Source organism: Acinetobacter sp. YH12138 (genome assembly GCF_015218525.1).
In the GTDB taxonomy this organism is placed as follows: Bacteria; Pseudomonadota; Gammaproteobacteria; order Pseudomonadales; family Moraxellaceae; genus Acinetobacter; species Acinetobacter amyesii.
Map to the genome: position 1 here is coordinate 2710560 of NZ_CP048670.1, position 115343 is coordinate 2825902.

Genomic DNA, 115343 nt, shown 5'->3' on the forward strand with positions numbered 1-115343 from the left:
TCAGATTGGGTGAATTCGGTGCGCTGCGAGGTTTGCTGCCATACCGATAAAAAGTCAGCGTGTTGCGGCTGAGTTTGTAAATATTGAATCGTACTTTGAATCAGGTGCTGATGATCATTTAACAATAACTGTCCTTTCAGCAACAGCCAGCGTAAATAAATCAACCATGTATTGAGCACATCACCTTCACAGTAGCTGGTCAGTTCAGTCCACTGTTGTTCACGTACATATTCAGGCACATGGTAGCCACCATCACCACGTTTACCAGGGAAACCAAGTAAATGTGCTGCATCGTCAAGTTTTTGAAAATGACGACCATGGAACATGGCCATGACATCCATCAAATCTACATGACGATGATGATAACGATTCTGGTAGTTATTATAGCGCTTTTGCGTATCAATCTCGCCCTGATCGAACAAACTTGGTGCAGATAGTCCGTGATACATGGCACGGAACAAAATCACAGGCAAATCAAACTGCGAACCGTTCCAACTGACCAAGGTCGGATGACGCTTTTCAAAAATAGAAACGAATTTTTTTAAAATTTCAGCTTCGCTATTGTCTTCACGACTAAATGAAAACAACTTCATGCCCTTTTCATCAATCCATAGTCCAGAGATACAGACAATTTCATGCAAGGCCAAACGCTGAAAATCCGTGCCCGCCTCTTGGCGACGCAGTTTAGTCAGCGCTGCATCTAGATCCACCTCAGGCAGATCCAGTCCATACAAATGCGCACCTGACTTCAAATCTGTCAGTGTTTCGATATCAAAAATTAAAACAGGTAAACGCATAAGTACTCACCAGTGCCGATCGGCTACTGTAATTATTCAGGATCAACAACAGAGAATAGACCAGTCGACAAGTAACGGTCACCACGGTCACATACGATGCAAACAATCACGGCATCCGGATTTTCTTCAGCCAATTTAACTGAAGCCCATACCGCACCACCCGATGAAGTACCTGCACTTATACCTTCTGTACGTGCTAAACGACGAGCTGTTTTTTCCGCTTCAATTTGCGGAATATCCATAATGCGATCAACACGTGAAGGGTCAAAAATCGTAGGAAGATATTCTTGTGGCCAACGGCGAATACCAGCAATGTTTGAGCCTTCAGACGGTTGTAAACCAACAATTTGAATATCCGGATTTTGTTCTTTTAAATATTTCGAAATCCCCATAATGGTCCCAGTGGTTCCCATTGAGCTGACGAAATGTGTAATTTTACCGCCTGTTTGTTTCCAAATCTCAGGTCCCGTAGTGAGGTAATGTGCTTCCACATTGTCCGGGTTACCAAACTGGTTTAGGACTAAACCTTTGCCGTCTTTTTCCATTTGAAGGGCAAGATCACGTGCTTCTTCCATGTTTTTAGATTCGATCAGTTCAGCACCGTAGGCACGCATGGCATCTTTACGCTCTTGGCTAGAACTTGCAGGCATGATCAAGGTCATTTTATAGCCACGCATTGCTGCAACCATAGCTAAAGCAATCCCTGTATTTCCGCTCGTCGCTTCAATCAATGTATCACCCGGTTTAATCTGACCACGCTTTTCCGCTTGCATAATCATGTTATATGCAGGGCGATCTTTGACCGAACCCGCTGGGTTATTGCCTTCTAACTTGGCTAATACTGTTGCTTGAGTATGACTTGCCAGACGCTGTAAACGCACTAACGGCGTGTTGCCGACGTAATGGTCTAATAAAAAATCGTCTGCTTGAAAATCAGGGGTTGTATTACTCATTATTCACACCTATATCGAGGTGCGCCTATTGTATGAAAAAATGCCTTTGCCTGCACCCATTTGCCTCGCTTTTTCGCGAAAGTGATTAAAGCACAATCAGTTTTAAATAATCCATGCTAATATTCGGGGCATAAGGAATAAACTGCTTAAACCATGTCAAATATCAACAAAAAGCTTTTTAAACGCCTACACTTAAATCATGCCTATGGTCAGTTGATTGCACTTATTTTTGTGCCGATCACCATTTTGGCTTGTGTCGGTGCGATGTTGGTAATAACAGAAACCTCCAATGCAGCCAAAGCACAACAAAAACAAATGGCTGTCGCGATTCTGACACGCTATCAACCCACGTCAGAATCTGCGATTGATTTGCTGAATCATTACCCTTGGCAGTTTGATCAAGCTCGTAATGCCATGCAAAGCATGTTGAACGAAAAACATTTGATTCGTGCCGCGATTTTAGATCTCAAAGGCAACAACCGCCTGAGCATTGGCTTTCAAGATCAAGATATTTGGCCTGCTTTAAACAGTAAAGCATCTTTTATTGGACCGATTGCACATCAGGGTAACCATATTTATGCCCTGAAAATTTCAGATTCAACCCAGACCCCAGCATGGTTAAGCATTGAACTGGACAATCAACCGCTGCAAATTGCCCGCTATCGCGTGTTAATCGTGTTGATTGCAACGGGTTTATTGACGCTCTTATTACTTTTACTGTGTTTGAATTTTTATTCACGTCGTTGGATCGCACCAATGTACGAAATTCGCATGCAGTTACAACGCTTAAATGCCGACACTCTAGATCAGCACATGATCATTAACAGTACTGGAGAACTCCGGTTATTACAGCGTGATATAGCAAATGTGGTTAAACGCTTACATTTCAGTTTCTTAGAGCTACGTGAACATACCGAACAAACGGAAGATGACTTAAGACGCACGCTTGATACTTTAGAAGTGCAAAATATTACCTACCGTCAAGCACGTGACCAAGCAATTCAAGCCAACCAATCAAAATCAGTGTTTTTGGCCAATATTTCCCATGAACTGCGCACACCGCTGAACAGTATTGATGGCTTTATTCATCTTTTACTGCGCCAAGGCAACCTCAGTAATGAACAAAATTTATATCTACAAACGATTCGTAAATCTTCTGCGCATTTATTGGCTTTAATTAATGACGTGCTTGATTTCTCGAAAATCGATGCAGGCAAACTAGAACTCGAAACTGCGCAATTCGACTTAGAAGAAGCCGTCTTTGATGTGATGGATATGTTGTCGCCATTGGCAGCACAAAAACACATCGATATGACCTTCTACTATGCGGACAATGTGCCGAAATTTGTGGTTGGTGATGTCCTACGCTTCAAGCAAATTTTGACCAACTTAATTTCAAATGCAATTAAATTCACTCCAGATGGTGAAATTATTGTCCGTGTCCGTATGGAGCATGATGACATCGGTCAATGTCTGCTGCACTTTAGTGTGCAAGACAGTGGTATCGGCCTAAGCGGTACCGACCGTAAGAAACTGTTTGAATCCTTCTCGCAAGGTGATGCATCTGTTACCCGTCAATTTGGTGGTACAGGTTTAGGTCTTGCCATCTCCAAGCAATTGGTCAGCCTAATGCATGGACAAATTGGTTTTGAAGATAACCAAGAACGTGCCCCAACAGAAAAAGGCTCAACCTTCTGGTTTACTGCGCGCTTTGTGGTCGATGAAGAAATTGAAATTGTGCATCCACAATTTAGCAATCTACAAGTCGTTTCCTACTTAGCACATCCAGCAACCGCCAATGTCCTGCGTCATTACTTAGAAAATTATGATGTTGAACATATTGAAACGCAGTCGATCCTTGATTTATTTAGTCGACTTAATCAGCTAAAAACCAATGAAAATACTTGGTTGATCGTCGATCATAGCGGCGACTCTGAAGCCTTACTGAAAGAAATTCGTCATCGTTATAGCGGTAACTTAGCGGTTTATGGCTACCAAATGATGCTCGATCCAAACATGTTGAACGAGTACCGTGCCCGTCCATTGCATCAACCACTCAGCCGTACAGCGCTGATTCAGTTGTTGAGTAATGAGCCGTGGTTTGATCAAGAGCAACATGAAGAATTTAATGGTCAAGGTCTGCATATTTTAGCTGTCGACGACCATTTACCAAACCTGATTGTGCTTGAAGCCCTGCTCTCTGAGTTGAATGTGAAAACCACCAAGGCTTTGAGTGGACAAGAAGCCATTGAAATCATTCAAGCTCGCCAAGAGCAAGGTTTAGCGGCTTTTGACCTCATCTTTATGGATATTCAAATGCCAGTGATGTCAGGTGTCGATACCACGCGTGCCATTCGTTCACTTGAGTCAACCTTTGAAAATCATAAGCGCCTTCCAATTATCGCTTTGACGGCACATGCACTTTCTGATGAAAAACAAAAGCTTCTGCAAAGTGGTATGGATGACTATGTCACCAAGCCCATTCAAATGGATCAAATTATTCAAATCTTGACCCAGTGGACTACCGATAACTTTAAGAAAGTGCCGGTTTTAGAGCGCAGTTCGGTGATTGAAGCCCTAGAGCCAAGTATTTTAGATTGGCAGCAAAGCTTGCAGTTGGCCGCGAATAAAGAAGATCTTGCAGTCGATTTACTGAAAATGCTCGTCGATAGCTTTGAGCAAGAAATCCATGAAATGGCACAGCTCATCGAAGATGAAGATTTTCCACAATTAGAGCATGTACTACATCGGCTTTATGGCGCAACCCGCTATGTGGGCGCTCCAACCCTCCAAGAGGTTTCAGGTCAATTTGAGCAATTTGTTTCGACCTTACGTAAGGAACGCCGTAAAGCGGATGACGCTTTTGTCCAAGAAACCCTGAACCGTTTTGATGAGTTAAAAAATGTCATGGCGCAAGTTGAACACGCAGCTCAACAAATCTTAGCCAAACAAAATAATTAAGCGCAGTCCGACTAAAGTCAGTGCCGTCCAGCTTCTGTTGTGACTGCACTGTCATGTATCCTGTCAGGGTGCATGCTATGCTCGGGCGCAGTAACAACAAGAGTAATTACCATGGCTTTATTACGTGTAGAAAAAAATAATGGCATTGCAACGGTTTACTTAAACCGTCCAGAAAAACGTAATGCAATGAGCTTTGCATTGCTCAAAGAATTGGTCAGCACCGCTGAAAAATTAAAAAAAGATCGTAGCTTACGCTGTGTCATTTTAACGGGTGAAGCCAATGTATTTAGTGCTGGCATTGATTTGGCTGACCTGAATGATCCGAAAAATCGTGCCTATGCTGCGTGGGAACTGTTAAAGCCCGGTCAAAGTTTATTTCAAAAAGCCTTTCTGATTTGGCAGCAACTTCCTGTGCCCGTAATTGCAGCACTTGAAGGCTTTTGTTTTGGTGCAGGCATGCAACTTGCCTTGGCTGCCGATATCCGTATTGCCCACCCGAAAACGCAAATGTCGATTATGGAAAGTCGTTGGGGCTTAGTACCCGACATGGGCTTAACTCGCTCACTTAAAGGTGTGATTGGACTGGATTTAGCCAAGGAATTAACCTTAACAGCACGTATTTTTGACGCAGAATATGCCAAGGAAATTGGCTTAGTGACACATTTAAATGAACAGCCTTTGCTTCAAGCGCAGCAGTTAGCCGAAGAATTATCACAACGTTCACCAGATGCCTTGGCAGCAGCAAAACAAGTGCTAGATGCCATGGAGCATAGTCCAAAACGTTCTTTACGCTTAGAAAAAATCTGGCAATTTAAATTACTGCTCGGCAAAAACAGCCAATTGGCACGTAAAAAAGACAAGAACCCAGAGGTTCAGTTTTTACCACGCCAATATAAGTAAAATAATCACACAGGATAGATTGAGTACAGCACATGGCGTTTGATCGTAATACCAAAATTGCATTTCTAGGTATGGGGCTGATGGGTAGCCGTATGGCCACGCGTCTCATTCAGGCAGGATTTGAAGTAGCGGTGTGGAACAGAACTGCTGCTGCGTGTGATGAGTTGATTGCGATTGGCGCGACAGCGCTTCAATTGGAGAAGATTGCCCATTATCCTGTGGTTTTATCTTGTCTCGCAGACGATGCTGCTGTTGCCGCGGTATATGCAAGCATCGAAAATCATTTAGCGGCAGGACAAATTATTGTCGACTTCTCGAGTCTATCTGTGAATCAAACCCATCAATTGGCTCATGCTGCAAAGTTGAAACAAGTCACTTGGATTGACTCGCCTGTTTCGGGGGGCACAGCAGGTGCTGAACAAGGCACCTTGGTCATCTTTGCCGGTGGTGATGCTGAAACGATTCAAGATTTGAGTCTGATTTACAATGTTTTATCTCAACGTGTTACCCGCATGGGCGACTCAGGTACAGGTCAAGCCACCAAAATTTGTAATCAGCTGATCGTCGCTGCCAATAGCACGTTAATCGCAGAAGCTGTCGCACTGGCCGAGAAATCAGGTGTAGACACCACGTTATTAGCACCAGCGCTTGCTGGTGGTTTTGCAGACTCAAAGCCTTTTCAGATTTTAACCCCACGTATGGCAACGCATCAGTTCGAGCCCGTACAATGGAAAGTTCAGACTTTATCTAAAGACCTGAATAATGCAGTCCAACTGGCTGCCCAGTTTGAGTTAAGCATCCCTGTTGCCAGCCTTGCTTTATCGCAACTCAAAGCCCATCAGGACAATGGTTTTGCAGAAAAAGATCTAGCTACCATCATTCAACATGTCGAACAAAACTAACAACACTTTAGAAGTGAATTGCTTCAAGGACGATATACATGACTCAGCTCGCGGTTAATTTATCCATGATTTTTACCGAAGTGCCATTGTTAGAGCGTTTTGCTTTGGCTCGTGAACACGGTTTTAAGCATGTAGAAATTCAGTTTCCATATGAGCTGAGTATTGAGCAAATCCAAACCCAACTCACCATCAATGATTTAAGCCTGTGTTTAATCAATGTCCCTACGGGTGATTTGATGCAAGGTGGTGATGGTCTTGCGGGAGTTCCGGGGCGTGAAAATCAATTTCATCAAGCCTTAGAACAATGCATTCGCTATGCCACTGCGTTAAATGTACCAAGTGTCAATATTTTAGCCGGCAAACAGCCACAAGATGCTGACCTGCTCCCATGTTTAAATACCTTGTCGAGCAACCTCAAACTGGCGTGCCACATGTTGTCTGAACATCATATTCAACCGGTATTTGAAATGATTAATGGTACTGATATGCCGCGCTTTTTGGTGCAAAATATTGCCCAAGCTCAGGAAATGCTTGAAGCTGTACAACACTCTACTTTGAAGATGCAATATGACTGCTACCACATGGCGATGATGGGTGAAGATATTCTCAGTACTTTGGCAGAAAATATTCAGGATATCGGTCACATACAGTTTGCTGACTGTCCGGGGCGACATGAACCTGACTCAGCGCAGATTCCATTTGCTGAGATTTTTAAATGGTTAGATCAAAGCCAATATACAGGTTACATCGCGGCTGAATACCGACCACGAAGCAACTCATCACATTCTTTTGCGTGGAAAGACAAATACTTCCCTCATTTAGCCAATGGTCAATGACGTGTTGATTTGAAATTCATCAACAAAACCGCTATATTAGAACATGTAAAATTGTCAGGAAATCATACCCTCTATGAATTTAGAACCATCGCCCAGCGCTTCTAATTCTCTCGATCTCGCAAAATCAACGCAAATCAAAGACGTACAAGCGTGCTTAGCTGTTGTACGTGAAGCACTTGAAGATGTAAAAGCCAAAGATATTGTTGAACTTGATATCAAAGCAATCAGCAATGTCGCAGATGCGATTGTTATTGCGAGCGGTACTTCAACTCGTCACATTAAGTCTCTTGCAGACAACGTGGCAGAAGAAGCACGTAAAGCTGGATTCCGCCCTATCGGTGTTGAAGGCGAACGTGATGCAGAATGGATCCTGATTGATCTCGGTTTTGTAGTGGTACATGTGATGTTACCTACAGCACGTAAATTCTATGATTTAGAAAGCTTATGGCGTACAGCTCCAGAAACTGTAGCTTAAGCTTCCAGAAAAAAGCGACCTAAATAGGTCGCTTTTTTTATCCCTTGATTTCATACACGGACAATCAGCTTCATGGTGTTTTACCCCCCTACACTAAAGCAGTTGGTGTAAATCCACCTCAGGATAGTTGGCTTTAATTTTCAGCTTGGTTTGTGCATAAACTTGGTCCGCACGCATCGGTCCATAAAAGTCACAATACACTTCATAAATGCTTGTTAAAACTTTGGCATAACTGGTCAAGGGCAAAAACTCGACAAAACTCGCCGTATTAATTTGTGCATTTGCTGCAATTGCCAGCCCAATTTCTTCTAATTGCTCAATCACATCTTGGATGAAATCAGCTTGATCTTTAGACTTCACCGTCAGCATGACTGACTCGATAAAGCCTAAAAAAGCTTCGCTAATGGTCTCTGCAATGAGCTCGTCTTCTTGCTCCTGCTCCTGCGGTTTTTCAACCCTTAACAGTTCCTGCTTTTCTAAGGTAGATAACTCATACAAGACTTGCTTCAGCATATCTTTACGATAAAAGCGAAGCTCCTCTGTGGTACAGATATCATTTAAGAAGCGATTCAAGACAAATGACGGTTTCATGCTGTACTGCTGCTCCCAGTGCCGTAGCGCACTGTCGAGTAACGTCCCATGAATAAATTGTTGTAAGCCTTTTTCTAAAGCTTCGCGGCGTTGTGCCAAATTCAACAGTTCGGTGCTCATTGCTTTACTCCTGTTAATGACGCTTGGTCATATCATCCGTTTCAAAAGTCACATCTTTTTGAAACTCGGGATAAGACAATTCAGCATGTTCGGTATAGTCCAAACCCCGTTGTTCATGTTGCTTACTCACCCGTAAGCCACCCAACAATTTGTCCAAGACCTTAAATACAATGAACGCAACGCCAAAGCCCCATAAAAAGGCTGCAATCACCCCAAGCCCTTGTATCGCGATGACATCGCCATTAAACATATTATTTTCAAGGAATATCCCTGCCGCCAATGTTCCCCATGCGCCACAGAAACCATGCACAGTCACCGCATCCACTACATCATCCAGTTTCATTTTTTCCATGAGCATTGGCAGGAAGGTCACCATGACACCTGCACATAAACCGGTGATGACCGCATACAGTGGAGACATCGTTGCACAGCCTGCCGTAATGGCAACCAAGCCCCCCAGTGAGGCATTGATCGTACTGCGGATCAAAATGGCTTTAGATCGGATGAGGCAGAGCAACATATATGCAACCGCTGCCGAACACGCTGCAAGATGCGTATTTAAAGCAATACGTCCTACGCTGACATTGGCATTAATGGTCGAGCCTGCATTAAAACCAAACCATGCTAACCATAAAATAAAACCACCTAATGCCACTAATGGTAAGTTATGCCCCGGTAAATAATGGCTTTGCCCATTGCGTCCAAATCGTCCCAAACGTGGACCCAATACGATAATGCCCGCTAAGGCCACCCAGCCACCCATCGAATGCACCACGGTCGAACCTGCAAAATCGATAAACCCGAGTGCTTTTAACCAACCGTCTCCGCCAAATAAACTGCCCCATGCCCAACTACCAAAGAGAGGATAAATCAAACCGGATACAACGGCCGCACTCACCACATAAGCGACAAAATGAATCCGCTCTGCCATTGCACCACTGGCAATAGTGGTTGCCGTTGCAGCAAACATCATTTGGAAAAATAGGAGGTTCCAGTGCCAATCATCCAGTTGATCGGGTGCAAAATGACTTAAGCCAAACCAGCCCGTCGTATTTACCCCAAACATCAGACCAAAACCCACCAACCAAAACACCAGACCACCCAAGCAGGCATCCATGTAGTTTTTCATGAGTACGTTCATAGTGTTTTTACTGCGAACTGAACCACTTTCGATCATGGCAAATCCAGCTTGCATAAAGAACACCAAGATGCCGCCCAGTACCACCCAAATACTGTCGAGTGAAATACGAATTTCTTGAATATTACTGGCGATTTGCGGGTCAACTGCCCATGCAGTCGATGTCAGGACACTCAGAAACAGTGCCATCAAGTATGTTTTTTTCATGATTATTCCCCCAAGAATAACCATGCTGTGCAAAAAGAATACCAAATTTCAGACAATTAATTATTTTTCAATGCATTGCATCACAAAATCAGTTCGCAACGATGTTCTGAATCGCTGAGATCAAATCTAATGAAACAAAACAGCGCATCGATCTGCACCTTGTTTTCAAAATACGCATCAATTTGATTCAAGCACCTGATGCGCTAAATATTTGTGCACTTTTAGTGTGAAGCATCAATTAATCAAAAGCGAAGAAAATAAAAGCAAAGAAAACAAAAAACCACCCGAAGGTGGTTTTAAATCTTCCTCAATCCCGCTTTATCACAGCGGGACTTTGGCAATATGAATTAATGACCGCCGCCATTAATGGCTTTTGTCATATCTTCCACAACTTTCTTCGCATCACCGAAGATCATCATCGTTTTATCGTTATAGAACAAGTCATTATCTAGACCTGCGTAGCCTGTAGCCATAGAACGTTTGATCACCATAATGGTACGTGCTTTATGCGCTTCAAGAATTGGCATACCGTAAATTGGAGAACTTGGATCGTCTTTTGCCGCTGGGTTCACAACGTCATTCGCACCAATCACCAGTACTACATCTGTTGCTGGGAAGTCTGAGTTGATCTCGTCCATTTCAAGAATGTCTTCGTATGCAACATCAGCTTCAGCTAAAAGTACGTTCATGTGACCCGGCATACGACCTGCCACAGGGTGAATCGCAAAACGAACTTTTACACCTTGCTCTTTTAAGATTTCACACAATTCTTTCACGGCATTTTGTGCACGACCTTGCGCCATACCATAACCCGGTACGATCACCACGCTATCCGCATTTGACATCAAGAAGCCAGCATCATCTGCAGAACCTGAACGGTGATTACGCTGTGCTTTTTCACCATTGTCCGCCGCCGCTACTGCTGTACCACCCATTGCACCACCAAACAAAACGTTGATGATTGAACGGTTCATGGCTTTACACATGATGTAAGACAGAATTGCACCTGATGAACCAACCAGTGAACCTGCAACAATCAGCATGTTGTTTTCAAGCGTGAAACCAATCCCTGCTGCTGCCCAGCCTGAGAACGAGTTCAGTAGCGATACCACCACTGGCATATCACCACCGCCTACTGGCGCAATCCATACCCAACCAAATGCAAGTGCAAGAACAGTCATTGCCCAGAATGCGTTCATGTTGCCTGTGGTAAAGAAGTAGATACCACACGCCAACATCGCAAGGAAAATTAAGGCTTGAACAGGTTTTACCCATCCACCTGAAATGGTTTTTGCCCATTTCTTCGCAGCCAATTTACCGTAAGCAAATACCGACGCTGTGAAGGTAATCGCACCAACAAAACAGCCTACAAACAATTCAAATAAATGAACTTTGCTCATGTGGGCATGTTCTACACCCGCAGCTGTTAATACCGCTTCATTCTCCGCGAATGCCGCAGTCAATAGGTTGTTGTGTAGAATCGCAGCGATCGCAATCAGTACCGCAGCCAAACCGACCAATGAGTGCATCAGTGCCACAGTTTCAGGCATTTGAGTCATCGGAACTGTTTTTGCACGTGCAATGCCAACGACTGCACCCAACACCATTGCACCCACAATCATCCAAATCACGGGATGATCTGCGACAAAGAATGTGGTGATTACAGCAATCGCCATTGCGATCATGCCATAACGGTTACCTTGAATCGCAGTTTTTGGACCAGACAAACCACGCAACGTTAAGATAAAAAGAACGGCACCAATCAGGTAGAACCAATCCGCATATTCTTTAATGAATTCCATGGATTAACCCTCTTTTTTCTTTTGCTTAGGTTTGAACATTTCAAGCATACGTGCAGTCACCGCAAAGCCACCAAAAATGTTGATACTTGCAAGGAAAACGGCAATCGCACCTAAAATACTCACCACGTTAATGCTTTGGAACTGTACGCTTGCATCCACAATACCTGGGATACCAACGGTTTGAATCATCGCACCAACGATAATGATCGATGACAAAGCATTGGTTACAGCCATTAATGGTGTGTGTAGCGCAGGTGTTACCCCCCAAACCACGTAGTAACCAACAAAGATTGCCAAGACAAAAATAGTAATCGTTTCAACCATGATGATTCTCCTTAACCACGTTTCAGCAGCACTTGGCCGCCATGAGTGACAAGTAGTGCTTTTTGAATTTCTTCTTCAGGGTTAATTGCGAAGTTCTTTTCGCTATCAAACAGGGTTTCAATGAAATTCAAAACGTTACGTGCGTATAGTGCCGACGCTTCAGTCGAAACTGTTGAAGGAATATTTGGAATACCGAGAATTTTCACGCCATTTGCAGTCACAACATTTTCGCCGCAGACAGAACCTTCAACGTTCCCGCCAGTTTCAACCGCCATATCTAAAATGATTGAGCCTGGTTTCATTTTGGCAACAGTTTCTGCTTTGATTAAACGTGGTGCGTCACGACCCGGCAATAATGCAGTCGTAATCACGATGTCAGCATTCGATACGGCTTTATCAACAATAATCGCTTGGTCGCGAATGTAGTCTTCACCCGGCATCCAGCCATAACCATTTTTCGCAGCATCAGCTGCTTTTTGTTGCTCTTCTGGTGACATTGGTACGTCTAACCATTTACCACCCAAAGATTCAACTTGGTCACGTGCTGTAGGACGTAAGTCAGTTGCTTCAACTACGGCACCTAAACGTTTTGCTGTTGCAATAGCTTGTAAGCCTGCAACACCTACGCCCATGATCACCACACGTGCAGGTTTCACTGTACCTGCTGCTGTCATAAGCATTGGGAACATACGTTGATATTCTGCCGCAGCCAAAAGCACAGATTTATAACCTGAAAGGTTGGCTTGAGATGAAAGTACGTCCATGTTTTGCGCACGAGATAAGGTCCGTGGCAAAAGTTCCAATGCAAATGCAGACACGTTTTGTGACGCAAATTGGTCAAGTTCGGTGTTGCGGTAAGGGTCAAACATCCCCACAACGGTGGTACCCGCTGTGAGTTTTTGAATTTCGTCACCTTTAGGCGCACGAACTTTCAAAATCATTTGACTACCGGTATAGGCATCATCCGTAATTTTGGCACCAACTTGTTCATAGGCACTATCGATGTAAGCAGCGTTTACCCCTGCTCCACGTTCAATAACGACGCTATGACCAGCGCTGATCAACTTCTTTACTGTTTCAGGCGTCGCAGCGACGCGATTTTCACCGACAACAGTTTCGGCTGGAATTCCGATCTGCATGAGCGTTCCTCAAGCTAATTTTTCTTAAGTAAACATCGCAATCCGCGATGTCTCCCCTCAGGATGTGTTTTTGTACAATTTTTGGATTCTAATTGAACTTTTTTAAAATACTACCCAATATTTATTTAATAAATACCCATATTTTGAACTCATGATTCATGAAAAGAATAGTGCGATATTTCATTTATTCAGTTTTATTTGTAGATTTATTACTCATTTTTATCCTATTTATAACTTTTTAATATTACTTAAGACCAAAAACATAAATAATTTCGCTAGTTTTAATGCAGATTGTTTCAGTGCGTTGATCATTGTGACATTTTCATTCAACACAGAATGACCTGAACGTGTCGTGAAAAATCGACTTAAGTCAGGTAAAGCCACTCTTTCATGCAGACTGCATCAGCTCGTTGACTCATTTGACAGTTTTGACGTGCTGACCTACGTTGAAAACTGACTTTTTTCTGCCACAGTCTCGTCAAATCGGTCAGCTTGAATATCCGATGGATTTTTGCGCACGTTTCGGGTTTATTAAGATCTTGCCCTCTCCACCTGATGCTTCGCCTTAAGTCTTAGAATTGACTTTTTTAGTTAAAAAAATAATTTTTTGAATATTTAGCATCATGATATCGCTACTGACTTTCTATCCCTAAAAAACACTATTGCACCATTTGTGTGCAATTTTCACCTTAAATGTTTCAGCCTGATATATTTGACCTGCCGAGTCATGTTGAGATTTAAAAAATTTAAAAACAAATTGGTCATTTCTTCCGCTGTTTTTCATGTTTGATGTAGCAATCCCTTATGTATAAAGGAATAAGTACTATTCTTTTTTTGCATTTTTACTCACACGATGCATTTTTTATAATCAAAATGACAGTTCAAATTTATCGGAACAATGCTGTCGAATTCGTTCAGTCGTCATGAGGCACACCTTAACTTATGTCAAGAAACCTTAGTCCGCACATCATCGGTGCAATTTTTGCGCTGATTGCTGCCTTCTTGTTTAGTACCAAAGCGATTTTTATTAAGCAAGCCTATGCACTTTCTCCTCTTGTCGATGCTACAGTCCTCATGGCTTTACGCATGATGAGTGCATTGCCGTTTTTCTTGGTCATTGCATGGCTGAGTCGATGTTCCTATCAAACGATTCAACGAAAAGATTGGGTGCTCTTGCTCATTTCAGGATTAATCGGCTATTACTTTTCGAGCTGGCTCGACTTCCGTGGCTTGATGTATATCAGTGCTTCGCTTGAACGAATTATACTTTTCCTATATCCCACATTAACCGTGCTGGCTTCCGCTGTTTTATTCAAAAAGCCACTAAGTTTTAAAACCATTCTTGCCCTGATTTTAAGTTATGGCGGGACAGTTTTAGTGATGCTACAAGAACAAAATGCCACACCACATGATCAGTACTTTTGGCTCGGATGTAGTTTGGTTTTTGCCAGTGCCGTGCTATTTGCAATTTACTTATTACTCACGCCAGGCCTCATGCAAAAGTTTGGTTCTTTACACTTTACCGGTCTAGCCCTGAGCATTGCCTGCGTTGGGACGATTATTCATTTTCTATTTGCAACACCACAGCCTATCGCCTTGCTCCAACAACTCCCGAGACAAGTCTGGCTGTATGGTTTAGCGCTCGGACTATTGGTTACTGTGCTTCCAACCATTTTGATGATGCAAAGTATCGTCCGACTTGGGGCTGCACAATCGGCTATGATTGCCTCTATCGGGCCCATTTTAACGATTTTACTGGCTGTCGCGTTGTTGAATGAACATTTAAACCTATGGCAATGGGTCGGTTGCGGTCTGAATATGCTGGGTGTCTTGATGATCAGTCTCAGTAAGAAATCCTAAACCCCTACTTGTATACTATTCACAGAGAAACACTTTAAGACCTGTTTGATTTTCCTTATAGTGACCACAACAGCGTGGCAGCAAATTCTTTGTATACGCTTCCGCCCAATATCTGGACAATTTATGAAAGCCTCGATCGACATTAGCCATGATAAAACCCTGTTGTGGCTTATGGCTGCTGCATGTGGTTTATGTGCGGGTGCCAATTATTATTGCCAACCTTTAGTCGCTTCTATCCAACAGAGCTTTCAGATTCCACAATCAGAAGTGGCGTTAACCGTCACCTTTGCGCAAATTTCTTATGCTTTGGGTCTACTGTTTATTGTGCCGATTGGCGATATTGTTAATAAAGCCAAATTTATTCCTCTGCTCATGCTTGGTGCAACTGTCGGTTTAGCCCTCTGTGCTTTTTCGACCAATCTATACATGCTCTGGGCAGGAACCATTATCACCGGGCTATTTTCAGTGGCTGCTCAGGTCCTCATTCCTTTGGTCACGGTTGCGATTCGACCTGAAAAAATTGGGGCAGTTGTTGGCTTTTTAATGAGTGGGTTATTGGTCGGTATTCTGTTATCGACCAGTCTCTCTGGCTTATTGTCCTATCTGTTTCATTGGAAATCGATTTACATCCTCAGTGCTCTCTTGATGTTGGTATTAGCCGTCTTACTCAAAAAGCGTCTGCCTGTGGTCAGCATCACACGGATGCCCTACAGCCAAGTTTTCCAATCCATGGGCGCATTACTCAAACATGAACCGCGGTTAATTTTCCGTTCTCTGATTGGGGGCTGTGTCTTTGCCGCGATGAGTATGCTGTTTTCCACCATTGCCATGTTACTGACTGAGCCGCCTTTTCAGTTGGCCGATGTTTGGGTCGGTGTCGTGACTTTAGTTGGTGTGTTTGGTGCGCTATCGACACAGTGGATTGGTCGTTGGGCAGATTTAGGCTTTAACCGAAAATTAACCTGGCTCGGTTGCAGCATCTTAGCCCTCAGTTGGGGACTGCTATATTTGGGTGGATCATCTCTTGCTTTTTATATTTTGGGCTATGGTTTAATTAACCTCGGTTTGGCAATGGTGCATAGCTGTAATCAAAATATTATTTTCCAACTCAACCCGATTGCACGCTCTCGAATCAATTCAATTTATATGACTTTTTATTTTGTCGGTGGTGCATGTGGTTCAGCTTTGGGCGTATTTGCATGGCATCATGGCGGCTGGACCACCACCTGCATGACAGGGATTGCCTTAGTCATTGTTGCTGGATTTTTTGTCTTGATCGATCAACTCTATACTGCGCGTCAACTAAAATATCCACAATGAAATGTATGGATCATTACTCTAAAGCCACATTACTGTGACTTTAGTTTTTTTAAAATTAACTAACCTGCACTACGGGATAAAAGGGTTTGCCTAAATCCAAGGTTTCTGCATTTTCCAAAAGAATCACCATAAATACTGGTAAGAGTGCCAACAGTATTGTGCAGCCATCTTGAAGTTGTTTCCGATTGACCGAACTTTTATAGGTCGCGCCGCCATGAACCATTTGATTGCGTAGCGTATACATGCGATTGAACAGCACCATTAAAATATCAACGGAATCTTTTTCTTTAAGCGCGCGTAGTACTTTCTGTTTTTCATGCGCCAAGCCCTCTTTGCATACGTCATGGCTAATTTTTCGATTTTGATAATCCCAAAAACCTTGATAAACATAGGGATTATCCAAAAACAACCGTATCGGCTGGCTAAAACGCTCCCATAAAATATTATAGATTTTATGCTCTGCATCCTTTTGGCAAATCACATATAAAAACTGCCTTAAGCTTTGCTTGTCCTGAGCAATCTGTAAGTCTTGCGCATATATTGCGTTGAAGGACACCCACAAACTGATAAATTGCAAATCGAGGTCATCTTGAAGATCAATCGACTTTTTCAGCCAACTCAAACCTCGATGAATGCGTAAATTAAATTGGTCGGTATTTTCCGACTTTTTACTTTTGAATATTTCTTCAAGTAGCATCATGCCTGCTAAATTCCAATGGATAATTCGTTTATTTTTCTACCATTTGAACTTAGCGCAATTGTTTACCGGCATGCAATCAAAATATCTCTGTATTCAACTATTTGGTTTCATCTTGTGTGAGATAGGTATAACGTTCTAACAGATCATTTTCATCAAAAATCAATTCATAAGACATTTTCTTTCCATTAAAAACGGATTCGGCAGGTGTTCCTAAAAGTTCCCATAACCCCACGGTCGCCACATCTGCTGCACCATGCCAAAACGCACGTCCGACTTTACTGGCAGTCGAATAACCTTGGGTAAAAGTATAAATTTCATAGCGTTTGCCATTTTTATATTCAGAGGTGATCGGTGCGCCAAATTCAGCAATCACCAAGTTACGAGACAGCCCTTGTTGAATCATTTCGGTATTTTTCTTGTTTGGCTGCTTGCTTGCCATAACAACAGAACAGCCTGTTGTGCCTGACAATGTAAAAACTAAAGCTAATCCTAAGCAGGTTTGTTTCATCATGTGGTATTCCCCGAATTCTTCACATTTCTATTTTTAATTTTTGATTTTCATCTGCTGTTGATCTTAATTGTTTCTTTCATCTTTTTCATTTTTTTATACGACTATTCGTCTGATTTTTAGAATGATTAGCGCTTGAAAGATTCACATTTATGAAGGTTTCAGACTGAATAATGCTTTAAGTGAATTATTGTTCTGCTGGTGACGAACTTGGTGGAACAAACCAATTTTTCCAAGAGCTACTGTGCCGAGTTTCAATTGCAACGGTAGGGATGAGCTCTTGCTTCAGCATTTTTTCTTGACCGACGGCTTTCGCCAACCGCGCTTTGACCGAGTGTATACACTCACGGTCTTCAAACTCACAGCGGTCAAGGTTGGAACCACCACAGGGTCCATTGGCTAATCCTTTAGGACAGGTTTCAGGACAAATATATAAGGTTTCAGCTAAACGACATTGTCCGCAACTTTCACAGCCCACGATGCCATGTTTACTAATAAATTCTGTTTTCAGCAAGGCCGCATCAGCTTTCGGTTTTTGCCATAATTTGGCCGAAAAAATATAAGATCCCGCCCCTTTGGCCAGTTTTGAACTAAAAAATAACTCATGCATGACATGCATACTTTTATATTTCAAAACCTGTTCAACTGGAGCCTTATGGTTATTTGCGCCCGTCGGTTGGAAGTTCACCTCAACACTAGAGCGCCAAAGCATTTTCCATTTTGCTAAACATTGTTCAAACGTTAATGTGGCAAATTGCAGAATTGCTTTTTGCAACTTCTCTTGTTCTTCTGGTTTATGGCAAGCCGACAAATGAACCCCTGCATAGCCCAATTGCTGACACATTAAAATTTGTAAGGCACAGCGGTCATAGACATTTTGTTCAGCTTGTATGACATCAGTTTGCTGTTCTTGTTGCAAAAAATTTAATACATCTGCTGAAAGCACGATGCCTGCAACTTTTTGCTTGGCCATAAAACGGGCACGGGCAAATGTCAGCGGCATGACACAAGCCAATACAGGTATACGTGGATAATATTGCTGCATGTAGCGTTGGTAACTAATCAACACATCCATGTCAAAGCCCAACTGTGTAATCACATAGTCAGCGCCAGCTTGAATTTTTTTATTCAGTTTAAAATACTGCGCATCCTTTTCTGCTTCTGCATATTTAAAAGGATTAAACGCCACCCCTAAATAAAACCCGCCAAAGTTTTTGGCTGCCATGACTTGATTGACAGACTCTAAATAGCGGCTCCGCAGACTCGGATCATTTGCCCCATCATGATGCTGCTTGAGTTTATCACCACTGAGCAAAAGTAAATTCTCTACCCCGTGCTGCTGAGCATCTTTCAGAAAAGTTTGAAAATCTGAGATATCTCGACCTTTCCCCGAATAATGCAGAATTTTTTCAATGCTTTGAGGGTAGTCTTGCATTGCTTCTAAAGGAGCAATATCCGTGTCACTTTGTACTCGGTCAGCCAATGTCATGCACACAGGAAAGCCTGCAAATGTCGTTGGGACACAATGCGGTTTTTGCGTCGTTAGATATTCAAACGAGATACAAAACTGGCGTTGCAATAGATATTGGGAAAATAAAGACATAAAGGCAGGCAGTTAAATCTGCTGAGAAACCATACAATAAAGTTTATAAAATTATAGATTAATCACATAAAAATTTAAATTACTTAAGCAACACTTCCGACTCTTTCTAGCCTGACCTTGAATTCGTCACGCTAGCAAGACCATGTCCCAAACCACAATTTATGCTAATATTGCGCGCGTCTTGAAATGCGGTTTTTTTCATCGTATTTCGGACTGCTTTTGTAATTTTTTCACCATTTTCCATTTCGTTCTTCCATCTTGTTCTTTTAAGGCGTGTTTTTTTAATGACTGATCTCCAACCCATTGAAAATAAACTTCAACCACGAATCAGTGTTGCGCCAATGATGGATTGGACGACTCGTGACTATCGTTTCTTTGCACGCTTGTTTAACCCTAATGTGATTCTCTACACCGAGATGGTCACCACAGGTGCGATTTTATTTGGCGGTGCGAATCGTCATTTGAACTATAACAACGAAGAACACCCGATTGTGTTACAGCTAGGCGGTTCAAATCCTAAAGATTTAGCGACCTGTACCAAGATGGCACAGGACTGGGGCTATGATGAAGTAAACCTCAATGTCGGCTGTCCGAGTGACCGCGTTCAGAACAATAAAATTGGTGCATGCTTGATGGCAGAGCCTGATTTGGTGGCTGAATGTATTGCTGAAATGCGAAATGCTGTTGATATTCCAGTGACCGTGAAACACCGCATCGGGATTGATGACATGCAGTCTTATGAAGAAATGCTGCATTTTGTCGATACCGTGGCAAAGACTGGCTGTGACAATTTTATCGTGCATGCCCGTATTGCCCTGCTGCAAGGTTTGTCGCCAAAAGAAAACCGTGATGTGCCACCTTTACGTTATGAAGATGTTTATCGTCTGAAACAAGAACGTCCAAATTTATTGATCGAAATTAATGGCGGAGTGAAAACCTTTGCTGAAACACAACAACATTTACAACATGTTGATGGCGTGATGATTGGCCGTGAGGCTTATCACAACCCCTACTTATTGGCTGAGATCGGTCAGCTTTGGGATCTCGAATTACCTAACCGTTTCGATATTATCGATCAGATGCTGCCATATATTGCTAAACGCATGGAAGAAGGAGCACCTCTTTCTATCATTACCCGTCATATTTTAGGTTTATTCCAAAATCTACCAGGTGCTCGAAAATGGCGTCAGGCTTTAAGTGGTGGCAATGCCAAAACCTTTGCCGATGTGGAAAATGCCATCCAAAATATTAAGGATGCAATGCAACGTACAGAAGACTATTTACGTGATCATCCTAAAGTCGTTTTAGAAGATTAATCTTCTAAAAGTAAAAGCCCACTACTTTGCGGGCTTTTTTATTTGTCAAGCTTCACAAATTACGTGTTTAGCAACATCGTCACAACTCAGCTAAATCATCTAAACAGTCACATCATTGCTCAATGACTATTGACCGTAATGTTCCCTTTGGGAAAAGGTTCATCATCATAGCCAGTCCATTGATAATCGGATGGATCTTCTTCCTCACGCAAACCCACATAGCTCTCAGGCGCCGATGTAACAGGCTCAACCTCCTCGGTTGGCTGTTCCAATTCCTCAACCAAATGATTCAACTCTTGATCTAACTGCGCCTGATATTTTGCGATTTCAGCTTCGTCAATGAAGGCAAATTGTTCTTCATCTATTTTCCATGCATAACCTTGCAAATCTTTGTAAATATCGACCAAAACAGTATAAGGCTGACCATCGTATTGCAACGTCGCCTGAGCCTTAAAACTTAATCCCTTACGTTCTAATACTTTTATATTTTGAATCCGTAAATGGTACTGCCGATAATCTGGATTCTGATCAAACTCGTGCTGCATCTGCTGCTCAATCTGCCGAGATAATTCATCTGTCGAGACAAAATAACTACAACCAGCCAAACTTAACAGTAAAAAAATGGTGAGCCATCGAAACATATTGCATCCCCCATGATGCATTTATTCTTGATGAAAAAGTCAGACCGATCACAAATTCCGATCCAAACATTCCTCATTGTTTGCTTCATAATAGCTAATAAAACACACAGTACAAGCCAAATTATCAAGATTTCTCAATTTTATATTTAATTTTGATATCAATCACTTAAATTGCATTTTTGATGTTTTAAAACACTGACAGCCTTGGTCTTTTGCTGACATATTTTTGTTGAAAATGACCATTTTGGTAGTGGTTTCCTAGCCTTCAAATTTTCAACATGAAACTGAACCCATCGTAATTTATCCAATATAGAGCCTTAAACAAAACATCATAAAAGCGCCATAAAAAATCCCCGAACATTGCGGGGATTTTGAGGAATCAACTGAAATTATTCATCGTCCGTTTCAGGCTCATGATTTAGCGCATCATGTATGGCTTCCACCAATTGCTGTGCAATTTCTTGTTTTGACGCTTTCTCTAAATCACGCTTTTCCATTTGATATTGATCTGCGAAGAACACGGTCATGGCGTTTTCATCAGAAGCAAAACCAATATCTTTACGTGAGACATCATTGCAAGCGATCATATCGAGTTTTTTCGCCACAAGTTTGCCTGCGGCATACTCCTCGACATTGCGTGTCTCGGCAGCAAATCCAACCATAAATGGACGTTTTGACTGCTGCGCAATTGTTGCAACGATATCTGGGTTTTTAATTAATGCTACATTGAGTTCATCACCAGCTTTTTTGATTTTATGCTCTGCAACTTCTGCCACGCGATAATCGGCAACAGCTGCTGTTGCGATAAAAATATCACAGCCTTCATCTAACATTTGCAGACTGGTCTCTAACATTTTAATTGCAGACTGCACATTAATCCGTCGTACACCATTTGGTGTATCTAAACTTACGGGTCCTGCGATCAGCGTTACTTTAGCCCCAGCCGCATAACAAGCCGCTGCCAGTGCGAACCCCATTTTACCTGTGCTATGGTTGGAAATATAACGTACAGGATCTATCGACTCACGTGTAGGACCAGCTGTAATCGCCACATGTTTGCCGGCAAGCATGCCAAATTTTTCAGCAATGGCTCGCTGTGCTTGATGAAAATAGGCCGCCACTTGATCTGCCAAATCTTCTGGCTCAGGCATGCGTCCTAAGCCCACATCTCCACATGCTTGAGAACCGGCATCGGGCATTATCACATGTACGCCATCTTCAACCAGTGTATTTAAATTACGCTGTGTCGCTTTGGCTGCCCACATTTGCTGATTCATTGCTGGGGCAACCCAGACCGGCGCTTTTGTCGCAAGATAAAGTGTCGAAAGAAGATCATCTGCTAAACCCGCCGCAAATTTTGCCAGCATGTCGCAACTTGCAGGAGCAACCAATACCAAATCAGCCCAACGTGCCAATTCAATATGTCCCATGCCCGCTTCTGCTTCGGGATTGAGTAATTCGGTATGCACAGGGTTACCTGAAAGCGCCTGAAACGTTAGCGGGGTCACAAAGGCTTGCGCACCTTGAGTCATCACCACGCGCACATCAAATCCGGCATCTTTTAATCGACGGACAAGAATGGCACTTTTATAGGCTGCGATACCACCAGTGACACCTAAAAGAATATTTTTTGTGGGCATTACACTTAAATCAAAGCTCACGAACAGGCTACCTATCTGTTGCAGTGGCGCTCACAATAGCATTAAATATGCACTGACCCAACAATCTGCTGTGAAAAAGCCGATTGACTGATAATAAAAAAGTCTAAGAATAATGAATAATTCAATTAAAAATTGGCCTGAACAAGAGCGCCCACGTGAGCGCCTGATTCAACAAGGCGCACAAAGTTTATCCGATGCTGAGCTACTGGCTATTTTCCTACGCTCTGGTTCCCAGCAGCACTCTGCTGTCGAACTCGCACGACTCCTGATCCAACATTTTGGTCAGTTGCAAGCGCTAATGAATGCGTCATTTGAGGATTTGCGCCAGTTTCATGGCATCGGAAACAGTAAATATGCGCAGCTCATGGCGGTAAAAGAACTCGGTAAACGCTATGTGAGTCAACATTTTCAAAATGAAGCCTTAGAATTGCAACATTCTGAACAATTACAAAATTTTCTTCGCTTTGAATTTTTATCGGAACGTCAAGAAGTCTTTGGCGTGCTTTGTCTAGATGCGCATTTAAGAAAAATAAACTTTAAAAAACTTTTTTATGGCAACCTCAATACCTGTGAAATTTCCATCAATCAACTGCTGCGTTATGCCATTTCTGAACACGCCAGCAGTATCGTCATTGCACATAATCATCCTTTCGGTCGTGCTGAACCCTCTGCTGCCGATCTGGAATTGACTCGACTCATTCAGCAGGCTTGTCAGCTGGTGGAAATTCGACTGATCGATCATTGCATTATCTCAACAGAAGGGAGTTTTTCCTTTGCTGAACATGGCTTGCTCCAAGCACACTCATCTGCATGAAACAGTTATTGACAAGTGCTTGAGCAAACCCGAAGATCATCATAATTTTTTAAAACTAGAAATTATCATTCGAACATGATCGTCCGTGACCAACCGAGTATTTTTAAACTGCTATTTTCTTGGCGAGGAACGATTTTACCTAAGGTTTTACCGCCGCTCGGGATCGTTATGTTGCTGTCTGCCATTGTGGGCGGCTTATCCTATGTCGATATCTTCCATTTTACCGAATTTCCTTTGGTCGGCTTTACCCTAATCGGTGTTGTGCTGTCGATTTTCTTAGGCTTTAAAAACTCAGCCTGCTATGACCGTTGGTGGGAAGCTCGGCGTTTATGGGGCATTTTGATTGCCAACGCGCGACATTTTGACCGTGACTGCCGTTTACTCAGTCAAGGTCGTCGTGAACGTGTGATTCAACATGTGATCGTCTTTGCCAACGTTTTACGTGACCGACTCCGCCATCAAACCGCCAATCCCACTGAACTGGTTGAAACCAGCGGCATGAGTGCGAATGCCATCACCCAGTTATACCAACAGGCCAATGCACCGCAGTACACGTTGAGTTTGATTCAATGGGAGCTAATGCAAGCGCTCAAAGATGGTGAGATTTCAGATATTATTTATACCCAGATGAATCAGCATGTGATGGAACTCAGCACCGTACAAACCGGCTGTGACCGTATTGCCACCACGCCATTACCATTTGCTTATTCGGTCTTGCTGAATCGAACCGTTTATTTTTTCTGTTTTGTCTTACCCTTTAGCTTGGGTTCTACTTTAGGTCTTGCGACCCCCCTTTTGGTGGGGATTTTGGCCTATACCTTTTTAGGCTTAGATGCACTAAGTTCAGAGATTGAAGAGCCCTTCGGCACACAGAGTAATGACTTACCTTTGGACTCGATGGTGCGTACTATTGAAATTGAATTACTTGGGACTTTAGGAAAACCCACTCCACCACCGATTCAAGCCAAAGATCATAATTTACTGTAATTGATCACTGCGTATAAACCCTCGCTTACATAGCCTTTCCGTACATTTTTCATACATCAAAGATATGTAAGTGAGAGCAATCATCGCGTAAGGCTTTAAACAAAGCTCTCCCAGATTCCAACTTGCCCCTCTTTCACTCTAGGGATGTTGCCGAGTTTAATCCATGGCATATTGTCACCATGAAAATCACTCCCAACAGAAACTTTTAAGTTAAAGGCAGCAATCATACGATCCACCATTTGACGAGTCGATAATGGCTCAATTGCCGGTGGTAATTCCACTGCATCACCGCCCGCTTCAGCAAAGATTTCAATCAAATAACGAATATTGGTCGCAGATAAATCATAACGCGTTGGATGCGCCAACACTGCAAAGCCACCACTGGCATGAATCACCTCAATGGTCTCAACAAGACTTGGACCTTCAAATTTTACAAAAGCTTTTTTGCCTTCTTTAATATATTTATCAAAAGCTTGTTGTGGACGTGAAACTACCCCCTTTTCCACCAAAGTTTTGGCAATATGGGTACGTGTTACCCGATCTGGAATCTGGTCGACCTTGGCAATCACATCGCTATAAATATCTTGACCAATTAACGGTATCAGTAAGTCACAAATCTGCCGAGCACGTTCCGCTCGAATACGCTTTTGATCCATCAATAAGGCTTGTATGGGCGCAGGATTTTGCATATTTAAAGCGACGATATGCACACCATAACTTTTTTTGGTCGCAGGTCTCGACCACTGGCTAGAAATCTCCACACCAGAGATTAATTGCAGCTTTAATTCATGCGCAACCTGCTCTGCAGCCAACAATCCGTCCATCGTATCGTGATCAGTCAAAGCCAGCGTATGAATTCCAATAGCACTTGCGGCCTGCACCAGAGCCTCTGGTGACAAAGTACCATCAGAAATATTACTGTGTGTATGTAAATCTACGCCTTGCATCTCTATACTATGTCATTTATTTGATCAGATTTAGATACTCTAACATGAAAGCACTTTTAGACTTTGTGCCACTCATTATTTTCTTTTATTTATATAAAACTGTAGATCCAAAAGATACGCAGCACCCATTATTACAATTGATTGGTTCTGCTGGGGGTGTCGATAACAATAACATTCTTGTGGCAACATCAGGTCTCATCATTTCCATGCTTGTGGTTTATGGTGCATTGTTTGTCATGCAAAAATTCCGTCTAGATAAACAACAATGGATTGTGTTGTTCATGACCGTGATATTTGGTGGTATTACCCTGATGCTAAGCGATGATTTTTATATTCGTTTAAAAGCCGTTTTACTGAACTTAGTGTTTGCTGGGGCGTTTTTACTTTCTCCACTATTTAGTAAAGATAAGAAACCACTCATCGAACGTTTATTTGGTCCAGTCTTAAATTTAACCGCTGTCGGTTGGAAACGATTGAACTATGCATGGGCTGCAATGTTCGTGGTGATGTCATGTTTACACACCTTTTTCGCTTATTTGTTTGCAGACGGAAAATATTGGGGTGAATTCACTGCTTTTGGTGACATGATCGTGATGTTTTCCTTTATCATTATTCAGTTTATTGTATTGCGTAAATACTTTAAGACCTCAGAATAATCCATTTGGTCAAAAATCAGGAAAAGTCATGCCATTATTCGTCGTAAGCTGTACAGATAATGAAGGTACAGTGGAAAAGCGCCTTGCGGTTCGTCCTCAACATCTTGAACGTCTACAAAAACTTGATGATGAAGGTCGTCTGATTGTTGCAGGTGCGATGCCTAAAGATCCGGCAAACCCGCAAGCTGGTTTTTATGGCAGTACGATCATTGTCGATTTTGATAGTCGTGAAGCCCTAGACCAATGGTTGGCAGATGAACCTTTCCTCAAAGAAGGGGTTTATGGCCAAATTGATGTCAAACCATTTAACAAAGCATTTCCTAAAGGATAAGGTTCATGCGCGTCGTTGTTTCTAGTTTACTGGGCTTATCTTTAATTTGTTCAACTGCATGGGCTGAAGAACCGGCTCCTGCACCTGCTGTAGCCCCTGCTGCTCAAGCAACGACTGCAACACCTCCTCCCAATCCTGTGCCGCATACCATTCCTGCCAATAAACCGGGCATCATTAAAGTGGCGGCAACCGTCAATCCCAATGGTCAACCTCAAGATGCGAATCCATTGACCATTGAACAATTGGCAAAAAATAAAGCGCTACAAGATGCCAAAGTCAAAGCAATGGTCAAAGACCAATCTGTACGCTTACAACAGTTAGAAAAAGCTAACCTTGAAGCCTTGGCGCAAAACCAAGAATTACAACTTAAAAATGATAGCTTGGGCGTACAAGTACAAGTGCTACAAAGTGAACGTAGTGCGCAGATGTTTTTATATGGCGGGACCACACTCGGTGTTGGCGTGATTTTAGGTTTTTTATTGGCCAGTTACGTCTATACCAAACGTCGTCGTCAATGGTAATTCGTTTTTCTACTTCAATTTAAAGGTTGCTTGAGTTTTGTCAGGTGCAATTCAGACTGCCGATCTCGATTGGCAAATGATCGATGGCATTGATATACCAGTGTCTAGACAGTTTGGTGATGTGTATTTTTCGAAGGATAACGGCCTACTCGAAACACGTCATGTGTTTTTAAAAGGGAATGACCTCGATACTCGCCTTGCGGCACTGACTGATTTTGAATATTTCAGTGTCGGCGAAACAGGTTTTGGTACAGGCTTAAATATTTTGGCCTTGTGGCAATTATGGCAACAGGTTCGTCCAGATAATCACAGTCATCTGCATGCCATTTCTGTAGAAAAATTCCCTTTATCTAAAGCAGACCTCATTCGTGCATTAAATGCATGGCCTGAATTACAACCTTTGGCACAGCAACTGATTGCGCAATATCCTGAACCCATTGCGGGATGTCATCGACTCAATTTTCCAGAAGAACGTTTTTCAATTGATCTTTGGTTAGGCGATGCACACGACGTTTTTCCCGTCATGGCAAAAACTGCTACGGTCAATGCATGGTTCTTGGACGGTTTTGCACCTGCCTGTAATCCTGACATGTGGGAAGAAAACGTACTCAAAAATATCGTGCGTCTATCGGACATTGGGACGACCTTCGCCTCATTTAGTGTGGCCGGTGTACTCAAACGCGGCTTACGTGAACATGGCATTACTATTACACGACCACGTGGCTTTGCACATAAACGTGAAATGCTCAAAGCCTTTTGGCTCTCACCTGAAAGATCAGATGATCAATCCGAAGTTGCTAACCTTCCCACTTTAGACGAAAAAAAAAATTCTGAAATCACTGTAGGTCATAACCCTCGTCAAATCGCAATTATTGGCGCTGGCATCGCAGGTTTAAGCTGTGCTTGGGCATTTGCTCAACGCGGGCATCAAGTGCGTATTTACGAGAAATCAGCACCACTCAGCGGTGGGTCGGGCAATCCTCTTGCCCTGCTCAACCCTAAACTCTGTCCAATTGAACAAAGTGCTGAGCATCTGATGACCCTGAGTTGGTTATATGCGCTCAAGCATTATCAAAACTTCAAGGCATTTCGTCCCTTACAGATTCACCAGTCTATTTTAAAAAATAAAGTAGAGCACCTTGATTTAGCTCAAGCTTATCCTTCAGAGGTGTTAGCGGCTGAAGAAGGCACGCAAAATCAATTAGCCTCAACATATCCAACCTTGCTCTTAAAACAAGCAGGCGCAGTCAGTCCACATCAGCTTCGTGACCAAATCTTGGCGCATCCACACATTGAATTGTTACAAGCAGATATTCAACGCATTGAACAGCAACAAAATGGCGTTGCGCTATTTACAGTGGATCAGCAGCTTCCATCTGCCGAGCATGTCATTCTCTGTGCAGCACGTGAAAGTATGCAGCTACAAACAGATTATCCAGAGCTGCGTGCCATTCGTGGACAAGTCAGTTGGTTGAACAATCCCGCTCAACAGATGGATATGCATACCGCCTATAGTTATGGAGGCTATTGCATGCAACTGGATGCCGAACAGATGATTATGGGCGCGTCATTTTATCCCGGCCGTGATGACACCGACGTTCTCACAGAAGATCATGTGCATAACTATGAACTTATCCACAGTGTGTTCCCCGACTTTGCCAAAACCTTAGCACCGATTGAGCAATGGCAAGGACGTGCCGCAATTCGCGCACAGACAAAAGACTTTTTCCCTGTAATTGGTGCAGTCCATGAAGATCAGCAAATTTATAGCTGTAGTGGACTCGGTTCTAAAGGTTTCCTGTATGCCCCGCTCTGTAGTGAAATCATTGCCGCGCTGGTCTTAAAAGAAGCCTGCCCTATTCCAACACAGCTACTAGATAGGATTCATGCAGCACGTTTTATACGACGCGCTAAAGCGAAACAAAAAACCAAGAAGCCTTATTTTCAAGGTCAGATCCCGTCATCTCCACCTCAAGAAAAATAACTTGCAATAAAAAAGCGCCTTTCGGCGCTTTTTTTGATTCGATCTTATTTCCCTTGTTCCAAAGGAAGACCGGCATCACGAGCAGCACGCGTGCCGCCCATTAAGATTACATATTCACGTGAGCTGTCAAAACCCTCTAGTAACTCTGCTGCACGTGGAGCTTTACTTCCGCCACCACATAAAATGTAAATGGGTTGATCCGTTGACACCTGAGTCAGTGCATCTGATGACAATGCGGTGATCGGTTGGTTAACCGCACCTTTCACATGTGCCTCAGCATAAGCACTTGCATCGCGAACATCCCAGATAATCGAGTCTTCTGGGAACTCAAATGTTGTAATTTCTTGTTTACGGATCATTGCGCACTCCTTTTGATGTAAACAACACTTGGCAAATGAAGAAAACATCCCTAGCATCTCAGATATTCTTTCCCTTTGTAAAGGTCTAATCTATGCCTTCTTTTGATATTGTTTCCGAATTAGAAGTTTTTGAAGTAAATCATGCAGTTCAAAACACGCAAAAAGAAATTGCGACGCGTTTTGACTTCCGCGGTCATGACGTTTCAATTGAGTTAAATGAGAAAAATAAGGAAATCAAAATCTCAACAGAAAGCGATTTCCAATGTGAGCAAGTGTATACCATGCTCGAAAATCATTTCTTCAAACGTAAAGTCGACATTCAAGCGCTCGATCCACAAAAAATGACCGCTTCTGGTAAAAATGTCATTCAAGTGATCAAACTGAAAGACGGACTTGACTCTGATACTGCAAAAAAAATCAATAAAGCCATTAAAGAAAGCGGCATTAAAGTGCAATCTTCTATTCAAGGCGACAAAATTCGTGTGACTGACAAGAAACGTGACACTTTGCAACAAGTGATGGCGTTCTTAAAAGAGCAACAGTTTGGTGTGCCGCTTCAATTTAACAACTTTAAAGATTAAGGCAGTACAACTGCCATTGAGGTCAATATGGCACGTCCAAATCGTCTAAATAAACTGGTCAAAGCAAGCTCTAAATTACCCAAAGGTATTCAAAGTCGTTTGCTCAGTCGAGCTTTTGGTCGTGTCGTACCCATGGTTGGAACAGCTAAAATCCAGTATAAACATGTCAGCCCTGAGCGTGTTGAGGTGAGCATCGCCAATCATAAGGCGATGCAAAACCATATCGGGCAAGTACATGCCTGTGCCATGGCACTGATCGCAGAAACAGCCACAGGATTTGTCACAGCAATGAACGTCCCTGATAGCGCCATTGTTCTGATTAAAAGTCTGAAAGTTGATTTTAAACGTCCAACCCAAGGTGGGATGACAGCCATCGCAACGCTTACACCCGAACAGCAACGACAAATGCAAAGTACAGAAAAAGGTGAAACCTTAGTACAGGTCTTAGTCACCGATGAATCTGGTGAAGCACCGATTCAATGTGAAATGCTTTGGGCGTGGGTGGCAAAATCCGCTCTGAAAAATAAATAAATGTAAATAAAACTTACTTTTAGGTAAGTATAAGGTTTACCAAATTTCAGCAAAATCAAGACTGTTTTTTACTATTTATACGCCGTAATTCCGCTCAATATGCTTGCACGACACAAATATATTGAGCACTTTATGAAAAAAATCATTCCCCTCTCACTCATCAGCCTGGCGGTGTTTTTAACTGCATGTCAAAGTACTATTCCTGCAACGCCAACAACTCCAAATCAAACGGCTGAAAGCAATATTCAAACCAGCCAAGCAGCGGAAAATAAGAAAATCGTTATTGATTTTTATGAAGGTGTCTTTCTTAAACATCAGGTTAACACATATGCTGACCGATATATTGGCAATCAATATATTCAACATAATCCGCATGTTCCTGATGGCAAAGCGCCTTTTGTTGATTATTTTACCGAGTATTTTAAACAAAATCCTGATGCAAAAAACCAGATCAAACGTGCCGCTGCCGAAGGTGATTTGGTCTATTTACATGTGCACTCTACGCAGAATAATCAAGACCGTGGAGAAGCCATTATTGATATCTTCCGTGTTGAAAATGGCAAGATCGTCGAACATTGGGATGTGCAACAAAGCATTCCTGAAACCAGTGCCAACTCAAACACGATGTTCTAATTTCTCAGTCACTATTCATAAAAAAGCCACTCGATTGAGCGGCTTTTTTTTTGCGTCTAACTTTAATTAAGCTTGATCTGCAGCAAATTTAGCTTTTGCATCCGCAGGAATTTGACGCTTAGCACCTTTCACATCCACAGCGACAAATGTAAACACACCTTCGGTTACGCGAATTGGATCACGTGAACTGTCGTGACTATCCCAAACTTCAATCTGCATTTGGATAGAGGTATTACCCACTTTTAAAATTTTGGTATATACACTGATGACATCCCCGACTTTCACTGGAACGAGGAAGGTCATTTGGTTAATTGAAATCGTTGCACAGCGTCCTTGACTGAAACGCTCTGCGTGAATTGCACCGGCCAAGTCCATTTGTGACACGATCCAACCACCGAAAACATCACCACTCCAGTTGGTGTCTGCAGGCATCGCGATGGTTTGTAGGGAAAGCGTTCCTTCAGGTTTTACATGAGTTTCTGACACTTTAGCTCCTGGCGCTGACATTTATTGAGGTAAATTTAACTGCTGGTTGAGCCATTGTTGCAACTCACCAGCACGCATTGCACCGCTTATTCTAGCAATTTCGTTGGTTTTATTCATCAAAACCAGTGTAGGAATACTACGAACATTAAATGCACCGCTCAATCGAGGGTTTGCTTCGGTATCAATTTTGGCAAAAACCACCTTCGGATTTGATTTTGCAACTTGTGCAAAGTGTGGCGCCATCATCTTACATGGTCCACACCACTCAGCCCATAAATCAATCAGCACAGGTAAATCACTATTGCTAATAAAATTTGCAAAGTTCTTTTCATTCAACTCGATGGGAGCCAATGGAATCAATGCTTGATGACATTGACCACATGCAGGTCCAACTTCGAGTTTTTCTTCAGGTACACGGTTTTTTGCACCACATTCAGGACACACAACGATCATTTAGCTGACTCCAACATGTTGATGTAAAAATTCTAATTGGGTTGCCATGGCTTTTTCAAACCATTGCCCATGATAAATATCAAAATGTTGCATTTCCCACTCATAATATTGCACATATGGTGCAATATTTGTCGCAGTTTCTCGGCTTGATTCGATGGGAATCAAACTATCTTCTTTGGCTGCAATAAAAAGTACTGGTATGCTAATTTTCCGGACATCCAAAATTGGACGATAACGGATTAACTTAAAAAAGGCCCGAGCCGGAATTTCGCCACTCCAATAAAAATCAGGATTTACAATCGATAAGTAGCCCGCATAACTATCTTCAGACTGTAAAAAACACAATCGATGTGGATCGACTACAGGCAAAGTCGTTGGACTCATCCCAACTTTAGACCCCATATAGTCCTGACTCGATAATTTTAACGCTTTGGGTAATTGCTGTAGGGGATACAATTTTGCACTTTCAGCGCCGTCGACAAATGGTACTTGTACCATTACCGCTTTAATATTTTTAAGCTCTGTCGCCAAACTAAGTACATAGCCACCACTCAGCGATGTTCCCCATAATACAATGCGTCTCGAATCAATCGATTTACGCTGCTGTAAATGATCGATCATGGTCCGCCAATCTTCAAGTTGAGCTTTAAGGTTCACTAATTCTCTCGGACGCCCCGTGCTACCACCCCAATAGCGATAATCAAACAATACGACAGCATAGCCCGCTTGTACAAAGCGCTTGGCATATTGCACTAATTTAAATTGGCGTAATGCGGCCAAACCATGCGCCATCAGAATGACTGCAGGTTTTTCAACAGATTTTGGACGATAAAAGTCAGCAGCTATAACATCTTGTCCGCTTTTGACATACAGTGGTTCGACTGTATAGGCGTGCATACGCGCTCCATTGCGTTATTTTATGGTTGTAATCGCTTATAAAAATTTAAGAACATTCTGCTCAAGTTTGTGCTTAATGCTATCATAAAGCATAAATCTATGAATTAAATTATGGAGTGACTCAATGAGCGAAAATGTTGGTTTTGCAGGTCAAATCGGCCCAGAACATGTAGCGCAAGTGGTTGAAAAAGGCTTTAAATCGATTATCAATAACCGCCCTGACATGGAAGGTGGTCCTGAGCAACCAACCAGTGCTCAAATTGAAGAAGCAGCACGTAGCGCTGGTTTAGACTATGTTCATCAACCGGTTGTTGCCGGTCAAATTTCTGAGCTAGATGTCCGTAACTTTGCTAATCATTTTAATGAATTGCCAAAGCCAGTACTCATGTTCTGTCGTACAGGTAACCGTTCAAACAACCTGTATCAACTAGCAAAACAGATGGATCTTTTGGATGACTAAGGCTTTCATTCAAAAAGCTTTATTGATCGCGACTTGCGTCTTTTCAGCACCTACATATGCAGATAATAACAGTCAGCCCTTAAATGCAAATTTAAGTGTCTCTGGACAAATGACCACAGATAAGTTTTCAAGTTTACTCAAACAACTTAAATTTAAATCTGTAATTGTTAATCGACCAGATAATGAGGCGGGCAATGAAGTGACTGTTTTACAGTTACGAGGAATTGCAGAAAAGTCTCATGTGAGTGTTGTGTATCAACCTGTGCAAAGCGGTAAAATTTCTCAAACAGACGTGAAAGAATTTGCCAAATATTATAATGAGCTTCCTAAACCCATTTTGATGATTTGTCGCAGCGGCTCTCGTTCGACAGCTCTTTTCAATCAAGCTAAAGCTCAAGGTTTGCTTAATGAATAAATTTGTGTTCATCCTTTTATTTACAACGTTGTTGCTAACAGGGTGTAATTCTATGGATGTACGTCCAACCGTTGGTGTAAGTGTCGGGACTACACTTTAAATTCTCAGTCCCTAAAATAAAAAACAGCGCCGAAGCGCTGTTTTTTATTTTTATATTATTTAATATTTAACCAAGATGTTACGCTCTTACCGCCTGGAACACTTGAAATGATTTTTACATCATCTCCTGCTGTACAGCCTTTCAAGCGAACTGTGTAATTCACTAGGTCATTTCCATTATTTGCGAATGTACTTGGTGTTAATAAAGCCATAGTATTCGGAACGGTTAAATTTCCACTTCTAATTTCAGCTTCACAAGATAAATTTTTATAAGCGATTTCAGGAGTGCCCGTCACAGTTGATGCAATCCCCCCCTTACTCCCCATTCCAGTTGAATCAATTATTACAGCATAATCAATATTATCAATGGTTACAATTAGAGTAGTATTTGGTTCTGCCCCTGAAACTTTCAAGATTTGTTTAGTTGAGTCTGTAGCATCTAATTGAAGTTTAGCTTTAGGTTGAAAATCACTATTATCTTTCACTGCTACAGAAATAGTTGTACCTGATGGCATCGGCACTGTTTTTTGCGAGTTGCCAAACACTTGGAAGCTAAAATTGCCTGAACCACTTGTAATGAACCCATTACTATCAAATCCTGTATTCCAAACAAATGTTGGTGTGTCGTGTGCAAAAGAGAATACCAATTGTTGGCGGAGTACTGCACTTAGACCACTGTCGCAAGTATTTGGGATATTCGGTTGTGCAAAGCTAGAAATCGCGCATTGTAATGCACCAGCGGCTTTTTGATAAATGAATTCACCTACACTATGTAGATTATCTTCGTTATCATCCTTAAAGAAATCGCCAATATTATCAGTTAAGGTATCCGTGCCTGCTGTATATAAATTGTCGCCATTATTATCTATATAACTCTTGTCACCTTCAACATAGGCTAAAACAGTCACACGGTTATCTAAAGGTCTTGGGCTCTGAGTCGTTAAAGTCACAGAGCAAACACCTTTATCATCCGTCATACAGTTTGAATCAACTTTACCGCCTTCGCTGACAAAACTGATGACTGTATCTTTCGGTACAGGGTTACCTGTACGGTCACGCATACGGGCAACGATCGTTGCAACATCCCCATCAATATCTGTACGTAAAGACTGTTTAGAAACAGATAGACTGACACCATTTTGTGTAACGCGTCCAGAAGAAACCTTCACGCCTTTAGAAATTGCTGATACAGTTGGAGATGCGACCAATGTTGCTTTAATCTCTACAGGGCCTGGAATATTACCTGGATATAAATTAACAACAATTTTACCTTTAGAATCACTTTTTAATATTTGGGTAGCGCGGTTATTCAATGTCACAAAATTAAGATCATTTGGCGCTTTTTCCAAAGAGACCTCTACGTCTTTATCTTTTGCAGGAACACCATTGGCATAAAGCGTAAACTCAATAGAGTTAGATGCTGCAGATCCACTGCTCTTTATACCTAAATTAACATCAGCGGCAGTTGTATAAACTAGAGAATCTGCTGCTACCGCTGCAATATTAAGTGTTGTTGTAACAGTGGCTGAGCTGCTTGGCGAAGATGCTGTAACAACAACAGGGCCTTCACATAAATCACCATTCGAAGCAATGGCTTTATATGAAGTAATAACATTGCCTTGATTTGATGAAATTACAGATGCAGGATCGAATGTTCCACAACTTGCAGTAAAGTTCACCGTTACATTGTTTTGCGCTTGAGAATTTTGATTTAAAGTTTTTAAAGTAATATTTGTAGAAGCGCCAGATGAAAGACCAGCAGCTGCAGCAGATATATTTGATAAGACAACATTTAGTGACTGTAAACTAAAGACTGCATCTTTTGCTGTAACGGTATTACCATCATATTCAGCACTTGCTGAAATTTTGTAGGCACCTGTACTGCTCAAATTTTCAGGTGTTACTGAAATAGTTGCTTCACCGTTTGCATTAGTCACAACTGCAGCATTAGAGCTGCCAAAAGTGACTCCACCAGTTGAAGTAAATGTAACGATTGCTCCACTAACACCATTTCCAGACTGATCTGTCACTTTTACAGTAGCTGTTACACCCTCTGCAGTAATAACCGTAGTCGAATTACCATTCAAATCTTTCAGCTGAATTGCGCTAGCATTCAGCGATTTGACTTCTTCACCAGTATTGGGATTTGTTGAAGAACCACCAGAATTTGCCCCTTCATTAAAATAACCATCACTACCACCACCACCGCAACTTGCCAACAATACGGCTAAAGCTACAGCTGACAGTTTCATAGTCACTTGTTTTTTTTGCATGGAATTCCCCCAAAACCCTCAATATATATAGAGTTGTTATAAATATTTATTGGTTGCTATGTAACCATAATTATAGCTTTATGTAAACACAAGGAATACAAATGTTTGATATGTTAAATTTGAAGAATGAAGGAGAATTTTATGTACGACATCATCATTATCGGTGCAGGAACAGCAGGCATTTCAGCCTATAAAGAAGCAATTAAAAAAACACAAAATATTCTTATCATTAATGATGGTCCCTGGGACACTACCTGTGCACGCGTCGGTTGTATGCCAAGTAAAATACTTATTTCTACTGCAAACCGGATATACGATATACAACACGCCGAAAATTTAGGACTAGATGTCAAAAGTGAAATTGACACCTCTAGAGTCATGCACCATGTTCAAACTTTACGTGATCGTTTTACAAGAGCCACGTTAAAAGATGTTGAAAGTTGGCCAAGCCAACATAAAATTTCTGGAAAAGCTGAATTTATTGATTCCAATACCATTCAAGTAAATAACCAAACATTTAAAGCCAAATCATTTATCCTTGCAGTAGGTACAACTCCTGCTATAGATACAGAACAAAAACAAATTTTAGGCGATAAATTAATTACATCAGATCAGATATTCGAATTAGAACAACTCCCAAAATCTGTTGCAGTTATTGGAAGTGGCGTCATCGCTTTGGAATTAGCACAGGCTTTAACACGCCTCAATGTAAACACCACCGTTTTTGCACGTAGTAGAAAAATTGGCTCCCTGAGTAGCCCCATATTACAAAAGCTCGCACAGGAAGAGTTAAGTAAAGAATTAAAGCTAAAGTTTGAAATTTTACCTGAACATTACTCTCTTGAAGGCAATCTAGTTCATTTAACCTATACTGAAGAAAACGTACAAAAGTCGCTACAAGTTGACTATGTTTTAGCTGCAACTGGCAGACGTACATTATTAAATACCTTAGGTTTAGAACGTATAAGTGCAGAATTTAAAGATATTAAAAATTTACCGATCAATCCGCATACAAAGCAACTAGCTGATTATCCTATTTTTATTGTCGGTGATGCACATACCAATACCCCTATCCAACACGAAGCAGCTCATGAAGGTAAATTTACAGTACAAAACTGTTTAAACTTTCCACAAATTAAATCCATCAAGACGCTAACCCCTTTAGGCATCTTATTTTCTACACCACAAATGGCAACTATTGGTCAAAGCTATAAGCAACTACAAGATAAAAACACAGAATTTGTCATTGGTTTTGTTTCTTATGAAAAACAAGGTCGTGCGATTGTTGCTGCTAAAAACAAAGGGGCTGCTGAAGTATATGTGGATACAATTAACCATACACTATTAGGAGCTGAGCTATTCTGTGCAGAAGCTGAACATTTAGCACATTTGCTAGCTTGGATGATTTCAGAAGAACTAAGCATACATGAAATTTTGGATAAACCTTTCTATCATCCAACTTTAGAAGAAGGGTTAAGAACAGCACTGAAACATGCAAGACGACAGCTCAATCAAGCTTAGTCTATAAATGTCTCAGGGAGTATAGTAACCACTCATATTCCCTGCAGAAAACCCTGCGATAAAAGCATATTCGATATAAAATTGAGTCAGATTCAATCCATATAAAACCATACAAACCACTAAAAAGACCACCAATGCTGACATCACACGCGCAGCTTTATGTTCTGCCTGATTATATTTTGATGTTTGAATTACCACATTTTTCAATTTATTTCGATTGATATAAAACTGCTTAAAAATAGGCAATCGAATAATCAAAATATGCATCAGCACAATACCTATAAACCAATGCAAACCTGCAACCCAATAATTAAATAACAAATGCTGTGGATACATGACCACACCGATCAGAATCAGCGATAAGACTAAATTTAACAGTAAGTAGTTCGGATAAAATTTTCTGTACATCAAGAGTTTATAATTATTTTATGAATGATTTCAGACTATATCTTTTCCCCGCATAAAAAAACACCCCCTGCACTAGTCAGGGGGTGTTTCGAATAATGAGCTGGCGATGACTTACTCTCACATGGGTAACCCCACACTACCATCAGCGCTAAGAGGTTTCACTTCTGAGTTCGGGAAGGGATCAGGTGGTTCACTCTTGCTATTGTCGCCAGCACAACTGTTATGGATACTCGCTTAGTCTAATCTCAGAGCAGTGCTCTTCGTGCTAAGTTTTCTACCAAATGAGTTATTAACAGAAGTACTTGAGTTAATTTAAGGTGTTCATTTTATCTAGCTTTTCAACTAAATCAAGTCTGATTGATTATATGTGAATCAATTGATGCTTTACATACAACTGTTTGGGTGTTGTATAGTCAAGCCTCACGAGCAATTAGTATTGGTCAGCTTCATGCGTCACCGCACTTCCACATCCAACCTATCAACGTCGTAGTCTTCAACGGCTCTTTAGTGGACATAAAGTCCAAGGGAAATCTTATCTTGAGGTAGGCTTCCCGCTTAGATGCTTTCAGCGGTTATCCCTTCCGAACATAGCTACCCGGCGATGCGACTGGCGTCACAACCGGTACACCAGAGGTTCGTCCACTCTGGTCCTCTCGTACTAGGAGCAGATCCTCTCAAATTTCCAGCGCCCACGGTAGATAGGGACCGAACTGTCTCACGACGTTCTAAACCCAGCTCGCGTACCTCTTTAAATGGCGAACAGCCATACCCTTGGGACCTGCTTCAGCCCCAGGATGAGATGAGCCGACATCGAGGTGCCAAACACCGCCGTCGATATGAACTCTTGGGCGGTATCAGCCTGTTATCCCCAGAGTACCTTTTATCCGTTGAGCGATGGCCCTTCCATACAGAACCACCGGATCACTAAGACCTACTTTCGTACCTGCTCGACTTGTGGGTCTCGCAGTTAAGCGCGCTTTTGCCTTTATACTCTACGCGTGATTTCCGACCACGCTGAGCGCACCTTCGTACTCCTCCGTTACTCTTTAGGAGGAGACCGCCCCAGTCAAACTACCCACCAGACATGGTCCTCGTCCCGGATAACGGGACAGAGTTAGAACCTCAATATTACCAGGGTGGTATTTCAAGATTGGCTCCACCGAAACTAGCGTCTCGGTTTCAAAGCCTCCCACCTATCCTACACAAGTAAGATCAAAGTTCAATGTCAAGCTGCAGTAAAGGTTCACGGGGTCTTTCCGTCTAGCCGCGGGTACACCGCATCTTCACGGCGATTTCGATTTCACTGAGCCTCTGCTGGAGACAGCGCCCCCATCATTATGCCATTCGTGCAGGTCGGAACTTACCCGACAAGGAATTTCGCTACCTTAGGACCGTTATAGTTACGGCCGCCGTTTACTGGGGCTTCGATCAAGAGCTTCGCTTACGCTAACCCCATCAATTAACCTTCCAGCACCGGGCAGGCATCACACCCTATACGTCCACTTTCGTGTTTGCAGAGTGCTATGTTTTTAATAAACAGTTGCAGGGGCCTGGTTTCTGTGGCTGCTCTCAGCTCAGGAAGCAAGTTCCATCACCAAAAGCAGCGTACCTTCTCCCGAAGTTACGGTACCATTTTGCCTAGTTCCTTCAGCAGAGTTCTCTCAAGCGCTTTGGTCTACTCGACCTGACCACCTGTGTCGGTTTCGGGTACGATTCCAGTGTAACTGAAGCTTAGAGACTTTTCCTGGAAGTATGGTATCAGCCACTTCACTGTACAAGTACAGCTTGCTGTCAGATCTCAGCATAGAGTACCCCGGATTTGCCTAAGATACATGCCTACTTCCTTTCACCTGGACAACCAACGCCAGGCTGACTTAACCTTCTCCGTCCTCTCATCGCATTACACTGAAGTATTGGAATATTAACCAATTTCCCATCGACTACGCCTCTCGGCCTCGCCTTAGGGGTCGACTCACCCAGCCCCGATTAACGTTGGACTGGAACCCTTGGTCTTTCAGCGAACGGGTTTTTCACCCGTTTTGTCGTTACTCACGTCAGCATTCGCACTTCTGATACCTCCAGCAGACTTCTCAATCCACCTTCATCGGCTTACAGAACGCTCCCCTACCACTTACACTAATGTGTAAATCCGCAGCTTCGGCATATAGTTTTAGCCCCGTTACATCTTCCGCGCAGGCCGACTCGACTAGTGAGCTATTACGCTTTCTTTAAAGGGTGGCTGCTTCTAAGCCAACCTCCTAGCTGTCTATGCCTTCCCACATCGTTTCCCACTTAACTATAATTTTGGGGCCTTAGCTGGCGGTCTGGATTGTTTTCCTCTTGACTACGGACGTTAGCACCCGCAGTCTGTCTCCCGGATAGTACTCATTGGTATTCGGAGTTTGCATCGGTTTGGTAAGTCGGGATGACCCCCTAGCCGAAACAGTGCTCTACCCCCAATGGTATTCGTCCGAGGCGCTACCTAAATAGCTTTCGGGGAGAACCAGCTATCACCGAGTTTGATTAGCCTTTCACCCCTATCCACAAGTCATCCCCTGGCTTTTCAACGACAGTGGGTTCGGTCCTCCAGTTAGTGTTACCCAACCTTCAACCTGCTCATGGATAGATCACCCGGTTTCGGGTCTACACCCAGCAACTAAACGCCCTATTAAGACTCGATTTCTCTACGGCTCCCCTAATCGGTTAACCTTGCTACTGAATGTAAGTCGCTGACCCATTATACAAAAGGTACGCAGTCACCAAACAAGTTGGCTCCCACTGCTTGTATGCATGCGGTTTCAGGATCTATTTCACTCCCCTCACAGGGGTTCTTTTCGCCTTTCCCTCACGGTACTGGTTCACTATCGGTCAGTCAGGAGTATTTAGCCTTGGAGGATGGTCCCCCCATATTCAGACAAGGTTTCACGTGCCTCGCCCTACTCGACATCATTATCTAAGCCCTTTCGTGTACAGGACTATCACCTACTATGGTCGCACTTCCCAGAGCGTTCCACTAAAGCTTAGATAACTTAATGGGCTTTTCCCCGTTCGCTCGCCGCTACTGAGGGAATCTCAATTGATTTCTTTTCCTAAGGGTACTGAGATGTTTCACTTCCCCTCGTTCGCCTCATAAACCTATGTATTCAGTTTATGATACCCGCCTTATAGCGGGTGGGTTTCCCCATTCAGAAATCTCCGGATCACAGGATATTTGCCGCCTCCCCGGAGCTTATCGCAGGCTATTACGTCTTTCATCGCCTCTGACTGCCAAGGCATCCACCACATGCACTTAATTACTTGACTATACAACCCCAAACAGTCGTTACACCTACAAGTCAGTGTAGCAACAAGATCCACCAGTAAACTGGCTTCTCTCACAGTTCGTTGTTCCGTGCACTTAAGCACTGTACAGCTTCAATTAGATTCATATACCAAAACGCTTGATTCAGTTAATTTCGCTAGTAACTCATTTCATTCAACTTTCACAATTGCTTGTTAGGTTAAATCAAACGAGTATGAACAAATTATTTCAACTCAAATATATTCTGTTAATGATTTTTTCCAGCCTTCGTCAGGTCAGGAAACTGTGATAAATCACAGAGCTTAATAACAATGGAGCGAATCATACGCCACTTTGTTGCTAAGCTCTATAACCTAAACACTTGATCGCTTAAGGACTAAGCTAACAATCGTTTGATTGTTTATTTTAGCTTCGTTCTTTATACATTCCGAAGGAATGTATGGTGGAGACTAGGAGAGTCGAACTCCTGACCTCCTGCGTGCAAAGCAGGCGCTCTACCAACTAAGCTAAGTCCCCAGCTTATCAATAAGTCAATGTTCTGATTTTCCGTACTTTGTCAGTAGTGGTGGGTCTGACAAGACTTGAACTTGTGACCCCACGCTTATCAAGCGTGTGCTCTAACCAACTGAGCTACAGACCCTCAGATACATCGTCATGAAGAACAACTTGTTGTGGATTCTTACCAATCGTCAATCTTTCGTTAAGGAGGTGATCCAGCCGCAGGTTCCCCTACGGCTACCTTGTTACGACTTCACCCCAGTCATCGGCCACACCGTGGTAAGCGTCCTCCTTACGGTTAGACTACCTACTTCTGGTGCAACAAACTCCCATGGTGTGACGGGCGGTGTGTACAAGGCCCGGGAACGTATTCACCGCGGCATTCTGATCCGCGATTACTAGCGATTCCGACTTCATGGAGTCGAGTTGCAGACTCCAATCCGGACTACGATCGGCTTTTTGAGATTAGCATCTCCTCGCGGAGTAGCAACCCTTTGTACCGACCATTGTAGCACGTGTGTAGCCCTGGTCGTAAGGGCCATGATGACTTGACGTCGTCCCCGCCTTCCTCCAGTTTGTCACTGGCAGTATCCTTAAAGTTCCCGGCTTAACCCGATGGCAAATAAGGAAAAGGGTTGCGCTCGTTGCGGGACTTAACCCAACATCTCACGACACGAGCTGACGACAGCCATGCAGCACCTGTATGTAAGTTCCCGAAGGCACCAATCCATCTCTGGAAAGTTCTTACTATGTCAAGACCAGGTAAGGTTCTTCGCGTTGCATCGAATTAAACCACATGCTCCACCGCTTGTGCGGGCCCCCGTCAATTCATTTGAGTTTTAGTCTTGCGACCGTACTCCCCAGGCGGTCTACTTATCGCGTTAGCTGCGCCACTAAAGCCTCAAAGGCCCCAACGGCTAGTAGACATCGTTTACGGCATGGACTACCAGGGTATCTAATCCTGTTTGCTCCCCATGCTTTCGTGCCTCAGCGTCAGTATTAGGCCAGATGGCTGCCTTCGCCATCGGTATTCCTCCAGATCTCTACGCATTTCACCGCTACACCTGGAATTCTACCATCCTCTCCCATACTCTAGCTTCCCAGTATCGAATGCAATTCCCAAGTTAAGCTCGGGGATTTCACATCCGACTTAAAAAGCCGCCTACGCACGCTTTACGCCCAGTAAATCCGATTAACGCTCGCACCCTCTGTATTACCGCGGCTGCTGGCACAGAGTTAGCCGGTGCTTATTCTGCGAGTAACGTCCACTATCTCTAGGTATTAACCAAAGTAGCCTCCTCCTCGCTTAAAGTGCTTTACAACCAAAAGGCCTTCTTCACACACGCGGCATGGCTGGATCAGGGTTCCCCCCATTGTCCAATATTCCCCACTGCTGCCTCCCGTAGGAGTCTGGGCCGTGTCTCAGTCCCAGTGTGGCGGATCATCCTCTCAGACCCGCTACAGATCGTCGCCTTGGTAGGCCTTTACCCCACCAACTAGCTAATCCGACTTAGGCTCATCTATTAGCGCAAGGTCCGAAGATCCCCTGCTTTCTCCCGTAGGACGTATGCGGTATTAGCATCCCTTTCGAAATGTTGTCCCCCACTAATAGGCAGATTCCTAAGCATTACTCACCCGTCCGCCGCTAGAAATCGGTAGCAAGCTACCTATTCCCGCTCGACTTGCATGTGTTAAGCCTGCCGCCAGCGTTCAATCTGAGCCATGATCAAACTCTTCAGTTTAAAATCAATAGTACATATAGTGTACCAATCTTGGCTCATCAATTACTGACAAAAATTTGCTCAAATAAACTTCGAGTAATTTCTACCATCAATCAATGAAAATAATTTCGATCAATCAATCAGTAAAAATCCACACAAGTTGTTCTTCATAATCTCTTAATGATCTTCTTGTTGGTTCGTCACCAGCAAGCTAGGTCGGCTATATTACTCTTTATTTCTAAAGAGTCAACTGGTAATTCAAATTATTTTTAAACTTAAAAAATAAAACCCAACTTAACCAAGTCATTGTTTTATCAGAAGTTTTAATCTTCATCACCGCCGATGGATGTGCATTCTACAGCATTTCTGATCCAACGCAACACCCTTTTCCATTTATTTTTATTTTTTCATTACGTTTGTTTATTTATTCTACTAAATTAAGTTTTTTTTACTATTTTTTGAGCATAAAAGGGACGATATTTCCATATTTGTCCGTTAATTTATCTTTTTCATTCTTTTCTTGCCATTTTAAAGCTCGGCAATCGACATATTCACAGTAGCCACCCTCCCCACACTCGATTTCGTCGTTAATTTTAATTTGATAGTTAAAGCTTCCTGCATAGCCAGCGCCGAGTCCAAATTTAAAATCCCCACGACTCTGCGCTTGTATATGTATTTTCATTTTGTCATTTTGGTAAATCCATTCAAATTCACGTGGCAAATACATTTTTTGCAAATTTGGGGTTTTAACAGCGGGATAAACGCGCATGACTTTAAAGAACACGCCTTGGTCTGCCATGAACACTTGCTGCTGATTTAAATCTCTTAGATATAAACGCGAACTCAAAATATTGTTATAACGATCTCGCGTTTGCATAAAGATAATTTGACGTTGTCGACTAAGGTTAATCACCTGATGGGTATAAAACGCTAAAGGTAAATATGGGAACTTGCGTATTTGTGCATAGGATAATACCGCCAGCTGATTTACATCATACATCTGGCCCTGAAATTTGATTTGACCTTCACATTGGCACATCACCGACCAATATTCAGCAAGACCTAATCTCAACTTAATTAAACACGAAGAAATATCGGTAGTTTGCACGGACAAATCTAAACTGAGTTCAGTATCTTCTCGATGGATTTGAAATACCGCTCCATCCCAACCAATCTGCTCTTTATCTCTAAATTTAAAGACGGTATCACTCAGACTACAGTCGTCTTTGATGGAATATGATTGTAATTGCCCAACCATATGACCGCTCACACTGGTCAATACTGTGGCTGTATTGAGTTCGTCTTGTTGAATGGACACAGGATTTTGAAAAGCGGGAATCTGAGGCTGACCGAGCCAACTTATAAAGTTAAGATAATGTAAGGGCGCAGGAAGATTCGGTATACAGAGTCCATAATGGACTGAAGGGTAAGACGTATTCGGCGCATGTAGATTTATTTTTTTATGTTGTAAATCTGGAGCTTGATTCAATCGTCTTGATTGATCCAAGAAATCTTGAAATATCTGCATATCAAGCTCCTTTTCATTTTTATTTCATGTTTTATCTCATGCTTCAGCCTTTTTTGCCATTAAGGTTGTGACAAAGCCAGACAATGCATAAATTACTGAAATAATTAAAATACCCATTGGAATATTATACGTTACAGCAGCTAAAATGAAGACTATGATTGGCAACACCGCAAATGGAACACGGCGACGATCCACAGTTTTAAATGAATAGTATTTTACATTTGAGATCATCAATAGACCCACTGCAATAATCACTACCGCATTAAAAATCTGAATACCTGTTTCGCGTAAGTCGAAGACCGCAGGGATATCCATACCTACCCATACCAATGAAATAATCATAACGGCTGCGAGTGGACTTGCAACACCAATAAAATAACGTTTATCGACAACCCCAATTTGTACGTTAAAACGTGCCAAACGGAAGGCTGCACATGCGGTGTAAACAAAACATGCTGCCAGACCAATACGGCCTAAGTCATTTAGACTCCAGCTATACATTAAAATGGCAGGTGCAACACCAAATGCTAGCAAGTCCGACAACGAGTCAAACTGTTCACCAAAAGGACTTTGTGCGCCGATAGCACGTGCGACACGTCCATCCAAACCATCAAATAATGCTGCAAGGAAAATGGCATAAATGGCTTGTTGAAACTCACCATTCATACTGGCAATTATTGAATAAAAGCCGGATAACAACGCAGCAGTTGTAATCAAGTTTGGCCACAGATAGATCCCACGACGTTTCACTTTATGCCCTTCATGGGTATGCTCCTCTTCTTCAACTTCAAATGTAATGCCATCAAATGCATTTTCATCCTTTGAAGAAATTTCCCGCTCAGGTTTATTTGTATTTGTCATTATTCGATCCTAACTGTGACCTTTCTTTTTCAAGTTTAAAATTATTCGCCAACCAACCAACGTACGGCTGCATGACCACCATTTTCATTCATACGAAGATGTGGGAACAACCATTGTAATGCTTCGTCCGCATCTTCAGAGAATTTCCAAGGTGGGTTAATCACCAATAAACCACAACCATTTAGTCCGACTGGAGTGTCATCTGGCCATACACAAATTTCGCAAACCAACTGACGACGAATGCCGGTTTTGTACATTTTCTTTTCAAAACGTTCAATCATCGCGCGGTCTTTAATTGGATACCATACCGCAAAAACGCCTGTCGGCCATTTTTTATAAGCAGCCACCAACAATTCTACAAGCTGTGGAAAGTCTTTACGTTCTAATTCGTAAGGCGGGTCAATCATGACCAAACCACGTTTTTCTTTTGGTGGAATTACAGCCAGTAAACCTTCGTAAGCATCACGCTCATGCAAGCCTGCACGTTTATCAAAAATATTGTGGCGCAATTGTTGGAATACATCGCGCTGCATTTCAAAAATCGTTGCCTTATCAGTTTCACGCATGCCTTCAAGTGCGAACCACGGAGAGCCTGGATAAGCGCCTTTGCCAAAGTTTTCACGCATTTTTTCAACAACTTTTAAATATTGTTGAACACCTTCAGGCGCATTGCGTTTAATCGAATCATCGAGCTTAACTAAACGATGAATACCATTTAAAAACTCACCTGATTTCTGTGCTTCAGAGGTCGAAAGATCATATTTACCTGCACCACCATGTGTATCTACATAGCGATAAGGTTTATCTTTTGCATTCAATCGACTTAATAACTGAAGCAGCAAAACGTGCTTCATCACGTCGGCAAAGTTGCCTGCATGGAAATGGTGACGGTAATTCATGTTTCTTTAATTCCTAATATCAACGGACATTTTAGCATGAAAAATAGTTTCATTCCGATGCTATTCTTGCTCTAGAATACGTCACCTTTTTTTCCACAACTTTATGGATCGTATATGGAAACAGCCTTTCTCCCAAAGTCTTGGCCGGTTGATCAAATCCTCGATGATTTAGATCAACACGGGTTTAGCATTATTGATGACGCTTATCCTGCTGAATATATACATGCACTTGTTGAAGAATGTATGTCAAATTTAAATAAATTTAGGGATGCAGCCGTACAAAATGGAGTCATCAGTAAAATTAGAAGTGATCATATTTTATGGATTAACGACACATTAGATGTCGCACAAGAACACGTTCAAGCCTTAGAACATTTATCAGAACAATTTAATCGCGCATTTTTTTCTAACATTCACGAAGTCGAAGCACATTTTGCTTGTTATAACGCAGGTGAGTTTTATGCACTACACAAAGATAATCCTCAAGGCAAAAATGGACGTGTCATTTCAGCGGTTTATTATTTGCATGAATATTGGCAAGCCGACTGGGGCGGTGAATTGCGCTTACAGGATAAGAATGATGTTTGGCATATTTTAGAACCTAAACCAAATCGCATTGCGTTATTCCAAAGTGACCTATTACACGAGGTACTCGAAGCTAAACATCAACGTTTATCGATTACGGCTTGGCTACGTAATGACAACTCGATGTGGTAATTCGAGATTCCTCCTTTAAATCCCTTAAACTATCCTCATATATGAGTCATTCATAGATGAGGATGTACCCGATGCGTCAAAACAGTCATAAAATTATTCAGCGTATTGGCGAAACCGATCAATTATTTCTACAAGGCAACAGCCCTGAACTTGCTCTTGAGCGTGCAGACTTACGCCTGCAATTGGTTAATTTAAGTAAGAACCATCAAGAACAAGTGTATTTTCTGCAAGAAGCCATTGTTCTACTTGAGCAAAGCCGGATTGAATTTGAAGAAATGCCGATTGAGCTATACATCAATTTGTCTGTACATTTAGCCAAAGCTTATATGATATTTTTTGAAATTACCCAAGAGCAGCGCTATGCCCTGATTACCCAGCAGATTATGAAACCGATGTCCAAAGCTGAACATGGCGACATTTACTTCTACCTGGCCTATGCCTCTGCAGTAAAACAGGAACCTGCGTTAACCCGCCACTGGCTAAATAAGTACTGCAAATCTCAAGAATTCAAACTTACCACATTACTTGAGCATCCTGCATTTAATCCATATCGCCAAGAAGATTGGTTTGCAGAGTTACGCCAAAGCAAACTGCACTAAATAAAAAAACACCTCTGAGGAGGTGTTTTTTTATTTGTGGAAAAATGAAATCTATGCCGGCTGCAGCTTATATGCGTCCATATGCAACTGTTGATTCAGCTCATCAATCCATATAGCCCAATCATCATCTTGTACTAAATGACTGATTAGAAAATCACGCTGCGCTTTATTCCAAAACGGCGCATCATGTAAATTTTCACTTGCAGCAAGCTGATGCGTACGCACGTATAACTCGATCGCAGCTGGACTGCTAGCTAACCCCAATTGAGAAAACAATAAAGCTAAGGATGGTTTATTTTGATTGAGCATCTCGCCCTCCTTATCAACTAATCTGTCATTTATTATTTAATTAACTTATATGATGAAGCTAAAAAAACCTAGCGTTAAAACTAGGTTTGTTGTTTCAAATTGTATTTAGATTTTGCATGATCCGGAAAGCTTATGTTCTGTATGCAATTGTTCATTTAAAATATCGACCACTATGGCCCAGTCATCATCTTTTTTCCAATGACTGATAATGAAGTCACGCTGTGACTTCGTCCAAAATGGCGCTTCATGCAATGGAACATCCATGGTGATTTGATGCGTTTCGATAAATTGATCAATGCCTTCCGGACTTGCATCTAACCCCAATTGTTCAAAAAATAGTTCCAACGTCGGTTGTTGATCAAACATTGCCGTTCTCCTCAAGCCAAAAACATTTCTTCCATCTTCATAGTTATCTGTTTAATTGACTTTGTCAGTTGCAACTACATCTCAACGTGTTATTTTTTGTTCAAAACTTAAGCTTGGTATTTTTCGCAGGCCATAAAAAAGCACCCCAAATGGAGTGCTTTTTTTTATAATTTAATTTAAAAAATTAAATTATTTAACCATGTCAGCAACTGCTGCACGTTCTTCTTCAAGCTCGTTTAGAGTGACGTTGATACGTTCACGGCTGAATTCGTCGATTTCAAGACCTTGAACGATTTTGTATTCGCCATTTTCACAAGTTACAGGGAAACCGAACATTACGCCTTCAGGAATACCATAAGAACCGTCAGAAGGAATACCCATAGTTACCCATTTGCCGTTTGTGCCAAGAGCCCAATCGCGCATATGGTCGATTGCAGCGTTTGCAGCAGAAGCAGCAGAAGAAAGACCACGCGCTTCGATGATCGCAGCACCACGTTTACCAACAGTTGGAAGGAATACGTCTTTGTTCCAAGCAGCATCGTTGATTTTGTCTTTTAAGCTTTCGCCGTTTACATTTGCAAAACGGTAGTCAGCATACATTGTTGGAGAGTGGTTACCCCAAACTGTCATGTTTTCGATGTCAGAAACTGCAACACCCGCTTTTTGAGCAAGTTGAGTTAACGCACGGTTGTGGTCAAGACGTAACATTGCTGTGAAGTTTTTCGCTGGAAGATCTGGAGCAGATTTCATTGCGATGTAAGCGTTAGTGTTTGCAGGGTTACCTACAACAAGAACTTTAACGTCACGGCTAGCAACTTCGTTTAATGCTTTACCTTGACCGATGAAGATTTCACCGTTTACTTTAAGAAGGTCAGCACGTTCCATACCAGGACCACGTGGACGTGAACCTACAAGAAGAGCGTAGTCAGCATCTTTGAATGCAACTTTAGGATCATCAGTACCGATCATACCTTCTAAAAGAGGGAATGCGCAGTCATCAAGTTCCATCATTACGCCTTTAAGCGCTTGTTGAGCTTTCTCAACTGGAATTTCTAATAATTGAAGGATAACTGGTTGGTCTTTACCCAACATTTCACCGCTTGCGATACGGAATAATAAGCTATAACCGATTTGACCAGCTGCGCCAGTAACGGCAACACGAACTGCTTGCTTCATGTAATTATCTCCAATTGAGGAAGGTCATAATGATTAAATAGCTGTTCTATCTAATCTTAATAATCATAAACGGCAAAGATTGTACTCCAATCTTTTGACGCTTGCATGTAAAAGAGAATGCTTTTCAACAAAAGTATGATAGGAAATATAAATAAAATGCCGAAAAAAGCTTAGAAAGAACCTTTAATTATGAAAGTTGCAGGACAATTTCCGACAATAGTCGTAGGGCAACTTTTATACTGACCATTGTTTTTATAGCAAATTTTAATCTCTGTCAGTAGGCTGCCACCACGGGTTTGCATACAGTTAAATGCAATACTTTGGGATACCAATCCGCTGTTCATACGCAACATTTTATTACGCAAGACATTGGCTTGAATGGATTGGGTTTCTTGGCTAGTCAATTCATCTGGAATTTTTAGCTTATCTGCATGATTAATAATGGTTCTGAAATACTGACTAGCATTCATTGGGATACAGCCGCCGGTAGTGTGCCAAAGCGCCACGCGAGCATTTTCATCAGGCATAATCCGTGCAACCACTTTGGCTTGCAACGGAGAAAGTTTAGCTGAACTATTGGTGGTGCAATCACGGGTAGAAGTTTCTGGATATAGGCCCGTGATATTGAGTGAATACCCTTCCAGACATTTACGTTTTTTACTTTTTAAAGGGTCATAGGCGCAAACAGCTGGCACCATTTGCACATCCATCACATAGCCATTAACCACGGGTGCTGCCGAAAGCACAGACACACCAAAGCCTGCACCACTGCCGATGAGCAGTGATGTCAGTATTCGATAAACAGGTCTAATGTTCAATTCGGCATTCATTATTTACCCATATTGCGCCTTAAAACAGGCGCGTTGCTTTAATGCTTATTGCGCATTCCGTAATGGAATCATTTGCATTCGTTTTTCAATCGATTGCGGTCCCTGACCCAATAAAAGGCCGTAATGGGTTGCATTGGTCATCACATGTTTTACATAGTCTCGAGTTTCCGTTAATGGAATCGATTCTGTATATTGGTCCGCTGCAATCGCTTGATACTCAGGCTGCCAGCGTCGAGCACGATTTGGACCCGCATTGTAACCTGCGGTCGCTAATACTGGACTATTACTCAATTGACGTTGAATCATCGATAAATAGAAAGTGCCATAACGGATATTGGTATTCATATCCGTTAATGCAGCGGGGTTATAACTCTCCCCCATCTGACGAGCCACCAATTTTGCGGTGTCTGGCATAATTTGCATTAAACCACCGGCACCGACATGTGAACGTGCGCTAGTAACAAACCGACTTTCTTGACGCATCAAGCCATAAGCCCATGCAGGGTCAATACCTGCATTACGACTATGACTCACCACATAATTTTGATGCGGCATAGCATAGCGTAAAGCATAATTGTGCTGTTTAGTTGTTCGATCTGCAGCATAAATCGCCCGATCATACCACCCCATATCGGTTGCACGTTTAGCTGCGGCAAGAATCATGCCATCATCATGCTTTAAGTAGGCTTGACGCACTGCCCAGTTCCATTCACGGTTAATATAGCTGTCAGATGCATTAATATTGCGCAATGCAAAGGCACGACGGAAGTGAATATCCTGACTGAGACGCTGCGCATCTTGTGACGAAGGCTGCACATTTGACGGAATATTGTTATAAGACTGACCAATTTTGTCACGTGCTAACAAATTATGGTAATCATCGCCAACGGCAAGCTTGCGATAAATTTCTTTAGCCGCACGTTTAGATGAGGCATCTCCACGTTGTTCAGAGGCTCGTGCTAACCAATATTGCCAACGGTCTTCCTGCTTTTGCGAAACGCTCATCGCATCAATTGCACGAATGACACTTTCCCATGCGCCAAAACGAATGGCTTGTCGCGCATAAATCTCGGCTTCTTCTGCACTAAAAGGCAGTCCATAACTCAAATCAAGATAATTTAGAACTTCACGGTTGAAATTATTTTTCATTACCGTTGTACCACCGATATACCCGACACTACGGTATAGGGCTTTTTGTACATCGGCTGGTGTGCCTTCTGCTGCACGTTTCACCGAAGAAATCGCACCATTTAAGTCGCTATCGGCCAAGCGACCCATCGCATAAATCAGGTATGCATGATCTTCAGCTGTGGCTTTGGGTGCAGACCATAAATAATTCAGTGGATTGGCTTGAATGGTGTTGAGTTGTGACAAATTAATATTTACGCCAATGGTTTGCGCAGTCGCAATCGCTTGTCCTGACTGACCCGCTCTTAACTGTCCCCACATCCGTTGATGGCGGTCATCTTGAGTCATTAAAGGACTCGACAGCATCATACGGCCCAAGCCCGTACACGAGTCAGGTTGTGAGTTTGTGGTCAACCATACATCTTTAAATTCTGCGTAAACCAGAGGGTCGCCCGACTTTGCGCGGACTTGAGCCATGGCACATGTTTCAGCACGGTCAGCATTAGTCACATATTGCAAGACAGGCTGTGCTGTAGCGAAATCAGCTTGTTTGACTTTTTCTTCAACATAATCTGCGGCTAATTTTTCTGCCATTGCCGAGTTTGGATAGCGCTGTGCAAAATTAATAATGGCACTTGCAGGTTGTGAAGCCAAATTGTTATTCAGTAACCAATATTCTGGATAATAGCCCAAAACGTCATTTTGCATGGATGATTGATATTGTTGTAATAAACTAATATTGCCTGCATTCGCAGCACGTAAAGCATCGTTAAACTGCTCATCTGCGGCTTGGGAAAACGCAGAAATTCCGGAGAGCCCGACACTCAAAGCAAGTAATTTAGCGTAATTTTTCTGTTTAAAATTATGTTTTAACATCCACTTGCCTTCTTTCATGTCATTCTGCTCAGTTACAGCACATCGAACTTTGTTTAGGAATTAGTTTAATAATTCTAAACTCTGCATTGTGTTCTGTTATGTAACCTTATGATTAGCCAATATTAATTTTCAAACATTTTTGCTTCATAAATCAATATGGCAGAGTTGTCATTTTAGGCTGTAAGTTTCTAGTAAATTACTGCTAAAATATTGCCCATTCTTAAAATCCCCTTTTTGACCTCCGCAGCTGCACAATTCAATTGATTGAATTGTCTGTCAGCCACGTATGGTTATTGATTTTCATAAAATTCCTTTAGGAGCCTACATGACGGTTCAAACCTTCATCCCCAATAGTGCCCAAGCTGCCCCAGATAACACTGTTACCCAGCCACAGCACACCCCAGCTCAAGATGGAACAGTGAAAAAACTGTACATCGAAACGCAAGGGTGTCAGATGAATGAGTATGACAGTCAACGTATGGGCGACCTTTTAGGTGATTCTCACGGCTATGTGCTGACAACCGATCCAAAAGAAGCGGATATTCTCCTGATGAATACCTGCTCTATCCGTGAAAAAGCACAAGAAAAAGTATTTTCTGAGTTAGGCCGCTGGCGCAAGCTGAAAGAAAAAAATCCTGACTTGGTGATTGGTGTTGGTGGCTGTGTTGCCTCTCAGGAAGGTGACAACATTCAAAAACGCGCACCGTATGTAGATATGGTGTTTGGTCCACAAACCTTACACCGTTTACCGCAAATGCTTGATCAACATACTGAGCAAGTGGTCAAACCAAAAAAAGAAAAAATTCAGTTGGTGGATATTTCATTCCCTGACATTGAAAAATTCGACTTTTTACCTGAACCGCGTGTAGAAGGGTTTAAAGCCTTTGTCTCGATTATGGAAGGCTGCTCAAAATACTGTTCTTTCTGTGTGGTTCCTTACACACGTGGAGAAGAAGTATCACGTCCACTGGATGATGTATTGGCTGAAATTGCCACTTTAGCTGAAAAAGGCGTACGTGAAATTTCATTACTCGGCCAAAACGTGAATGGCTACCGTGGTGAAACTTTTGAAGGGGAAATCTGTACCTTTGCAGACTTATTACGTTTAGTTGCTGAGATTCCAGGGATTGGTCGTATTCGTTACACCACATCGCACCCGCTTGAATTTAACGATGACTTGATTCAATGCTACCGTGACTTACCGCAAATGGTTTCTCACTTGCATCTACCGGTTCAAAGTGGTTCGAATGACGTTCTACAAGCCATGAAACGTAACCACACGATTGATGTATATATCGATAAAATTGCTAAATTACGTCAAGTTCGCCCTGATATGCATTTATCTAGCGACTTTATTATTGGCTTCCCGGGTGAGACTGACGAAAACTTCGAAGAAACTTATCAATTTATCCAAGATATGGACTTCGATCATTCATACAGTTTCATCTACTCAAAACGTCCGGGTACTCCTGCCTCAGAACTTGAAGACACAACCCCTGAAGATGTGAAAAAAGAACGTCTTGCAAAAGTTCAACAATGGATTAAACAATCCAGTATCGATAAAACTGATGCAATGCTTGGGACCATTCAACGTGTCTTGATTGAGTCTGTTTCAGACAAAGATCCGAACTTGCTGATTGGTACTGCAGACAATACACGTTTGGTTAGCTTTATCGGTGATCCTGCATGGGTTGGGCGTTTTGCAGAGATTGAAGTGACAGATATTAAAACTTTGAAGTTTGTTTACGGTGAACTCTTGAATCTTGAGCCTGACGTGGCGTAATGTAAGCTTAATCGTCAGACCAATTTAAAGGAATTCTCTTGACTGCAGCGATTCGACGTACTGTAACTTTTGCTGGTATTCCACTTGACCGTTTACAAAGCATGCTCGGTGCCTATAACGGTCATCTCAAACAAATTGAACAACGTTTAGATGTCAAAATTTCTCATCGTGCAGATGCTTTTTTTATTGATGGGGAAATCGATGCGGTAGAGAGAGCCGAAAGTCTCCTTCACCGTCTTTATGAAGAGTCCGAAACCAATCTACAGATTAGTGCGGACATTTTACACATGATGATTCAAGGCAGTCAGACTGACCGCGAAATTCAGGAAGATTTTTCTGAAAATGAGCATACCGGTTTAGACAATGTTTATCTACAAACCCGTAAAGGTCGGATCAATCCACGTGGTGCCAATCAAAAACGCTATGTACAGCGTATTTTACAAAGCGATATTTCATTTGGTATCGGCCCAGCGGGTACAGGTAAAACTTATCTCGCGGTCGCCGCTGCTGTAGATATGCTAGAACGTAATGAAATTCAGCGTATTTTATTGGTTCGCCCTGCGGTTGAAGCAGGTGAAAAACTGGGTTTTTTACCCGGTGATTTGAGCCAAAAAATTGACCCTTACTTACGTCCTCTCTACGACGCTTTGTATGAAATGCTGGGTTTTGAAAAAGTCGCAAAACTGATTGAACGTCAAGTGATTGAAGTTGCACCACTCGCCTACATGCGTGGTCGTACCTTAAATCATTCTTTTGTGATTTTAGATGAAGCACAGAACACTACCCCTGAACAGATGAAAATGTTCCTCACCCGTTTAGGCTTTGGTTCTCGAGCGGTGATCACGGGCGACATTACACAGGTCGATTTACCTCGTGGTCAACAATCTGGTTTGGCACATGCCTTACGTGTGATTGAAAAAATTAAAGAAATTCATATTACTCGCTTCCACTCTCGTGACGTGGTACGTCATCAATTGGTTCAAAAAATTGTTGAAGCCTATGAGGGATGGGACAGCGAACAACATCACCTCACAGCTGAACAACGTGCGGAACGTAAAGCACGTCAGGAAGCCTTGGTGGCGGACAATGATGCTAAAGCTGATGGGCAGCATCAAGACGAAAACATTTAAGGATTCATTTTGAAACTTAATCTCTCTTTGCAGCAAAATTTTCAGTCACCTGAATTGGTGGTGAAACGTGCGCATATCAAAAAAGTCGTGGAAACGGCTTTACGTCATATCGATACACAAAGTGATTGTGAGATCGGTATTGCATGTGTGGACAATGACGAAAGCCACAAATTGAACTTGGAATATCGTGGTAAAGACAAACCGACCAATGTGTTGTCTTTTCCGAGCGATCTCCCGGATGAAATGGCGGCAGTTTTAGACTCATTTCCGATTGGCGACTTGGTGATTTGTATTCCTGTAGTTCTTCGAGAAGCACAAGAACAAAGCAAAGCACCCCTGACCCACTTTACGCATATGCTGGTACACGGTACGTTGCACCTCATGGGCTATGACCATGAAACCTCTGATGAAGATGCTGAAGAAATGGAAGCGTTGGAAATCGAGATTTTAGCCAAATTGGGTTTTGATAACCCTTATCTGGAAAGAGATTAAGAACCCAAAAAGCGAGCTACGGCTCGCTTTTTTTATCGTCATAAAAACCAAGGAAGGAAAGATATGCAATATGTCGTGATTTTTAAAGCACTCATTCGTACGCTTGATGAGCTGTATTTTTCGACTGCACAGCAGCTTAGAGACAAAGCCTTGACACACTTTAACTGTCAACATTTTGAAGCGCTGACAGAGGGTGAGCATGAAATCGCCCTTTCCTACTGGAATACATTAGAAGACATTCGAGCTTGGCAACAAGATGCACAACATCTGGTCGCGCAGCAATTGGGGAAAAACCAATGGTATGCGAGTTTTAGCGTCGAAATCTGCAAAGTTTTGCGACGCTATCACAACTGATTAACGCACCTCAAACTCTGCTTCTGCAGGATCAAAGCGCCAAGTACGCACAATACGAAGTTCTGAGATGTCTTTCATTTTGGCATCAAACAAACCAAAAGGTGCCGCCTTACGTACAGAGGTTTTTGCAGCTTCGTCCAATAAGTTTGAACCTGAACTTTCGATCAAACGAATGGCACGAATCCCGCCATTACTGTTCAAAATAACCATTAAGCGTACTTCACCGCGGAGCTGCTGCTGTTTTGCTGCTTCAGGATAATAACGGTTACCGTAAAATTCGACTTTTTCGCGAAATTTTTCCATGTAAGCAGCAGAAACATCTTGCTTGGCTTGAATACCATCAATGGTTTTAATTTTTTGCTGACGGCTAAAGTTTTGCTGACGTTGTAAATATTGAGCTTCGATACTCGCCACCATCGCAGCCTTGGCCTGAAACTGACTATTCAACTCCTCAACGGCTTTTTTACGACTGTTTTCTTCAGCTTGTTTTTGCCAACTCAAGGTTGTCATCAACACTTTGTCTTCAAAGCTCAGCTCTTTCTTTTGTTGCAGTTGTTCTAAAGCTTCACTTTTTTGCTCACCGGCTTTTTGTTCAATCATCGGTGCAGGCATGTCACTCGACATACGATGCGACTCACGGAATGTCCCCGAGCCCTGCTGATCGGCTTGTGCTAAAAAGTCTGCATGTTCAATTTTTTCCGTCGTAGAACGTAAAGAAACTGCAATTTCTTTGGTGTTATAATCCGCCTCTTGGGGCATGGAAAATTGCATGGTTAAAAAAGCCAAATGCAACACAGCAGCAAACACTAATGCAGTTGCAAATATGGGATCTTTCCACCACTCTTTCATCAAGGGCATGAACGTTATTTTTTTCAGCATCACATTAAACCGACAATTTGCCGCATTCCCCAAACTGCTTAAAACAGTATAAAATAAAACTCGTACTCATTTTTTGATGAAAACGAGAAATCCATCAACACATCGATAATGCACAATTAAAATCATGAAAATGGTGCAATTTATTTTGCTAAACTGCAAGATCAAAACCTTGTGTTTTTATAGAAATCGACAAGATAAACATCGTCAAAAAACATAATTTGTCAGGATGCACTTCTTATGCAAACGCTAGTTTCCAATATCGCTAAACGTATACGCCAAGTGTACCAAAAAGCTGAAGGATTTATTGAAGATGAGCGTGAATTCCCAATGTCTCAAGTGTTTTTAAATGCGACATTTCAGCGCTTTGTGACCGATAATGTGAAAATGCTCAAAGACTTGCATGCTGACCTGCATGATGATTGGCTTCGACTGTATGCCACATTGGATTATAACGGGCTGATCATAACACTCTCTGTTGATTTAAAACTGGTACAGATGGAACTCAACAAACAAACCCAATTGATCGTATTTGAACAAATTAGTGATACACAAGTGATTGAAGCGAAGTATCCAAATGTTCTGTATAAGATGGGCGTGCGCATGGCGTTATGGTTCTATCAAAAAGTACTCAACCAAGATCCATTGGGTATGATTTTGGAAAAGCTCAATGTGATCAAAGTTAAAGATGATTTACTGTATTTAGACCTGAATCGCTGGCTCGGTAAAAGTCGATCGATTATCGACACATTGGGCAAAGTCCATGTCAACCATGCTGTTTTACGTGAGGCCGAATTGGTGGTGATAGGTAATGTTAATTTAACCGCATTGTTCACCAAGATGTCGCAAGAACGGATAGAAGACTGGGATGACTCAAATTTAAAAGACGATGAAGTCACGCCAATTAAGCAAAAGGAAAGCTAGACTTATCCTGTACTTAGATATCTTGAGCCTATAAAACGCTACACAACATATACATTAGGCACGGATTTGCGACGAGATTCTCCACAATCCAGCCGCATAATAAATATATCAGGTGGTTTAGCCCACCACACTTCTATTGAATAGGAAAACCATACTTATGGCACATTCAGTTTTGAAAAATTTAGGTCTTGTTGCTGGGGTATCGACTACACTGCTTTTGACTGGTTTCTCAAGTCAGTCATTTGCCATGAGTCCATTCCAAGCCAACTACCAATTTAACTACAACGGCAAAAACTTGGGTTCTGCAACACGTACTCTAAAACAATCTGGGAATAACTGGACTTATGTTTTCGCAGCAAAAGCTGGTGCGATGGCCTCTGCAACTGAAACCAGTCGTTTTAGTTTAAATGGCAGCCAAATTCACTCGAACAGCTTTAGCCGCAGCAGCAAAATTTTGGTGCACAACAACACCATGAATATTAATTTTAATGCTGGCGCAAAAACCATTAATACCAAAAAAGATGATAAAGCGCGTTCATTTGCGTGGAAATCAGGTGTGTTAGATGAACTCAATGCTGAATTGCAAATTCGTGAAGATTTAAAAAATGGTGGTTTGAAATCGAATTACTACATTGCCGATGCCAAAGAGGTTGAAGCTCGTAAGTTCGTGAAACAAGGCACTGAAAAAGTGAAAACCACTTATGGAACTTTTGACACCGTGAAAGTCGTGATGCGTCATGACAAACCAGGCCGTCAAACGACTTTCTGGTTAGCGCCAAAACTAGATTATCTACCTGTCAAAGTTTCCCACCAAGACAATAAAACCTCTTACGGTTTATTGTTAACGGGCTATAAAGGTGCAACAAATTAATTGATTTGATCAATTTCGCTTGCATTTTTCACGGTGCTTTTTAAAATACGCTTTTGCTTTAAAAAGCACCTGCCCCTCGAGGATTCTCCCGTGCACGCTCTGGAACAGAAAATCTTAGCTGAAGGTATCGTTCTCTCTGAAGAAGTTCTGAAAGTCGATTCTTTCCTGAACCACCAAATTGACCCTGTGATGATGCAACAAATTGGTCAAGAATTTGCCCGTCTTTTTAAAGATGCTGGCATCACAAAAATCATTACGATTGAAGCATCAGGTATTGCACCTGCAGTAATGGCTGGTCTTGAACTTGGTGTTCCTGTGATTTTTGCACGTAAATATCAATCTTTGACCTTAAAAGATGATTTGTATCGCTCAAAAGTGTTTTCTTTTACCAAACAAACTGAAAGCACTATCGCGATTTCTAAAAAGCACATCAATGCTGAAGATAAAGTTTTAGTGATTGATGACTTCTTGGCCAATGGTCAAGCGGCTTTAGGTCTTGCAGATCTTATTCATCAAGCAAGTGCTGAAGTATTGGGTATCGGTATCGTGATTGAAAAATCATTCCAACCTGGTCGTGATATTTTGCTTGAAAAAGGTTATCGCGTTGAATCATTGGCACGTGTGAAATCGCTGGCGAATGGTACAGTTGAATTTGTTCGTGACTAGTTTGCGTTCAAAAGAAAAAAAGAACACATCAGGTGTTCTTTTTTTTTGCTAAAAATTTGCCATTAAGGTGACATAAAGCGCACTTTTTGACACCTTAGTTACAAGCTGACAAAACATCTGTGTGCAAAACTCGATAAAATTCAGGAAAATCGTTGCATTTGATCGAATGGGTCAACTACTCATCTGTCAAATTACATTATGCTGCACCATAAATTCGGCCACTTTATTTTTTAAGGCTATGGAAAGTTATGAATACAGAAGATCAAAACATGGAATCGACAGTTAAATGTCCAAAATGTGGATCAACCCATATTGAAAAGCGTAACCATGAACAAAACTTACAAAAAATTGGTGGGGTCTTACTCAGTGGTGCAGGAACTGCTGCAGGGACTGTCGGTGGTGCGGCATCTGGCGCATCTATTGGTGCTGCGATTGGTGGCGTGACTGCTGGCCCACTTGGCGTGATTATGGGCGGAACCATCGGGACTTTTGTTGGTGCAATTAGCGTCGGTATCACAGGCGGTTTTCTCGGACACCGTTTTGGTAAAAAAGCCGGCGTGATCGTCGATCAAAATATTTTTCTCGACTACCAATGTTTAGATTGCAAACAGCGCTTTGAAGTTGAGCAACAGCCTGAAGACGCTGCAAAGACTTCGGATCAAGACTAATTTGGATATAAAAAAAGAGCGTTTCAGCGCTCTTTTTTTATAGGTTATTGTTTTTCTAATATGTATTTCTAGTCGATTGAAATTCTATTCGAAAACCATGGCGAATCAATTATTTTGAAACATCAGTTAAAGATTTTGAGTCCACCTTAACTTGATCTTGTTTCGCCAAAAATTCTTTTTCTTCGGCTTTTTTCTCTTGCGGGAAATCCATACTGTATAAAACTGGCATTGCCGTACACAAGGGGGATGCAGCCAATGCGGAACATAGGAAAGTCATTCGAAAATTAATAATAGACATCAGACACCTCAAAGAAGAAATTTAAATACAAATCATGTAATCAAAAAAATAAAAATAACGCGCCCAAAGAGACAGTAATAATCGACTCAAGGCCATCACTGAGCAGGCTGTATTTAAAAACTTTCAATATATTATTGATATCACTTATTTTTGGTATTTTAAGAATAGTTCGACAGATTTATTTTTATATTTTGGCGGCAATACAACGTCATAAATAAAGAAAAGTCACACGTAAAAAAAGCAAGAAAAGTGCAATATTTAAGCCTTTTCTTGCTCGTTCGCTACAAAGTTTGCTTTATTGCCTTTATCAAGCACGTTTCAAATCAACTTTTTGGCCACTTCGCCTAGGCGTTTACCCTGCTCTTCACATAAGTTTCGCTCATCTTGACTCAATGACTGGTCATGACGTGGACCACTGACATGGCTTGCACCATAGGGCGTACCACCGGTTTTGGTATTCGATAATGCAGGATGGGCATTAGTTAAACCCATAACCATCATTCCATGATGGAACAAAGGCGGCAGCATAGTCAGCAAAGTACTTTCCTGTCCGCCATGCATTGAACCTGAACTGGTAAACACACAAGCAGGTTTGCCATGCAATGCGCCATTGAGCCAAAGCGCTGTGGTTTGATCCCAGAAATATTTCATTTCCGACGCCATATTACCAAAACGTGTCGGTGAACCAAGGGCTAAACCTGAACAATGCGCTAAGTCATCTAAGCTACAGTAAATATCGCCTTCGGCAGGAATACTGGGCTGCACGTCAGTCACTATGGTGGATAAATTTGGAACGGTTCGTATTTTTACCGCCATCCCAGAAGCTTCAATTCCATTGGCAATCAAATGTGCCATCTCACGTGTTGAACCATATTTGCTGTAATACAGCACCAGTACATAAGCTTGCGTCATTTTTATAAATTCAATGAAAAAAGAAAACTATACGGTATTTTTCCTATTTTTTGGTTAAGCTAAGTGATGAAAATTGCATAAACATGACTAAAATAACTCGAGACTTGAAAGCATGATCGAAGCATTTTTAAAAAAACTTCCCTTTTACGACAAGAAATGGTTTCAGTTTGTTTTATTTGTCATTCGACGTTTTGAAGCCGATCGCTGCCGTGAACAAGCAGGATCATTGACCTATACCACCTTGTTTGCAGTGGTACCCATGTTGACCGTATTTTTGGTCATCATCTCATCGATCAACGCCTTAGAGCCTGCTCGTCAACAGCTTCAACAATTGATTTATAGTAATTTCCTACCGAAAACGACGATTGCTTTCGATAAAGCACTGAATGCCTTCACCGATAAATCCAGTAACTTGACCGTGATTGGCGTGCTGTTTTTATTCATTACCACAGTCATGATGCTGACCAGTATTGAAACGGTATTTAACCGAATTTGGCGGGTGCGTGAGACACGTGGCGGCATTATTGGCTTTATGCGCTATTGGACTATTATCTCATTAGGCCCAATCTTACTGGGTAGCGCATTTGTTGTGTCATCCACCTTGGCCTCTATGAATGTCCTCAGCAATAATTTTGCCGGCTATGAACTGGATGGGGCTTTTCTGCTGTGGATCTTGTCCTTTTCATTGACCATTTTAGGTTTTTTCATTCTGTATTGGACGATTCCCAACCGTAGTGTGCCGATCAAGGCGGCGCTGATCGCGGGTGTCTTTAGTGCCGTAGTATTTGAATTACTCAAAAACCTCTTTGGTTTTGTCATGTCAAATTTCACCAGTTATCAAATCGTTTACGGTGCTTTCGCTGCGGTGCCAATTTTCCTACTTTGGATATTCCTTTCATGGAATATCGTGCTGATTGGGGTAGAAATTAGTTATGCACTGACCGCCTTTAATTCTGGCAAAGATCAAAAACGTCATCCTGTGATTATGTTGATGGATTTGCTTGAATTATTTTATAAAAAGCAAAAACTCGGTCAGAGCGTGACAGAAAAAGAAGCGCTTGAGGTTTTAGGGCGTGATGAAATCGGTCGCCTGCCGAGCTATATTTTATTATTTGAAAAGCAGCACCTGATTAAACGTACTGACGATGATCATTATGTTTTGGTTCGTAATTTGACCCAAGTGGATTTCTGGAGCTTTTACAGTAAGCTGCCCTATCCGCTCCCTAAACGCCAAGACCTAGGTCGCGTCGATCCAGATGATGTTTGGATGGAAAAAATTGGGCCGCAACTGGTCGAATCGGATGATTATCTCGCGGCCAAACTCTCGATTCCACTTGCGACTATTTTTGAAGAAAAATAAGCGTAAATAAAAAAAGGAGAGCCGTAGCTCTCCTTTTTTTATTTATACATGTTCTTAGATCGCTGTACACTGACGTCCTATCAATTTAGCTAACCATCGATGCAAGGTTACCGTCATCACCCCAACCATTACTAAGGCCGTCCCCAAGATAAAGTTCAGTTCAATCGTTTCGTTTAAGATCAATACGCCAAAGACCAGTCCAAAGATTGGGGTAAGGAATGAAAAAACGCCCAGACCATTGGCCAGATATTTACTTAACAGCCAAAACCAAAGCATCAGGCTAAAAAATGAAATAATGAGCACATGAAAAATCATACTGCTGATGGACAACACCGTCCAATGTACAGTCATTTGTCCTGTCAGCCACGCCACGGGTAATAAAAATACACAACCACCAACCAACTGATAAAACAAGGTCTGAGTCGGAGGTGCATCAGAGAGTTTGGTGAGTCTTAATGAAATGGTGGTCAAGGCCCACATCACCCCAGCAAGTAATGCCATCGCATCACCCAACAGGGCTTGAGTGTTGACTGTAGTACTACTTTCACGTCCCATAAACGATAGAACAATACCTGAAAAGGCAATAAAAATACCGACCCATTGGATCGCTGTAAGCTTTTCTTCAGGCAAATTCCAATGTAAACCTAGTGCCACGAATATCGGTGCGGTATAGAGCAAGACAACGGTATGTGATGCAGAGGTATAGCGCAGGGATTCTGCCACTAAAATAAATTCGGCTGAAAATAAAAACGCCAACCAAATACCCGGCAGCAAGTATTCGCGTGTATATAAATGTGTTCCCGGCTTGAGACGAATCAGTGGAAAGACCAACAGCGCAGCCAAACCCGATCGAATGGCAATTTGCATGATCGGCGCAATATCAACCGCGGCCAATTTCAAGATGACCTGCTGAATCCCTAAAATCATGCACAAAATAATCATCAGGCCAGAAGCTTTTGCATCTAGCGCCTTACGCTGTTCCACACTATTTACTCGACAATACGACAAGCAACACTATAGAACTGTCAGAAATAAAATATATACTTCAAAATAGACAAGTGATCTTCTTATTCAGGCAAAATTTCTCATGCGTCATAAAGCTCGTGCAGATCATACGCAGTTGCAACAACTTCCCACCAACGATGAAATTCAAGCAGCACTGTGGATCAGTTTTCGTGACGATCCTGCACTGTCTGTTTATCCCGTCCACGGGCATGCTTGGGGTGAATTTGTCTATGCCTTTAATGGCGTAATGGAAGTGAACATCAACCAGATAGACTATATTACCCCTCCACCTTATGGCATTTGGCTTCCCCCACACTTAGAACACAGTGGTTTAAATCGTACTGCGGTTTCACATGGAACCTTATATGTACATGAATCACTATGTACCCACTTGCCGAAACAACCGGGGATTTTACTCAGTTCCCCCTTAGTCACCGCTATCTTCAGCCATTTGCGTCTGTTGCATCAACAAGCCGACCTCATGGAAAATACGGCCGAATATCAACGCTTACTCCATGTGATCTTAGATCAACTGCATCAAGCCAAATTGGTCAGTAGCTATTTACCGCATTCGGAACACCCTGCCCTCAAACAACTGCTTGATTATTTACATCAACATCCTGCAGATCAGAGCGCGCTTGAGCAATTGGCACAGCAGATAAACATGACAGAACGTACTCTGGCGCGTTATTGTCAAAAAGAACTTGGGATGTCCCTGCATGAATGGCGACAACGTCTCAAAGTTATGAAAGCCATGTCGATGCTCAACGCAGGTCAAACCGTCGAAAATATTGCTTTAGAACTTGGTTATGCCAATGCCTCGGCGTTTATTAATATGTTTAAGAAATGGATGCTTTGCACCCCAGATCAGTTTAGAAAATCTGCTTTAAAGCCCTAAATTTGTTTAAATTTAGCCGCAAGGATCTCTATAAAGTGATTCAACAATCCGCTAAGATCAAAAAATCCACGAAGAATGATAATGACTCCATTTCGAATGAATAAAAAAACAATTTTAGCGCTGTGTTTATCTGCCGTATTTTTAACGGCTTGTAGTTCCAAAGAACAGCGTGAATTTAAATCTGCACTCAAAATAGCTCAAAGTGGTGATGCGACTGCGCAAATGAAAGTGGGTGATTTATACCTCAGTGGAACGGGCACAGAACAAAATATCGAACAAAGTGTACATTGGTACAAAGCTGCTGCGGATCAAGGTACTACGGACGCATTCGCATGGTTGATGACTCAAGCCTATCAAGGCAACCCACATGCAGAGCAAGTGATTCGAAAGATGCAGCAAGATGGCAATATTTTCCTTGCACACTGGGTGCTAGACCTTGCAAAAAACACCCAAGATCCTGCTGCTGAATATACCGTTGGTTGGATGTACGACACTGGAAAAGGCTTAATTCAAGACAAGCACCAAGCGCAAATTTGGTATGAAAAAGCAGCCAAACAAAAGAATGTCGAAGCGATCAAAGTCTTGGGAAATCAACATTATTTTTCTGAACATCCTTCGTCAACACCCGACAAAGCAGCTGAATATTTAAGCTATGCCGCAGAACAAGGGCAAGATGCTGACGCGGCGATGAAAATGGCACATTATTATCATTATGATATTCGACATGGTGAAAAAGCGCGACAATGGTATGCCAAAGCAGGTGCATTGGGAGACACCGACTCACAGCATATGGCCGACACCTATGAAACATGGAAAGACACTGGTCCTTTACAACCAAATGAGCCACCGCCATCAAGTAGCACTGAATAGATCAATCAAAAAAGGCTGCATTAAGCAGCCTTTTTTGTATTTCGTTCACAGTTTATTTGACAAAGGTTGTCCAGATATAATCCTGATTTTTTCCTTTTAGGGTCATTTTCAACTGCTCACCTGACTGTAGTGCCGCGACACCCGCAGGCGTACCTGTCATGACCACATCACCCGCTTCAAGACTAAACACTTGGCTAATATCGGTCAGTAATGTACCCACATCAAAAATCAGCAATGCAGTATCACCGTTCTGACGCAGTTCATCATTGACATGCAAGGTATAATGCACATCTTTCCAATCTTGAACCACCTCTTGGACATCGACCCAATCTGCAAGGATGCAAGAACCATCATAAGCTTTGGCACGTTCCCACGGCTGACCTTTTTTCTTTAAGTCATCTTGTAGATCACGCATGGTCAGGTCTAGCCCCAAAGTCACAGCTCCGACTGCTTCTAAGGCTTTGCGTGGATCAGTTTCAGCCGATAAAGGACGATCAATACGTAAACTTAGTTCGCATTCATAGTGGCAACTGCCCCATGCAGGATTCCATGAGATGCCTTGCTCTAATGCGGTTAATGCACTTGGCGGCTTCATAAAAAGCACAGGACGGTCAGGAATTGCATTGCCTAATTCTTTGGCATGATCTGCATAACTACGACCGACACAAACAATTTTAGATGGACGTGACTGCATACTACTCCCTCTTTTGTTATGAATAGATTGTCTTAGTGCTGAAAAGTATTGCTAAAAATCGCTTGGTCCGCAGTATCTTTAAATGCACTTTTCGGCACAATAATCACGGTTTTATTTTTCAGCTCAAGCATATAGGTCAATTTGCCTTCAGCAAAATTTGCTACTTCAGCATAATGAAAGACATTCTTACGCCCATTGGCATGAATTTCTGCATAGTCTTGAAATAAATCAATACCTTGTTCACTTTTGCCCAATTGGTATTTTACAAACTGACGTTTAAACATCATCGGTAAAAACCAATAACGCATGATGCCTTGAAGAAGTAAAAAGAAAGCACCCAGCCCAACATAGTAGGCACCGACACCATCTACACCCAAATAAAAACCCCAGATGATAATCCCAAGGCTAATCGTTGGCGTTAAAAAACGCGTAAATTGCTTTTTGCCAAAAGTTGCTAGTGCAAAACCATCCTGTGATTCTTCTAGATTTAAAAAATAGCGCAGCGATAATGCAGGTAGATTTTCAGACATAAGCGTATGAATATTTAAAAATGAATTGCGCTAAATACTACACCACAATTCAAACTTGCTTCATGCTTTTTAATGGTCGGTTGTAACACTTGACTACTTCCCTTACACCTAGAAATACGTTAAAAACAGCAACAAATAAAAGATTGCATACGCAGGATGTGACATGCAGATAACAAAAATAATCATGATGCTAGTGTTTCTGAGTGGACTGAGCATATCGACCAGTTGGGCCAAATTCGTTCAATGGCAACCCCAGATTCCTAGTAGTTTGGACTTGTTTAATGGCAATGCCAAAGCCTTGGCAAATCTTGCCGGTGATCACATCGTGATTTTTGCACATCCCTCACAGCAGATTAGTCTGCCCACGATGAAAGGAGGCCAAAAAGTCGTTGGTAAATTTCAAAGTGCCGCCGTGGTTGTCCCAACCAACAGCAAAAATGTGTCCAGATTACTCAGTAATTATCCAAACTATGCTGGCTTATTTCCCACGCTAAAATCTGCTGAGGTTTTGCAACAGCAAGGTTCAACCAGCCAAGTTGAATACCGCATCCATATCCCGACACCTATTCCGGTTTTAAACTTTAAAGAAACCGTGGTGATGCAGCACCAAATTGATCACAACAGCATTAATAGTCTGGTTCTACAAGCACCGGTGCCCTTTGGTGCAGGGAAAATTGAATGGTTTGAGATCGATGCTCAACACACCTTGATTAGTGTGACCCAATGGGGCGATTTAAATCAGCCCAAAGGTTTTTTGTTTAGCAAAATATTAAATGCCTTACCCGATGCCAAATTAGGGATTCCTGCGGGAACCAATGGTTTTTTACTCGAATCATTACAGCGCCGATTTAAAGCCTTTAGCAGCGAAACTCTCGCTGCAAATCAATTACCTGAACTCAAATTAAATGCCTCTCAACTCGACAAAGTCACCCAATTAAGTCAAAGCTCAAAAGAACCTGTGTCCTTTATTTTGACAGCGCAACGCGTTCCCTTTGGGCAAAATTATGAATTGATGCGCTTTAGCACCAGTTTTCAATATTATGCACAAGAGCCTTCGAGCTTACAGCGTTGGATTAATGTGTCTTCGTTCAAGCACTTATTTCCAAGACAAGTCAAACATATGCAAGTACAGAAAATTAATCCACACCTGATGGATGCCGACTATAAAATTTCGGTGGGTTTAGGTGTGATCAATATTCCCTTTGATTTTAAAATGCGTTTTAACTATCCAGACTTACTGCAAAATCAATACACCGCGACAGGTGGGGACTTAAAGTTTGTCCGAGGTGCAATGCATATTCGCCCCTTACAACAAGGGTCGTTATTACAATTGACCAGTGCGGTGAAGATTGATGATAAAGCACCTTTTTTACTTCGTGCTATGCGCAGTATGCCGTATCACGACATGTTACCGGCTTTAGGGGGCAATACGGTCTTTGCACTCAAAGTTAAACAGAAGTTAAGTTAGAACCTTGAGTGATGAGCTGAATTTATTGGTTTTAGCTATATTTCAGACACAAAAAAACCGCAACATGTGCGGTTTTTTCAATCTTGATCAAGTTGGTGCGCTCAGAGAGATTCGAACTCCCGACCCCTTAGTTCGTAGCCAAGTGCTCTATCCAGCTGAGCTATGAGCGCGACGTCTTGATGAGGCTCATTATACGTGATTTTTATTTTTTGTTAAGAGCTTTTTCATATAAATTTAACCAAACGCACAGCAAATAAACAATTACCCTTTAAACACGCTAAAAATCAGCCAGATTTACTTTTTTAAAGGCTTTTGCATCACAAGTTTGGAATCTATAGTTAGCTGTACTCACGTATAAATGCTCAAGATAGATAGCAAATCTTCCCTTCATTGAATCACGGCTTTAACCCACCCAACTTTTCTTTAACTTAGCTTTAAAAAAATTGCATCACCATGAACATCTGAAATAAGGGTTTATCTACCAAAGAAAGCAAAATCAAATTTACTGACGGGTCGTCTTATGAAATAGAACGCTTTATACAATCCAAGCAAAAGACAAAAGACAAAAGACAAAAGACAAAAGACAAAAGACAAAAGACAAAAGACAAAAGACAGGCTGCATCAAAGCGATAAATTACAAGCACAAAAAAACCGCAACATGTGCGGTAATTTGTTCAAGTTGGTGCGCTCAGAGAGATTCGAACTCCCGACCCCTTAGTTCGTAGCCAAGTGCTCTATCCAGCTGAGCTATGAGCGCGTAACTTGTGTCGTCTTAAAAGACTACGTTTTCAGATTTACTTATTGGTGCGCTCAGAGAGATTCGAACTCCCGACCCCTTAGTTCGTAGCCAAGTGCTCTATCCAGCTGAGCTATGAGCGCGACATAAGTAAATCGTGGCGGTGAGAGAGGGATTCGAACCCTCGATACAGTTGCCCGTATGCATCCTTAGCAGGGATGTGGTTTCAGCCACTCACCCATCTCACCGTAACGTGCCGCCATAATACAAAGATCATGATACGACTGCAAGCACAGTCGTTATATTTTTTTCATTTTTTTACTCAATTAGATATTTTTTAAACGATTTTCAAAAAATTAGTGCAAAATTAGTTCAGCACGCACTGCTGTCCCCTACTTTTCAGCTTTAAACATTATAAAATATCGGCATAAAACACTTTATTGCAATCAATTGCGTGCAGTATCTGCTTGCATGACTTATGCTAATCCTAATCTTCTGATTTGAAGCCAAATACATATGAAAAACTGGGTCGACCCTGAAGCAAAAGCTGAAGCCGAACGTTATGACAATCCAATTCCAAGCCGTACTCTGATTCAAGAGACGATTGAACAACTGAAAACTGCAATGTCGCATGCCGATCTTGTAGAACATTTTGAAATTGCCGATCAAAAAAGTATTGATGCACTGAGTCATCGTCTGATTGCGATGGTTCGAGATGGTCAGTTGATGAAAGATGGATTTAAGTTCCAGCTTGCAGCTGAGCAACCGACTCATGAAGCAACGGTTTATATCAACTCAAAAGGTTTAGGCACAGCCAATATTAGCGGTGAAGATGACCTTTTACTTCCTGAACGTGAGTTGCGTCAGGTGTTTAATGGTGACCGTGTTAAAGTCCGCCAAACATCGGTAGACCGTAAAGGCAAGGCATGGGGCTTTATTACTGAAGTTCTACAGCATCGTGTCAAAGAAATTATTGGTAAAGTGTCTGAATATGAAGGTGAATATTTTATTCAACCGGCAAATCCCAATGCACACCAACCGATTACTTTAGAAAAAGAATTAATCGAGCATGCCAAAGTCAAACTCGGCGACTCTGTGCGTATTGCGATTGACAGCTACCCAACCAAAGAAGAATTTGCGACAGGTCATATTGTTCAGTCGATGGCAGATAAAGCAGACACTGAAATTATTATTCCACAAACCATTTTAGAATTTGGTTTACCTTACGAATTCCCTGAAGCGGTACAACAAGAAGCCAACAGCTTTAAAGAGCCATCAGAACAAGATCGTGAAGATCGTGTCGACTTACGTGATTTAGCGCTTGTCACCATTGATGGTGAAGATGCCCGTGACTTCGATGATGCCGTGTATGCGGAAAAACGTCCGGGTGGTGGTTATCGCGTTGTGGTAGCAATTGCCGATGTCAGCCATTATGTACGTCCGGGTAAACCGCTCGATGACGAAGCTCAAGAGCGCGGTACATCGGTGTACTTCCCTCATTTTGTATTGCCGATGTTGCCTGAAGCGCTGTCGAATGGTTTATGTTCTTTGAACCCACACGTAGACCGTTTATGTATGGTCTGTGATTTAAACTTATCTCGCGCGGGTCGTGTCACTAAGTTTGAGTTCTATCCGGGTGTAATGCATTCAAAAGCTCGTTTGACCTATACTCAAGTGGCCGAATATTTTGAGGGTAATAGTCAAGCCATTCCTGAAGACCGTGATGTACGTAAATCGGTCAATACCTTATTCCAATTGTATCAAGTGTTGAAAGGCTTACGTGCTGAACGCCACGCGATGGAATTTGAAACCGTTGAAACTTATATGACCTTTGATGAGCTAGGCGGTATTAACGAAATCCTACCGCGCAGCCGTAATGATGCACACAAACTGATTGAAGAATGCATGTTGTTGGCAAACGTCGCAGCGGCAGAATATGCATTAAAAAATGAAATTCCAATGCTGTACCGTGTGCATGAGCCACCTGAGTTTTCACGCATTCAAAAGGTTCGTGATTTTGTGAAATTATTGGGGCTGCCATTCCCTGAACAGCCGACTCAAGCTGACTATCAAGCCGTGATTGATGCCACCAAAGACCGTATTGATGCTCCAAGTATTCATGCCGTTTTACTCCGTTCAATGATGCAAGCTTATTATGGCGCGAACAATGCAGGTCACTTTGGCTTGGCTTATGAAGCGTATACGCATTTCACATCTCCAATCCGTCGTTATCCAGACTTGTTACTTCACCGTGCCATCAAAGCACAATTGAAGAAAAAGCCTTACCCAATTTCTGGTGCTTCGCTGGATGATGCAGGTGAACACTTCTCTGCGACCGAGCGCCGTGCAGATGAAGCATCACGTTCTGTCACTACATGGTTGAAGTGCCATTACATGCAGCAACAATTGGGTGAAGAGTTTGTCGGCACTATCAGTGCGACTGCTGAATTTGGCCTGTTTGTAACGCTCAAAGACTTATATGTTGATGGCATGATCCACGTCAGCCAATTGGGTGATGACTTCTTTGTCTATGACCAACCAAGTCAGAGCTTAATTGGTCAATCTCGCGGTCAAGTTTTCAGTCTAGGCGATGAAGTGAAAATTAAAGTCGCTGGTGTAAACCTAGAAGAGCGCAAAATTGACTTTGAATTGATTCAACAATTGAGCCATGCAGGTCGCGCTATTCGCGCACGTGCCCCTCGTGTTGCAAAACCTACAGCCAAAGAAGAAGTCTTTTCAGAACGTAAAACCAACGTTGCTGAAGATGGAGAACAGCCCATACGACGCAAAAAGTCAAAATCTAAGCCCAGTTCATTCGGTAAAAAGCCTGCTAAAAAATCTGCAAGCAAATCTGAAGCGAAGGCTAAAGATAAAGTGAAGAAAAAATCTAAACCGAAAAAGAAAAAATCCAATGCAAAATCATCTGCGGATTAAGTTTTAAATCAAGAGCGCTTCGGCGCTCTTTTTGATTCTTAATGTCAATGAAGACTTCGCGACCTCTGCAGAAGATGAATAATTCCTGATTTAGTCTTGATTTAACCTGCAACAAACCCTACATCTATAAATAACTCAGGATTTATATGAAGTAGAAAATATGACTTTAGAAAAGGCAACTTTGCCCGTTCCTCAATTTGATCAAATCACTTTAGATCAACTCAAAGAAAAAATTCAAAATGCGATTCAACACGGTCAACAATTTCTAAATGAACTGACGGTTGTTCCAGATTCGGTACAAAAACAACTGAATACTTTAGAACAGGTCGATGACCTTGAAAATAATATGAGTGAAGCTTGGGGCGTGCTGTCGCATCTGAACGCCGTGATGAATAATGCTGAAACTCGAGAGCTCTACCAATCTTTATTACCCAGCCTGAGTGAGTACTATACGCAGCTAGGTCAACATACAGTGTTGTATCAAACGTATCAGCATGTACATGACAACAGTGTATTCGACACGCTTCCTGCAGCACAGCAAAGCGCGATTAAACTTGCGTTACGAGATTTTAAACTTTCAGGCGTAGCCTTAGAAGGTGAAGCGAAAAAACGCTATGCAGAAATCTCTGCACGCCTTTCACAGTTATCATCCGACTTTTCCAACCACGTATTGGATGCCACCCAAGCCTACTTCAAACCATTAACTGAAGCGCAGCTCAAAGGACTACCTCAAGGCAGTATTGAACTTCTGAAACAATATGGTCAGCAACGCGAACTCGAACAGGCTGTAGCCACACTCGACTTCCCGTCTTATATTGCCATTATGACCTATGCAGAAGACCGCGAAGTGCGTGAAGCACTCTATAAAGCCTATACCACACGTGCTTCTGATCAGGCAGACTCTGCTGAATTTGATAATACAGCGGTCATGGAAGAAATCTTGAAACTACGTCAGGAAATGGCTAGCCTGCTTGGTTTTAACAACTACGCCGAATTGTCTTTAGCAAGCAAAATGGCACCCGATGTGGCAACTGTAGATCAGTTCCTGATTAAACTGGCAGAACATGCGCGTGCGCCAGCAGAGAAAGAAATCGCTGAACTGAAAGCCATTGCAGCGCAAGACGGTATCACTGAGTTACAACCGTGGGATGCCACTTTCTATTCAGAAAAACTCAAAGTTCAACAGTTTAATTTGTCACAAGAAGACCTGAAGCCCTATTTCCCTGCACCTAAAATTATTCAAGGCTTGTTCAGCATTGTAAATCGTCTCTATGGCATCAATGTAATCGAGCGTGAAGCGCCTGTTTGGCATCCTGATGCACGTTATTTTGAACTTGAAGATCAAGGCAGCGTGATTGGCGGTTTTTACTTTGACCTGTATGCACGAAGCGGTAAACGTGGCGGCGCATGGATGAGCGGCTTCCGTTCACGCATGCAAACTGAAAATGGTCTGCAAAAACCAATTTGCTACATGGTCTGCAACTTTACCCCACCTGTCGGTGAGCAAGCTGCTTTACTTACCCATGATGAAGTAACGACGTTGTTCCACGAATTTGGTCATGGCTTACATCACATGCTCACTGAAGTCGATAATATTGCTGTGGCTGGTACACATGGCGTGGCGTGGGATGCAGTAGAGCTACCAAGTCAATTCATGGAATTTTGGACTTGGGATCAAGAAAGTTTAGATTTACTCAGTGAACATATCGAATCAAAACAAACTTTACCAGCCGATCTGCTAAAAGCACTGCAAGATGCACGTTTCTTCCAGTCTGGGATGCAAACTTTACGTCAAATTGAATTTGCCATGTTTGACTTAAATATCCATAAGGTCAACCCTGCTTTGGACGCTGCAGGCATCCAAAAAACCTTAGATGATATTCGTCAAAAATATGCAGTTGCACCCACCACTTCGTACAACCGTTTCCAACATGGTTTCAGTCATATCTTCGCAGGTGGTTACGCTGCTGGCTATTATTCATACAAATGGGCAGAGGTTTTGGCAAGTGATGCCTTCGACCGATTCGAAAATGAAGGAATTTTTAATACTTCGACTGGCAAGTCGTTTAGACAATTTATTCTAGCAGTTGGCGGAAAAGATACGGCACTTGACGCATTTATCAATTTCCGCGGACGCGAGCCAAAAATAGATGCTTTGCTGCGTCATCAAGGTTGGACGAACGCATCTAAAAACGCTTAAACTAGGGACCTTAGTTAGATTCAAGGTAAGTATGATGACCATTAAACGACGCTTCATTGCAGGTGCAAAATGTCCAAAATGCCAAGCGATGGACCGGGTTGTCATGCTGACCTCTGGCGAAGACGAATGGATCGAATGCATTGATTGTGGTTACAGTGAAAATCGACCGACTCATGTCGATCAACCTGAACAACCCGCCGTGCCAGACGATATCGGTGTGATCCAATTTAAGCCACGTCAGCCTAAATAAAAATTAAGGTCAAGCAATGACAGAAGATCAAAGACATAATCCAAAATTGTTAGTTGGAATCATTGGGGGCTTAACGTTATTGATTGCTATCTTTTTTGCATATCAATGGTTAAGCAGCAGTACAGCAGATAAATCTGCACTTCAAGAAGAACTGGTCGCTGCACCGGCTAAACCGCCTGTTGCAACCCCTGTCCAATCTGAAACTGAAGCATCAGTCCCTACCGCAGAGACTGAAACCATTAAATTGGTCGAAGAAGACATTTTAGATGCAGCTGTGCCTGAAAATGCCTCTTTAGCCAAAGAGGAAATTGCCAAATTAGATGACATTCAACAACAATTGAATGATCAGGAGCAAAGCTTAAAACAGCAACATTCAGATGCAGATGAGCTGATTAAACTGAAAGAAGAACAAATTAAATTACTCGAAGCACAGTTAGCGCAACAAGCAAAATAACTGACTTCTGCTACACCATGCGTACTTATAGGCTAGAATATCATCAGATTTTCTAGCCTTTTTGTTATGTCCACTACTACAACGCCACAAAATATCCCCAAAGCAATTGGCTTTCTCATGCTGTCAGCGCTGCTTTTTTCCATCATGGGGGTTTGTATACGCTACGCATCCCACACAGTAGATAATGCCACCATCGTATTTTTTCGCAATGCGGTTGGCTTATTGATCTTTCTACCTTTGATCCTACAAAAGGGCAGCACATTTTTTAGAACTGAAAAATTGTGGATGCATACCTGGCGTTCAATCGTAGGCTTGGTGGCAATGTATGGCTTTTTTTATGCCATTGCCCACTTAAAACTCTCCAATGCCATGGTCTTCACCTATTCCTCGCCGATCTTCATCCCCTTAATTGCATGGTTATTTTTAAAAGAAAAAATGACGCTGAGTATGCTCATTGCCGCAGTCATTGGTTTAATCGGCGTGCTCTTCGTCGCAAAGCCCGATGCAGGAATGTTTAATCAGTTATCACTGATCGGACTGACCGCAAGCTTCTTGGCAGCCATGGCATTTGTCACTGTCCGTGCCCTTACAGCAACCGAGCCGCCTGAACGCATTGTGTTTTATTTCTGCTTTTTTGGCACGCTCATTTCCATGATCCCGATGTTCTGGCTCTGGCGTCCTTATAGTTTCAAGGAGTTTGCTTTTCTGATTACAGCGGGGCTTTTGGCCAATATCAGTCAAATTTTTATGTCCAATGCCTATAAGCTTGCACCCGCAGGTCAAATTGGTCCCGTCAACTATATAGCGATTATTTTTGCCGGTCTTTGGGGCTTTGCCCTGTGGCAAGAATTGCCAGACATTTACAGCCTATTCGGCTTTGCTTTTATATTTTTAGCGATTTTGCTTTGTAGTCCGATCCTACAAAATAAGTTTAAAAAGTCATAAATATCCATTCATTTACCTTCAAACGCACAGCCCCTTATTCAATAAAAAAAGCACCCGAAGGTGCTTTTTTAATGGCTCACTGCGAACTTATTGGTACCAACCAAACAGTTTCAGAATATAAGGAGCATAAGTCACGATCACCAAAGCTGGGAACAATACAAGGATCGGTAAAATCCAACGTTCATAGCGATAATAGAAATTGGTGTATTGGGCTTTTGCTTCTGCATCTGCTGCCCGTACCTCTTCATCCCCGACGGAGAGTCGTGTCAGCAAGTGATTCAGCGCTACAGGTGGCGAAACATAACCGAGCTCAAAGGCAACCAAAACGATCATCCAGAAGTGAATCGGATGGATACCATTTTCGTAGGCTACTGGTGCAATCGTTGCTGCAACCAAAATTACTGCCCCGAATGGATCTGTCGTCATACCAATAATCGCCAATAACAATGCGATAAAAGCCAATGAAATATAGATATTGCCCAAATGCGTTGGTAATAATTCAACGATTTCTGTCCGTTCAATCAAACCGCCGACACTTGCCGACAAGGCCATTAAGATAATTAATGCGCCAATGTGTCCAACCGTTTCTGAAGAAGCAAACCAAATTGAACTACCGAAACCACGACGGTTAGCCCCATGTCCACCATGTTCACGCATGAACTCAGAACTTTGCTCATGTTGTAAGCTGAGTTGTTCATGTGCATCTACAGTTTGCGAAGTAAAACGATCTGCAAACCAACGGTCAAACATAATGTAAACAATCAGAATAATCGGTAGAACCACAGGTGCGGTGAACTCATCCATTTGTGTATCTAAACCGTACTTGTAGAAAGCAATGACAAGCAAGGTCAGTACGATATACGGAATCACAGGAATGAACGCTTTCAGCATGCCCGGAATAGCCACTTTCGGCGATGCCACACGGAAACGTGTTTCTGCCAAGAACAGTGAAATACCTAAGAACAAGAATGCTGTGAGCCAGAACACATAGATACCGTGATCAAATAGTTCATCTGACGTGACATGGCGGCTATCAAGCATCGAGATCAAGATAATCAATAGACACGGACGAATGACCACACCTAAGGAACCTGACATTGCAGATACAGCGAGTGCGAACTGTCGACGAGAGCCAGAGTTCCACACTTCTTTATAAATAATTGCACCGGCTGCCACAACGAAAATCCCTGAAGCACCGGTATAAGCGGTTGGAATCGCCGCGGCAATCAGAATTAACCACGTCAAGGTCTCAGGTGCTAAGTTCCATGGACGTAAAATTCCTAAGAACAAATCCATTACGCGCGTTTGGGTCAATAACATTCCGGCCCAAATAAACAGTGCAAGGTTTAGGAAAATCCCAGAGAACTCAACCAACTGCCCAAGGTAAATCCCCTGACCCATTGGATAGTCCATAAAGAAGGTAAACGCCACACCCGTAATAATCGCCATAAAGGCATACAGCGGTACACTCAATAGTGCAAAACCAATATTCCCCGGACCCGGCTCTTTCGCCGCAGGTGGTTTAAAGAACTGATAAATACTGATGAGGGTGACAATACCAAACAGGGCTAGCCACAACCAATATACCGCCAAGGTTTCTGTGGTCGATTTCACCCCAGAATTTAGGACTGAATTAAACTGACTATATACCGAGAAGGTTAATAGGCCATTCCCAATCGCCATGAATAAAGCATAGACTTTATAATCCAAGCGTGTTGTTGGCGCACGTAGACCAATATGATGGAACTTCACTGAAGCAGTAATGGCAGACACCAAGACCATCAGTAAAAGAATCAATACACGGTTTTCGGAACCAAATTTAAAGATGCCAAAGAATGTCGTTTCAATCGCACGATAAGTACGAATACTTGGATGCTCATCTAAATAAGCTTTTGCTTTGTCATAAAATTGGAATTTTTCTTCACATTGCTGTACACCTGCCATGACCGATGCACGTACATCGGATTCAGATGCTGTACCAAAAATGTCAGCAAATTCGTCAGCCGCATTGGCTTTCATTTGCGTTTGCACCATTTTTTCTACATCTGGGTGGCGGTCACAATCTGGCTTGGTCGGTTCTGCACGTAAAAATGAATACTGCATCCCAATGCTTTCATTACCATACAAACGCTCACCAGTACGCAGAAGCTGACCATGAATCATCTCCCCTGTCCCGATAATCAATGTAAGCAGAAGCAAGATCAACACGACTAGAGTCGAAATCCATTCTGTCCAGACATACCTTAACAGCCCGACGATGCCGGATCTGTTTTGTGTATCATTTTGCATGAGTCTTCCTATTTTTTATTTTGGAGCCTAGCGGGGCTAAGCATCCTTTTCCTTATCGGCTCGAGAAGTTCCTTTCCCTGACCTAACTGTTTTATTATTACGTTTAAATTTGCATCAATATTCAAAACATTAAAATGACAATATGTATTTTCTTTTCGGTTTTTTTTGTCAACCCAATCACCTAAAGTGCGTTAGCGATCCCAGAAATAATTACCAATAAGATAAAACACGGCGATGACAATGCCCCAAATCACCCCCAATAAATGGGCTTCGACTAAAACGGGGCTTCCTATTAATTCAGCCGTTCCGGTGTTCCCCACGGTATTTTCCCAGACCAATTTTGCCAAAATCAGCAAGAGAACAAAGGCTGCAAAATTTCGCTCCCGTTTATACATTAAATGTACGCAAGCGACTGCAACATAAGCGCCATGCAAGACACCAGATAATCCTGCATAGGCTTCAATATCAGGGAGGAAAAAATAAAAACTCAGACTGATTAAAGGGGATAAAATCAATAAGATGGCAACAAAGTGCCATATTGAAACTCTTGGAAAAATAAACGGTAAGCAGATAAAGGCCAACATATTTAAAGCAAAATGAATCCAACCAACATGAACCCAATGGGCCGTCCATAAGCGCCAAAAGTCATGAAATAAATCATCTTGCCAGTAGATAAAATAGTCTTTAAATACCTGTAGCGAGGCACAGATCGAAACGAATACGGCAAGAAAGACAATTTTCGGAATTAAAAATTGTGTTTTCATTTTCGCTCCTCCTGTACCTCACATTTGGACTACATGCTTTATTAATTTGTTGCAGCGCCACTCGTTTCTGTAGCACCACTGCTTTCAGCATCTCCACTAAACAAATCATCGAGTTCTGAACTATTGGCACTTTCATCCCAGAAATGTTCCATACCATCATCGCCGGTACGAACGCCTGTATGTTCAGTCCAATAACGATCTGAAATCCCTTTCACCATGCTTTCAGCCATACTATCGATGAGCTTAAATTGCGGGTTAACTGGTTTTTCATCGCTACGCGCCTGTGCAAAAGTACGTAAGGCATCACGGATTTTCGCATCATCGCCACTGGCTTGTGCAGCAACTGCATATAACGCATGTGACAGTCTTACGCCTTTTTGCTCACCAATTTGCGCCGATTGTTTTAAGGTTTGGTATGGATCAGGTTTTCCATCTCCTGCACCCGGCAATAACGTCCAGATCACAGCGCGGGTTGCATTTGGTGCGCCCCAGAATTTTTCATTATTCAGACACACCATACCGCGTTCAACAATCGCAGCAATGTCTTTCGGAACGTTTACCGCCCCACCTGAGTTAATATCATTGGTCATGGCCTGTAAGCCACTTAACATTCCCAACATATACACTGTTTGGTCAATGTCGCTGTTCATTTTTGGACAGCCTTCACCTAGACTTTTCTTATACTTCTTTTCAAAACGATCTTGAAATAATTGATAGCCGGTATATTGACGCTGTGCAGCAAGTGCCGCCCAACGCTTTTGCTCAACACGAGCATCCTGTGCTTCGGATACTTGGTTAGCTTTAGATGCACGTAAATAGCGTAACTCTGCATCCAAGGCTTTTTGTTCTGCACAAATCCCTGCTGCTGAATACATCAACACAGCCACACGTGTTGGGTCTGCGCCCATATCTTTGGTGGCCATAATGGCTGGAGTTAATGAATTACCTGAATTACACACCATTTCAGCATCTTCCATGGCTAAAATTGGTGGCACAATATGTTTTTCGGTAAATCCGAGTGCAACATTAGCACCGGTTTTTACAACCTGCGAACAACCCGCGAATAATGTACTTGTTATTGCTACAACTGCCACACCCTGGCATATTTTTTGGACGCTCGACATTTTCCTGTCCTCTATAATTGTGTTTATGTCCATCACGACAAACATATCAGAAGCAAAAAATGAATAAAAGAGTATTTGCTCTAATTTGAACGACACACTGTGCCACGAATCACGCTGAATGCAATTGACTGATTTTTTACAAAGACTAAATTTTAGGCAAAAAAAAGTAGCATAGCGACGGTTCGGCACATGCTACTTATTAACTGTGAAAGCGTTTGACTGCTTATTTTTGAGTTAACTGTTCCTTCAGCACTGTTCCTAGTCGTCCTATAACAATTGCTAACACAATCGCTATTACCAGAAACATCCAAGTTGGCATCATCATGATGATTTCCTTTAACGGCTGTTGGTAAGGCTAATATATAGGCAGAGAATCACCGCACAGCTTAAAATTGTCTGACAATTTAAATATTTTGCCAATAAAATCCAATCCTGTCAGACAAGATTATTTTACCTACAAGATAAGATAATGAATTATTTGCATTTTATTGAATTTTAAAAAATAAGGCTGTCTAACAATTAGATCATTTTGGCCAATACTTTGAGTGATTTCCACTGTTTCAATGACAATTGATCGCGCCAAATAATCACCGGTTTTGCACGCGCATGCATAAAATACACCACGATATACATTTGATGATCCAAAATATGGCTTATTTGAACGCGTTGCACCGGACGGTTCAGTCGTTGCAAAGACCAATCAGTTCCATCCAAATATTCTAGACTGGTGACGTGTAAATGCTTACGGAAAAACAGAACATAAACCACCAGTCCAATGAGAAAAAATATCCCCCAAAGCATGGGTGTTAGTAACTGATAAAGCAGCGTCATCAATACCGCAAAAATAAAAAACTGAAACGCATGCGATAAAAAACTGCGTTTCAGTTTGAATTGCCGATTATCCATGAACGTAATGTTTTAATTTTTGAATAAACGTTTTTAATTCAGGACGTGGCGGTTCACTAACTTCCATAAACCAATCCAACAAATCTGGATCTTCTGCAGCAACGAGTTCTGCAAACATGTCTTTTTCAGCTGCATCGGCTTGTAAATAGTAATTTTTGACGTAGGGATCAAAATAAACATCAATCTCTTTTAAACCACGACGTGCACGGTAGATCACTTTACGCTCTTCTAAGCTGATTTCATCAGTCATTGTCTTCCCCAATCGTTGAACCCGTCTAGTGTAACTCATCCACCCCATTGAAGTGGAGTGTTTTCAAAGATTGACCGAATCCTTCATCGCAATTCTTGCTTTTGAATGTTCTGCACATTGTAGTCACACGCTGCATCTTATAAGTTGAGACAAAGCCATAAAAATGAATAGGATATTCAAAATGCAATCTGGAGCGATTCGCCCACTCAACAACATGCTGCCACGTCAATTATTTAATGCAGAACATGATGCATTTCGTGAAACAGTACGAAAATTTTATGAAAAAGAAGTTGTGCCCAATATCGAAAAGTATGAAAAACAACAACATGTAGACCGTGACTTATGGAATAAAGCCGGTGCCATGGGCTTGCTTTGCCCGACCATGCCCGAAGCTTATGGCGGCTATGGTGTAGACCGACTCTATAGCATGATTCTGATTGAAGAGCAGGCCTATGCTATGGACTCCTCTACCGGCTTTTCACTGCACTCCGACATCGTGGCCAATTATATTCATAACTTTGGCAATGAAGAACAAAAGCTGCATTGGCTGCCGAAAATGGCTTCTGGCGAAACCGTGACTGCCATTGCAATGACCGAACCGGGCACAGGTTCAGACCTACAAGCCGTACGCACAACTGTTACAGAAGATGGTGATGACTATATTATTAATGGGTCAAAAATTTTTATCACCAATGGCTATTTATGTGACATGGCGATTGTGGTCTGCAAGACAGGCAATAGTGAAAAAGGTTCAGCCAATTTATCGCTAATTATCGTCGAGGCAGATCGCGTCGGTTTTAGTAAAGGCAAACCTTTAAACAAAATTGGCATGAAAGGTCAGGATACCTGTGAACTGTTCTTTGATAATGTCCGCGTCCCTAAAAGCAACTTACTCGGCATGCAAGGTATGGGCTTTATGATGCTGATGAAGGAATTAGCTTGGGAGCGCATGTTGGTTGCGATTATTTGCCAAGCAGGTGCAGAAGCAGCCTTTGCGCACACAGTTCAATACACCAAAGAACGTAAGGCATTTGGCAAGACCGTATCAAGTTTCCAAAACACCCGTTTTAAATTGGCAGAACTACGTACTGAGATCGATTTTTGTAGAGCTTATTTAGATCGCTGTATGGAACTACAACTTGAGGAACAGCTCGGTATTGACGCTGCAGCCGCTGCTAAATACAAAATTTCAGAAATGTTTTCCAAAGTTGTGGATGAGTGTCTGCAGTTGCATGGTGGCTATGGCTATATGCTTGAATATCCAATTGCACGGGCTTATATCGACAATCGAGCCAATCGTATTTATGCAGGTACCAATGAAATTATGAAAGAGCTGATTTCCCGCTCTTTATAACAACAAAGCCCATCATCTGATGGGCTTTTTTCATTCTTTCGATATCAACTTAAATCATTCACAAAATCACAGATCAGTGCAGTGACCAATGCGGGTTGCTCTTTATGCGGCATGTGATGAAGCCCTTCCAAAATCTCTAGCTCGGTATCGCCTTGTATACCCGAAAAAAGTTTCTGAGCTTGTGCTGTCGTCCCGTATTCATCCAGTTCTCCATGAATGATCAAGCTTGGACACTGTACTTTTCCAACATAATGCTCGAGGTTCCATTGACGAAAACTCGGTGAGAGCCAAGTTTCAGTCCAAGCATCCAAAACCCATTGGGCTTTATCCCCATGATATTTAGCCAAGCGTTCAAGTTGTCCCAGCTGCGCAAACCCTATTTTGGCTTCACGTATACCCGATAATGTCAGTTCTTCCACTTCATACTGTGCTGCTATGGAGATCAGACCTCGACATTGTTCAGTATATTCACTGGCAATCACGACAGACATTCCTCCGCCAACACTATGCCCCATCACGATAAATTGTTGAATAGAATAATGTTGAAGTAGCAGCTTAAAGCCCTGCTGTGCTTCGGCATAGACAAAATCCGTACTTAATACATCAGGGTTTGCTGACGAACGACCAAAACCCAATCGATCATAAGCAATGACCTTTCTGCCAGACACAGAAGCCTATTGCGCAGGAAAATCACGCCACAAATCCACACTCCCCAGTGAATCATGCATCAATATAATCGGGGCCAAAGTTACATCTTTATCTGCTGTTTCAGGCTGCCAAGCTTGGGTATATAGCTCATAATCATTTAATTTTATAAATTCTGAATGTTCTTGAATATTCACATTAACCCTGTGTGCTTTTCCTTATTTTCAACATGATATATTTTTCAACAAATAAAGCGCATCAAATAAAACCCTAAAGTCACTCATCTAAAGCAAAAAAAAAGGAGCATGATGCTCCTTTTTCTATAACTGCCTTAAGAAACTAATCTGGGTTTAGCCGCCACTTGATCTGACTTTTTTTCAAATTTCAGCACTCCATCTTCAAATGAAGCATGCTTTAATTCTTTACGATCTGCCAAATAGTTATTGCTGACTTTCCACGGTGCATGTTTACCCTGTTTTGGCATCACATCTGCTGCACGTGCAATATAGCCTGAAGTCAAACTGCCCATTACGGTATCTTCTAACAACTCGGTCGCATCGCCTTGTGGAATCACTTGGTTATAACCATTTTGATCCATATAGTTAATCAATTTACAGATGTATTCAGAAGCAATATCGACTTTTAAAGTCCATGAAGCATTAATATAGCCAATAATCATCGCCATATTGGGTACATCACTGACCATAACACCACGATATAACATATGTTTTGAGGTATTCAGTGGCTGTCCATCGATTGTGGCACTAATGCCGCCTAAAATTTGAATGTTGAGACCTGTAGCAGAAATTACTACATCTGCATCAAGATGTTTACCTGATTTCAATTGAATGCCATTTTCAGTAAAACTTTCAATTTGATCAGTTTCAACAGATGCACGGCCTTCACGTAAAATTCTAAACAAATCACCATCTGGCACCACACAAAGGCGCTGATCCCAAGGATTGTAATCTGGGGTAAAGTGCTTCATATCCACTTTACCTTTCAATTGCAACTCAATTGATTTTAATAAAAACTTACGGAGTAATTTAGGTTGCTTTTGTGCAACAGCATAAACAGCCCGTTGGACACCGATATTTCGTGCACGGGTAAGTTTATAAGCAACATCTTCAGGTAATACTTTACGCATTTTGTCGTAAATGATGTCAATAGAAGGTACTGAGGCAATATAGGTTGGAGAACGCTGTAGCATGGTCACATGCCCGGCACCGCCTTTTGCCATAGCTGGTACCAATGTAATCGCTGTTGCTCCACTGCCAATAATCACCACTTTTTTGCCTGCATAATTAAAATTTTCAGGCCAATGTTGTGGATGAATGAAGGTACCTTTAAAGTTTTCCTGCCCTTTAAACTCAGGTTGGAACCCTTGGTCATAATTATAATAACCCGTACAGCCAAAGACAAAATTTGCAATCCAGGTTTGTTGTTTCTTCTTCGCATCTTCAATAACAACAGACCATTTACGAGTTTGTGAGTCGTAATTTGCACTCACAACACGATGTTGAAAATGAATTTTTTCTTTGATCTTATATTCGTCAATCACTTCAGAAAGATAGCCTTTGATCGAAGGACCGTCTGCAAGCACACTAGATTTTTTCCACGGCTTAAAATTAAAGCCAAAAGTTGACATGTCCGAATCAGAACGAATACCAGGATATTTAAAAAGATCCCATGTACCACCGAAACTTTCACGACGTTCAATAATTTCAAATGAACGATTAGGACAATTTTTTGAAAGATGAGCAGCCAAACCTACACCGGAGATCCCTGCACCTACAATGAGAATATCAACTTGTTTTTCCATGTTGTTCTTTTAACCTATCTTAGATTTATATTTATTAAATCACATTTTTGACAATGCACAATGTCAAGTTTAAGCAAAAGGCGTTTTATTTTTATCTTTTAAGGACAAATTGAATTATTGTCTAACAATATATAGCCACCACAAAACTGCAGGCATTAAAAAAGGTCGGTTAAAAACCGACCTTTTTTAGAACAACGTACGCTGCTCTTCACGAAATTAGTTAACTTCGCGATCTACTAGCTCAACGTAAGCCATCGGTGCAGCATCACCTGCACGGAAGCCCGCTTTAAGAACACGTAGATAACCGCCGTTACGTTCTTTGTAACGAGGGCCAAGAACGGTAAATAATTTACCAACAGTTGCAGCTGAACGAGTACGAGCAAACGCTAAACGGCGGTTTGCTACAGAATCGACTTTAGCTAAAGTGATTAAAGGCTCAGCAACACGACGCAATTCTTTTGCTTTAGGAACAGTAGTTTTAATTAACTCGTGTTCGAACAAAGAATTAGCCATGTTTTGGAACATCGCTTTACGATGACTGCTTGTACGGCCTAATTTCACACCACTATTACGATGACGCATGGTGATAGTCCTACTTAATTAACGGCTACGATAAGCAAAGCGATCGTCCATACGGAGGCTAGCCGGTGGCCAGTTCTCTAAACGCATGCCCAATTGCAAGCCTTTCGATGCCAGAACATCTTTAATCTCAGTCAACGATTTTTTACCTAAGTTAGGAGTTTTAAGCAACTCAACTTCAGTACGTTGAACAAGATCGCCAATGTAGTAAATATTTTCTGCTTTCAAACAGTTAGCAGAACGAACAGTAAGCTCTAGATCATCTACTGGACGAAGCAAAATCGGATCAACTTCTTCACGAGGCTCTTGAGCAACTGGTGCTTGATCTTTCTGAAGATCAACAAAAATTGCAATTTGTTGTTGCAAGATTGTTGCCGCTTTGCGGATTGCTTCTTCAGGATCAACAGTACCGTTGGTTTCAAGATCAATGATCAATTTATCAAGGTCAGTACGTTGTTCTACACGAGCGTTTTCCACTGTGTAAGACACACGTTTGATTGGGCTGTAAGAAGCATCTAATTGCAAACGACCCACTGGACGAGTTTCGCCCTCAGGGAAGCGTGAATCAGAAGTCTCATAACCACGACCTTGAGAAACTTTCAGGCGCATTTTTAATGAGCCAGAAGCACTTAAAGTACCGATCAAATGTTCAGGGTTAACCACTTCAACATTGTGTGGTAAACGAAGGTCAGCGGCAGTAACGTCGCCAGGACCTTGTTTTTCCAATGTCAGATAAGCTTCATTTTGATCGAACAGCTTAATAGACAATCCTTTTAGGTTCAGCAAGAGCTCGACGATGTCCTGCTGCAAGCCTTCCAAAGTACTGTACTCGTGCTCGACACCTTCAATCTCTACTTCAACCACGGCTGCGCCAGGTAAAGAAGACAAAAGGATACGACGTAAAGCATTACCAAGAGTATGACCAAAGCCACGCTCTAATGGTTCTAGAATAACTTTTGCCGAGGTCCCGCTTGCCGCTTCGACCTTAATCGCTTGCGGAGTTAGAAACTCATTTGCAGTACGCGTCATTATTGCTACCTCAAGGATTATTTAGAATACAATTCTACAATCAAGCTTTCGTTGATTTCAGCAGGTAAATCAGAGCGATCTGGTGCAGCTTTGAATGTACCTTCCAATTTAGAATGATCAATTTCAATCCAAGATGGAATGCCACGTTGAGTCGCTAACTCAACTGCGTTTTTAATACGCAATTGTTGTTTAGCACCTTCGTGAACCGCAACAACGTCACCAGCTTTAACTTGGATAGACGCGATGTTAACACGACGACCATTTAAAGTGATTGAACGGTGAGATACAAGCTGACGAGCTTCTGCACGTGTAGAACCAAAACCCATGCGATAAACAACGTTATCTAGACGGCTTTCAAGAAGTTTCAACAAGTTTTCACCTGTTGCGCCTTTAACACGAGCAGCTTCTTTGTAGTAGTTACTAAATTGACGCTCTAAAACACCGTACATACGACGTACTTTTTGTTTTTCACGTAATTGTAGTGAGTACTCAGATTGTTTGCCGCCACGAGCGCCACCATGTTGGCCAGGTGCTTTAGCAGCTTTTTTTGTTTTGACGTCAAATGGTTTAACGCCAGATTTTAATTGCAGGTCTGTCCCTTCGCGGCGAGAGAGTTTGCATTTTGGACCAATATAACGAGCCATGAATGTTTCTCCTTACACGCGACGTTTTTTAGGTGGACGGCAACCGTTGTGCGGGATTGGCGTCACATCGGTAATGCTGTTAATTTTATAACCCACTGCACCTAAAGCACGAACCGCAGATTCACGACCTGGACCAGGACCTTTTACAAGGACATCCAAGTTTTTCAAACCGTAATCTAAAGCAGCTTTACCAGCAACTTCAGCAGCTACCTGAGCAGCAAACGGAGTTGATTTACGTGATCCACGGAAGCCTTGTCCACCAGAGGTAGCCCAAGCCAGTGCATTACCTTGACGATCGGTAATAGTCACAATGGTGTTATTAAAAGAAGCGTGAATGTGTGCAACACCTTCAGAGACGGTACGAGTGACCTTCTTGCGTGTGCGAGTATCTTTAGCCATCTTTTAGCTTCCAGAAATCTTATTTCTTAATAGGTTTGCGCGGACCTTTACGGGTACGTGCGTTAGTTTTGGTGCGTTGACCACGGACAGGCAAGCTGCGACGATGACGAAGACCGCGGTAGCAGCCTAAATCCATTAAACGTTTAATGTTCATGGAAATTTCGCGACGTAAATCACCTTCGGTAGGAACCTTAGTAACTTCTGCACGAATCGCATCAAGCTGAGCGTCATCTAATTCACGAATTTTAGTTGTTGGTGCAATACCAGCAGCAGCTAAGATAGCTTTTGCAGTGTGGCGACCAATACCAAAAATGTACGTTAGAGAGATAACAGCATGCTTGTTATCCGGAATGTTTACACCGGCAATACGAGCCATTCAATTTTCTCCAAAAAGGCAGTTAAGATAATCAACCGCCCGACAAAATCTTTGAGGGGCGGATAATAACCTAATTAGCCTACTGAAATCAACAGGTCTTGATCAGATTAACCTTGACGCTGCTTATGACGAGGTTCTGCGCTGCAAATTACGCGAATAACCCCATTACGACGGATAACTTTACAGCTACCACAAATTTTCTTTACAGAAGCTTGAACTTTCATAATGAAACCTCTAAGTGCGCTTATCCTTTCGGATGAGCAGTCGTTTTACGCATTAACGATTGATTGTCATATTGATGCGATGTGAGATGAGCTTGAAGCTGAGCCATAAAGTCCATCACCACCACCACTACGATCAGTAAAGACGTACCACCTAAGCTAAATGGAATACCAAATGAACTTTGTAGAATCATCGGCATTAAACAGATGATTGTGATATAAACCGCGCCAATAAAAGTCAAACGATTCAAAATATGATCTAAATAGCGTGCAGTTTGCTCACCAGGACGAATACCCGGCACATAAGCACCACTACGTTTTAAATTCTCTGACACTTCTTTCGGGCTAAATACTAGCGCAGTATAGAAGTAACAGAAGAAGATAATTAATGCGCCAAATAGCACCAAATACATCGGTTGACCCGGCGACAATACGAGTGCCAAATCTTGTAGGCCACGTTTAATCACGCCAGCATTTGGATCTGCGCTGCCTACCCATTGCCCTAAGCTCGCTGGGAACAATAGCAATGAACTCGCAAAAATTGCAGGAATCACACCCGCCATATTAATTTTTAATGGCAAATGTGTTTGCTGGGCAGTAAATACACGACGACCTTGTTGTTTTTGAGCATAGTTTACCGGAATACGACGCTGCGCCTTCTCAATAAACACAATTGCTGCTAACACTGCAACAGACAGCAATGCAAAAATTGCAAGACCAATTAAACTTGATTGGCCATTATCTACTGAGGTTAAAGATTGCAGAACCAAGTTCGGCAAACCAGCAACAATACCAGCGAAGATGATCATGGAAATACCATTCCCTACTCCACGCTCTGTAATTTGCTCACCTAACCACATCAGGAACATTGTACCTGCAACTAAAGAAGTTACAGCAGGAACGTAAAAAGCAAGTCCACTAGTCAAAGTAATATTTTGACTAATCAGACCTGCACACATCCCAACAGCTTGCACAAGTGCAAGAAACAATGTGCCTTGTCGCGTATATTGATTGATCTTACGCTTACCTTGTTCGCCTTCTTTCTTTAAAGCTTCCAGCGAAGGAACAACCGTAGACATTAACTGCACAATAATCGATGCAGAGATATACGGCATAATCCCAAGAGCAAGAATTGACATACGCTCTAATGCACCACCTGAGAACATGTTAAACAAACCAAGGATCGTACCTTGGTTTGCATTAAACAGATTCTCTAGTGCGGCATTGTTAATGCCCGGTACTGGAATATGTGCTCCCAGTCGAAAAACCAACAACGCCCCGATGAGGAACATCATACGGCGGATAATTTCACGATATTTCACATGAAAAGGCTGGCCTTTCATCATGTTAACATGACCTGTCGAACTAGGAGTCATAGACACTGGGGATTACTCCTCGACTTTACCGCCAGCAGCTTCAACAGCAGCTTTAGCGCCTTTAGTCAATGCAACACCTTGAACAGTGAACGCACGAGTAATTTCACCAGAAAGTACGATACGTGCACGTAACATATCTTTACGCACAACGTTAGCAGCTTTTAAAGTTTCAAGAGACACGATGTCGCCTTCAACTTTAGCGAGTTCTGATAAACGTACTTCAGCAGTTTTCAAAGCCATTTGGCTAGTGAAACCGAATTTAGGTAAACGACGATATAACGCAGTTTGACCACCTTCGAAACCAGGACGTGTACCACCGCTCTTACGTGAGTTTTGACCTTTGACACCACGGCCACCAGTCTTACCAACGCCAGAACCGATACCACGGCCTAAACGTAAGTTGTCACGCTTAGCACCTTCTGCAGGTGCAATTGTATTTAAACGCAGAGTCATGGCTTATTCCTCTACACTAACCATATAGTAAACTTGGTTGATCATACCACGGTTAGAAGGCGTATCTTGCACTTCAACTGTATGACCAATACGACGCAGACCTAAACCTTTAAGGCTAAGCTTGTGATTTTTCAAGCGATGCGATGAAGATTTAGTCTGGGTAACTTTAATCGTTTTCATGATTGATTACCCTTGAATTTGTGCTACTGATAAACCACGTTTCGCAGCAACTTTCTCAGGAGAAGTCATATCACGCAAACCGTTAAAAGTTGCGTTTACTACGTTAGCAGCGTTAGTAGAACCATAACACTTAGTTAATACGTTACGTACACCTACAGCTTCTAAAACTGCACGCATAGCGCCACCAGCAATTACACCAGTACCTTCAGAAGCAGGTTGCATGTAAACGCGGCTTGCACCGTGACGAGCATTGATAGGGTGCTGAACAGTACCGTCAACAAGGTCAACAGTAATCATGTTGCGACGAGCAGCTTCAAGTGCTTTAGAAATAGCAGCTGGAACTTCACGTGCTTTACCACGACCAAAACCTACGCGACCATTACCATCACCCACAACAGTTAATGCTGTGAAAGAGAAGATACGACCACCCTTAACAACTTTGGCTACACGATCAACGGCAACCAGCTTTTCAACAAGACCTTCGTTTTGTTCAACTTTAGCCATGATTAGAACTCCAAGCCGTTTTCACGAGCAGCATCAGCCAAGGCTTTGATACGACCATGATATTTGAAACCAGAACGGTCAAATGCAACTTTAGTTACACCAGCCGCTTTAGCACGTTCTGCAATTAAAGCACCAACTTTCTGAGCCGATTCAACGTTACCAGTAGTACCAGCACGTAGAGTAGCGTCTAAAGTAGAAGCTTGCGCTAATACTTTGCCACCATCTGCAGAGATAACTTGAGCATAGATGTGACGCGGAGTGCGGTTTACACACAAACGAGTCGCACCCAATGCACGGATGTGCAAGCGTGTGCTTTTCGCACGACGCAAACGGGATTGTTTCTTTTCGTTCATAAGAACCTCGCGCCTTATTTCTTCTTAGCTTCTTTACGAAGTACAACTTCGTCAGAATAACGAACACCTTTACCTTTATAAGGCTCTGGCGGACGGTAACCACGGATTTCTGCAGCAACTTGACCTAATTTAGCTTTATCAGCTGATTTAAGTACAATTTCAGTTGCAGTAGGAGTTTCTGCAGTTACACCTTCAGGAAGGTTGTAGTCGATCGGGTGAGAGAAACCAAGGTTAAGGTTAACAATGTTACCTTTAACCGCAGCTTTATAACCAACACCGATAAGCTGTAACTTACGTTCGAAACCTTCGTTAACACCTTTTACAAGGTTGTTAAGCACAGCGCGAGCAGTACCAGCTTGCATCCAAGCATCTTTAGATTCAGCTTTAGGAGCAATAACTAGAGTACCGTCTTCCTGTTTTAGCTCGACCAGCGCATGCAGGTTGAAAGACAATGTACCTTTGCTGCCTTTCACTTCGACCTGCCGGCCGTTCTGAGTAACTGTAACACCGTTAGGTACAGTTACTGGGGCTTTAGCCACACGAGACATGAGGAATCACCTATTAAGAAACAAAAGCAATAACTTCACCACCGATACCTGCAGCACGTGCAGCGCGATCAGTCATGATGCCTTTGCTTGTAGAAACAATTGCAATACCTAAACCTTGCTTAACGCTAGGAAGTGCATCTTTACCGCGATATTGACGTAGACCAGGACGGCTTACGCGTTTCACAGTATCGATAACTGGTTTGCCTTCGAAATATTTTAAAGTAATCGTTAAAGTCGCTTTGCCTTCATTGTCAGCAACAGCTACATCAGCGATATAACCTTCTTGTTGAAGTACGTTAGCAATCGCAACTTTCAACTTTGAGTTTGGCATAGAAACAGTTTGTTTCTTTGCCATTTGTGCGTTACGAACACGTGTTAGCATGTCGGCAACGGTATCTTGCATACTCATTTATAGTGCTCCTTACCAGCTTGCCTTAACAACGCCCGGTACATCACCTTGCATTACTGTTTCACGTAATTTGTTACGGCTTAAACCGAACTTACGGAAGTAACCATGAGGACGACCAGTTAAACCACAACGGTTACGTAGACGTACTGGAGACGCATTACGTGGTAATGCTTGAAATTTCATCATCGCTTCGAAACGTTCTTCGTCTGATGCATTTACGTTTGCGATAATTGCTTTTAATTCAGCACGTTTCGCAGCGTATTTAGCAACAGTAGCTTCGCGTTTCAATTCGCGATTAATCATACCTTTCTTAGCCATATCGACCTCTTATTTGAACGGGAAGCCGAATGCACGCATAAGCGCACGGCCTTCGTCATCGGTGCGAGCAGTCGTAGTGATGGTAATGTCCATACCACGAATACGATCAATCTTATCAAAATCGATTTCAGGGAACATGATTTGTTCCTTAAGACCCATTGAGTAGTTACCACGACCATCAAATGATTTCGCAGAGAAACCACGGAAGTCACGGATACGAGGGATCGCGATAGAGATCAAACGGTCTAAGAATTCGTACATACGTTCGCCACGTAAAGTAACTTTACAGCCGATCGGCCAACCATCACGGATTTTGAAACCAGCGATAGATTTACGAGCTAAAGTAAGTACTGGTTTTTGACCAGCAATTGCTTGCATATCAGAAAGAGCGCCATCTAACAATTTCTTGTCAGCTGATGCAGCACCAACACCCATGTTGATGGTAATTTTTGTAATGCGAGGGATATCCATCACATTCTTAACGCCCAATGTTTCTTTTAATTGAGCCTTAAGTTCGTCGTTGTAACGCGTTTTAAGTCTGGCCATTGCCTAGTCAACCTATTACTTCGCTACCGCCACTGATTCACCATTAGATTTGAATACGCGAGTTTTCACGCCTTCAATCACTTGGTAACCAACACGGTCAGCCTTTTGGGTTGTAGCATTAAAAATTGCCACGTTAGAGATATGAAGCTCAGCTTCTTGAGTTACGATGCCGCCTTCAGCGCCAGTAGCTCGGTTAGGCTTTTGATGCTTCGTTACCAAGTTAAGGCCTTCAACCTTAACACGGTCATTTGAAACAGACAAAACAGTACCTTGTTTGCCTTTTTCTTTACCTGCGATCACAATTACTTGATCGCCCTTTTTAATCTTAGCCATGAGTGCCTCTTATAGAACTTCAGGAGCCAATGAAATAATTTTCATGAACTGTTCAGTACGAAGTTCACGAGTCACTGGTCCGAAAATACGAGTTGCAATCGGCGCTTTGTTGTTGTTCAAAATAACAGCTGCGTTATCGTCGAAACGAATAACTGAACCATCTGCACGACGGATGCCGAATTTTGTACGTACAACTACAGCATTCATCACGTCACCTTTTTTAACACGTGCGCGTGGAATAGCTTCTTTTACAGTAACTTTAATAATGTCGCCAACAGAAGCATAACGACGATGTGAACCACCAAGTACTTTAATACATTGTACGCGGCGAGCACCACTGTTGTCTGCTACGTCGAGCATACTTTCGGTTTGAATCATTGCCCTACTCCAAAACCGAGCATCACCGGTCGCAATTTCGAAAGGCTCAAAGAGTACTCGAAATTGACCGATGATGCAAGAACGTTTAATTACTCAGCAGCAGCTTCAACAACTTCAACTAAAGTCCAAGACTTAGTTTTAGACATTGGGCGGCTTTCTTTGATGCTTACTACGTCGCCAACTTTAGCAACATTGTTTTCATCATGAGCGTGTAATTTAGTTGAACGGCGGATTAATTTGCCATACAACGGGTGTTGAACGCGGCGTTCGATAAGAACAACGATAGACTTGTCCATCTTGTCGCTAACTACTTTACCGGTTAACGTGCGAACTGTTTGTTCACTCATTGTCCGTTCCCCTGTTTTTCGGTAAGGAGGGTCTTAATACGAGCAATTGTCTTACGAGTAAGCGCAACTTCGTGCGATTTACCCAATTGACCAGTTGCTTTCGCCATACGAAGACGGAATTGGTTAAGCTGTTGCTCATCAAGCAAAGCTGTCAACTCTTCTACCGACTTTTCACGTAGATCATTAGTTTTCATTACATTACCGTCCGAGTCACGATAGTGGTTTTAAACGGAAGTTTTGCAGCAGCAAGCGTAAACGCTTCGCGAGCAAGTTCTTCGTTAACACCATCAATTTCGTACAAGACTTTACCTGGTTTGATTTGGCAAACCCAGTATTCCACAGAACCTTTACCTTTACCCATACGAACTTCTAATGGTTTTTCAGTAATTGGTTTGTCTGGGAAAACACGGATAAAGATCTTACCACCACGTTTAATACGACGGCTGATTGTACGACGCGCTGCTTCAATTTGACGTGCTGTCATTTGACCACGTTCAACTGATTTAAGTGCAATAGTACCAAAAGATACTGAGCTACCGCGATGTGCTAGACCAGTGTTACGGCCTTTTTGCACTTTACGGAATTTAGTACGTTTAGGTTGTAACATGGATTATTCTCCTTTTTCAGCAGAACGATCATTGCGACGACCACGACGCTCTTGACCTTCACCACGACCACGGCCACGTTTAGCTGGACGTTCTTCAGCTGGAGCTGGGTTCATGACTTGTTTCATGCCGCCCAAGATCTCACCACGGAAGATCCATACTTTAACGCCGATCGTACCGTAAGTAGTCTCAGCACGCATAGTAGCATAGTCGATGTCAGCACGAAGAGTATGAAGAGGTACACGACCTTCACGATACCATTCAGTACGCGCAATCTCAGCACCACCTAGACGGCCTGAAACTTCCACTTTGATACCTTTAGCACCAGCACGCATAGAGTTTTGAACCGCACGCTTCATAGCACGACGGAACATTACACGTTTTTCTAATTGAGAAGCGATTGCTTCAGCAACTAAACGAGCGTCTAAATCTGGGCGATCGATTTCGTTGATACTTACTTGCGCAGGAACACCCATAATGGCTGTTAATTCGCGTTGTAATTTCTCAATGTCTTCGCCTTTTTTACCGATCACGATACCAGGACGTGCAGTGCTAATAGTTACTTTAGCTGCGCCTGTAGGGCGTTCGATAAGAATATTGCTCACCATCGCATTCTTAAGTTTTTTAGTTAAAAACTCACGAACTTGAAGATCTTTTAGCAAATATTCAGCATATTGTTTCGGATTCGCATACCAGTTAGCGTTATGACGTTTCACAACACCTAGGCGGATACCGATTGGATGAACCTTCTGACCCATATCAAACCCCTACCTTAACGGTAATGTGACAAGTACGCTTAGTAATACGATCTGCACGGCCTTTAGCACGTGGCAAAATACGTTTCAGGCTCATGCCTTCATCAACGTAGATCGTAGAAACTTTAAGGTCGTCTACATCTAAACTGTTATTATGTTCAGCGTTTGCAATCGCAGATTCCAATGCTTTTTTAACTAAAACTGCAGCTTTTTTGTTGCTGAAGTTTAAGATATTCAAAGCATGCGCAACAGATTTGCCGCGAATTAGGTCTGCAACCAAACGTGCTTTTTGTGCCGAGATAGCGGCACCGCGTAATTTAGCAGTTACTTCCATCATAGCACCTATTAACGTTTAGACTTCTTGTCAACACCGTGACCACGATAGGTACGAGTTGGCGCGAATTCACCTAATTTATGACCAACCATATGCTCAGATACAATCACTGGAACATGGTTACGGCCATTGTGTACAGAAATTGTTAGACCAACAAAATCCGGTAAGATCATCGAACGACGCGACCAAGTTTTGATCGGCTTACGGTTATTAGCCGCGATAGCCGCTTCAACCTTAGCGAACAAGTGCGCATCGACGAATGGGCCTTTTTTCAGAGAACGAGGCATTGTCAGATTCCTTTACTTGTTACTTAACGCGACGGTCGCGAATGATCATCTTAGTCGTACGCTTGTTGGTACGTGTTTTGTACCCTTTAGCTTTTTGACCCCATGGACTTACAGGTTGAATACCCTTGTTACGTCCTTCACCACCACCATGTGGATGGTCTACTGGGTTCATCGCCATACCACGTACGGTAGGACGAACGCCACGCCAGCGTGATGCACCTGCTTTACCAAGTGAACGAAGGTTGCTTTCTGAGTTAGAAACTTCACCTAACACAGCACGGCATTCAACGTGTACTTTACGCATTTCGCCTGAACGAAGACGAATGATAGCGTAAGAACCGTCACGACCCAACAATTGAGCAGATGTACCAGCAGAACGTACTAATTGTGCGCCTTTACCGATTTTAAGCTCGATGTTGTGAAGAGTAGAACCGATAGGCATGTTGCGAAGTGGCAAGCAGTTACCTGGACGGATTGGAGCATCGTTACCAGACTGAACTTGATCACCAGCGCGAAGGCCTTTAGGTGCAATAATATAGCGACGTTCACCGTCAGCATATTTCAATAAAGCAATATGAGCTGTACGGTTTGGATCGTATTCAATACGCTCAACTACAGCAGGGATGCTGTCTTTGTTACGTTTGAAGTCTACGATACGGTAGTGCTGTTTATGACCACCACCAACGTGACGAGTTGTAATGTGACCGTTGTTATTACGACCGCCAGTACGTTTTTTAGCTTCAACCAACGGAGCATATGGCGCGCCTTTGTGAAGGTGGTTATGAACCACTTTCTCTACAAAGCGACGTCCTGGAGACGTTGGCTTACATTTTTGAATCGGCATAATTTTCGTCCTTATTCCGCTGCGTTTTCAGCGGTATCGCCCAAGTCAGCCATTTCAACATCTTGGCCAGCTTTCAGGGTGACGTATGCTTTTTTAACATCAGAACGACGTCCTAATGTTTTACCAAAGCGTTTAGTCTTACCTTTAGTGATCGTTGTGTTAACTTTAACAACTTGAACACCAAATAGTTGCTCAACGGCTTTTTTGATTTCAAGTTTGTTTGCATCTAGTGCAACTTTGAACACTTGAACACCAGCAGTTTCGCCTAAAACTTGTGCTTTTTCTGAGAATACAGGTCCTTGTAGGACTTGATAGATACGTTCGTTGTTCATCCGAGTTCTACCTCAATTTTCTTAGCAGCAGCAACAGACATAACAACTTTATCGAACGCGATCAAGCTAACAGGATCGATTGCAGCAGCATCAACCACATCAACGTGTGGAATGTTGCGAGCAGCAAGATACAAGTTCTCATCAACAGCATCTGTAACGATTAATGCACGAGGTGCATTCAAGTCGTTAAGTTTTGCAAGCAATTCTTTAGTTTTTGGAGCTGCAACAGCAATCTCTTCAACTAAAACAAGGCGATCTTGACGAACAAGCTCAGCCAGGATGCATTGCATAGCACCGCGATACATTTTACGGTTTACTTTTTGAGACCAGTCTTGTGGACGAGCAGCAAAAGTTTTACCACCGCCAACCCAGATTGGGCTACGAATAGAACCAGCACGAGCGCGGCCAGTACCTTTTTGACGGAAAGGTTTTTTACCACCGCCAGAAACGTCAGCACGTGATTTTTGCGCTTTAGAACCTTGACGACCACCAGCTAAGTAAGCTGTAACAACTTGGTGTACAAGAGCTTCGTTAAAATCACGACCAAACGCAACTTCAGATAACTCAACAGCAGAGCCGGAAACAGTATTTAAATTCACGTTATTTCCCCTCAGGCCTTGATAGTAGGACGAACAGTAACGTCGCCACCAGTAGCACCAGGAACCGCGCCTTTAACAACTAGAACTGAACGTTCTGCGTCGATAGCAACGATTTCAAGACCCTGTGTAGTTACACGTTCAGCACCTAAGTGACCAGGCATTTTTTTGCCTTTGAACACGCGACCAGGAGTCTGGTTTTGACCTGTAGAACCGATAACACGGTGAGATACAGAGTTACCATGTGTAGCGTCTTGAGTACGGAAGTTCCAACGCTTAACACCACCTTGGAAACCTTTACCTTTAGATGTACCAGTAACGTCAACGATTTGACCCACTGTGAACACATCTACACCGATAGTTCCGCCAACTTCACGACCTTCAAGATCAGCTTCTGTAGCGCGGAATTCTTGAACTAGACGACCAGCAGCAACACCAGCTTTCGCAAAGTGACCTTTCTGAGCGTTAGTTACGCGAGATTCGCGACGTTCACCAGTAGTGATTTGAATCGCTTGATAACCATCAGTTTCAAGCGTTTTGATTTGTGTGATGCGGTTAGGATCAACCTCAATCACTGTTACAGGTACAGAAACACCAGCATCTGTAAAGATACGTGTCATACCGCACTTGCGACCGACTAAACCAATAGCCATGTGCATAAACCTCTAAAAAAGCGGCCTAATTAACTTAGAGCGTTAATTAACCGAAAGCCTTAACCCAAAGCGATCTGAACATCAACACCAGCTGCAAGATCTAACTTCATCAATGCATCAACAGTTTTATCTGTAGGTTGAACGATGTCGATCAAACGTTTGTAAGTGCGGATCTCGTATTGGTCACGCGCATCTTTGTTAACGTGTGGTGATGTTAAAACGTTAAAACGTTCGATACGTGTAGGCATCGGGATTGGACCACAAACTTGTGCACCAGTACGTTTTGCTGTTTCTACGATTTCTTGAGCTGATTGATCAATTAAACGGTGATCAAAAGACTTAAGACGGATACGAATTCTCTGGTTAGACATACCAGTTAACTCCAAGCCAAATATATAAAGAATCACCCTTGACGCATCTCACCCCACTTTTAAAAGAGGCAAGTGTCAAGAGCAGTGAAATATCACTAAGGTCACGATCGATGCCGTGACTGTCACGATGTTAACTACTTTATTCGTAGCTAACCCCCTTCATCAAAGGGTCGCTTATTATAGCTATTGTTTAATGCATAAGCAAATCCCTTTTGCTGTTTTTCTTATATTTTTCATTTTTTATGCAAGATCAATTGCTTAACTTTTAATCAACTGGCATTTTTTCTTAATACATACTCTATTGCTTGGTTTAGTATTTGATTTCCCTCAATAAATTTGTTTTTTGCGCTTTTCCGCAGATCATGTACTGGCTGTACATGTGTTCCTGAAAAAAATGCCACCTCTTCATCATTTTCCAAAAATAAATCGAGTACTTCAGGGGTAATTTCAGGATGAAATTGAAAGCCCAAAACATTTTGTCCAATTTGATACATTTGATTACGACATGCATCATTTTCCGCCAGTAATACCGCTCCTTTGGGAATTTCAAATGTTTCACTGTGCCACTGCATGACTTTAAACTCTTCAGGTAGTTTAAAACAGTCATGCGGTACGTTAGCGACCTTACGGATGGTCGTCCAACCCAATTCTTGTTGTGCATTTCGACTCACTGCACCGCCCAAAGCATTGGCAATCAATTGCCCACCTAAACAAAGCCCGATTGCGGGTTTGCCGAGGGCTAAATAGCGTCGCAGCCATCGTTTTTCTATTTTTAACCATGGGAAATTGGCCTCATCATTCACACTCATGGTCCCACCCATAATGATAAGTAAATCGACATCTTCAACATGCGGCAAAGCCTCGAGATCTAAGGCTTGATCGACAGGTAATGCAAAGAATTCTGTGGCCGTAATTTTGGCCTGATGCTGTTTTAAAAATTCATAACAACTGCCGAACCCTTCGCCAGCAATATGCTGAAAATAATGTACTTTTAAATGCGACTTCATGCGCTAAACCTATTGTTGTTGCTCTGATATCGGTTTTGCAAGAATGAAGCCAACTTTGCTTTTCACTTAATTTTCTATACAAAAGCATCGTAAATCCATGCGTTTTAGTCGTATTCTTTTGAACATTCATTATTATTTTGATCATTTCAGAGCGCCACGTGAAAAAGAATCCTCAAACCGAACTCATTCATGCACCAAGAAAGGCACCGCAATACATCAATAGTGTTCAACCTCCCCTGTTTCGTGCATCCACTATAATTTTCGAAAATACAGATGCGCTATTTAATCGCCATTGGACTGATGATTATGACTATAGCTATGGCACACATGGTACACCCACTACATTTACCCTAGGCGATCAGATTGCTCAGATTGAAGGTGGCTTGTATCACTTACTCGCACCAAGCGGTTTATCTGCAATTAATTTGGTCAATTCATGTTTTTTAAGTCAAGGGGATGAAGTGTGGGTCGCAGATAATATCTATGGCCCAAATATGGAACATCTGCGTAACCTAGAAACCCGCTATGGCATCGTGGTCAAGGTTTATAACCCGATTGATGTGAACTCATTCACACCTTCAGCGCAAGCCAAGCTCATCTGGTTAGAAGCAGCAGGTTCTGTCACTTTAGAGTTTCCAGATTTAGTCGGCTTGGTCAAAAAAGCCCAAGCACATAACATACTCACTGCACTGGACAATACATGGGGCGCAGGACTTGCCTTTAATGCTTTTGATTTTAGCGCTGAACATCTGAGTGTCGATATCAGTGTGCATGCCTTAACCAAATACCCAAGTGGTGGTGGCGATATTTTAATGGGCTCGGTAATTACACGAGATAAAAAGCTTCATCACCAACTGTTTCGTGCCCACGCCATTCAAGGCATTAGTATCTCTGGTGATGATGCCGCGCAAGTACAACGCAGTCTGCCTTCAATGCGCCTGCGCTATGAACACCAGTCACAAAGTGCTTTAACTTTATTAAATTGGCTAAAACAACAGCCAGCCTTTGTACAGGTTTTACATCCTGCTGATGAAGCTTCCGCAGGACATCAGTATTGGAAAGAAATTTGTACAGAACAACACAGTGCCGGCTTGGTCAGCGTGGTATTTAATGAAAAATATAGCTTGCAAGATGTACGCCGTTTTTGCGATGCGCTGAAACTATTTAAACTCGGTTTTAGCTGGGGTGGCCCAGTCAGTTTAGTCATGTTATATAACTTAAAAGATATGCGTGTACTCGAACATTCACATATTCAAACCGGCTTACTGGTTCGCTTTTGTATAGGACTAGAACATCCTGCAGATTTAATACAAGATATAGAAAACGCACTACAACATTTAAATAAACAGCAACTCGAATAAATACAGGAACATCTATGGGTACACCAATTGTTATTGGCAAAAAAACACAAGACACTACACAAGATGTGGTGCTTCATTCACAATTTGCGAACCGCCATGGTTTGATCGCTGGGGCTACAGGTACTGGTAAGACGGTGACGTTGAAGGTGTTGGCAGAAAGTTTTTCTCGGCTGGGTGTACCCGTATTTTTAGCCGATGCCAAAGGGGATGTTTCTAGCCTTGCCAAAGCAGGTGAAAGCAATCCTAAGTTTGACGAACGAATTAAAAGTTTAAATATCGAGAGCATTCCTTTTGCTGCCTCCCCTGTGGTGTTTTGGGATTTGTTTGGTGAACAAGGACATCCCATTCGCACCACCATTTCTGAAATTGGTCCACTGCTCCTTGCCCGAATTCTGAATTTAAACGACACGCAAGAAGGTGTGTTATCTGCGGTCTTTCGTATTGCCGATGATCAGGGCTTATTGCTCATCGACTTTAAAGACTTAAAAGCCATGATCAGCTACGTCAGTGAACATGCAGCAGAATTTAAAAATGAATATGGCAATTTATCACCTGCAAGCTTAGGTGCAATTCAACGTAATTTGCTCGCATTGGCAGATCAAGGTGGTGACAAGTTTTTTGGTGAGCCTGCGCTCAATATCATGGATTTCATTCAAACGGATGAGCAAGGTCGTGGCAACATCAACCTACTCGCAGCCGACAAGTTAATGAATACCCCTAAGCTCTATGCGACTTTCTTACTTTGGATGCTATCAGAACTATTTGAACAATTGCCCGAAGTTGGAGATATGGATAAACCCAAACTTGTGTTTTTCTTTGATGAGGCGCATTTATTGTTTGATAATGCCAGCTCTGCTTTACAAGAAAAAATTGAACAAGTGGTTCGTCTGATTCGCTCTAAAGGCGTCGGCATTTACTTTGTAACGCAAAACCCACTTGACCTACCCGAGAGTGTTTTAGGACAACTGGGTAACCGTGTTCAACATGCGCTACGTTCATTTACTCCGAAAGATCAGAAAGCAGTTAAAACTGCAGCAGATACTTTCCGAGCCAATCCTGCGTTTAAAGTCGATCAAGTGATTACGGAACTGGCTGTAGGTGAAGCACTGATTAGCTGTCTAGATGAACAAGGCACACCTCAAATCGTTGAACGTGCTTGGGTGATGCCTCCTTACTCTTCATTTAGCCCAATTGCTACAGAAGAACGCAAAGCTCTGATGGCAAATAGTGTTGTCGCAGGTGTGTATGACACCGAAGCAGACCGTGAAAGTGCCTATGAACTTTTGCAAAATAAAGTGGCGGAGCGCCAACAACAAGCCATCCAAGCGGAACAAGATAAAATACAAGCCAAAGAACAAGAAGCGTTAGCCAAACAACAAGCCAAAGATGCAGATGCACTCGCTAAACAGCAAGCGCGTGAACAAGAACGCCTTGCGCGCGAACAACAAAAAGAAGCTGAGCGTTCAGCCAAACAACGTGAAAAACTGATTCAAGACACGGTAGGAACTTTTGCAAAAAGTGCTGCACGCAGCTTGGGCGGGTCGACAGGTCAGAAAATCGTACGCGGTTTGCTAGGTTCACTGTTTGGTAAAAAATAATTCGCCATTACGATTATCTATGCTGAATTTATGGGATATTTTAATATCCCATATTTTTTTTATGGTTTTTACTAAAACATGTATTGCGCGGATGTATTTAAAAATGTATTTTAAATACATCTTATAAATAACAGCCATGAGAGATCAGCTATGACTCCGCAGCAAATTGACCTAGTAAAAGCTACTGTTCCTGTTCTACGTGAAAATGGTGTCGCGCTGACTGGTTACTTCTATAATCGTATGTTGGGCAATAACCCTGACCTCAAAGAAACCTTTAACATGGGACATCAGCGCAGCGGTGCTCAGGCACAAGCTTTGGCGGGTGCTGTATTGGCTTATGCTGAAAATATTGAGGACCCATCTGTACTTTTACCAGTTGTAGAATTAATTGCGCATAAACATGTGAGTCTTAACATTCAAGCGCCAGACTATAATATTGTCGGCGAAAATTTGCTGCACTCGATCAGTGAAGTATTAAGCATTTCAATGGAAGATCCACTGATTGCCGCTTGGGCAGCAGCATATGGACAATTGGCAGACTTGTTTATCAGCACTGAAAAAGCGATTTATGAGCAACATCAGCAAACTAAAGGCAGTTGGTTAGGTTGGCGTAATTTCAAAATCGCGAAAAAAGTGGCTGAAAGTGATGAAATCACCTCATTCTACCTTGAGCCTTCTGATGGTGGTGATTTACCAAAATATGAAGCAGGTCAGTACATTTCTGTACGTGTATTGGTCGATGAGCTGGGTCTAAAACAGCCACGTCAATATACACTGTCGACCAGCCCGCAAGACAACTACTTACGTATCTCTGTAAAACGTGAAGATCAGAAAGGTGACTTGGTTCCAGGTTGGGTATCGAATACACTGCATGGCTTGGAGATCGGTTCAGAAATCGAAGTGTCTGCACCAACAGGTAATTTCTTCCTGATTGATTCACAAAAACGCAATGTCTTTATCAGTGGTGGTGTAGGTCTAACACCAATGATTGCGATGCTGAATCAATTGGTGACTTTAGACATGCCACAACCTGTAACCTTTATCCATGCCTGCCGTAGCAAACAAGTGCATGCAATGCATAAACACATTCAGGATTTGGAAGCAAAATACCCACGTCTTAGCACTTTTACAGCGTATGAGTTCCCTCATGCTAATGATAAATTAGGTGAAGATTATGATGCTGCTGGTCGTCTAGACTTAGGCAGCATGGATACTGCACTGTTACCGATCAATGCGGATTATTACCTTTGCGGTCCAATGCCATTTATGGCTGAACAACAGAAAGCTTTAATTGCTCGTGGTATTCCTGCTAGCAATATTCACAGCGAAGCTTTCGGCACTGGTGGTGTAAAACACTAACTAAGCTATTCACCTGAAATACAAAGGGTTAGTTTAGTTATGCTAGACTAGCCCTTATTTATTTCTCTCAGACTCACAGTATTATCATGCAACTCAATAAATTCACCGATTATGCATTACGCATTTTGCTCTATATCGCACGCCCTCGTGATGTGCCTTATAACATTGCTGAAATTGCAGAAGACCTGCATGTTTCGCGTAATCACTTGGTGAAAATTGTGCATTTTATGGCAAAACAAAACTGGTTAATCACCAGCCGCGGCAAAGGTGGCGGCATTCGCTTAAACCCTGAAGCACTTGACGCTCAGCTCGGTCAAATCGTACGAATTCTGCAAGGCCATCACCAGATAGTAGAATGCAATGACCCACCCTGCGTACTACGCAGTCAGTGTGGTTTAAAAAGCCTCTTAGACCAAGCTTTAGAACAGTTTTATCAAAGTCTCGATCAGTACAAACTTGCCGATGTTTTACAACCAAGCAGCGCATCTAAATTTACAACACAATCTCCGATTCAACTGATCAATCTCTAATTTCACTTTGCTTGCGACAAAATTCGCTTGCCTGCCCGACTTCCTTTATAATACGTGTTGTTAAATCAGTTATTGAAGTTGGGTTATGCATCAGCACAGAGGAAAATCACGAAACAGTAAAGCGGCCAATGCGCCGAAGCAAAAGATTACTTACGAGAAAAAAGTAGACTCTGCGATTACTGAATATGCTGTGCGCTCGCTCAACTGGCTACGCAAAGCTGAGTTCTTAATGAGTGCGCCTAAACTCAACCTCTGCGTTGAAGATACCGGCTATGAAATTGCCTTTGCTGGCCGCTCAAATGCGGGTAAGTCGAGTGCCATTAATGCGCTCACCAACCAAAAACAATTGGCTCGTGCATCGAAAAAACCGGGTCGTACCCAAATGATCAACTTTTTCAGTTTAGGAAATCCTGATCAGCGTTTGGTCGACTTACCGGGTTATGGCTATGCCGCTGTACCTGAAGCGATGAAAATCGTGTGGCAAAAAGAGTTAGAAAACTATCTGATACACCGTGAAAGTTTACAAGGTCTTGTGCTGTTGATGGATATCCGTCATCCACTACAACATTTTGACGTCATGATGTTGGAATGGGCACATTCACGTAAATTGTTCGTGCATGTACTGCTCACCAAATCAGATAAATTAAACCGTGGCCCAGCCTCTAAAGCACTACAAGAAGTGAAAGCGGCATTGAAAAAAATGAAGCTTAACTTCTCTATCCAATTGTTCTCATCATTGAATAAACAAGGTTTAGAAGAGTTAGCGAGTGTCATGGCGGGTCGTCTAAACTTCACTCTAGAGCAATCCACAGAGTTTGATCTCGACAGCATACCTGAAGCATCGGAAGATGATATTGAAATCGATGTGGACGCGGAAGCATTCAATGACTTCCACACTACATCTGAAGATTTACCCCAAGCTGAAGACAAAAAATCAGACCACTAATCGAGTAATTTTAAAGTCAGCGCAAGAATGATTGTCTGACAAAAAGTATCTTCTGAAGATAATGAAATGTCCTGTATTGCTAATCACAATGCAGGATTTTTTTTGGATACTGAATACATCAGATGTGCACTCGATCACATAAAAACAAGGATAGGTCATGAAATTACTCTCCCGCTTGAGAAACACAAAATTTGGATCATCAATCGAATATAAAATTAAACCACGTAAAGTGAAATTTGAGTGGCAAGATACTCAAGTTGACTGGGTGCCCAACCAACCTTTTGTTAGCTATTTTATTAATGAAATTAATATGATCTTACCTGCAGGTGAGTTTTGGTTTTGCCGTTTGTATAACAAAGTATTGCCACAAATTAGAGATGAAAAATTAGCAGAGGACGTTAAAGCATTCATCCGCCAAGAAGCCATGCATGCTCAAGCACATAACTCTGCCAATAAAGAATATCTGTCTCAGCGCAATATCAGTATTCAACGCAACCTCGAAATCATGGACTTTCTCTTTGGCAAACTGCTTGCGGACCAACCTCTAGGGCTCAACGTACCTAAAGCTTTGGATCATCAATGGGATCTCTTTCGTTTAGGGGTGATTGCAACGGTTGAGCACATGACCTGTGTACTAGGTAAATATGCTTTATATAACAAAGAGTGGGAACGCCTCGGCGCTGATCCGAATATGCTCGATCTAGTAAAATGGCATGGTGCAGAGGAAATAGAACATCGTACCGTGGCTTTTGATTTGTATCGTCATCTTGGTGGGGGCTATATTTCTCGCTATTATCAAAGTGTGATCGTAATTGCAGCCGTACTTGGTCTATGGGTCGATGGTGCAGCACATATCATGCAGCAAGACTCGCGCTATGCATCGATTAAACCTGCCGTATATAAACCGTGGATTTGGCGTGAATGGGCGCGTATCGCGCAAAAAGACAATCGCTTATTGCCACATCCACTTTGGTTAGTGTCGCAGCAATTGGGGTATTTAATGCCTTGGTACGATCCTGTGCATGAAGCAAAAACGGAAGATGCGATTGCTTACCTCGATAATTCTCCTGCTGCAAAACGTGCCGCACTGAAAGTCGCTTAAACACCACTTTAAAATCTGTATTAAGCAGGGTTCGCCCTGCTTTTTAGTGCTCACATCCATTACGCTTTATTTTTTTTATTGAGCAATCAACAAACTTAAGATGAATAGGGTCGTCATAAGTTCGAGGTTTAAAGTACAGTTCTTCCGAGTTCCCTATTCTCTTTAAAATGTATTTATACTCAGTCTCATCCTAAAATAAAAATAAGCCATTCAGGAGCATCTCCATGCACGCTCACATCTCCGTCATTACACTGGCCGTGAAAGATTTACATGCTGCATTCGCGTTTGATCAAGAGGGTTTAGGTCTAAATAGCGCAGGGATTATTGGGACTGAATTTGAACATGGCGCTGTGGCATTTTTTGATTTACAACACGGTTTAAAGCTCGTACTCTGGCCGCAAGATAGCCTTAGTCATGACACAGACATCAATACATCAGTATTTTGTCCAACTCAAATGTCTCTTGGTCATAACGTCAACAGTCCCGCAGCCGTCGATCAAATCATGCACCAAGCCCAACGCGCAGGTGCAAAAACTATTAAGCCCGCACAGCCTACGTTTTACGGTGGTTATGCAGGCTATTTTCAAGACTTAGATGGACATCTGTGGGAGATCGTCTACACCCCACATTTTAGTTCTTTATCTGCTTAATTCGACAACGCTGGTTCATCTACATCTCGCGTATGACGATCCACCACTACACTAATCATCATATCGCCCTGTACGTTCACCACAGTCCGTACTGTATCTAAGAGTCGATCTATCGGCAGTAAAATCGCAATCGCTTCTGCAGGGAGTCCGACTGATTGTAAAACCATAATCATCGTCACCATTCCAGCGCTTGGAATACCCGGTGCGCCGAGTGACGCAATCATGGCGGTTGCACAGACAATTAACTGCTGCCCCAAGGTTAAATCTAAGCCCATCAAGTTGGCAATAAATAATGCCGCGGCAGCTTCATATAGCGCTGTACCATCCATATTCAACTGCGTGCCCAATGGAATTACAAAGCCTGCCATTTGAGGACGTACACCTAAATTTTCCTGCGCACATTTCATCGACAGTGGCATCGTTGCTGAACTTGAACTGGTTGCAAAAGCAGTGATTAAGGCAGCTCGTGTTCCTCTAAAGAAAGTCAGTGGGCTCATTTTCCCAAAAATCCATAGCAGCAGAGGTAACACCACTGCCCCATGGAAAATCGTCGTCCCTGTGACTACGGCAGCAAACTCCGCGAGGCGACTCAACACCGAAATATCTTCTGTAGCAATCAATTTAGCCAATAATGCAAAAATACCAATCGGTGCAAGCTTCATCACCCAGCCGATGATCATCATCATGATGTCGAAAAATTGCTGACTGAGCTTTCTCACGCTTCGGAACTTTTCACCGCCTTTGACCAAGGCCACACCTAGAAATAGTGAAAACACCACGACAGCGAGTACATTGCCATCACTAAAGGCTTTAAACGGATTAATCAGTGTATTTTGAATAAAATTGGTAAAGAATGAACCTGCTGTGAGGGTGTCAGGACTTTGATGCTGTTGCATTGCATCTTGGAACATGACGATGTCCACGCCCTGCCCGACTTTAAAAATATGCGCGCATGCTAGACCCAAGATCAGTGCCAAAGTTGTGGTAGTGACACAGCACGCTAAGGTAATTTTCCACGTTCGACTCAGCTGACCACCCGCTTGTAAATTCGATACCCCCACCACAATCGAACTAAAGATCAACGGAACCAAGATCATTTTCAGCAAGCCAATAAAAATACTACTGGCAATCCCCAAGCCATACAGACTGGCGGATAAAAACTGCGTCTCTGGAAACTGAATTAATAAAAAGCCAAATGCCACACCCAATATTGCGGCAATTAAAATCTGCGTATTTAAGCTCATTGTGCCTTGCATTTATCATCCTTTATTCAGGCACTATGCCATGTGACCCTCTGTGAATCGAGGAATTTTTTGTCACATGTACTACTGCATTTCTGCAAAGCACGAATTCAGCTTAATTTAACCTATGCCGAAAGACACTAACGAGATAGATCAAATCTACGAGTAGGCTCATACAGATAAATAAAGCTAATAAAAAACCGAATCTTCTGATTCGGTTTTTTCAGTATTCAGCTTTTACTACTTAACACATCTTGTTCAAAGCTTATTGGGTTTCAATTTCGCGTAAACGGATCAAGCCTTCTTGTGTCGTACTACAGACCAATTCACCGTTTTGCCACATGCGACCGAAATTTAGACCACGTGAACTGGCACTGACTGTGGCATCCATGTCATAAAGCATCCATTCATCCACACGGAATGGCTTATGGAAATACATGGCATGATCAATACTCGCACACTGCAAACTTGGTGATAAATAACTTAAACCATGTGGGCGTAGTGCAGTCGTCATCAGCGTAAAGTCTGAATAGAATGCCGCAATAGCCTGATGTAATGAGATATCATCAACGTCAGCAGCAATTTTGTCATGGGTACGAATATAGTGTGCATACGATGGCGCAGCAGGCTGCGGTTGGTACGGGTTTTGCGGATCAATCGGGCGAATTTCCACATGGCGGTCGCGCATAAAAGATGCACGGACGTTTTCAGGGACAAATTCCACCATCATTCTTTTCAGCTCAGCTTCAGATTTTAAATCTTCCACGGCTGGATATTCTGGCTCTGCAACTTGGTAGTTCAACCCTTCTTCTTGCTCTGCAAATGACACCATACACATAAAAATGGTTTTACCATGTTGAATCGCACGAACCTGACGACTCACAAAACTGCGTCCATCGCGAATACGATCCACTTCATAAATGATCGGTGCATTGATATCACCGCCGAATAAGAAATAGGCATGTAAGGAATGGGCAGGTCGATCTGTTGTATAAGATGCCGCACGTAGCGCCTGACCTAAAACCTGTCCACCAAAGACACGTTTCCCGACCAAATTTCGGCTTTGCCCACGAAAAATATTTTCTTCTAATTTTTCAAGACTGAGTAAATCAACCAACTCTTGTGTTAAGGCATTCATAACAAACCTATCTATCATTCGGGATTAAGCTAATGCAGGCAACATCAACAGATGTTTAAATATATTTTCCATTTTGCCATAAATCCAGACTAAAACCCTAAAGATTCGCTGACTGATCTGTCACCTTGCTGATGCAATATAACTGCTAAAAATACGTTTTTTAACGATAAAATCTTACAATATCTATGCAATTTGTCAGAAAATGACATACAGTTTTTAAGTACAATTACGCAGAATAGATTCCCCTCAGAATCTCTGTGGTTTGGTCATGAAAAGTAGGAGTTTGTATGTCCAAGAGCGGCTTTGGTCAGATGTATCGAAAGCTTTCGAGTAAACTGCTTGACCTTGTGGTAACACCGCATGTTTTAGGTGAAGTCCCTGTAGAACCTGTAGTGACTGAAACCGATACAGATACCGGCGTACAGACAACGAAAATTACCTGCTACGTTCTGCAAAATCATTCACGGAGTAATGCTTTAATTGTCGATGGTGAAACCCGTCGTTTAAAGCTACACCCTGCACTCGACCCAATGACTGTGGGTACGCAAACAGAAAAAGCCTCTGTGGTGTTTTTACAACATCATGATGAAGACAACTTACTCAATCCACCGCCACATGCCTTTCCACCTCGTTTATTACGTTTAATTGAGGTTTTGGAAAAAAATCCTAATGCGGATGTTGAGCTCGTTCCTGTAACCGTGCTGTGGGGCCGTGAACCCGATAAAGAAGATTCTTGGTTTAAATTATTATTTACCGATACATGGTCTACACCAAGCAAAGTGAAGCAGCTGGTCAATATTGGTTTGCACGGTCGTCAATCGTACCTTGAATTCCATGAGCCACAGTCTTTGCGTCGTTTGGTTGAATATGCCAAAACTACACATCCAAACTTGTCACCTGCGACTTATATTGTTAGCACACTGAATGATTATTTAGATGTGCAGCGTGAAGTGGTTTTGGGTCCGGATTTATCTGACCGTCGTAATGTGATGCATGGCCTGATCAAATCTACGGATGTGCAAGATGCGATTCGTCGTGAAAGCATTCGCAGTAAAATCAGCATGGTTGAAGCTGAACGTCGTGCGATTGGTTATTTAAATGAAATCGTTTCTGACTATTCTGCATCAACAGTACGTTTTGCTGACTTAGCCCTGACTCGTCTGTGGACACAGCTTTATGATGGCGTCGAAGTGCATAACTTCAGTACCGTTCGTGAACTGGCCAAAGACTACGAGATCATTTACACCCCATGCCATCGTAGTCATATCGACTATTTATTATTGTCATATGTGATCTATAAGCGTGGTTTGATGGTGCCGTACATTGCTGCGGGCGATAACTTGAACATGCCATTTGTCGGGCAAATTTTACGTGGCGGCGGTGCGTTCTTTATTCGTCGTTCATTCCGTGGCAATGGTCTCTATACCACCGTATTTAAAGAATACCTCTATAGTATTTTGGCGCGCAATACACCACTTGAATACTTCATCGAAGGGGGTCGTTCACGTACTGGTCGCTTATTACCACCGAAGACTGGCATGCTCGCGATGACTGTCCATGGTCATTTACGTAATCCAGCCAAACCGATCGTGTTCTTACCGACCTATATTGGTTATGAGCGTTTAATGGAAGGTGCGACCTACGTTGGCGAAATGAATGGTAAGCCAAAAGAAGGCGAATCAATCATCGGGATTATGAAAACACTGCGTAAGATCGAACGTATTTTCGGTAAAGTTCATTTGAACTTTGGTGAGCCGGTTTTCCTTGATGATATGTTGAAACAGCATAATGCAAGCAACATCAAAATCGAGAAAAATGACGACCCAATTCCGCCAGAAGTTTCGGATGCCATTAACAGTTCTGCACACGTGATTTTAGAAAATATTAACCGTGCAGCAGTGGTGAACCCGGTTTCATTGCTTTCACTGATTTTATTGGCGACATCTAAACATACTTTAGATGAAGAGATTTGCATTAAGCAGTTAGATACCTATCGCGATCTTTTAAATGCCTTACCTTACGATGAGCGCATGCAAGTAACACCGCTGTCAGGTAAAGAAATCATTGCTTATGGTTTAAAACTCAAGCTGATCAAACGTGTTAATCATGTCCTTGGCGATATTATTGCCATTGCTGATAATCAAGCGGTGCTGTTAACCTACTTCCGTAACAACATCCTGCACGCATTTATTTTGCCATCACTCATTGCCGCTTTGGTTGAACATAATGGTTCAATTCGCCGTGGTGATTTGATTAATGTCATTCGTACACTGTATCCGTTCTTAAAAGCTGAGTTATTCCTCAAATGGAATAATGAAGAGCTTAAAGATCAGATCTGTGCGTATGCTGAAGTGCTGATCAAAGCCAAGCTGATTTCTGAAGATGCAGAAGGCAACCTGATCTCCCCTGCGCCTAACTCAGAGCAGCACAATCAGTTAGTGGTCTTAGCTGCACCTGTGATGCAAAGTCTTGAGCGTTACTACATGACTTTGGCTTTAATCACACAACGTGGTTCAGGCAATATCTCGACGCGTCAGGTTGAAGAACTCAGTCACTTGGTTGGTCAACGTCTATCTGTGTTGTATGAATTTAACTCGCCTGAGTTCTTTGATAAGGCCTTATTCCAAAGCTTTATTAAAGTCTTAACACAACAAGGTTATATCAGCACCAATGAAAACAACGCCATTGTGTTTGATGAAAATTTCCAAAATGTTGCGCAATATGCCAACCTCGTTTTGGATGATGTGACCCTGCAAATGTTGCAGCACATTACGACCTTTAGTGATGAAGAGTTAAAAGAAGCACTTGATAAAGTTGCTGCGGAACAAGCTAAAAAGCGCTTGAAACGTAAGAAAAAATAAACGGTTCTGATTTTTTTCACTATAAAAGCAAAAGAATTTGAGCAAAATTAGGGACAAGTTGTAAAAAGCTTGTCTCTATTTTTTGGACTATACAAAAGTATTTAATATTTTCTTTTTTAAAATTAAGGTATGTACATTCCAAAATTTTGGATTTCCATTGGCTAGCGGTTTATTGCCTTTAAATTCATCGATATAAATAATATCAAAGTCCGCATCAAACAATTGTTTAAGCTCTTCCTGTTAAAACCTATAAATTTTTCAGAAAAATTATTTACCCAATCATCATCTTTCCCTAACAGTTGTATGAGTAAGATGCCTTGCTCACTTAAGGATTCCTGCATTTTCTTTAAAACACTTTCAAGCGAATCCGTTGAACAAAAAATAAACTGAATAAAGCAATAATTAAACTAGCTTCAGGAAAGCTATAGTCTTCAAAGGCCTGATTAGAAAATAAAAAATTCTTATTGTCTTTAAATTTAATTAGACAGATATTTTTAGCGTCAACAGACGGATCAAATGCATATACTTTAAAATGATGACGGAGTAGAAATGATGATTCATTTCCTGCACCACAACCACAATCAATCGCGATCTTTGGTAAATTCTCAAAATAACTCAAAGCTTTTTCCAAAATCGGTCTATGGGGTAGATTCTGAGTAAGTTCAGCAAATGATTTTGTCATTATTTAATTTTTAGCCTTTGAGATCCATTCGAAAATTTGAACAATCCATGTTGTAAAAGACCTATCTTATTCATTTATAGAATTTTTTTAATACTCACCAAGCTGCACTGAAATTTATACGTCACACCAATTTTACACTACACATCACAATCAATCGTGCGCCAACTTAAAACCACTCTCCATCATCCGCGTTGCATAAAGCTTTTTCCCTGTTTCTGCTTCGCACTCTAAAACCAATTCGGGTAAATGCATAGCTCTTTGCAATTCCAAGATTCGCTCATGCAAAGGTTGAGGTTGATTATTAGTACAAATATATGATTTTTCATGATGTTCCACGTGAAGTAGATGACACAGAAATTTTGCCAAATCATCGATATGTATTCGATTTGACCAATGGATATTGGGATAGTGATGAGTCGTTTCTGCCAGTTTCTGCATTCGTGTTGTCGATGTGCCATAAATCCCAGATGGACGTACGATCACGCATTCGGTAGGAAATGCTTGTGAGTAGTGATGCTCCATTTCAAGTAACAACATCCCCTGCTCATCGATCGGTTGTGGCACAGTGTCATCATCAATGCGCTCCCCCGCATGTTCACCATAGACACGAGTGGACGACACCACGATTAAACGTTGTATTGGATGACTTGCTAATGCTTGAACAATCGGCTGTACAGAATCGACATAAGTGTATCGATAAGCATCCACAGCATTGAATTGAGCATGACGTGCAGGAGCCAAAAGAACATAGACAGCATCAATCGGTTGAACCTGCGATAAATCCAGTTGGTGAACATCTTGGATTAAATGTTCTGCAAAATCATCCTCTTTCGCACTACGACTCACTGTGGTAATTTGGTGACCTTGCTGAAATAATTGTTTAGCAACACGTTGCGATGTTTTACCATAACCGATAAATAGAATATGCATCAAACGACCTATTCTCAGAACTGATCCATTTAGATCATATAAACCGAAGTTGAGGGGACATGGCTTACGTCCATCAATTGCAAGGGGTTGGCAATGCCGCCGCTGCTTTACTTGAAAAACTAAATATTTTCACGACAGATGATCTTTTGTTTCATCTGCCACGCGACTATGAAGATCGTAGCACGATCATCCCCATGAACCAATTGACCGTGGGTCGAAGTTATTTACTAGAAGGCACGGTCAAAAGTATCGACTTCCCACCCGGTAAGCGTAAATCGATGGCCGCCCTACTGGATGACGACTGTGGCAAAGTTACTTTACGTTTTTACCATATCTACAAAGGCATTACTGATCGGGTAAAACCGGGCAATCGTTTACGGATTTTTGGTGAAGTCCGTGTTGGTGCTCGTGGCTTAGAAATGTATCATCCTGAACTACAGGTAATTACTGAACACACGCCTTTACCACAAACCCAACTCACTGCGATTTACCCTGCAACCGAAGGCTTAACACAGCCCAAACTACGTGAATACGTCAAACAAGCACTACAGTTATATAGTGATGACTTACCTGAATTACTGCCAGAAAAATTCACCAATGGCTATGCACTAAAACAGGCTTTGGACTATATTCATCATCCCCCTGTCGATGCCAATATGTTGCAACTGAGCCAAGGTTCTCATCCTGCACAGCAACGTTTAATTTTCGAAGAATTGGTTGCCCATCAGGTCAGTTTACTCAGCCGCCGTGCCTATATTCAACAAATCGAAGCACCGT

121 protein-coding genes, 6 tRNA genes, 3 rRNA genes and 2 pseudogenes (2 of these 132 cut by a window edge) are annotated in these 115343 nt (G+C 42.2%); 49 read left to right on the plus strand and 83 right to left on the minus strand.

What is annotated here, in order from left to right:
• Both G0029_RS13090 and cysM read right to left on the minus strand, forming a co-directional pair.
• A protein-coding gene (locus G0029_RS13090; protein ID WP_078191277.1) for a 3'-5' exonuclease crosses the window boundary here: on the minus strand, nt 1–797 show its 5' portion. Its footprint begins 22 nt before the window's first position; only the first 797 of its 819 coding nucleotides appear in the window; its start codon is at nt 795–797; its stop codon lies off the left edge, out of view.
• Nucleotides 798–829: 32 nt separating this feature from the next.
• The gene (gene cysM, locus G0029_RS13095; protein WP_180108096.1) at nt 830–1750 is read right to left on the minus strand and encodes a cysteine synthase CysM; all 921 of its coding nucleotides are present in this window, start codon (nt 1748–1750) and stop codon (nt 830–832) included.
• Nucleotides 1751–1903: 153 nt separating this feature from the next.
• On the opposite strand from cysM, the gene G0029_RS13100 reads away from it, so the two are divergent.
• The 5 genes from G0029_RS13100 (at nt 1904) to rsfS (ending at nt 7824) form a co-directional block, all read left to right on the plus strand.
• Entirely contained in the window at nt 1904–4711 is a 2808-nt protein-coding gene (locus G0029_RS13100) for an ATP-binding protein (protein WP_180108097.1), read from the plus strand.
• A 111-nt stretch (nt 4712–4822) separates the two neighbouring features.
• The gene (locus tag G0029_RS13105) at nt 4823–5611 is read left to right on the plus strand and encodes a crotonase/enoyl-CoA hydratase family protein (protein WP_180039859.1); all 789 of its coding nucleotides are present in this window, start codon (nt 4823–4825) and stop codon (nt 5609–5611) included.
• Between the two features lie 32 nt (nt 5612–5643).
• Entirely contained in the window at nt 5644–6513 is an 870-nt protein-coding gene (locus G0029_RS13110; RefSeq protein ID WP_180108098.1) for an NAD(P)-dependent oxidoreductase, read from the plus strand.
• A 38-nt stretch (nt 6514–6551) separates the two neighbouring features.
• Complete coding sequence (locus G0029_RS13115) at nt 6552–7349, plus strand: hydroxypyruvate isomerase family protein (protein ID WP_180108099.1); 798 nt, start codon at nt 6552–6554, stop codon at nt 7347–7349.
• 73 nt (nt 7350–7422) lie between these two features.
• The gene (rsfS, locus tag G0029_RS13120; RefSeq protein ID WP_078194190.1) at nt 7423–7824 is read left to right on the plus strand and encodes a ribosome silencing factor; all 402 of its coding nucleotides are present in this window, start codon (nt 7423–7425) and stop codon (nt 7822–7824) included.
• A 93-nt stretch (nt 7825–7917) separates the two neighbouring features.
• Here rsfS and G0029_RS13125 read toward each other — a convergent pair whose 3' ends face one another.
• The 5 genes from G0029_RS13125 to G0029_RS13145 all read right to left on the minus strand — a co-directional run bounded on the left by G0029_RS13125 (nt 7918) and on the right by G0029_RS13145 (nt 13145).
• Complete coding sequence (locus G0029_RS13125; RefSeq protein ID WP_180108100.1) at nt 7918–8535, minus strand: hypothetical protein; 618 nt, start codon at nt 8533–8535, stop codon at nt 7918–7920.
• 13 nt (nt 8536–8548) lie between these two features.
• Nucleotides 8549–9880, minus strand: a complete 1332-nt coding sequence (locus tag G0029_RS13130) for an ammonium transporter (RefSeq protein ID WP_180109998.1) — start codon at nt 9878–9880, stop codon at nt 8549–8551.
• Between the two features lie 347 nt (nt 9881–10227).
• Entirely contained in the window at nt 10228–11682 is a 1455-nt protein-coding gene (locus G0029_RS13135) for an NAD(P)(+) transhydrogenase (Re/Si-specific) subunit beta (RefSeq protein ID WP_180085565.1), read from the minus strand.
• A gap of 3 nt (nt 11683–11685) precedes the next feature.
• Nucleotides 11686–12006, minus strand: coding sequence for a proton-translocating transhydrogenase family protein (locus tag G0029_RS13140; protein ID WP_078191287.1), 321 nt, complete (start codon nt 12004–12006; stop codon nt 11686–11688).
• Between the two features lie 11 nt (nt 12007–12017).
• Entirely contained in the window at nt 12018–13145 is a 1128-nt protein-coding gene (locus tag G0029_RS13145) for a Re/Si-specific NAD(P)(+) transhydrogenase subunit alpha (protein ID WP_111885447.1), read from the minus strand.
• A 942-nt stretch (nt 13146–14087) separates the two neighbouring features.
• Between G0029_RS13145 and G0029_RS13150 the strand changes: the two genes are divergently transcribed.
• Both G0029_RS13150 and G0029_RS13155 read left to right on the plus strand, forming a co-directional pair.
• Nucleotides 14088–15005, plus strand: coding sequence for a DMT family transporter (locus tag G0029_RS13150; RefSeq protein WP_180108102.1), 918 nt, complete (start codon nt 14088–14090; stop codon nt 15003–15005).
• Between the two features lie 123 nt (nt 15006–15128).
• Nucleotides 15129–16325, plus strand: a complete 1197-nt coding sequence (locus tag G0029_RS13155) for an MFS transporter (RefSeq protein ID WP_180108103.1) — start codon at nt 15129–15131, stop codon at nt 16323–16325.
• A gap of 55 nt (nt 16326–16380) precedes the next feature.
• Here the strand turns inward: G0029_RS13155 and G0029_RS13160 are convergent, their stop codons facing one another.
• From G0029_RS13160 to G0029_RS13170, 3 genes are all read right to left on the minus strand, one after another.
• On the minus strand, nt 16381–17025 hold the full coding sequence (locus G0029_RS13160) for a HEPN domain-containing protein (protein WP_180108104.1): 645 nt from the start codon (nt 17023–17025) through the stop codon (nt 16381–16383).
• A gap of 97 nt (nt 17026–17122) precedes the next feature.
• Nucleotides 17123–17533 carry a hypothetical protein gene (locus tag G0029_RS13165; RefSeq protein WP_078194214.1) on the minus strand — a complete coding sequence of 137 codons (411 nt, stop codon included), beginning with the start codon at nt 17531–17533 and terminating at the stop codon, nt 17123–17125.
• 187 nt (nt 17534–17720) lie between these two features.
• Nucleotides 17721–19136 (minus strand): methylenetetrahydrofolate reductase C-terminal domain-containing protein, encoded by a 1416-nt coding sequence (locus G0029_RS13170; RefSeq protein ID WP_180108105.1) that lies wholly within the window; start codon nt 19134–19136, stop codon nt 17721–17723.
• A gap of 284 nt (nt 19137–19420) precedes the next feature.
• On the opposite strand from G0029_RS13170, the gene dusA reads away from it, so the two are divergent.
• Nucleotides 19421–20452: a tRNA dihydrouridine(20/20a) synthase DusA gene (gene dusA, locus G0029_RS13175; protein ID WP_180109999.1), complete on the plus strand. Its 1032-nt coding sequence runs from the start codon at nt 19421–19423 to the stop codon at nt 20450–20452.
• Nucleotides 20453–20571: 119 nt separating this feature from the next.
• Here the strand turns inward: dusA and G0029_RS13180 are convergent, their stop codons facing one another.
• Together G0029_RS13180 and coaBC are read right to left on the minus strand one after the other, a co-directional pair.
• Nucleotides 20572–21093: an Asp-tRNA(Asn)/Glu-tRNA(Gln) amidotransferase subunit GatC gene (locus G0029_RS13180; protein ID WP_078191306.1), complete on the minus strand. Its 522-nt coding sequence runs from the start codon at nt 21091–21093 to the stop codon at nt 20572–20574.
• Nucleotides 21094–21482: 389 nt separating this feature from the next.
• On the minus strand, nt 21483–22754 hold the full coding sequence (gene coaBC, locus G0029_RS13185) for a bifunctional phosphopantothenoylcysteine decarboxylase/phosphopantothenate--cysteine ligase CoaBC (protein ID WP_180108107.1): 1272 nt from the start codon (nt 22752–22754) through the stop codon (nt 21483–21485).
• Between the two features lie 112 nt (nt 22755–22866).
• Between coaBC and radC the strand changes: the two genes are divergently transcribed.
• Nucleotides 22867–23568, plus strand: a complete 702-nt coding sequence (gene radC / locus G0029_RS13190; RefSeq protein ID WP_180108108.1) for a RadC family protein — start codon at nt 22867–22869, stop codon at nt 23566–23568.
• Between the two features lie 75 nt (nt 23569–23643).
• Nucleotides 23644–24555 (plus strand): bestrophin family protein, encoded by a 912-nt coding sequence (locus G0029_RS13195; RefSeq protein WP_078191309.1) that lies wholly within the window; start codon nt 23644–23646, stop codon nt 24553–24555.
• Nucleotides 24556–24650: 95 nt separating this feature from the next.
• Here G0029_RS13195 and G0029_RS13200 read toward each other — a convergent pair whose 3' ends face one another.
• Nucleotides 24651–25502: a PHP domain-containing protein gene (locus tag G0029_RS13200; RefSeq protein ID WP_180108109.1), complete on the minus strand. Its 852-nt coding sequence runs from the start codon at nt 25500–25502 to the stop codon at nt 24651–24653.
• A gap of 44 nt (nt 25503–25546) precedes the next feature.
• Between G0029_RS13200 and G0029_RS13205 the strand changes: the two genes are divergently transcribed.
• From G0029_RS13205 to mnmC, 4 genes are read left to right on the plus strand one after another with little or no spacing between them, the layout of a single operon-like run.
• Complete coding sequence (locus tag G0029_RS13205; protein ID WP_078191311.1) at nt 25547–26158, plus strand: inner membrane-spanning protein YciB; 612 nt, start codon at nt 25547–25549, stop codon at nt 26156–26158.
• Nucleotides 26159–26186: 28 nt separating this feature from the next.
• Nucleotides 26187–26489 (plus strand): YciI family protein, encoded by a 303-nt coding sequence (locus G0029_RS13210; RefSeq protein WP_078191312.1) that lies wholly within the window; start codon nt 26187–26189, stop codon nt 26487–26489.
• 5 nt (nt 26490–26494) lie between these two features.
• Nucleotides 26495–27010: a hypothetical protein gene (locus G0029_RS13215; protein WP_078191313.1), complete on the plus strand. Its 516-nt coding sequence runs from the start codon at nt 26495–26497 to the stop codon at nt 27008–27010.
• 37 nt (nt 27011–27047) lie between these two features.
• Nucleotides 27048–28994 carry an FAD-dependent 5-carboxymethylaminomethyl-2-thiouridine(34) oxidoreductase MnmC gene (gene mnmC / locus G0029_RS13220; protein WP_180110000.1) on the plus strand — a complete coding sequence of 649 codons (1947 nt, stop codon included), beginning with the start codon at nt 27048–27050 and terminating at the stop codon, nt 28992–28994.
• A gap of 44 nt (nt 28995–29038) precedes the next feature.
• Here the strand turns inward: mnmC and G0029_RS13225 are convergent, their stop codons facing one another.
• On the minus strand, nt 29039–29353 hold the full coding sequence (locus tag G0029_RS13225) for a rhodanese-like domain-containing protein (protein ID WP_078191315.1): 315 nt from the start codon (nt 29351–29353) through the stop codon (nt 29039–29041).
• Between the two features lie 92 nt (nt 29354–29445).
• On the opposite strand from G0029_RS13225, the gene G0029_RS13230 reads away from it, so the two are divergent.
• From G0029_RS13230 to G0029_RS13240, 3 genes are all read left to right on the plus strand, one after another.
• Nucleotides 29446–29934 carry a YajQ family cyclic di-GMP-binding protein gene (locus G0029_RS13230; RefSeq protein ID WP_078191316.1) on the plus strand — a complete coding sequence of 163 codons (489 nt, stop codon included), beginning with the start codon at nt 29446–29448 and terminating at the stop codon, nt 29932–29934.
• A 27-nt stretch (nt 29935–29961) separates the two neighbouring features.
• Nucleotides 29962–30465, plus strand: a complete 504-nt coding sequence (locus tag G0029_RS13235; protein ID WP_180110001.1) for a DUF4442 domain-containing protein — start codon at nt 29962–29964, stop codon at nt 30463–30465.
• 132 nt (nt 30466–30597) lie between these two features.
• Entirely contained in the window at nt 30598–31098 is a 501-nt protein-coding gene (locus G0029_RS13240) for an ester cyclase (RefSeq protein WP_180110002.1), read from the plus strand.
• 66 nt (nt 31099–31164) lie between these two features.
• Here the strand turns inward: G0029_RS13240 and G0029_RS13245 are convergent, their stop codons facing one another.
• From G0029_RS13245 to G0029_RS13255, 3 genes are read right to left on the minus strand one after another with little or no spacing between them, the layout of a single operon-like run.
• On the minus strand, nt 31165–31584 hold the full coding sequence (locus G0029_RS13245) for an acyl-CoA thioesterase (RefSeq protein ID WP_078191328.1): 420 nt from the start codon (nt 31582–31584) through the stop codon (nt 31165–31167).
• 21 nt (nt 31585–31605) lie between these two features.
• Nucleotides 31606–32037, minus strand: a complete 432-nt coding sequence (gene trxC, locus G0029_RS13250; RefSeq protein WP_078191319.1) for a thioredoxin TrxC — start codon at nt 32035–32037, stop codon at nt 31606–31608.
• Nucleotides 32038–32934, minus strand: coding sequence for an alpha/beta hydrolase (locus G0029_RS13255; protein ID WP_180108115.1), 897 nt, complete (start codon nt 32932–32934; stop codon nt 32038–32040).
• Between the two features lie 124 nt (nt 32935–33058).
• On the opposite strand from G0029_RS13255, the gene G0029_RS13260 reads away from it, so the two are divergent.
• Nucleotides 33059–33394 carry a TIGR01244 family sulfur transferase gene (locus G0029_RS13260; protein ID WP_078191321.1) on the plus strand — a complete coding sequence of 112 codons (336 nt, stop codon included), beginning with the start codon at nt 33059–33061 and terminating at the stop codon, nt 33392–33394.
• Complete coding sequence (locus G0029_RS13265) at nt 33387–33809, plus strand: beta-lactamase hydrolase domain-containing protein (protein ID WP_180108116.1); 423 nt, start codon at nt 33387–33389, stop codon at nt 33807–33809. Before G0029_RS13260 ends, G0029_RS13265 begins: the two co-directional genes overlap by 8 nt.
• Nucleotides 33810–33964: 155 nt before the next feature.
• On the opposite strand, the gene G0029_RS13270 is transcribed toward G0029_RS13265, so the two are convergent.
• Nucleotides 33965–36181: an Ig-like domain-containing protein gene (locus G0029_RS13270; protein ID WP_180059456.1), complete on the minus strand. Its 2217-nt coding sequence runs from the start codon at nt 36179–36181 to the stop codon at nt 33965–33967.
• Nucleotides 36182–36322: 141 nt separating this feature from the next.
• On the opposite strand from G0029_RS13270, the gene G0029_RS13275 reads away from it, so the two are divergent.
• A complete protein-coding gene (locus G0029_RS13275; protein WP_180108118.1) occupies nt 36323–37702 on the plus strand; it encodes a dihydrolipoyl dehydrogenase in 1380 nt (459 codons plus the stop codon).
• A gap of 12 nt (nt 37703–37714) precedes the next feature.
• Here G0029_RS13275 and G0029_RS13280 read toward each other — a convergent pair whose 3' ends face one another.
• The 9 genes from G0029_RS13280 to G0029_RS13320 all read right to left on the minus strand — a co-directional run bounded on the left by G0029_RS13280 (nt 37715) and on the right by G0029_RS13320 (nt 46918).
• On the minus strand, nt 37715–38110 hold the full coding sequence (locus G0029_RS13280) for a hypothetical protein (protein ID WP_180108119.1): 396 nt from the start codon (nt 38108–38110) through the stop codon (nt 37715–37717).
• A 98-nt stretch (nt 38111–38208) separates the two neighbouring features.
• Nucleotides 38209–38323: ribosomal RNA gene (gene rrf, locus G0029_RS13285) — 5S ribosomal RNA — on the minus strand.
• A 196-nt stretch (nt 38324–38519) separates the two neighbouring features.
• Nucleotides 38520–41413: ribosomal RNA gene (locus G0029_RS13290) — 23S ribosomal RNA — on the minus strand.
• 438 nt (nt 41414–41851) lie between these two features.
• A tRNA-Ala gene (locus tag G0029_RS13295) sits at nt 41852–41927 on the minus strand.
• A gap of 47 nt (nt 41928–41974) precedes the next feature.
• Nucleotides 41975–42051 (minus strand) — tRNA-Ile (locus tag G0029_RS13300).
• A gap of 61 nt (nt 42052–42112) precedes the next feature.
• A 16S ribosomal RNA gene (locus tag G0029_RS13305) occupies nt 42113–43651 on the minus strand.
• Together the 16S, 23S and 5S rRNA genes with 2 tRNA genes alongside form the textbook arrangement of a ribosomal RNA operon.
• A 430-nt stretch (nt 43652–44081) precedes the next feature.
• Nucleotides 44082–45158: a DUF6670 family protein gene (locus tag G0029_RS13310; protein WP_180109833.1), complete on the minus strand. Its 1077-nt coding sequence runs from the start codon at nt 45156–45158 to the stop codon at nt 44082–44084.
• A gap of 36 nt (nt 45159–45194) precedes the next feature.
• Entirely contained in the window at nt 45195–46019 is an 825-nt protein-coding gene (gene pssA / locus G0029_RS13315; protein WP_078192422.1) for a CDP-diacylglycerol--serine O-phosphatidyltransferase, read from the minus strand.
• Nucleotides 46020–46060: 41 nt separating this feature from the next.
• Nucleotides 46061–46918 carry a 23S rRNA (adenine(2030)-N(6))-methyltransferase RlmJ gene (locus G0029_RS13320; RefSeq protein WP_180106962.1) on the minus strand — a complete coding sequence of 286 codons (858 nt, stop codon included), beginning with the start codon at nt 46916–46918 and terminating at the stop codon, nt 46061–46063.
• Nucleotides 46919–47032: 114 nt separating this feature from the next.
• Between G0029_RS13320 and G0029_RS13325 the strand changes: the two genes are divergently transcribed.
• Together G0029_RS13325 and G0029_RS13330 are read left to right on the plus strand one after the other, a co-directional pair.
• Entirely contained in the window at nt 47033–47635 is a 603-nt protein-coding gene (locus tag G0029_RS13325) for a 2OG-Fe(II) oxygenase (protein WP_111885952.1), read from the plus strand.
• Nucleotides 47636–47706: 71 nt separating this feature from the next.
• Nucleotides 47707–48234 carry a hypothetical protein gene (locus tag G0029_RS13330; RefSeq protein ID WP_180035684.1) on the plus strand — a complete coding sequence of 176 codons (528 nt, stop codon included), beginning with the start codon at nt 47707–47709 and terminating at the stop codon, nt 48232–48234.
• A gap of 51 nt (nt 48235–48285) precedes the next feature.
• Here G0029_RS13330 and G0029_RS13335 read toward each other — a convergent pair whose 3' ends face one another.
• From G0029_RS13335 to G0029_RS13355, 5 genes are all read right to left on the minus strand, one after another.
• Nucleotides 48286–48543: a DUF2789 family protein gene (locus tag G0029_RS13335; protein WP_078189234.1), complete on the minus strand. Its 258-nt coding sequence runs from the start codon at nt 48541–48543 to the stop codon at nt 48286–48288.
• Between the two features lie 105 nt (nt 48544–48648).
• Entirely contained in the window at nt 48649–48909 is a 261-nt protein-coding gene (locus G0029_RS13340) for a DUF2789 family protein (protein WP_078192425.1), read from the minus strand.
• A gap of 189 nt (nt 48910–49098) precedes the next feature.
• Nucleotides 49099–50085 carry a malate dehydrogenase gene (locus tag G0029_RS13345; protein WP_180106960.1) on the minus strand — a complete coding sequence of 329 codons (987 nt, stop codon included), beginning with the start codon at nt 50083–50085 and terminating at the stop codon, nt 49099–49101.
• 170 nt (nt 50086–50255) lie between these two features.
• Nucleotides 50256–50915 (minus strand): ribonuclease I, encoded by a 660-nt coding sequence (locus tag G0029_RS13350; protein ID WP_180106958.1) that lies wholly within the window; start codon nt 50913–50915, stop codon nt 50256–50258.
• Between the two features lie 45 nt (nt 50916–50960).
• Nucleotides 50961–52937, minus strand: a complete 1977-nt coding sequence (locus tag G0029_RS13355; RefSeq protein WP_180106956.1) for a lytic transglycosylase domain-containing protein — start codon at nt 52935–52937, stop codon at nt 50961–50963.
• Between the two features lie 307 nt (nt 52938–53244).
• Between G0029_RS13355 and miaB the strand changes: the two genes are divergently transcribed.
• From miaB to G0029_RS13375, 4 genes are all read left to right on the plus strand, one after another.
• Nucleotides 53245–54702: a tRNA (N6-isopentenyl adenosine(37)-C2)-methylthiotransferase MiaB gene (gene miaB, locus G0029_RS13360; RefSeq protein WP_180106954.1), complete on the plus strand. Its 1458-nt coding sequence runs from the start codon at nt 53245–53247 to the stop codon at nt 54700–54702.
• Between the two features lie 38 nt (nt 54703–54740).
• Complete coding sequence (locus G0029_RS13365; RefSeq protein WP_180106952.1) at nt 54741–55832, plus strand: PhoH family protein; 1092 nt, start codon at nt 54741–54743, stop codon at nt 55830–55832.
• A gap of 9 nt (nt 55833–55841) precedes the next feature.
• Nucleotides 55842–56324 (plus strand): rRNA maturation RNase YbeY, encoded by a 483-nt coding sequence (ybeY, locus tag G0029_RS13370; RefSeq protein WP_078192431.1) that lies wholly within the window; start codon nt 55842–55844, stop codon nt 56322–56324.
• 63 nt (nt 56325–56387) lie between these two features.
• On the plus strand, nt 56388–56678 hold the full coding sequence (locus G0029_RS13375) for an antibiotic biosynthesis monooxygenase family protein (RefSeq protein ID WP_180106950.1): 291 nt from the start codon (nt 56388–56390) through the stop codon (nt 56676–56678).
• Here G0029_RS13375 and G0029_RS13380 read toward each other — a convergent pair whose 3' ends face one another.
• Nucleotides 56679–57536 carry an energy transducer TonB gene (locus tag G0029_RS13380; RefSeq protein ID WP_194087884.1) on the minus strand — a complete coding sequence of 286 codons (858 nt, stop codon included), beginning with the start codon at nt 57534–57536 and terminating at the stop codon, nt 56679–56681. It abuts the gene before it with no gap.
• Between the two features lie 258 nt (nt 57537–57794).
• Here G0029_RS13380 and G0029_RS13385 point away from each other — a divergent pair, with 258 nt between their 5' ends.
• The 4 genes from G0029_RS13385 to G0029_RS13400 all read left to right on the plus strand — a co-directional run bounded on the left by G0029_RS13385 (nt 57795) and on the right by G0029_RS13400 (nt 60683).
• Nucleotides 57795–58478 carry a hypothetical protein gene (locus G0029_RS13385; RefSeq protein ID WP_078192433.1) on the plus strand — a complete coding sequence of 228 codons (684 nt, stop codon included), beginning with the start codon at nt 57795–57797 and terminating at the stop codon, nt 58476–58478.
• A gap of 157 nt (nt 58479–58635) precedes the next feature.
• Complete coding sequence (locus tag G0029_RS13390; protein WP_078192434.1) at nt 58636–59349, plus strand: DUF3108 domain-containing protein; 714 nt, start codon at nt 58636–58638, stop codon at nt 59347–59349.
• Between the two features lie 90 nt (nt 59350–59439).
• Nucleotides 59440–60015 (plus strand): xanthine phosphoribosyltransferase, encoded by a 576-nt coding sequence (locus tag G0029_RS13395; RefSeq protein ID WP_078189246.1) that lies wholly within the window; start codon nt 59440–59442, stop codon nt 60013–60015.
• Nucleotides 60016–60284: 269 nt separating this feature from the next.
• Nucleotides 60285–60683, plus strand: coding sequence for a hypothetical protein (locus G0029_RS13400; protein WP_143221668.1), 399 nt, complete (start codon nt 60285–60287; stop codon nt 60681–60683).
• Nucleotides 60684–60792: 109 nt separating this feature from the next.
• Here the strand turns inward: G0029_RS13400 and G0029_RS13405 are convergent, their stop codons facing one another.
• The gene (locus tag G0029_RS13405; RefSeq protein ID WP_180106946.1) at nt 60793–60981 is read right to left on the minus strand and encodes a hypothetical protein; all 189 of its coding nucleotides are present in this window, start codon (nt 60979–60981) and stop codon (nt 60793–60795) included.
• Between the two features lie 318 nt (nt 60982–61299).
• Nucleotides 61300–61893 (minus strand): NAD(P)H:quinone oxidoreductase, encoded by a 594-nt coding sequence (gene wrbA / locus G0029_RS13410; RefSeq protein WP_180106944.1) that lies wholly within the window; start codon nt 61891–61893, stop codon nt 61300–61302.
• Between the two features lie 112 nt (nt 61894–62005).
• On the opposite strand from wrbA, the gene G0029_RS13415 reads away from it, so the two are divergent.
• Nucleotides 62006–63253: a YihY family inner membrane protein gene (locus G0029_RS13415; RefSeq protein WP_180049297.1), complete on the plus strand. Its 1248-nt coding sequence runs from the start codon at nt 62006–62008 to the stop codon at nt 63251–63253.
• A 54-nt stretch (nt 63254–63307) separates the two neighbouring features.
• Here G0029_RS13415 and G0029_RS13420 read toward each other — a convergent pair whose 3' ends face one another.
• Nucleotides 63308–64237, minus strand: a complete 930-nt coding sequence (locus G0029_RS13420) for a DMT family transporter (protein ID WP_227591827.1) — start codon at nt 64235–64237, stop codon at nt 63308–63310.
• Between the two features lie 103 nt (nt 64238–64340).
• On the opposite strand from G0029_RS13420, the gene G0029_RS13425 reads away from it, so the two are divergent.
• Nucleotides 64341–65156, plus strand: coding sequence for an AraC family transcriptional regulator (locus G0029_RS13425; RefSeq protein WP_180106942.1), 816 nt, complete (start codon nt 64341–64343; stop codon nt 65154–65156).
• A 96-nt stretch (nt 65157–65252) separates the two neighbouring features.
• Nucleotides 65253–66026 (plus strand): tetratricopeptide repeat protein, encoded by a 774-nt coding sequence (locus G0029_RS13430; protein ID WP_180106940.1) that lies wholly within the window; start codon nt 65253–65255, stop codon nt 66024–66026.
• Between the two features lie 52 nt (nt 66027–66078).
• Here G0029_RS13430 and G0029_RS13435 read toward each other — a convergent pair whose 3' ends face one another.
• On the minus strand, nt 66079–66720 hold the full coding sequence (locus G0029_RS13435) for a fumarylacetoacetate hydrolase family protein (protein ID WP_180106938.1): 642 nt from the start codon (nt 66718–66720) through the stop codon (nt 66079–66081).
• Between the two features lie 32 nt (nt 66721–66752).
• Nucleotides 66753–67250, minus strand: coding sequence for a YcxB family protein (locus G0029_RS13440; RefSeq protein ID WP_180106936.1), 498 nt, complete (start codon nt 67248–67250; stop codon nt 66753–66755).
• A gap of 184 nt (nt 67251–67434) precedes the next feature.
• On the opposite strand from G0029_RS13440, the gene G0029_RS13445 reads away from it, so the two are divergent.
• Entirely contained in the window at nt 67435–68718 is a 1284-nt protein-coding gene (locus G0029_RS13445; protein WP_227591828.1) for an SRPBCC family protein, read from the plus strand.
• 93 nt (nt 68719–68811) lie between these two features.
• On the opposite strand, the gene G0029_RS13450 is transcribed toward G0029_RS13445, so the two are convergent.
• The 4 genes from G0029_RS13450 to G0029_RS13465 form a co-directional block, all read right to left on the minus strand.
• Nucleotides 68812–68888 (minus strand) — tRNA-Arg (locus G0029_RS13450).
• A gap of 510 nt (nt 68889–69398) precedes the next feature.
• Nucleotides 69399–69475, minus strand: a tRNA-Arg gene (locus G0029_RS13455).
• A 45-nt stretch (nt 69476–69520) separates the two neighbouring features.
• Nucleotides 69521–69597: transfer RNA gene (locus G0029_RS13460), tRNA-Arg, on the minus strand.
• A gap of 15 nt (nt 69598–69612) precedes the next feature.
• Nucleotides 69613–69702, minus strand: a tRNA-Ser gene (locus tag G0029_RS13465).
• A 268-nt stretch (nt 69703–69970) separates the two neighbouring features.
• On the opposite strand from G0029_RS13465, the gene rnr reads away from it, so the two are divergent.
• The 5 genes from rnr (at nt 69971) to G0029_RS13490 (ending at nt 76237) form a co-directional block, all read left to right on the plus strand.
• Nucleotides 69971–72388, plus strand: a complete 2418-nt coding sequence (gene rnr, locus G0029_RS13470; protein ID WP_180106933.1) for a ribonuclease R — start codon at nt 69971–69973, stop codon at nt 72386–72388.
• A 160-nt stretch (nt 72389–72548) separates the two neighbouring features.
• Nucleotides 72549–74588: a M3 family metallopeptidase gene (locus tag G0029_RS13475; RefSeq protein WP_180106931.1), complete on the plus strand. Its 2040-nt coding sequence runs from the start codon at nt 72549–72551 to the stop codon at nt 74586–74588.
• Between the two features lie 40 nt (nt 74589–74628).
• Entirely contained in the window at nt 74629–74838 is a 210-nt protein-coding gene (locus G0029_RS13480) for a YheV family putative zinc ribbon protein (protein WP_171256675.1), read from the plus strand.
• Nucleotides 74839–74854: 16 nt separating this feature from the next.
• Nucleotides 74855–75292 carry a hypothetical protein gene (locus G0029_RS13485; RefSeq protein WP_180010531.1) on the plus strand — a complete coding sequence of 146 codons (438 nt, stop codon included), beginning with the start codon at nt 74855–74857 and terminating at the stop codon, nt 75290–75292.
• A gap of 66 nt (nt 75293–75358) precedes the next feature.
• Complete coding sequence (locus tag G0029_RS13490) at nt 75359–76237, plus strand: DMT family transporter (RefSeq protein ID WP_180106929.1); 879 nt, start codon at nt 75359–75361, stop codon at nt 76235–76237.
• 87 nt (nt 76238–76324) lie between these two features.
• On the opposite strand, the gene G0029_RS13495 is transcribed toward G0029_RS13490, so the two are convergent.
• The 5 genes from G0029_RS13495 to G0029_RS13515 all read right to left on the minus strand — a co-directional run bounded on the left by G0029_RS13495 (nt 76325) and on the right by G0029_RS13515 (nt 81570).
• A complete protein-coding gene (locus tag G0029_RS13495; RefSeq protein WP_180106927.1) occupies nt 76325–78526 on the minus strand; it encodes a TRAP transporter large permease subunit in 2202 nt (733 codons plus the stop codon).
• A gap of 191 nt (nt 78527–78717) precedes the next feature.
• Nucleotides 78718–79290, minus strand: a complete 573-nt coding sequence (gene rrtA, locus G0029_RS13500; protein ID WP_078192449.1) for a rhombosortase — start codon at nt 79288–79290, stop codon at nt 78718–78720.
• Between the two features lie 41 nt (nt 79291–79331).
• Entirely contained in the window at nt 79332–80414 is a 1083-nt protein-coding gene (locus G0029_RS13505; RefSeq protein WP_180106925.1) for a hypothetical protein, read from the minus strand.
• A gap of 519 nt (nt 80415–80933) precedes the next feature.
• Nucleotides 80934–81320 carry a hypothetical protein gene (locus tag G0029_RS13510; RefSeq protein WP_111885419.1) on the minus strand — a complete coding sequence of 129 codons (387 nt, stop codon included), beginning with the start codon at nt 81318–81320 and terminating at the stop codon, nt 80934–80936.
• The gene (locus G0029_RS13515) at nt 81313–81570 is read right to left on the minus strand and encodes a succinate dehydrogenase assembly factor 2 (protein ID WP_078189264.1); all 258 of its coding nucleotides are present in this window, start codon (nt 81568–81570) and stop codon (nt 81313–81315) included. The genes G0029_RS13510 and G0029_RS13515 overlap by 8 nt, the downstream gene beginning before the upstream one ends.
• 181 nt (nt 81571–81751) lie before the next feature.
• Here G0029_RS13515 and G0029_RS13520 point away from each other — a divergent pair, with 181 nt between their 5' ends.
• On the plus strand, nt 81752–82924 hold the full coding sequence (locus G0029_RS13520) for an acyl-CoA dehydrogenase family protein (protein WP_180106923.1): 1173 nt from the start codon (nt 81752–81754) through the stop codon (nt 82922–82924).
• A gap of 44 nt (nt 82925–82968) precedes the next feature.
• On the opposite strand, the gene G0029_RS13525 is transcribed toward G0029_RS13520, so the two are convergent.
• The 32 genes and pseudogenes from G0029_RS13525 to G0029_RS13675 form a co-directional block, all read right to left on the minus strand.
• The gene (locus tag G0029_RS13525; RefSeq protein ID WP_227591829.1) at nt 82969–83592 is read right to left on the minus strand and encodes an alpha/beta fold hydrolase; all 624 of its coding nucleotides are present in this window, start codon (nt 83590–83592) and stop codon (nt 82969–82971) included.
• A 6-nt stretch (nt 83593–83598) separates the two neighbouring features.
• Nucleotides 83599–83766 carry a hypothetical protein gene (locus G0029_RS18300; RefSeq protein ID WP_227591830.1) on the minus strand — a complete coding sequence of 56 codons (168 nt, stop codon included), beginning with the start codon at nt 83764–83766 and terminating at the stop codon, nt 83599–83601.
• Between the two features lie 134 nt (nt 83767–83900).
• On the minus strand, nt 83901–85391 hold the full coding sequence (locus tag G0029_RS13530; protein ID WP_180106921.1) for a flavin-containing monooxygenase: 1491 nt from the start codon (nt 85389–85391) through the stop codon (nt 83901–83903).
• Nucleotides 85392–85607: 216 nt separating this feature from the next.
• Complete coding sequence (gene rplQ, locus G0029_RS13535) at nt 85608–85973, minus strand: 50S ribosomal protein L17 (RefSeq protein ID WP_005012953.1); 366 nt, start codon at nt 85971–85973, stop codon at nt 85608–85610.
• A gap of 18 nt (nt 85974–85991) precedes the next feature.
• Entirely contained in the window at nt 85992–86999 is a 1008-nt protein-coding gene (locus tag G0029_RS13540; protein WP_004650465.1) for a DNA-directed RNA polymerase subunit alpha, read from the minus strand.
• A 17-nt stretch (nt 87000–87016) separates the two neighbouring features.
• Nucleotides 87017–87643 carry a 30S ribosomal protein S4 gene (gene rpsD / locus G0029_RS13545; RefSeq protein ID WP_078192454.1) on the minus strand — a complete coding sequence of 209 codons (627 nt, stop codon included), beginning with the start codon at nt 87641–87643 and terminating at the stop codon, nt 87017–87019.
• A gap of 12 nt (nt 87644–87655) precedes the next feature.
• On the minus strand, nt 87656–88042 hold the full coding sequence (gene rpsK, locus G0029_RS13550; protein ID WP_001040166.1) for a 30S ribosomal protein S11: 387 nt from the start codon (nt 88040–88042) through the stop codon (nt 87656–87658).
• Between the two features lie 19 nt (nt 88043–88061).
• A complete protein-coding gene (rpsM, locus tag G0029_RS13555; protein ID WP_078189269.1) occupies nt 88062–88418 on the minus strand; it encodes a 30S ribosomal protein S13 in 357 nt (118 codons plus the stop codon).
• Between the two features lie 107 nt (nt 88419–88525).
• On the minus strand, nt 88526–88642 hold the full coding sequence (gene rpmJ / locus G0029_RS13560; protein WP_000867907.1) for a 50S ribosomal protein L36: 117 nt from the start codon (nt 88640–88642) through the stop codon (nt 88526–88528).
• A 20-nt stretch (nt 88643–88662) separates the two neighbouring features.
• Nucleotides 88663–89982 (minus strand): preprotein translocase subunit SecY, encoded by a 1320-nt coding sequence (gene secY, locus G0029_RS13565; RefSeq protein ID WP_171263746.1) that lies wholly within the window; start codon nt 89980–89982, stop codon nt 88663–88665.
• A gap of 45 nt (nt 89983–90027) precedes the next feature.
• Nucleotides 90028–90468, minus strand: coding sequence for a 50S ribosomal protein L15 (gene rplO, locus G0029_RS13570; protein WP_078189271.1), 441 nt, complete (start codon nt 90466–90468; stop codon nt 90028–90030).
• 3 nt (nt 90469–90471) lie between these two features.
• Entirely contained in the window at nt 90472–90648 is a 177-nt protein-coding gene (gene rpmD / locus G0029_RS13575; RefSeq protein ID WP_005012961.1) for a 50S ribosomal protein L30, read from the minus strand.
• A gap of 6 nt (nt 90649–90654) precedes the next feature.
• On the minus strand, nt 90655–91152 hold the full coding sequence (gene rpsE / locus G0029_RS13580; protein WP_067762902.1) for a 30S ribosomal protein S5: 498 nt from the start codon (nt 91150–91152) through the stop codon (nt 90655–90657).
• A 2-nt stretch (nt 91153–91154) separates the two neighbouring features.
• Nucleotides 91155–91505 (minus strand): 50S ribosomal protein L18, encoded by a 351-nt coding sequence (gene rplR, locus G0029_RS13585; protein ID WP_067762903.1) that lies wholly within the window; start codon nt 91503–91505, stop codon nt 91155–91157.
• 14 nt (nt 91506–91519) lie between these two features.
• Nucleotides 91520–92053, minus strand: a complete 534-nt coding sequence (gene rplF, locus G0029_RS13590; RefSeq protein WP_078189272.1) for a 50S ribosomal protein L6 — start codon at nt 92051–92053, stop codon at nt 91520–91522.
• A 13-nt stretch (nt 92054–92066) separates the two neighbouring features.
• Nucleotides 92067–92462: a 30S ribosomal protein S8 gene (gene rpsH / locus G0029_RS13595; protein ID WP_078189273.1), complete on the minus strand. Its 396-nt coding sequence runs from the start codon at nt 92460–92462 to the stop codon at nt 92067–92069.
• 12 nt (nt 92463–92474) lie between these two features.
• Nucleotides 92475–92780, minus strand: a complete 306-nt coding sequence (gene rpsN, locus G0029_RS13600; RefSeq protein WP_067762906.1) for a 30S ribosomal protein S14 — start codon at nt 92778–92780, stop codon at nt 92475–92477.
• A gap of 9 nt (nt 92781–92789) precedes the next feature.
• Complete coding sequence (gene rplE / locus G0029_RS13605; RefSeq protein ID WP_067762907.1) at nt 92790–93326, minus strand: 50S ribosomal protein L5; 537 nt, start codon at nt 93324–93326, stop codon at nt 92790–92792.
• A gap of 15 nt (nt 93327–93341) precedes the next feature.
• Nucleotides 93342–93659: a 50S ribosomal protein L24 gene (gene rplX / locus G0029_RS13610; protein ID WP_078189274.1), complete on the minus strand. Its 318-nt coding sequence runs from the start codon at nt 93657–93659 to the stop codon at nt 93342–93344.
• Between the two features lie 9 nt (nt 93660–93668).
• Nucleotides 93669–94037: a 50S ribosomal protein L14 gene (gene rplN, locus G0029_RS13615; RefSeq protein ID WP_005012978.1), complete on the minus strand. Its 369-nt coding sequence runs from the start codon at nt 94035–94037 to the stop codon at nt 93669–93671.
• Nucleotides 94038–94126: 89 nt separating this feature from the next.
• Nucleotides 94127–94384: a 30S ribosomal protein S17 gene (gene rpsQ, locus G0029_RS13620; RefSeq protein WP_078192456.1), complete on the minus strand. Its 258-nt coding sequence runs from the start codon at nt 94382–94384 to the stop codon at nt 94127–94129.
• A complete protein-coding gene (gene rpmC / locus G0029_RS13625) occupies nt 94381–94578 on the minus strand; it encodes a 50S ribosomal protein L29 (RefSeq protein ID WP_005012982.1) in 198 nt (65 codons plus the stop codon). Before rpmC ends, rpsQ begins: the two co-directional genes overlap by 4 nt.
• The gene (gene rplP, locus G0029_RS13630; protein WP_068909575.1) at nt 94578–94991 is read right to left on the minus strand and encodes a 50S ribosomal protein L16; all 414 of its coding nucleotides are present in this window, start codon (nt 94989–94991) and stop codon (nt 94578–94580) included. Before rplP ends, rpmC begins: the two co-directional genes overlap by 1 nt.
• A pseudogene (gene rpsC / locus G0029_RS13635) lies at nt 94931–95747 on the minus strand (30S ribosomal protein S3). Before rpsC ends, rplP begins: the two are co-directional and overlap by 61 nt.
• A 1-nt stretch (nt 95748) precedes the next feature.
• The gene (gene rplV / locus G0029_RS13640; RefSeq protein WP_035265103.1) at nt 95749–96078 is read right to left on the minus strand and encodes a 50S ribosomal protein L22; all 330 of its coding nucleotides are present in this window, start codon (nt 96076–96078) and stop codon (nt 95749–95751) included.
• An 11-nt stretch (nt 96079–96089) separates the two neighbouring features.
• The gene (gene rpsS / locus G0029_RS13645; RefSeq protein ID WP_004281508.1) at nt 96090–96365 is read right to left on the minus strand and encodes a 30S ribosomal protein S19; all 276 of its coding nucleotides are present in this window, start codon (nt 96363–96365) and stop codon (nt 96090–96092) included.
• A gap of 19 nt (nt 96366–96384) precedes the next feature.
• A complete protein-coding gene (rplB, locus tag G0029_RS13650; protein WP_078189278.1) occupies nt 96385–97209 on the minus strand; it encodes a 50S ribosomal protein L2 in 825 nt (274 codons plus the stop codon).
• Nucleotides 97210–97220: 11 nt separating this feature from the next.
• Nucleotides 97221–97541 carry a 50S ribosomal protein L23 gene (gene rplW, locus G0029_RS13655; protein WP_005012992.1) on the minus strand — a complete coding sequence of 107 codons (321 nt, stop codon included), beginning with the start codon at nt 97539–97541 and terminating at the stop codon, nt 97221–97223.
• Nucleotides 97538–98140: a 50S ribosomal protein L4 gene (rplD, locus tag G0029_RS13660; RefSeq protein ID WP_078189279.1), complete on the minus strand. Its 603-nt coding sequence runs from the start codon at nt 98138–98140 to the stop codon at nt 97538–97540. Before rplD ends, rplW begins: the two co-directional genes overlap by 4 nt.
• A gap of 11 nt (nt 98141–98151) precedes the next feature.
• Nucleotides 98152–98790, minus strand: a complete 639-nt coding sequence (gene rplC, locus G0029_RS13665; protein WP_078189280.1) for a 50S ribosomal protein L3 — start codon at nt 98788–98790, stop codon at nt 98152–98154.
• Nucleotides 98791–98849: 59 nt separating this feature from the next.
• Nucleotides 98850–99161, minus strand: a complete 312-nt coding sequence (rpsJ, locus tag G0029_RS13670) for a 30S ribosomal protein S10 (protein WP_000070912.1) — start codon at nt 99159–99161, stop codon at nt 98850–98852.
• A gap of 269 nt (nt 99162–99430) precedes the next feature.
• Nucleotides 99431–100168 carry a type 1 glutamine amidotransferase gene (locus G0029_RS13675; RefSeq protein ID WP_180106919.1) on the minus strand — a complete coding sequence of 246 codons (738 nt, stop codon included), beginning with the start codon at nt 100166–100168 and terminating at the stop codon, nt 99431–99433.
• Nucleotides 100169–100326: 158 nt separating this feature from the next.
• On the opposite strand from G0029_RS13675, the gene G0029_RS13680 reads away from it, so the two are divergent.
• The 7 genes from G0029_RS13680 (at nt 100327) to G0029_RS13710 (ending at nt 107714) form a co-directional block, all read left to right on the plus strand.
• Nucleotides 100327–101529, plus strand: a complete 1203-nt coding sequence (locus tag G0029_RS13680) for a PLP-dependent transferase (RefSeq protein ID WP_180106917.1) — start codon at nt 100327–100329, stop codon at nt 101527–101529.
• Nucleotides 101530–101543: 14 nt separating this feature from the next.
• Nucleotides 101544–103127: a helicase HerA-like domain-containing protein gene (locus G0029_RS13685; RefSeq protein ID WP_180106915.1), complete on the plus strand. Its 1584-nt coding sequence runs from the start codon at nt 101544–101546 to the stop codon at nt 103125–103127.
• A gap of 150 nt (nt 103128–103277) precedes the next feature.
• A complete protein-coding gene (hmpA, locus tag G0029_RS13690; RefSeq protein ID WP_078192460.1) occupies nt 103278–104486 on the plus strand; it encodes an NO-inducible flavohemoprotein in 1209 nt (402 codons plus the stop codon).
• Nucleotides 104487–104572: 86 nt separating this feature from the next.
• Nucleotides 104573–105016: an RrF2 family transcriptional regulator gene (locus tag G0029_RS13695; protein ID WP_111885412.1), complete on the plus strand. Its 444-nt coding sequence runs from the start codon at nt 104573–104575 to the stop codon at nt 105014–105016.
• A gap of 85 nt (nt 105017–105101) precedes the next feature.
• The gene (gene yihA, locus G0029_RS13700; RefSeq protein ID WP_180084610.1) at nt 105102–105962 is read left to right on the plus strand and encodes a ribosome biogenesis GTP-binding protein YihA/YsxC; all 861 of its coding nucleotides are present in this window, start codon (nt 105102–105104) and stop codon (nt 105960–105962) included.
• Between the two features lie 157 nt (nt 105963–106119).
• On the plus strand, nt 106120–107064 hold the full coding sequence (locus G0029_RS13705) for a metal-dependent hydrolase (RefSeq protein ID WP_180106913.1): 945 nt from the start codon (nt 106120–106122) through the stop codon (nt 107062–107064).
• A 224-nt stretch (nt 107065–107288) separates the two neighbouring features.
• A complete protein-coding gene (locus G0029_RS13710; protein WP_180106911.1) occupies nt 107289–107714 on the plus strand; it encodes a VOC family protein in 426 nt (141 codons plus the stop codon).
• Here the strand turns inward: G0029_RS13710 and G0029_RS13715 are convergent.
• Nucleotides 107711–108970, minus strand: coding sequence for a dicarboxylate/amino acid:cation symporter (locus G0029_RS13715; RefSeq protein WP_180109834.1), 1260 nt, complete (start codon nt 108968–108970; stop codon nt 107711–107713). The two genes, G0029_RS13710 and G0029_RS13715, sit on opposite strands and share 4 nt — an antisense overlap.
• Nucleotides 108971–109220: 250 nt before the next feature.
• Entirely contained in the window at nt 109221–110093 is an 873-nt protein-coding gene (locus tag G0029_RS13720) for an acyl-CoA thioesterase (protein ID WP_078189289.1), read from the minus strand.
• Between the two features lie 287 nt (nt 110094–110380).
• On the opposite strand from G0029_RS13720, the gene plsB reads away from it, so the two are divergent.
• Complete coding sequence (gene plsB / locus G0029_RS13725; RefSeq protein ID WP_180106908.1) at nt 110381–112954, plus strand: glycerol-3-phosphate 1-O-acyltransferase PlsB; 2574 nt, start codon at nt 110381–110383, stop codon at nt 112952–112954.
• A gap of 87 nt (nt 112955–113041) precedes the next feature.
• Here plsB and G0029_RS13730 read toward each other — a convergent pair.
• Nucleotides 113042–113636 (minus strand): annotated as a pseudogene (locus tag G0029_RS13730) (methyltransferase domain-containing protein).
• 150 nt (nt 113637–113786) lie between these two features.
• The gene (locus tag G0029_RS13735) at nt 113787–114566 is read right to left on the minus strand and encodes an NAD-dependent epimerase/dehydratase family protein (RefSeq protein WP_180106906.1); all 780 of its coding nucleotides are present in this window, start codon (nt 114564–114566) and stop codon (nt 113787–113789) included.
• A gap of 59 nt (nt 114567–114625) precedes the next feature.
• Between G0029_RS13735 and recG the strand changes: the two genes are divergently transcribed.
• Nucleotides 114626–115343: the start of an ATP-dependent DNA helicase RecG gene (recG, locus tag G0029_RS13740; RefSeq protein WP_180106904.1), read on the plus strand. 1328 nt of this gene lie beyond the right edge of the window; 718 of the gene's 2046 nt are visible here — the first part of the coding sequence; it begins with the start codon at nt 114626–114628; the stop codon falls past the right edge of the window.

Coding starts and splice junctions, on each gene's coding strand:
- cysM (WP_180108096.1), bottom strand. CDS start 1,750: ATGAGTAATACAACCCCTGATTTTCAAGCAGACGATTTTTTATTAGAC.
- G0029_RS13100 (WP_180108097.1), top strand. CDS start 1,904: ATGTCAAATATCAACAAAAAGCTTTTTAAACGCCTACACTTAAATCAT.
- G0029_RS13105 (WP_180039859.1), top strand. CDS start 4,823: ATGGCTTTATTACGTGTAGAAAAAAATAATGGCATTGCAACGGTTTAC.
- G0029_RS13110 (WP_180108098.1), top strand. CDS start 5,644: ATGGCGTTTGATCGTAATACCAAAATTGCATTTCTAGGTATGGGGCTG.
- G0029_RS13115 (WP_180108099.1), top strand. CDS start 6,552: ATGACTCAGCTCGCGGTTAATTTATCCATGATTTTTACCGAAGTGCCA.
- rsfS (WP_078194190.1), top strand. CDS start 7,423: ATGAATTTAGAACCATCGCCCAGCGCTTCTAATTCTCTCGATCTCGCA.
- G0029_RS13125 (WP_180108100.1), bottom strand. CDS start 8,535: ATGAGCACCGAACTGTTGAATTTGGCACAACGCCGCGAAGCTTTAGAA.
- G0029_RS13130 (WP_180109998.1), bottom strand. CDS start 9,880: ATGAAAAAAACATACTTGATGGCACTGTTTCTGAGTGTCCTGACATCG.
- G0029_RS13135 (WP_180085565.1), bottom strand. CDS start 11,682: ATGGAATTCATTAAAGAATATGCGGATTGGTTCTACCTGATTGGTGCC.
- G0029_RS13140 (WP_078191287.1), bottom strand. CDS start 12,006: ATGGTTGAAACGATTACTATTTTTGTCTTGGCAATCTTTGTTGGTTAC.
- G0029_RS13145 (WP_111885447.1), bottom strand. CDS start 13,145: ATGCAGATCGGAATTCCAGCCGAAACTGTTGTCGGTGAAAATCGCGTC.
- G0029_RS13150 (WP_180108102.1), top strand. CDS start 14,088: ATGTCAAGAAACCTTAGTCCGCACATCATCGGTGCAATTTTTGCGCTG.
- G0029_RS13155 (WP_180108103.1), top strand. CDS start 15,129: ATGAAAGCCTCGATCGACATTAGCCATGATAAAACCCTGTTGTGGCTT.
- G0029_RS13160 (WP_180108104.1), bottom strand. CDS start 17,025: ATGATGCTACTTGAAGAAATATTCAAAAGTAAAAAGTCGGAAAATACC.
- G0029_RS13165 (WP_078194214.1), bottom strand. CDS start 17,533: ATGAAACAAACCTGCTTAGGATTAGCTTTAGTTTTTACATTGTCAGGC.
- G0029_RS13170 (WP_180108105.1), bottom strand. CDS start 19,136: ATGTCTTTATTTTCCCAATATCTATTGCAACGCCAGTTTTGTATCTCG.
- dusA (WP_180109999.1), top strand. CDS start 19,421: ATGACTGATCTCCAACCCATTGAAAATAAACTTCAACCACGAATCAGT.
- G0029_RS13180 (WP_078191306.1), bottom strand. CDS start 21,093: ATGTTTCGATGGCTCACCATTTTTTTACTGTTAAGTTTGGCTGGTTGT.
- radC (WP_180108108.1), top strand. CDS start 22,867: ATGAATAATTCAATTAAAAATTGGCCTGAACAAGAGCGCCCACGTGAG.
- G0029_RS13195 (WP_078191309.1), top strand. CDS start 23,644: ATGATCGTCCGTGACCAACCGAGTATTTTTAAACTGCTATTTTCTTGG.
- G0029_RS13200 (WP_180108109.1), bottom strand. CDS start 25,502: ATGCAAGGCGTAGATTTACATACACACAGTAATATTTCTGATGGTACT.
- G0029_RS13205 (WP_078191311.1), top strand. CDS start 25,547: ATGAAAGCACTTTTAGACTTTGTGCCACTCATTATTTTCTTTTATTTA.
- G0029_RS13210 (WP_078191312.1), top strand. CDS start 26,187: ATGCCATTATTCGTCGTAAGCTGTACAGATAATGAAGGTACAGTGGAA.
- G0029_RS13215 (WP_078191313.1), top strand. CDS start 26,495: ATGCGCGTCGTTGTTTCTAGTTTACTGGGCTTATCTTTAATTTGTTCA.
- G0029_RS13225 (WP_078191315.1), bottom strand. CDS start 29,353: ATGATCCGTAAACAAGAAATTACAACATTTGAGTTCCCAGAAGACTCG.
- G0029_RS13230 (WP_078191316.1), top strand. CDS start 29,446: ATGCCTTCTTTTGATATTGTTTCCGAATTAGAAGTTTTTGAAGTAAAT.
- G0029_RS13235 (WP_180110001.1), top strand. CDS start 29,962: ATGGCACGTCCAAATCGTCTAAATAAACTGGTCAAAGCAAGCTCTAAA.
- G0029_RS13240 (WP_180110002.1), top strand. CDS start 30,598: ATGAAAAAAATCATTCCCCTCTCACTCATCAGCCTGGCGGTGTTTTTA.
- trxC (WP_078191319.1), bottom strand. CDS start 32,037: ATGATCGTTGTGTGTCCTGAATGTGGTGCAAAAAACCGTGTACCTGAA.
- G0029_RS13255 (WP_180108115.1), bottom strand. CDS start 32,934: ATGCACGCCTATACAGTCGAACCACTGTATGTCAAAAGCGGACAAGAT.
- G0029_RS13260 (WP_078191321.1), top strand. CDS start 33,059: ATGAGCGAAAATGTTGGTTTTGCAGGTCAAATCGGCCCAGAACATGTA.
- G0029_RS13265 (WP_180108116.1), top strand. CDS start 33,387: ATGACTAAGGCTTTCATTCAAAAAGCTTTATTGATCGCGACTTGCGTC.
- G0029_RS13270 (WP_180059456.1), bottom strand. CDS start 36,181: ATGCAAAAAAAACAAGTGACTATGAAACTGTCAGCTGTAGCTTTAGCC.
- G0029_RS13275 (WP_180108118.1), top strand. CDS start 36,323: ATGTACGACATCATCATTATCGGTGCAGGAACAGCAGGCATTTCAGCC.
- G0029_RS13280 (WP_180108119.1), bottom strand. CDS start 38,110: ATGTACAGAAAATTTTATCCGAACTACTTACTGTTAAATTTAGTCTTA.
- G0029_RS13310 (WP_180109833.1), bottom strand. CDS start 45,158: ATGCAGATATTTCAAGATTTCTTGGATCAATCAAGACGATTGAATCAA.
- pssA (WP_078192422.1), bottom strand. CDS start 46,019: ATGACAAATACAAATAAACCTGAGCGGGAAATTTCTTCAAAGGATGAA.
- G0029_RS13320 (WP_180106962.1), bottom strand. CDS start 46,918: ATGAATTACCGTCACCATTTCCATGCAGGCAACTTTGCCGACGTGATG.
- G0029_RS13325 (WP_111885952.1), top strand. CDS start 47,033: ATGGAAACAGCCTTTCTCCCAAAGTCTTGGCCGGTTGATCAAATCCTC.
- G0029_RS13330 (WP_180035684.1), top strand. CDS start 47,707: ATGCGTCAAAACAGTCATAAAATTATTCAGCGTATTGGCGAAACCGAT.
- G0029_RS13335 (WP_078189234.1), bottom strand. CDS start 48,543: ATGCTCAATCAAAATAAACCATCCTTAGCTTTATTGTTTTCTCAATTG.
- G0029_RS13340 (WP_078192425.1), bottom strand. CDS start 48,909: ATGTTTGATCAACAACCGACGTTGGAACTATTTTTTGAACAATTGGGG.
- G0029_RS13345 (WP_180106960.1), bottom strand. CDS start 50,085: ATGAAGCAAGCAGTTCGTGTTGCCGTTACTGGCGCAGCTGGTCAAATC.
- G0029_RS13350 (WP_180106958.1), bottom strand. CDS start 50,915: ATGAATGCCGAATTGAACATTAGACCTGTTTATCGAATACTGACATCA.
- G0029_RS13355 (WP_180106956.1), bottom strand. CDS start 52,937: ATGAAAGAAGGCAAGTGGATGTTAAAACATAATTTTAAACAGAAAAAT.
- miaB (WP_180106954.1), top strand. CDS start 53,245: ATGACGGTTCAAACCTTCATCCCCAATAGTGCCCAAGCTGCCCCAGAT.
- G0029_RS13375 (WP_180106950.1), top strand. CDS start 56,388: ATGCAATATGTCGTGATTTTTAAAGCACTCATTCGTACGCTTGATGAG.
- G0029_RS13380 (WP_194087884.1), bottom strand. CDS start 57,536: ATGCCCTTGATGAAAGAGTGGTGGAAAGATCCCATATTTGCAACTGCA.
- G0029_RS13385 (WP_078192433.1), top strand. CDS start 57,795: ATGCAAACGCTAGTTTCCAATATCGCTAAACGTATACGCCAAGTGTAC.
- G0029_RS13390 (WP_078192434.1), top strand. CDS start 58,636: ATGGCACATTCAGTTTTGAAAAATTTAGGTCTTGTTGCTGGGGTATCG.
- G0029_RS13400 (WP_143221668.1), top strand. CDS start 60,285: ATGGAATCGACAGTTAAATGTCCAAAATGTGGATCAACCCATATTGAA.
- G0029_RS13405 (WP_180106946.1), bottom strand. CDS start 60,981: ATGTCTATTATTAATTTTCGAATGACTTTCCTATGTTCCGCATTGGCT.
- wrbA (WP_180106944.1), bottom strand. CDS start 61,893: ATGACGCAAGCTTATGTACTGGTGCTGTATTACAGCAAATATGGTTCA.
- G0029_RS13415 (WP_180049297.1), top strand. CDS start 62,006: ATGATCGAAGCATTTTTAAAAAAACTTCCCTTTTACGACAAGAAATGG.
- G0029_RS13425 (WP_180106942.1), top strand. CDS start 64,341: ATGCGTCATAAAGCTCGTGCAGATCATACGCAGTTGCAACAACTTCCC.
- G0029_RS13430 (WP_180106940.1), top strand. CDS start 65,253: ATGAATAAAAAAACAATTTTAGCGCTGTGTTTATCTGCCGTATTTTTA.
- G0029_RS13435 (WP_180106938.1), bottom strand. CDS start 66,720: ATGCAGTCACGTCCATCTAAAATTGTTTGTGTCGGTCGTAGTTATGCA.
- G0029_RS13440 (WP_180106936.1), bottom strand. CDS start 67,250: ATGTCTGAAAATCTACCTGCATTATCGCTGCGCTATTTTTTAAATCTA.
- G0029_RS13445 (WP_227591828.1), top strand. CDS start 67,435: ATGATGCTAGTGTTTCTGAGTGGACTGAGCATATCGACCAGTTGGGCC.
- rnr (WP_180106933.1), top strand. CDS start 69,971: ATGAAAAACTGGGTCGACCCTGAAGCAAAAGCTGAAGCCGAACGTTAT.
- G0029_RS13475 (WP_180106931.1), top strand. CDS start 72,549: ATGACTTTAGAAAAGGCAACTTTGCCCGTTCCTCAATTTGATCAAATC.
- G0029_RS13485 (WP_180010531.1), top strand. CDS start 74,855: ATGACAGAAGATCAAAGACATAATCCAAAATTGTTAGTTGGAATCATT.
- G0029_RS13490 (WP_180106929.1), top strand. CDS start 75,359: ATGTCCACTACTACAACGCCACAAAATATCCCCAAAGCAATTGGCTTT.
- G0029_RS13495 (WP_180106927.1), bottom strand. CDS start 78,526: ATGCAAAATGATACACAAAACAGATCCGGCATCGTCGGGCTGTTAAGG.
- rrtA (WP_078192449.1), bottom strand. CDS start 79,290: ATGAAAACACAATTTTTAATTCCGAAAATTGTCTTTCTTGCCGTATTC.
- G0029_RS13505 (WP_180106925.1), bottom strand. CDS start 80,414: ATGTCGAGCGTCCAAAAAATATGCCAGGGTGTGGCAGTTGTAGCAATA.
- G0029_RS13510 (WP_111885419.1), bottom strand. CDS start 81,320: ATGGATAATCGGCAATTCAAACTGAAACGCAGTTTTTTATCGCATGCG.
- G0029_RS13515 (WP_078189264.1), bottom strand. CDS start 81,570: ATGACTGATGAAATCAGCTTAGAAGAGCGTAAAGTGATCTACCGTGCA.
- G0029_RS13520 (WP_180106923.1), top strand. CDS start 81,752: ATGCAATCTGGAGCGATTCGCCCACTCAACAACATGCTGCCACGTCAA.
- G0029_RS13530 (WP_180106921.1), bottom strand. CDS start 85,391: ATGGAAAAACAAGTTGATATTCTCATTGTAGGTGCAGGGATCTCCGGT.
- rplQ (WP_005012953.1), bottom strand. CDS start 85,973: ATGCGTCATCGTAATAGTGGTGTGAAATTAGGCCGTACAAGCAGTCAT.
- G0029_RS13540 (WP_004650465.1), bottom strand. CDS start 86,999: ATGACGCGTACTGCAAATGAGTTTCTAACTCCGCAAGCGATTAAGGTC.
- rpsD (WP_078192454.1), bottom strand. CDS start 87,643: ATGGCTCGTTATATTGGTCCAAAATGCAAACTCTCTCGCCGCGAAGGG.
- rpsK (WP_001040166.1), bottom strand. CDS start 88,042: ATGGCTAAAGATACTCGCACACGCAAGAAGGTCACTCGTACCGTCTCT.
- rpsM (WP_078189269.1), bottom strand. CDS start 88,418: ATGGCTCGTATTGCCGGTGTAAACATTCCGGATAACAAGCATGCTGTT.
- rpmJ (WP_000867907.1), bottom strand. CDS start 88,642: ATGAAAGTTCAAGCTTCTGTAAAGAAAATTTGTGGTAGCTGTAAAGTT.
- secY (WP_171263746.1), bottom strand. CDS start 89,982: ATGAAAGGCCAGCCTTTTCATGTGAAATATCGTGAAATTATCCGCCGT.
- rplO (WP_078189271.1), bottom strand. CDS start 90,468: ATGACTCTGCGTTTAAATACAATTGCACCTGCAGAAGGTGCTAAGCGT.
- rpmD (WP_005012961.1), bottom strand. CDS start 90,648: ATGAAAACGATTAAAGTTACCCAGACTAAATCTTCATCGCATCGCTTG.
- rpsE (WP_067762902.1), bottom strand. CDS start 91,152: ATGGCTAAAGTTGAACAAAACGAAGGTCTTGTTGAAAAGCTGGTTGCC.
- rplR (WP_067762903.1), bottom strand. CDS start 91,505: ATGAACGAAAAGAAACAATCCCGTTTGCGTCGTGCGAAAAGCACACGC.
- rplF (WP_078189272.1), bottom strand. CDS start 92,053: ATGTCTCGTGTGGCTAAAGCCCCAGTAACTGTACCTAACGGTGTTACA.
- rpsH (WP_078189273.1), bottom strand. CDS start 92,462: ATGAGTATGCAAGATACCGTTGCCGACATGCTAACACGTGTTCGTAAC.
- rpsN (WP_067762906.1), bottom strand. CDS start 92,780: ATGGCTAAGAAAGGTATGATTAATCGCGAATTGAAACGCGAAGCTACT.
- rplE (WP_067762907.1), bottom strand. CDS start 93,326: ATGGCCAGACTTAAAACGCGTTACAACGACGAACTTAAGGCTCAATTA.
- rplX (WP_078189274.1), bottom strand. CDS start 93,659: ATGGCTAAGATTAAAAAGGGCGATCAAGTAATTGTGATCGCAGGTAAA.
- rplN (WP_005012978.1), bottom strand. CDS start 94,037: ATGATTCAAACCGAAAGTATGCTCGACGTAGCAGACAACAGTGGTGCT.
- rpsQ (WP_078192456.1), bottom strand. CDS start 94,384: ATGAGTGAACAAACAGTTCGCACGTTAACCGGTAAAGTAGTTAGCGAC.
- rpmC (WP_005012982.1), bottom strand. CDS start 94,578: ATGAAAACTAATGATCTACGTGAAAAGTCGGTAGAAGAGTTGACAGCT.
- rplP (WP_068909575.1), bottom strand. CDS start 94,991: ATGTTACAACCTAAACGTACTAAATTCCGTAAAGTGCAAAAAGGCCGT.
- rplV (WP_035265103.1), bottom strand. CDS start 96,078: ATGGAAGTAACTGCTAAATTACGCGGTGCCGCTATCTCGGCACAAAAA.
- rpsS (WP_004281508.1), bottom strand. CDS start 96,365: ATGCCTCGTTCTCTGAAAAAAGGCCCATTCGTCGATGCGCACTTGTTC.
- rplB (WP_078189278.1), bottom strand. CDS start 97,209: ATGCCGATTCAAAAATGTAAGCCAACGTCTCCAGGACGTCGCTTTGTA.
- rplW (WP_005012992.1), bottom strand. CDS start 97,541: ATGAACAACGAACGTATCTATCAAGTCCTACAAGGACCTGTATTCTCA.
- rplC (WP_078189280.1), bottom strand. CDS start 98,790: ATGGCTATTGGTTTAGTCGGTCGCAAGTGCGGTATGACACGTATCTTT.
- rpsJ (WP_000070912.1), bottom strand. CDS start 99,161: ATGTCTAACCAGAGAATTCGTATCCGTCTTAAGTCTTTTGATCACCGT.
- G0029_RS13675 (WP_180106919.1), bottom strand. CDS start 100,168: ATGAAGTCGCATTTAAAAGTACATTATTTTCAGCATATTGCTGGCGAA.
- G0029_RS13685 (WP_180106915.1), top strand. CDS start 101,544: ATGGGTACACCAATTGTTATTGGCAAAAAAACACAAGACACTACACAA.
- hmpA (WP_078192460.1), top strand. CDS start 103,278: ATGACTCCGCAGCAAATTGACCTAGTAAAAGCTACTGTTCCTGTTCTA.
- G0029_RS13695 (WP_111885412.1), top strand. CDS start 104,573: ATGCAACTCAATAAATTCACCGATTATGCATTACGCATTTTGCTCTAT.
- yihA (WP_180084610.1), top strand. CDS start 105,102: ATGCATCAGCACAGAGGAAAATCACGAAACAGTAAAGCGGCCAATGCG.
- G0029_RS13705 (WP_180106913.1), top strand. CDS start 106,120: ATGAAATTACTCTCCCGCTTGAGAAACACAAAATTTGGATCATCAATC.
- G0029_RS13710 (WP_180106911.1), top strand. CDS start 107,289: ATGCACGCTCACATCTCCGTCATTACACTGGCCGTGAAAGATTTACAT.
- G0029_RS13715 (WP_180109834.1), bottom strand. CDS start 108,970: ATGCAAGGCACAATGAGCTTAAATACGCAGATTTTAATTGCCGCAATA.
- G0029_RS13720 (WP_078189289.1), bottom strand. CDS start 110,093: ATGAATGCCTTAACACAAGAGTTGGTTGATTTACTCAGTCTTGAAAAA.
- plsB (WP_180106908.1), top strand. CDS start 110,381: ATGTCCAAGAGCGGCTTTGGTCAGATGTATCGAAAGCTTTCGAGTAAA.
- G0029_RS13735 (WP_180106906.1), bottom strand. CDS start 114,566: ATGCATATTCTATTTATCGGTTATGGTAAAACATCGCAACGTGTTGCT.